General features: G+C 34.8%; 110 protein-coding genes and 2 pseudogenes (2 of these 112 cut by a window edge). 47 read left to right on the forward strand and 65 right to left on the reverse strand.

Going from position 1 to position 115,343, the window contains the following annotated elements:
• Nucleotides 1–216 carry the 5' portion of a 30S ribosomal protein S1 gene (gene rpsA, locus GQ45_RS03235; protein WP_047415059.1) on the reverse strand. Its footprint begins 1,605 nt before the window's first position, so 216 of the gene's 1,821 nt are visible here — the first part of the coding sequence; the start codon lies at nt 214–216; the stop codon falls past the left edge of the window.
• A 243-nt stretch (nt 217–459) separates the two neighbouring features.
• Here rpsA and GQ45_RS03240 point away from each other — a divergent pair, with 243 nt between their 5' ends.
• Nucleotides 460–840 (forward strand): LysM peptidoglycan-binding domain-containing protein, encoded by a 381-nt coding sequence (locus tag GQ45_RS03240; protein WP_047415061.1) that lies wholly within the window; start codon nt 460–462, stop codon nt 838–840.
• A 192-nt stretch (nt 841–1,032) separates the two neighbouring features.
• Here the strand turns inward: GQ45_RS03240 and GQ45_RS03245 are convergent, their stop codons facing one another.
• Complete coding sequence (locus GQ45_RS03245) at nt 1,033–1,215, reverse strand: hypothetical protein (protein WP_047415063.1); 183 nt, start codon at nt 1,213–1,215, stop codon at nt 1,033–1,035.
• Between the two features lie 141 nt (nt 1,216–1,356).
• Between GQ45_RS03245 and fumC the strand changes: the two genes are divergently transcribed.
• A complete protein-coding gene (gene fumC / locus GQ45_RS03250) occupies nt 1,357–2,754 on the forward strand; it encodes a class II fumarate hydratase (RefSeq protein ID WP_047415065.1) in 1,398 nt (465 codons plus the stop codon).
• 78 nt (nt 2,755–2,832) lie between these two features.
• On the opposite strand, the gene GQ45_RS03255 is transcribed toward fumC, so the two are convergent.
• Nucleotides 2,833–3,720, reverse strand: coding sequence for a hypothetical protein (locus GQ45_RS03255; RefSeq protein ID WP_047415067.1), 888 nt, complete (start codon nt 3,718–3,720; stop codon nt 2,833–2,835).
• Nucleotides 3,721–4,231: 511 nt separating this feature from the next.
• Between GQ45_RS03255 and GQ45_RS03260 the strand changes: the two genes are divergently transcribed.
• Nucleotides 4,232–5,023, forward strand: coding sequence for an MBL fold metallo-hydrolase (locus GQ45_RS03260; protein WP_047415068.1), 792 nt, complete (start codon nt 4,232–4,234; stop codon nt 5,021–5,023).
• A gap of 159 nt (nt 5,024–5,182) precedes the next feature.
• Here GQ45_RS03260 and ettA read toward each other — a convergent pair whose 3' ends face one another.
• The 4 genes and pseudogenes from ettA to GQ45_RS18340 form a co-directional block, all read right to left on the reverse strand.
• Nucleotides 5,183–6,874 (reverse strand): energy-dependent translational throttle protein EttA, encoded by a 1,692-nt coding sequence (gene ettA / locus GQ45_RS03265; protein WP_047415070.1) that lies wholly within the window; start codon nt 6,872–6,874, stop codon nt 5,183–5,185.
• A gap of 221 nt (nt 6,875–7,095) precedes the next feature.
• On the reverse strand, nt 7,096–7,272 hold the full coding sequence (locus GQ45_RS18110) for a CAL67264 family membrane protein (protein ID WP_197056908.1): 177 nt from the start codon (nt 7,270–7,272) through the stop codon (nt 7,096–7,098).
• An 85-nt stretch (nt 7,273–7,357) separates the two neighbouring features.
• Nucleotides 7,358–7,981 carry a Gfo/Idh/MocA family protein gene (locus tag GQ45_RS18335; RefSeq protein WP_369798319.1) on the reverse strand — a complete coding sequence of 208 codons (624 nt, stop codon included), beginning with the start codon at nt 7,979–7,981 and terminating at the stop codon, nt 7,358–7,360.
• A 6-nt stretch (nt 7,982–7,987) separates the two neighbouring features.
• Nucleotides 7,988–8,341, reverse strand: a pseudogene (locus tag GQ45_RS18340) (Gfo/Idh/MocA family protein); the annotation flags it as partial.
• Nucleotides 8,342–8,409: 68 nt separating this feature from the next.
• Between GQ45_RS18340 and GQ45_RS03280 the strand changes: the two are divergent.
• Nucleotides 8,410–10,038: an acyl-CoA carboxylase subunit beta gene (locus GQ45_RS03280; protein ID WP_047419975.1), complete on the forward strand. Its 1,629-nt coding sequence runs from the start codon at nt 8,410–8,412 to the stop codon at nt 10,036–10,038.
• Nucleotides 10,039–10,141: 103 nt separating this feature from the next.
• Here the strand turns inward: GQ45_RS03280 and GQ45_RS03285 are convergent, their stop codons facing one another.
• The 3 genes from GQ45_RS03285 to guaA form a co-directional block, all read right to left on the reverse strand.
• Nucleotides 10,142–10,666 (reverse strand): hypothetical protein, encoded by a 525-nt coding sequence (locus GQ45_RS03285; RefSeq protein ID WP_047415075.1) that lies wholly within the window; start codon nt 10,664–10,666, stop codon nt 10,142–10,144.
• Nucleotides 10,667–10,928: 262 nt separating this feature from the next.
• Nucleotides 10,929–13,076, reverse strand: a complete 2,148-nt coding sequence (locus tag GQ45_RS03290) for a LysM peptidoglycan-binding domain-containing protein (RefSeq protein WP_047415077.1) — start codon at nt 13,074–13,076, stop codon at nt 10,929–10,931.
• 65 nt (nt 13,077–13,141) lie between these two features.
• Entirely contained in the window at nt 13,142–14,674 is a 1,533-nt protein-coding gene (guaA, locus tag GQ45_RS03295) for a glutamine-hydrolyzing GMP synthase (RefSeq protein WP_047415079.1), read from the reverse strand.
• A gap of 146 nt (nt 14,675–14,820) precedes the next feature.
• Here guaA and GQ45_RS03300 point away from each other — a divergent pair, with 146 nt between their 5' ends.
• The gene (locus GQ45_RS03300; protein WP_047415081.1) at nt 14,821–15,366 is read left to right on the forward strand and encodes a pyridoxamine 5'-phosphate oxidase family protein; all 546 of its coding nucleotides are present in this window, start codon (nt 14,821–14,823) and stop codon (nt 15,364–15,366) included.
• Here the strand turns inward: GQ45_RS03300 and GQ45_RS03305 are convergent.
• Together GQ45_RS03305 and bshC are read right to left on the reverse strand one after the other, a co-directional pair.
• Nucleotides 15,363–16,733: an aminotransferase class V-fold PLP-dependent enzyme gene (locus tag GQ45_RS03305; protein ID WP_047415082.1), complete on the reverse strand. Its 1,371-nt coding sequence runs from the start codon at nt 16,731–16,733 to the stop codon at nt 15,363–15,365. The genes GQ45_RS03300 and GQ45_RS03305 overlap by 4 nt on opposite strands.
• A gap of 219 nt (nt 16,734–16,952) precedes the next feature.
• Nucleotides 16,953–18,554 (reverse strand): bacillithiol biosynthesis cysteine-adding enzyme BshC, encoded by a 1,602-nt coding sequence (gene bshC, locus GQ45_RS03310; protein ID WP_047415084.1) that lies wholly within the window; start codon nt 18,552–18,554, stop codon nt 16,953–16,955.
• 149 nt (nt 18,555–18,703) lie between these two features.
• Between bshC and GQ45_RS03315 the strand changes: the two genes are divergently transcribed.
• On the forward strand, nt 18,704–21,160 hold the full coding sequence (locus GQ45_RS03315; protein WP_047415087.1) for a M14 family metallopeptidase: 2,457 nt from the start codon (nt 18,704–18,706) through the stop codon (nt 21,158–21,160).
• Between the two features lie 266 nt (nt 21,161–21,426).
• Here the strand turns inward: GQ45_RS03315 and GQ45_RS03320 are convergent, their stop codons facing one another.
• The 5 genes from GQ45_RS03320 to GQ45_RS03340 all read right to left on the reverse strand — a co-directional run bounded on the left by GQ45_RS03320 (nt 21,427) and on the right by GQ45_RS03340 (nt 26,493).
• A complete protein-coding gene (locus tag GQ45_RS03320; RefSeq protein WP_047419976.1) occupies nt 21,427–22,773 on the reverse strand; it encodes a M24 family metallopeptidase in 1,347 nt (448 codons plus the stop codon).
• Between the two features lie 85 nt (nt 22,774–22,858).
• Nucleotides 22,859–23,362, reverse strand: a complete 504-nt coding sequence (locus GQ45_RS03325; RefSeq protein ID WP_047415090.1) for a TonB-dependent receptor — start codon at nt 23,360–23,362, stop codon at nt 22,859–22,861.
• 91 nt (nt 23,363–23,453) lie between these two features.
• Nucleotides 23,454–24,527 carry an AMP-binding protein gene (locus GQ45_RS03330; protein WP_047415092.1) on the reverse strand — a complete coding sequence of 358 codons (1,074 nt, stop codon included), beginning with the start codon at nt 24,525–24,527 and terminating at the stop codon, nt 23,454–23,456.
• 8 nt (nt 24,528–24,535) lie between these two features.
• On the reverse strand, nt 24,536–25,450 hold the full coding sequence (locus GQ45_RS03335) for a CPBP family intramembrane glutamic endopeptidase (RefSeq protein WP_047415094.1): 915 nt from the start codon (nt 25,448–25,450) through the stop codon (nt 24,536–24,538).
• Nucleotides 25,441–26,493, reverse strand: coding sequence for an o-succinylbenzoate synthase (locus tag GQ45_RS03340; RefSeq protein ID WP_047415096.1), 1,053 nt, complete (start codon nt 26,491–26,493; stop codon nt 25,441–25,443). Before GQ45_RS03340 ends, GQ45_RS03335 begins: the two co-directional genes overlap by 10 nt.
• A gap of 53 nt (nt 26,494–26,546) precedes the next feature.
• Here GQ45_RS03340 and GQ45_RS03345 point away from each other — a divergent pair, with 53 nt between their 5' ends.
• Nucleotides 26,547–27,335 (forward strand): SDR family oxidoreductase, encoded by a 789-nt coding sequence (locus GQ45_RS03345; RefSeq protein ID WP_047415097.1) that lies wholly within the window; start codon nt 26,547–26,549, stop codon nt 27,333–27,335.
• Nucleotides 27,336–27,339: 4 nt separating this feature from the next.
• On the opposite strand, the gene GQ45_RS03350 is transcribed toward GQ45_RS03345, so the two are convergent.
• From GQ45_RS03350 to GQ45_RS03380, 7 genes are all read right to left on the reverse strand, one after another.
• Nucleotides 27,340–28,020 (reverse strand): metal-dependent hydrolase, encoded by a 681-nt coding sequence (locus tag GQ45_RS03350; protein ID WP_047415099.1) that lies wholly within the window; start codon nt 28,018–28,020, stop codon nt 27,340–27,342.
• A 45-nt stretch (nt 28,021–28,065) separates the two neighbouring features.
• Nucleotides 28,066–30,036, reverse strand: coding sequence for a sensor histidine kinase (locus GQ45_RS03355; protein ID WP_047415100.1), 1,971 nt, complete (start codon nt 30,034–30,036; stop codon nt 28,066–28,068).
• A 314-nt stretch (nt 30,037–30,350) separates the two neighbouring features.
• Entirely contained in the window at nt 30,351–32,258 is a 1,908-nt protein-coding gene (dnaK, locus tag GQ45_RS03360; protein WP_047415102.1) for a molecular chaperone DnaK, read from the reverse strand.
• Nucleotides 32,259–32,588: 330 nt separating this feature from the next.
• On the reverse strand, nt 32,589–33,842 hold the full coding sequence (locus tag GQ45_RS03365) for a glycosyltransferase family 4 protein (RefSeq protein ID WP_047415104.1): 1,254 nt from the start codon (nt 33,840–33,842) through the stop codon (nt 32,589–32,591).
• Between the two features lie 2 nt (nt 33,843–33,844).
• The gene (locus GQ45_RS03370; RefSeq protein ID WP_047415105.1) at nt 33,845–35,356 is read right to left on the reverse strand and encodes a DEAD/DEAH box helicase; all 1,512 of its coding nucleotides are present in this window, start codon (nt 35,354–35,356) and stop codon (nt 33,845–33,847) included.
• A 122-nt stretch (nt 35,357–35,478) separates the two neighbouring features.
• A complete protein-coding gene (locus GQ45_RS03375; RefSeq protein WP_047415107.1) occupies nt 35,479–36,408 on the reverse strand; it encodes a glyoxylate/hydroxypyruvate reductase A in 930 nt (309 codons plus the stop codon).
• The gene (locus tag GQ45_RS03380) at nt 36,405–36,920 is read right to left on the reverse strand and encodes a DUF6155 family protein (protein WP_047415109.1); all 516 of its coding nucleotides are present in this window, start codon (nt 36,918–36,920) and stop codon (nt 36,405–36,407) included. Before GQ45_RS03380 ends, GQ45_RS03375 begins: the two co-directional genes overlap by 4 nt.
• A 219-nt stretch (nt 36,921–37,139) precedes the next feature.
• Between GQ45_RS03380 and GQ45_RS03385 the strand changes: the two genes are divergently transcribed.
• The gene (locus tag GQ45_RS03385; RefSeq protein WP_047419979.1) at nt 37,140–38,003 is read left to right on the forward strand and encodes an RNA polymerase sigma factor RpoD/SigA; all 864 of its coding nucleotides are present in this window, start codon (nt 37,140–37,142) and stop codon (nt 38,001–38,003) included.
• Between the two features lie 641 nt (nt 38,004–38,644).
• Here the strand turns inward: GQ45_RS03385 and GQ45_RS03390 are convergent.
• Nucleotides 38,645–39,913: a hypothetical protein gene (locus tag GQ45_RS03390; RefSeq protein ID WP_047415110.1), complete on the reverse strand. Its 1,269-nt coding sequence runs from the start codon at nt 39,911–39,913 to the stop codon at nt 38,645–38,647.
• Nucleotides 39,914–39,960: 47 nt separating this feature from the next.
• Complete coding sequence (locus tag GQ45_RS17480; protein WP_052188107.1) at nt 39,961–41,712, reverse strand: ATP-binding protein; 1,752 nt, start codon at nt 41,710–41,712, stop codon at nt 39,961–39,963.
• Nucleotides 41,713–42,242: 530 nt separating this feature from the next.
• Between GQ45_RS17480 and GQ45_RS03400 the strand changes: the two genes are divergently transcribed.
• The gene (locus GQ45_RS03400) at nt 42,243–42,650 is read left to right on the forward strand and encodes a hypothetical protein (RefSeq protein WP_047415112.1); all 408 of its coding nucleotides are present in this window, start codon (nt 42,243–42,245) and stop codon (nt 42,648–42,650) included.
• On the opposite strand, the gene GQ45_RS03405 is transcribed toward GQ45_RS03400, so the two are convergent.
• Complete coding sequence (locus tag GQ45_RS03405; RefSeq protein WP_047415114.1) at nt 42,642–43,322, reverse strand: DUF2461 domain-containing protein; 681 nt, start codon at nt 43,320–43,322, stop codon at nt 42,642–42,644. The genes GQ45_RS03400 and GQ45_RS03405 overlap by 9 nt on opposite strands.
• 250 nt (nt 43,323–43,572) lie before the next feature.
• Here GQ45_RS03405 and epsC point away from each other — a divergent pair, with 250 nt between their 5' ends.
• Together epsC and cysM are read left to right on the forward strand one after the other, a co-directional pair.
• Nucleotides 43,573–44,367 carry a serine O-acetyltransferase EpsC gene (gene epsC, locus GQ45_RS03410; RefSeq protein WP_047415116.1) on the forward strand — a complete coding sequence of 265 codons (795 nt, stop codon included), beginning with the start codon at nt 43,573–43,575 and terminating at the stop codon, nt 44,365–44,367.
• The gene (gene cysM / locus GQ45_RS03415; RefSeq protein WP_047415118.1) at nt 44,357–45,244 is read left to right on the forward strand and encodes a cysteine synthase CysM; all 888 of its coding nucleotides are present in this window, start codon (nt 44,357–44,359) and stop codon (nt 45,242–45,244) included. The genes epsC and cysM overlap by 11 nt, the downstream gene beginning before the upstream one ends.
• Before the next feature lies 1 nt (nt 45,245).
• Here the strand turns inward: cysM and corA are convergent, their stop codons facing one another.
• Nucleotides 45,246–46,274 (reverse strand): magnesium/cobalt transporter CorA, encoded by a 1,029-nt coding sequence (corA, locus tag GQ45_RS03420; protein WP_231555149.1) that lies wholly within the window; start codon nt 46,272–46,274, stop codon nt 45,246–45,248.
• 127 nt (nt 46,275–46,401) lie between these two features.
• Entirely contained in the window at nt 46,402–47,088 is a 687-nt protein-coding gene (locus GQ45_RS03425; RefSeq protein WP_369798266.1) for a tRNA pseudouridine(38-40) synthase TruA, read from the reverse strand.
• A 287-nt stretch (nt 47,089–47,375) separates the two neighbouring features.
• Between GQ45_RS03425 and GQ45_RS03430 the strand changes: the two genes are divergently transcribed.
• Nucleotides 47,376–48,020, forward strand: coding sequence for a DUF6563 family protein (locus GQ45_RS03430; RefSeq protein ID WP_047415124.1), 645 nt, complete (start codon nt 47,376–47,378; stop codon nt 48,018–48,020).
• A gap of 178 nt (nt 48,021–48,198) precedes the next feature.
• Here the strand turns inward: GQ45_RS03430 and GQ45_RS03435 are convergent, their stop codons facing one another.
• Both GQ45_RS03435 and GQ45_RS03440 read right to left on the reverse strand, forming a co-directional pair.
• Nucleotides 48,199–49,590 (reverse strand): pitrilysin family protein, encoded by a 1,392-nt coding sequence (locus GQ45_RS03435; RefSeq protein WP_156125341.1) that lies wholly within the window; start codon nt 49,588–49,590, stop codon nt 48,199–48,201.
• A gap of 19 nt (nt 49,591–49,609) precedes the next feature.
• Complete coding sequence (locus tag GQ45_RS03440) at nt 49,610–50,944, reverse strand: pitrilysin family protein (protein ID WP_047415126.1); 1,335 nt, start codon at nt 50,942–50,944, stop codon at nt 49,610–49,612.
• Between the two features lie 228 nt (nt 50,945–51,172).
• Between GQ45_RS03440 and GQ45_RS03445 the strand changes: the two genes are divergently transcribed.
• Nucleotides 51,173–51,655 carry a hypothetical protein gene (locus tag GQ45_RS03445; protein WP_047415128.1) on the forward strand — a complete coding sequence of 161 codons (483 nt, stop codon included), beginning with the start codon at nt 51,173–51,175 and terminating at the stop codon, nt 51,653–51,655.
• Between the two features lie 56 nt (nt 51,656–51,711).
• Here GQ45_RS03445 and GQ45_RS03450 read toward each other — a convergent pair whose 3' ends face one another.
• Nucleotides 51,712–53,181 carry a magnesium chelatase gene (locus tag GQ45_RS03450; RefSeq protein ID WP_047415131.1) on the reverse strand — a complete coding sequence of 490 codons (1,470 nt, stop codon included), beginning with the start codon at nt 53,179–53,181 and terminating at the stop codon, nt 51,712–51,714.
• Nucleotides 53,182–53,260: 79 nt separating this feature from the next.
• On the reverse strand, nt 53,261–54,415 hold the full coding sequence (locus GQ45_RS03455) for a VWA domain-containing protein (protein WP_047415133.1): 1,155 nt from the start codon (nt 54,413–54,415) through the stop codon (nt 53,261–53,263).
• Between the two features lie 78 nt (nt 54,416–54,493).
• On the opposite strand from GQ45_RS03455, the gene GQ45_RS03460 reads away from it, so the two are divergent.
• Together GQ45_RS03460 and GQ45_RS18200 are read left to right on the forward strand one after the other, a co-directional pair.
• Nucleotides 54,494–55,300, forward strand: a complete 807-nt coding sequence (locus tag GQ45_RS03460) for a DUF1853 family protein (RefSeq protein ID WP_047415135.1) — start codon at nt 54,494–54,496, stop codon at nt 55,298–55,300.
• A gap of 60 nt (nt 55,301–55,360) precedes the next feature.
• Nucleotides 55,361–55,771 carry a hypothetical protein gene (locus GQ45_RS18200; protein ID WP_052188108.1) on the forward strand — a complete coding sequence of 137 codons (411 nt, stop codon included), beginning with the start codon at nt 55,361–55,363 and terminating at the stop codon, nt 55,769–55,771.
• A 30-nt stretch (nt 55,772–55,801) separates the two neighbouring features.
• On the opposite strand, the gene hisIE is transcribed toward GQ45_RS18200, so the two are convergent.
• The 18 genes from hisIE to GQ45_RS03555 form a co-directional block, all read right to left on the reverse strand.
• Nucleotides 55,802–56,398, reverse strand: a complete 597-nt coding sequence (gene hisIE, locus GQ45_RS03470) for a bifunctional phosphoribosyl-AMP cyclohydrolase/phosphoribosyl-ATP diphosphatase HisIE (RefSeq protein ID WP_047415137.1) — start codon at nt 56,396–56,398, stop codon at nt 55,802–55,804.
• Nucleotides 56,399–56,553: 155 nt separating this feature from the next.
• Nucleotides 56,554–57,309: an imidazole glycerol phosphate synthase subunit HisF gene (gene hisF / locus GQ45_RS03475; protein WP_047415138.1), complete on the reverse strand. Its 756-nt coding sequence runs from the start codon at nt 57,307–57,309 to the stop codon at nt 56,554–56,556.
• Nucleotides 57,310–57,440: 131 nt separating this feature from the next.
• Nucleotides 57,441–58,184, reverse strand: a complete 744-nt coding sequence (gene hisA, locus GQ45_RS03480; protein ID WP_047415140.1) for a 1-(5-phosphoribosyl)-5-[(5-phosphoribosylamino)methylideneamino]imidazole-4-carboxamide isomerase — start codon at nt 58,182–58,184, stop codon at nt 57,441–57,443.
• A gap of 148 nt (nt 58,185–58,332) precedes the next feature.
• Nucleotides 58,333–58,977: an imidazole glycerol phosphate synthase subunit HisH gene (hisH, locus tag GQ45_RS03485; protein ID WP_052188109.1), complete on the reverse strand. Its 645-nt coding sequence runs from the start codon at nt 58,975–58,977 to the stop codon at nt 58,333–58,335.
• Between the two features lie 167 nt (nt 58,978–59,144).
• Complete coding sequence (gene hisB, locus GQ45_RS03490) at nt 59,145–60,278, reverse strand: bifunctional histidinol-phosphatase/imidazoleglycerol-phosphate dehydratase HisB (RefSeq protein WP_047415142.1); 1,134 nt, start codon at nt 60,276–60,278, stop codon at nt 59,145–59,147.
• Between the two features lie 48 nt (nt 60,279–60,326).
• Nucleotides 60,327–61,379: a histidinol-phosphate transaminase gene (gene hisC / locus GQ45_RS03495; protein ID WP_047415145.1), complete on the reverse strand. Its 1,053-nt coding sequence runs from the start codon at nt 61,377–61,379 to the stop codon at nt 60,327–60,329.
• The gene (hisD, locus tag GQ45_RS03500) at nt 61,372–62,661 is read right to left on the reverse strand and encodes a histidinol dehydrogenase (RefSeq protein WP_047419989.1); all 1,290 of its coding nucleotides are present in this window, start codon (nt 62,659–62,661) and stop codon (nt 61,372–61,374) included. The genes hisC and hisD overlap by 8 nt, the downstream gene beginning before the upstream one ends.
• Before the next feature lie 13 nt (nt 62,662–62,674).
• Entirely contained in the window at nt 62,675–63,532 is an 858-nt protein-coding gene (gene hisG, locus GQ45_RS03505) for an ATP phosphoribosyltransferase (RefSeq protein WP_047415147.1), read from the reverse strand.
• Nucleotides 63,533–63,787: 255 nt separating this feature from the next.
• Entirely contained in the window at nt 63,788–64,603 is an 816-nt protein-coding gene (locus tag GQ45_RS03510) for a prohibitin family protein (RefSeq protein WP_047415149.1), read from the reverse strand.
• Nucleotides 64,604–64,613: 10 nt separating this feature from the next.
• Nucleotides 64,614–66,626: a hypothetical protein gene (locus GQ45_RS03515; RefSeq protein ID WP_047415151.1), complete on the reverse strand. Its 2,013-nt coding sequence runs from the start codon at nt 66,624–66,626 to the stop codon at nt 64,614–64,616.
• A gap of 30 nt (nt 66,627–66,656) precedes the next feature.
• Nucleotides 66,657–67,406 (reverse strand): 3-oxoacyl-[acyl-carrier-protein] reductase, encoded by a 750-nt coding sequence (gene fabG / locus GQ45_RS03520; protein WP_047415152.1) that lies wholly within the window; start codon nt 67,404–67,406, stop codon nt 66,657–66,659.
• 210 nt (nt 67,407–67,616) lie between these two features.
• Nucleotides 67,617–68,489 (reverse strand): succinate--CoA ligase subunit alpha, encoded by an 873-nt coding sequence (sucD, locus tag GQ45_RS03525; protein ID WP_047415154.1) that lies wholly within the window; start codon nt 68,487–68,489, stop codon nt 67,617–67,619.
• A 75-nt stretch (nt 68,490–68,564) separates the two neighbouring features.
• Nucleotides 68,565–69,497 carry a UDP-3-O-(3-hydroxymyristoyl)glucosamine N-acyltransferase gene (locus tag GQ45_RS03530; RefSeq protein ID WP_047415156.1) on the reverse strand — a complete coding sequence of 311 codons (933 nt, stop codon included), beginning with the start codon at nt 69,495–69,497 and terminating at the stop codon, nt 68,565–68,567.
• A 111-nt stretch (nt 69,498–69,608) separates the two neighbouring features.
• Nucleotides 69,609–70,175 carry an elongation factor P gene (gene efp / locus GQ45_RS03535; protein ID WP_047415158.1) on the reverse strand — a complete coding sequence of 189 codons (567 nt, stop codon included), beginning with the start codon at nt 70,173–70,175 and terminating at the stop codon, nt 69,609–69,611.
• 205 nt (nt 70,176–70,380) lie between these two features.
• Nucleotides 70,381–71,166 carry an acyl-ACP--UDP-N-acetylglucosamine O-acyltransferase gene (gene lpxA, locus GQ45_RS03540; protein ID WP_047415160.1) on the reverse strand — a complete coding sequence of 262 codons (786 nt, stop codon included), beginning with the start codon at nt 71,164–71,166 and terminating at the stop codon, nt 70,381–70,383.
• 1 nt (nt 71,167) lies between these two features.
• Nucleotides 71,168–72,562 carry a bifunctional UDP-3-O-[3-hydroxymyristoyl] N-acetylglucosamine deacetylase/3-hydroxyacyl-ACP dehydratase gene (locus tag GQ45_RS03545; RefSeq protein WP_047415162.1) on the reverse strand — a complete coding sequence of 465 codons (1,395 nt, stop codon included), beginning with the start codon at nt 72,560–72,562 and terminating at the stop codon, nt 71,168–71,170.
• Nucleotides 72,555–73,580, reverse strand: coding sequence for a UDP-3-O-(3-hydroxymyristoyl)glucosamine N-acyltransferase (gene lpxD, locus GQ45_RS03550; RefSeq protein WP_047415164.1), 1,026 nt, complete (start codon nt 73,578–73,580; stop codon nt 72,555–72,557). Before lpxD ends, GQ45_RS03545 begins: the two co-directional genes overlap by 8 nt.
• A 23-nt stretch (nt 73,581–73,603) precedes the next feature.
• On the reverse strand, nt 73,604–74,833 hold the full coding sequence (locus tag GQ45_RS03555) for an HD domain-containing protein (RefSeq protein ID WP_047415166.1): 1,230 nt from the start codon (nt 74,831–74,833) through the stop codon (nt 73,604–73,606).
• 331 nt (nt 74,834–75,164) lie between these two features.
• Between GQ45_RS03555 and GQ45_RS03560 the strand changes: the two genes are divergently transcribed.
• The 6 genes from GQ45_RS03560 to GQ45_RS03585 all read left to right on the forward strand — a co-directional run bounded on the left by GQ45_RS03560 (nt 75,165) and on the right by GQ45_RS03585 (nt 80,008).
• On the forward strand, nt 75,165–76,709 hold the full coding sequence (locus GQ45_RS03560; protein ID WP_047415168.1) for a bifunctional response regulator/alkaline phosphatase family protein: 1,545 nt from the start codon (nt 75,165–75,167) through the stop codon (nt 76,707–76,709).
• Nucleotides 76,710–76,721: 12 nt separating this feature from the next.
• Nucleotides 76,722–77,132 (forward strand): tRNA (adenosine(37)-N6)-threonylcarbamoyltransferase complex ATPase subunit type 1 TsaE, encoded by a 411-nt coding sequence (tsaE, locus tag GQ45_RS03565; protein ID WP_047415170.1) that lies wholly within the window; start codon nt 76,722–76,724, stop codon nt 77,130–77,132.
• A 307-nt stretch (nt 77,133–77,439) separates the two neighbouring features.
• Nucleotides 77,440–77,622, forward strand: a complete 183-nt coding sequence (locus GQ45_RS03570) for a hypothetical protein (RefSeq protein ID WP_047415172.1) — start codon at nt 77,440–77,442, stop codon at nt 77,620–77,622.
• Between the two features lie 95 nt (nt 77,623–77,717).
• On the forward strand, nt 77,718–78,260 hold the full coding sequence (locus tag GQ45_RS03575) for a hypothetical protein (protein WP_047415174.1): 543 nt from the start codon (nt 77,718–77,720) through the stop codon (nt 78,258–78,260).
• A 158-nt stretch (nt 78,261–78,418) separates the two neighbouring features.
• Entirely contained in the window at nt 78,419–79,618 is a 1,200-nt protein-coding gene (locus GQ45_RS03580; protein WP_047415176.1) for an alanine dehydrogenase, read from the forward strand.
• A 9-nt stretch (nt 79,619–79,627) separates the two neighbouring features.
• Complete coding sequence (locus GQ45_RS03585) at nt 79,628–80,008, forward strand: hypothetical protein (RefSeq protein ID WP_047415178.1); 381 nt, start codon at nt 79,628–79,630, stop codon at nt 80,006–80,008.
• A gap of 322 nt (nt 80,009–80,330) precedes the next feature.
• Here the strand turns inward: GQ45_RS03585 and GQ45_RS03595 are convergent, their stop codons facing one another.
• Nucleotides 80,331–81,497: a proline dehydrogenase family protein gene (locus tag GQ45_RS03595; protein WP_047415181.1), complete on the reverse strand. Its 1,167-nt coding sequence runs from the start codon at nt 81,495–81,497 to the stop codon at nt 80,331–80,333.
• A 177-nt stretch (nt 81,498–81,674) separates the two neighbouring features.
• Here GQ45_RS03595 and aroB point away from each other — a divergent pair, with 177 nt between their 5' ends.
• Nucleotides 81,675–82,736 carry a 3-dehydroquinate synthase gene (gene aroB, locus GQ45_RS03600; RefSeq protein WP_047419991.1) on the forward strand — a complete coding sequence of 354 codons (1,062 nt, stop codon included), beginning with the start codon at nt 81,675–81,677 and terminating at the stop codon, nt 82,734–82,736.
• 92 nt (nt 82,737–82,828) lie between these two features.
• Nucleotides 82,829–83,158, forward strand: coding sequence for a hypothetical protein (locus tag GQ45_RS03605; RefSeq protein ID WP_047415183.1), 330 nt, complete (start codon nt 82,829–82,831; stop codon nt 83,156–83,158).
• On the opposite strand, the gene GQ45_RS03610 is transcribed toward GQ45_RS03605, so the two are convergent.
• The 3 genes from GQ45_RS03610 to GQ45_RS03620 all read right to left on the reverse strand — a co-directional run bounded on the left by GQ45_RS03610 (nt 83,159) and on the right by GQ45_RS03620 (nt 85,454).
• Nucleotides 83,159–83,674: a DinB family protein gene (locus GQ45_RS03610; protein WP_047415185.1), complete on the reverse strand. Its 516-nt coding sequence runs from the start codon at nt 83,672–83,674 to the stop codon at nt 83,159–83,161.
• Between the two features lie 76 nt (nt 83,675–83,750).
• Nucleotides 83,751–84,230, reverse strand: coding sequence for an Lrp/AsnC family transcriptional regulator (locus GQ45_RS03615; RefSeq protein WP_047415187.1), 480 nt, complete (start codon nt 84,228–84,230; stop codon nt 83,751–83,753).
• A gap of 105 nt (nt 84,231–84,335) precedes the next feature.
• Complete coding sequence (locus GQ45_RS03620; protein ID WP_047415189.1) at nt 84,336–85,454, reverse strand: M14 family zinc carboxypeptidase; 1,119 nt, start codon at nt 85,452–85,454, stop codon at nt 84,336–84,338.
• A 282-nt stretch (nt 85,455–85,736) separates the two neighbouring features.
• Here GQ45_RS03620 and GQ45_RS03625 point away from each other — a divergent pair, with 282 nt between their 5' ends.
• The 4 genes from GQ45_RS03625 to GQ45_RS03640 all read left to right on the forward strand — a co-directional run bounded on the left by GQ45_RS03625 (nt 85,737) and on the right by GQ45_RS03640 (nt 89,369).
• Nucleotides 85,737–86,111 carry a helix-turn-helix transcriptional regulator gene (locus tag GQ45_RS03625; RefSeq protein ID WP_047419993.1) on the forward strand — a complete coding sequence of 125 codons (375 nt, stop codon included), beginning with the start codon at nt 85,737–85,739 and terminating at the stop codon, nt 86,109–86,111.
• A gap of 73 nt (nt 86,112–86,184) precedes the next feature.
• Nucleotides 86,185–86,550, forward strand: coding sequence for a hypothetical protein (locus GQ45_RS03630; RefSeq protein WP_052188110.1), 366 nt, complete (start codon nt 86,185–86,187; stop codon nt 86,548–86,550).
• Between the two features lie 87 nt (nt 86,551–86,637).
• Complete coding sequence (locus GQ45_RS03635; protein ID WP_047415191.1) at nt 86,638–89,031, forward strand: glycogen debranching protein; 2,394 nt, start codon at nt 86,638–86,640, stop codon at nt 89,029–89,031.
• Between the two features lie 11 nt (nt 89,032–89,042).
• A complete protein-coding gene (locus GQ45_RS03640) occupies nt 89,043–89,369 on the forward strand; it encodes a multidrug efflux SMR transporter (protein WP_047415193.1) in 327 nt (108 codons plus the stop codon).
• Here GQ45_RS03640 and GQ45_RS03645 read toward each other — a convergent pair.
• The 4 genes from GQ45_RS03645 to GQ45_RS03660 all read right to left on the reverse strand — a co-directional run bounded on the left by GQ45_RS03645 (nt 89,362) and on the right by GQ45_RS03660 (nt 95,407).
• Nucleotides 89,362–90,321 (reverse strand): sterol desaturase family protein, encoded by a 960-nt coding sequence (locus GQ45_RS03645; RefSeq protein ID WP_047415195.1) that lies wholly within the window; start codon nt 90,319–90,321, stop codon nt 89,362–89,364. The genes GQ45_RS03640 and GQ45_RS03645 overlap by 8 nt on opposite strands.
• Before the next feature lie 69 nt (nt 90,322–90,390).
• Nucleotides 90,391–90,822 (reverse strand): large conductance mechanosensitive channel protein MscL, encoded by a 432-nt coding sequence (gene mscL / locus GQ45_RS03650; protein ID WP_047415197.1) that lies wholly within the window; start codon nt 90,820–90,822, stop codon nt 90,391–90,393.
• 12 nt (nt 90,823–90,834) lie between these two features.
• Entirely contained in the window at nt 90,835–93,519 is a 2,685-nt protein-coding gene (locus GQ45_RS03655; RefSeq protein WP_047415199.1) for a DNA gyrase/topoisomerase IV subunit A, read from the reverse strand.
• Nucleotides 93,520–93,550: 31 nt separating this feature from the next.
• Entirely contained in the window at nt 93,551–95,407 is a 1,857-nt protein-coding gene (locus GQ45_RS03660) for a DNA topoisomerase IV subunit B (RefSeq protein WP_047415201.1), read from the reverse strand.
• 219 nt (nt 95,408–95,626) lie between these two features.
• Between GQ45_RS03660 and GQ45_RS03665 the strand changes: the two genes are divergently transcribed.
• Together GQ45_RS03665 and GQ45_RS03670 are read left to right on the forward strand one after the other, a co-directional pair.
• Nucleotides 95,627–96,520: a DnaJ C-terminal domain-containing protein gene (locus GQ45_RS03665; protein ID WP_047415202.1), complete on the forward strand. Its 894-nt coding sequence runs from the start codon at nt 95,627–95,629 to the stop codon at nt 96,518–96,520.
• Nucleotides 96,520–96,816: a chaperone modulator CbpM gene (locus GQ45_RS03670; RefSeq protein WP_047415204.1), complete on the forward strand. Its 297-nt coding sequence runs from the start codon at nt 96,520–96,522 to the stop codon at nt 96,814–96,816. The genes GQ45_RS03665 and GQ45_RS03670 overlap by 1 nt, the downstream gene beginning before the upstream one ends.
• Nucleotides 96,817–96,916: 100 nt before the next feature.
• Here GQ45_RS03670 and GQ45_RS18345 read toward each other — a convergent pair.
• The 4 genes and pseudogenes from GQ45_RS18345 to GQ45_RS03685 all read right to left on the reverse strand — a co-directional run.
• Nucleotides 96,917–97,147: pseudogene (locus GQ45_RS18345) on the reverse strand (EamA family transporter); the annotation flags it as partial.
• Between the two features lie 21 nt (nt 97,148–97,168).
• Entirely contained in the window at nt 97,169–97,825 is a 657-nt protein-coding gene (locus GQ45_RS03675) for a DMT family transporter (RefSeq protein WP_369798267.1), read from the reverse strand.
• 197 nt (nt 97,826–98,022) lie between these two features.
• Nucleotides 98,023–99,117, reverse strand: coding sequence for a redox-regulated ATPase YchF (gene ychF, locus GQ45_RS03680; RefSeq protein ID WP_047415206.1), 1,095 nt, complete (start codon nt 99,115–99,117; stop codon nt 98,023–98,025).
• A gap of 153 nt (nt 99,118–99,270) precedes the next feature.
• Nucleotides 99,271–99,624, reverse strand: a complete 354-nt coding sequence (locus GQ45_RS03685; protein WP_047419997.1) for a 4Fe-4S dicluster domain-containing protein — start codon at nt 99,622–99,624, stop codon at nt 99,271–99,273.
• 87 nt (nt 99,625–99,711) lie between these two features.
• On the opposite strand from GQ45_RS03685, the gene GQ45_RS03690 reads away from it, so the two are divergent.
• The 6 genes from GQ45_RS03690 (at nt 99,712) to GQ45_RS03715 (ending at nt 104,852) form a co-directional block, all read left to right on the forward strand.
• A complete protein-coding gene (locus tag GQ45_RS03690; protein ID WP_047415207.1) occupies nt 99,712–100,779 on the forward strand; it encodes an acyl-CoA reductase in 1,068 nt (355 codons plus the stop codon).
• A gap of 70 nt (nt 100,780–100,849) precedes the next feature.
• Nucleotides 100,850–101,917 (forward strand): 3-phosphoserine/phosphohydroxythreonine transaminase, encoded by a 1,068-nt coding sequence (gene serC / locus GQ45_RS03695; RefSeq protein WP_047415209.1) that lies wholly within the window; start codon nt 100,850–100,852, stop codon nt 101,915–101,917.
• Nucleotides 101,918–102,134: 217 nt separating this feature from the next.
• Nucleotides 102,135–103,085, forward strand: coding sequence for a D-2-hydroxyacid dehydrogenase (locus tag GQ45_RS03700; protein ID WP_047415212.1), 951 nt, complete (start codon nt 102,135–102,137; stop codon nt 103,083–103,085).
• Nucleotides 103,086–103,157: 72 nt separating this feature from the next.
• Nucleotides 103,158–103,793: a DUF937 domain-containing protein gene (locus GQ45_RS03705; protein WP_047415214.1), complete on the forward strand. Its 636-nt coding sequence runs from the start codon at nt 103,158–103,160 to the stop codon at nt 103,791–103,793.
• 102 nt (nt 103,794–103,895) lie between these two features.
• The gene (locus GQ45_RS03710) at nt 103,896–104,354 is read left to right on the forward strand and encodes a DUF6146 family protein (protein ID WP_047419999.1); all 459 of its coding nucleotides are present in this window, start codon (nt 103,896–103,898) and stop codon (nt 104,352–104,354) included.
• Nucleotides 104,355–104,534: 180 nt separating this feature from the next.
• Nucleotides 104,535–104,852, forward strand: a complete 318-nt coding sequence (locus GQ45_RS03715; RefSeq protein WP_047415216.1) for a DUF6787 family protein — start codon at nt 104,535–104,537, stop codon at nt 104,850–104,852.
• Between the two features lie 85 nt (nt 104,853–104,937).
• Here the strand turns inward: GQ45_RS03715 and GQ45_RS03720 are convergent, their stop codons facing one another.
• Both GQ45_RS03720 and folE read right to left on the reverse strand, forming a co-directional pair.
• Nucleotides 104,938–105,246 (reverse strand): hypothetical protein, encoded by a 309-nt coding sequence (locus tag GQ45_RS03720; protein WP_047415218.1) that lies wholly within the window; start codon nt 105,244–105,246, stop codon nt 104,938–104,940.
• A 256-nt stretch (nt 105,247–105,502) separates the two neighbouring features.
• On the reverse strand, nt 105,503–106,102 hold the full coding sequence (gene folE, locus GQ45_RS03725; RefSeq protein WP_047415220.1) for a GTP cyclohydrolase I FolE: 600 nt from the start codon (nt 106,100–106,102) through the stop codon (nt 105,503–105,505).
• Nucleotides 106,103–106,373: 271 nt separating this feature from the next.
• Between folE and GQ45_RS03730 the strand changes: the two genes are divergently transcribed.
• From GQ45_RS03730 to GQ45_RS03785, 12 genes are all read left to right on the forward strand, one after another.
• A complete protein-coding gene (locus GQ45_RS03730) occupies nt 106,374–107,042 on the forward strand; it encodes an ABC transporter ATP-binding protein (protein WP_047415222.1) in 669 nt (222 codons plus the stop codon).
• A complete protein-coding gene (locus GQ45_RS03735) occupies nt 107,039–107,599 on the forward strand; it encodes a CPBP family intramembrane glutamic endopeptidase (RefSeq protein WP_052188111.1) in 561 nt (186 codons plus the stop codon). Before GQ45_RS03730 ends, GQ45_RS03735 begins: the two co-directional genes overlap by 4 nt.
• Nucleotides 107,596–108,360 carry a TIGR02757 family protein gene (locus GQ45_RS03740; protein WP_047415224.1) on the forward strand — a complete coding sequence of 255 codons (765 nt, stop codon included), beginning with the start codon at nt 107,596–107,598 and terminating at the stop codon, nt 108,358–108,360. The genes GQ45_RS03735 and GQ45_RS03740 overlap by 4 nt, the downstream gene beginning before the upstream one ends.
• Before the next feature lie 65 nt (nt 108,361–108,425).
• The gene (locus GQ45_RS03745) at nt 108,426–108,695 is read left to right on the forward strand and encodes a hypothetical protein (RefSeq protein ID WP_047415226.1); all 270 of its coding nucleotides are present in this window, start codon (nt 108,426–108,428) and stop codon (nt 108,693–108,695) included.
• 36 nt (nt 108,696–108,731) lie between these two features.
• Nucleotides 108,732–109,172 (forward strand): hypothetical protein, encoded by a 441-nt coding sequence (locus GQ45_RS03750; RefSeq protein WP_047415228.1) that lies wholly within the window; start codon nt 108,732–108,734, stop codon nt 109,170–109,172.
• A 4-nt stretch (nt 109,173–109,176) separates the two neighbouring features.
• Nucleotides 109,177–109,866 carry an SGNH/GDSL hydrolase family protein gene (locus tag GQ45_RS03755; protein WP_047415230.1) on the forward strand — a complete coding sequence of 230 codons (690 nt, stop codon included), beginning with the start codon at nt 109,177–109,179 and terminating at the stop codon, nt 109,864–109,866.
• 19 nt (nt 109,867–109,885) lie between these two features.
• Complete coding sequence (locus GQ45_RS03760) at nt 109,886–110,893, forward strand: glycosyltransferase family 2 protein (RefSeq protein WP_047415232.1); 1,008 nt, start codon at nt 109,886–109,888, stop codon at nt 110,891–110,893.
• A gap of 39 nt (nt 110,894–110,932) precedes the next feature.
• Nucleotides 110,933–111,283, forward strand: a complete 351-nt coding sequence (locus GQ45_RS03765) for a GIY-YIG nuclease family protein (protein WP_047415234.1) — start codon at nt 110,933–110,935, stop codon at nt 111,281–111,283.
• A gap of 170 nt (nt 111,284–111,453) precedes the next feature.
• Complete coding sequence (locus tag GQ45_RS03770) at nt 111,454–113,370, forward strand: BatA domain-containing protein (RefSeq protein WP_047420002.1); 1,917 nt, start codon at nt 111,454–111,456, stop codon at nt 113,368–113,370.
• Complete coding sequence (locus GQ45_RS03775; RefSeq protein ID WP_047415236.1) at nt 113,367–114,620, forward strand: dihydroorotase family protein; 1,254 nt, start codon at nt 113,367–113,369, stop codon at nt 114,618–114,620. Before GQ45_RS03770 ends, GQ45_RS03775 begins: the two co-directional genes overlap by 4 nt.
• A gap of 50 nt (nt 114,621–114,670) precedes the next feature.
• A complete protein-coding gene (locus GQ45_RS03780; RefSeq protein ID WP_047415238.1) occupies nt 114,671–114,994 on the forward strand; it encodes a hypothetical protein in 324 nt (107 codons plus the stop codon).
• A gap of 83 nt (nt 114,995–115,077) precedes the next feature.
• Nucleotides 115,078–115,343, forward strand: partial view of a hypothetical protein gene (locus GQ45_RS03785; protein WP_047415240.1) — the 5' portion only. Its footprint extends 52 nt past the window's final position; 266 of the gene's 318 nt are visible here — the first part of the coding sequence; it begins with the start codon at nt 115,078–115,080; its stop codon lies off the right edge, out of view.

Raw genomic sequence — 115,343 nt, forward strand, 5'->3', positions numbered from 1 at the left:
TCCTGTTACTACTTCTTCATCCATAGTATCTACAAAATTCTCTGCAACTAATGTTTCAAACTCTTGGAGTTTTTTATCATCAACTTGCTCAATACCTTGTTCGTACTTTGTCCAGTTAAAGTTTTCTAAAAATTCTTGAGGATCTTGTACAGGTGCCTGTACTTTTGCTTGAGTAGCCTCTACAGTTACTTCAGCTTCTTTTTTGTCTTCAGCCATTGCTGATTAATAATTTGTATTTTGCAGTCTTACAAGAGTTCAACTAATACTACAAAAGAATTATACATTATTTTTTTTGACCTTTTTCTCTTGTTTCGTTTAAAAAGGAGTGCAAAATTAAACATTTTTTATGAGATTACCTACATATTGATGGTCAATAATATATAAGGACTTTTCCCTACTATTATTTATCAATAATTAGTACCTTTAAGACTATTATTAATCATTAAACATAGAAAAAATATGAGTGTTAAAGCTAAATATCAGGGCGTTTTACAGTTAGGAGAGCAACTTGGAATTAAGAACGGAGATATATCAGAAGAGTCAGGAGTATTAAAAATTAAAGGTGAAGCTGCAACTCCTCATGAAAAAAACCTTATATGGGATAAAATCGAGGAACTTGGCGGTGAAAATGCCAAAGACATAAAAGCTAATATCACCGTGACTGACGATTCTGTGTACCACAGACATATTGTGAAAGGTGGAGATTCATTAAGTAAAATTGCCAAACATTACTATGGCGATGCCATGAAATATAAACAAATTTTTGAGGCGAATACAAATATCTTAAAAAATCCAGATGTAATTCATCCAGATCAGGTTTTAGTAATTCCTAACCTATAGGACTCTTAAAGTTATGAACACATAAAAAACGTCTGAAATCCTTTTCAGACGTTTTTTTATGCATCACAAGTTTCGTTTGTATTGTACTATTTTTAAAGACTACAATGCGCTAATGCTTCAAAAGGACCATCAAAAAAAAAGACTGTCTTTTACAGACAGTCTTCAATAGTATATGCAACTTATAAAAAAGTGTTAATCTTGCTTTGCTTCAAGTTTTGCTTTTTTTGCTTCTTTTCTTTCTTTCAAAATCTCTAAAATGTTACCACCTACCCAATAAGGGATAACAAAGGTCAATAAAAAAATCATAAGCCAAAAACCTATGGTTAAAATGGTTATAAAAGCTATAAATCCTAAATATTGGTCAAATTCAAACATAATATATTATTTATGCTACAAAGATAGTTTGAAAATGATGAATTCTACAAATGAAAATCAAAAAAAATCTATAAAAATATTCCATTCGATGTAAATAAATTGTGAATACAATATCTTTGTAACACATTTAAACAAAGCATTATGAGTTATAGAATAGAAAAAGATACAATGGGCAAGGTTGAAGTTCCTTCTGATAAATACTGGGGAGCTCAAACAGAGCGTTCCCGCAATAATTTCAAAATTGGTGCCCCTGCATCTATGCCTTTAGACATTGTCTACGGTTTTGCTTATTTAAAAAAAGCTGCCGCGTACACCAACGAAGAACTGGGCGTACTGACTAAAGAAAAAAGAGATTTAATCGCTAAAGTTTGTGATGAAATTTTAACAGGCAAACACGATGATCAGTTTCCTTTGGTTATATGGCAAACAGGTTCTGGTACTCAGAGCAACATGAATGTAAATGAAGTAATTGCTAATCGTGCCCATGAACTTGCAGGCAACGTTATTGGAGAAGGTGATAAAACCATTCAACCTAATGATGATGTGAACAAATCGCAATCGTCGAATGACACCTTTCCTACTGGCATGCATATTGCCGCATATAAAAAAATAGTGGAAGTCACCATTCCTGGTATCTTACAATTAAGAGATACCTTACAAAAGAAGGTGGTTGAATTTAAAAATGTTGTAAAAATTGGTCGCACCCATCTCATGGATGCTACGCCACTTACCTTAGGGCAAGAATTTTCTGGATATGTTTCTCAGTTAGATCATGGAATAAAAGCACTTCAAAACACTTTACCGCACCTTTCTGAATTGGCGCTAGGCGGCACTGCCGTTGGAACAGGGTTAAATACGCCTGACGGTTATGATGTTTTGGTAGCCAAATATATTGCTGAATTTACAGGATTGCCATTTATTACCGCAGCAAATAAATTTGAAGCTTTGGCTGCACACGATGCGATTGTTGAAAGCCACGGTGCCTTAAAACAATTAGCAGTTGCTTTAAACAAAATTGCAAATGATATTCGAATGATGGCTTCTGGTCCTCGTTCTGGTATTGGAGAAATTATTATTCCTGCAAACGAACCCGGCAGTTCTATAATGCCCGGAAAAGTAAATCCTACGCAGTGCGAAGCTTTGACTATGGTTTGCGCTCAAGTAATGGGTAACGATGTTGCCATTAGTGTTGGTGGCACTCAAGGTCATTATGAATTAAATGTTTTTAAACCTATGATGGCGGCCAATATTTTACAATCCGCAGAACTTTTAGGGGATGCTTGTGTTAGCTTTGATGTAAATTGTGCTGTAGGTATTGAACCTAATCACGAAGTCATTAAGCAGTTATTAAACAATTCTTTAATGCTTGTGACGGCCTTAAACACTAAAATTGGGTATTATAAAGCAGCAGAAATCGCCAATACAGCCCATAAAAATGGAACTACCTTAAAAGAAGAAGCCGTAAACTTAGGCTATGTAAGTGCTGAAGATTATGACGATTGGGTAAAACCAGAGGAAATGGTTGGCAGTTTAAAATAAAACTATTTGTATAGGTATAAAAAAAGGGGGCATCACACTAGTAATGCACCCCTTTTTTAGTGAATAGATAATATTTTATTATTTTAAAGCAAACTTACTTGTTCCTAATAATTTAAGTTTATTATCATAAACATTGACCATATAGTTTCCTTTTTGGAAATCTCCAGCTGGTTTATTTATAAAATCACAAACATCTAAAGTTTTGTTTTCGTAATAGAACGCTGTTGCTTTGCTATAGGTTACAGAAGCTCCAGAATCAGCAGATTTTGAAAAACTTTCTCCTAAAACATTCCCTTGAGGATCTAAAACTTCAATATAAAATTCCTTATCTCCTGCTTGTGCAATAGCATTGTTTGTTAAGGTAAAACAAACTTTAAATTTATCTGTTGAACCAGCTCTTTGCGTAGAAACTAATTTTCCACTATTACGTTCCTTTACCGCATCTACAGATAATTTTGAAATATTTAAAGCAGAACCTCTTTCAACAGCATTTGCTAATTGTGTATTTTGAACTACTAAAGAGTCATTAAAAACAGTTTGTTTTTCTAATTCAACAAAAGTACTATCTCTCTGCATCACTAAGGCACTGTTAGAGCGTGTTAAAGAATCTACTTTTCTAATTAATTGCTGTCTTTCTTTAGTTAAAATACTTACTTGACGTCTGTACTTTCCTAAAGCCGCAATATCTAAACGCATTGTTTTTACCGAATCAATATACTTTGCAATATTGTCTCTTGCCGACACTAATTCGTCATTGGTAAGATTACTTTCTAAAATAGCTTTATCGTATTCCGAACGTAAACTTGTCAAATCTTCTACTACCAACTCTTTCTCCTTGTTGAGTTGTATGGTATTGTCTTGTTTTTCTTTATACAGGCTTACTGTATATATTACCAAACCTACCAACAATACTAGTAATAGACCTGCTACTACTTTTAAACCGCTATTACTTTTAGTTTCTGTCATAATTTAAAAAAATTAATTGTTCCTTTTTTAGTTTTCTTCTCTCGAAGTGTTTGTTTGTATTTCATCTATATACGTACTAATTTAACATTTAGATTTTTTGTTAAAAATTAGTTGGTTCGAAATCCTATTTTTTTCTAGTTCTATCAAGTGCAGCAATGCCTTTTTGCTCATTCCCTATCTTTCAAAAAAATATCATAGGACTGCTAGTGCACATATAATTCTTCAAAAAATAAAGCAATGACTTGTTTTTAAAATTAGTGCTAAGTGTTTTTTTTCCAAATACACTACCTGGAGGTCCAAATGGCAGCCATAAATGCATAGGCCAAAATTTAGATTCAGTTTGATAAAAAAGGTAAATAGAGCAAAAATATCTTGATTTCAGACTCAAAACTTGCATATGGGTTATATCTTTACAAAAAAAGTAAGCTTAAAAATGAGATATCACCCTCAGCATTCATCTATGTAAGAAAGCTGCTATTCAAATGAAACTTTTATCAAAAAAACAAAACTTATGAAAAATGTACTTTATGTTAGCTTAGCAATGCTGTTTTTAATGGCTTGCAAAGAATCAAAAAAAGAAGAGGCTACTACTGAAATGGCCGATACAACACTAACAACTTCATCGGTTTCAGATGAAATAACGATTAATCCAGTCGAGCATGCCACGGCTGTTTTAGAATGGGGAGGAACTACCATTTATATCGACCCCGTAGGTGGCGCCAAAGCTTTTGAAAATCAAAAAAAACCAGATTTAATTTTGATTACCGATATTCACGGAGATCATTTTAGTTTAGAAACGCTAGATTTTTTAGATACCTCTATGGCTAAAATAATAGTTCCACAAGCAGTGGCCGATAAAATGACCGAAAATTATACGGCTCAATTAGAAATTTTAAATAACGGGGACTCCAAAACGTATAAAGAAATAACTGTAGAAGCTATTCCAATGTATAACCTACGTGAAGAGGCACTTAATTTTCATACCAAAGGAAGAGGAAACGGTTATGTGTTAACCATGGGAGATCAGCGTATTTATTTTTCAGGAGACACCGAAGATATTCCTGAAATGCGTGCTCTTAAAAATATTGACAAGGCATTCATCTGTATGAATTTACCTTATACTATGACGGAGCAAAGTGCTGCGAGTGCGGTTTTAGAATTTAAACCAAAAGAAGTATATCCTTATCATTACAGAGGTAATCCTGATGTGAGTGATGTCTCTAAATTTAAAAATTTAGTGAATGAAGGTGATGATACAATCAAAGTTATCCAATTAGATTGGTATCCTGATGCGGAGTATTAAACAATAGGAACGACTGAACATGAAGTCGTCAGCAAAAAAATTTTGGAGTTTGCATTCCATTTAATCAGACTTTCATATAACCCTTTTACAGTAACAAAAAACGGTCAACTTTAATGCTAAAGTGGACCGTTTTTTTATTGTTAAAGAAATTAATTTTACCTATCTAATCAACTTCTTATATTTAATACGTTTTGGCATTAAATCACCACCTAAGCGTTTTTTCTTGTTTTCTTCGTACTCCGAGAATCCACCTTCAAAGAAATAAACTTCACTATTCCCCTCAAAAGCAAGGATGTGGGTGCAAATTCTGTCTAAAAACCAACGGTCGTGAGATATCACCACTGCACAGCCGGCAAAATTTTCTAAACCTTCCTCTAAGGCCCGTAAGGTATTTACATCTAAATCGTTCGTAGGTTCATCTAATAGCAAAACGTTACCTTCTTCTTTTAATGTCATAGCCAAATGCAAGCGGTTACGTTCACCACCAGATAGGGCACTTACCTTTTTATTTTGTTCACTCCCTGAGAAATTAAATCGACTTAGGTATGCACGAGAATTTACTTGTTTCCCCCCCATCATTACCAGTTCCTGTTCATTACTGAAATTTTGCCAAATTGTTTTTTCTGGGTCTATGTTCGAGTGACTCTGGTCTACGTACGCTATTTTAGCAGTATCTCCAACAATAAATTCGCCCTTATCCGCTTTTTCTTCGCCCATAATCATTCTGAAAATGGTAGTTTTACCAGCTCCGTTTGGACCAATAACACCCACAATACCAGCCTGTGGTAATTTAAAGTTCAAGTTTTCATACAACAATTTATCACCATAGGCTTTGCTTACACCAATAGCTTCAATAACATTTGTTCCTAATCGTGGACCGTTAGGAATATAAATCTCTAGCTTTTCGTCAAGTTGCTTTTGATCTTGACTCATTAACTTGTCATAGTTATTCAAACGTGCTTTTTGCTTTGTTTGTCGGCCTTTCGCTCCTTGGCGTACCCATTCTAACTCACGCTCTAATGTTTTTTGACGTTTAGAAGCTGTTTTGCTTTCTTCAGCCATACGCTTAGACTTTTGATCTAACCAGCTAGAGTAGTTTCCTTTCCAAGGAATGCCTTCTCCCCTATCTAACTCTAAAATCCAACCGGCTACATTGTCTAAAAAGTATCTATCGTGGGTCACGGCAATGACAGTTCCTTTGTATTCCGCTAAATGATGCTCTAACCAATGTACCGATTCTGCATCCAAGTGGTTGGTAGGTTCATCTAACAATAAAATTTCAGGTTCTTGTAATAATAATCTGCATAAGGCTACACGACGACGCTCTCCACCCGATAAATTCTTTATAGGTGCATCGCCATCGGGAGTTCTCAACGCATCCATGGCTATTTCCAGTTTCGTATCTAATTCCCAAGCGTTTGAAGCATCTATTTGATCTTGGAGTTCTGCTTGGCGGGCCATCAACTTATCCATCTTATCGGCATCAGAATAAACTTCTTCTAAACCAAACATGTCGTTAATCTTGTTGTATTCCTCAAGAATGGCAACTGTATCAGCAACACCTTCTTTAACGATTTCTAGTACCGTTTTACTTTCATCTAATAAAGGTTCTTGCTCTAAATAACCTACTTTATATCCTGGAGAAAAAACTACATCACCTTGGAAATTTTTGTCAACACCAGCAATGATTTTTAATAAGGTAGATTTTCCAGATCCATTTAAACCTAGAATACCAATTTTAGCACCATAGAAAAAGCTTAAGTAAATATTTTTAAGAACGGGCGTATTTGCCGTTTTATATGTTTTTGTAACTCCAGACATGGAGAAAATTACTTTTTTATCGTCAGACATTTTTAGTTATTAATTTTAAATTTTAAGTACTATTTTTTAGGCTTAGGTGTTGAATAAAAAATTTAAAGTGAGCTTTCGAGTTTAAAATAAACTAAAATTTAAGTGCTTAGCAGACAAATTTTACTATGCGTCTTACTCCTTTGTATGAAACAATTTATCCTCAACTGGTTTTATCAACATGTAGTTGATCTTTCTTTTTTTTAACTTCAGATTTAAGTTAGTTAAACTCTACCCTTTAGCGCGTTAAAAACCCATGCGACTGCTAAAAAGCCTACACCAACAGCGGCAAATCCGTATCCTGCTACCTCATAATACCTAAATGCCCCAAGGGCTATTAAAGAGAATCCTACAAAAATCATTATCCAAGTAGCCCACGCCAACACCGTATTTTTATTCATTCCCATAATTTAATAGTTATTTAATCAATTGGTAACATCAAATATCGGTAATTTAATAGAATTTAGCGCTCTCAAAAAAACAAAATTATTTCTCAAACGGAAAAATAACTCCTGTTATTCCTCTAATTTCATCCAATAAACCTATTACATCTAAACTGTTTTGATGACTCCAAAGTTTACTTTCTAGTTGGTCGTTTCTCAAACAATGGTGTACTTCTTCTATTTCATAATAATAACCTCTTCCTTTGGTTGGTAAATTAAAGCGTTCCGAAGTATCGTTCAGTTCTAAAGTATAGCCTTGCGCTTCATGCCAACTAGGGTCAAAAAAAATACTCCCTTTAGTACCTGATATTTCAGCTTTTATTTTCGATTTAGAATTTAACCCGCTATACAGCAGCGCTTGTGCCTCAGGATAATCAAACAAGATACTCGTTTGCATTTCTATTCCAGTTTTAAAAAATTTAGAAGATGCTTGTATTTGACTAGGCTTTCCCAAAATCAAATAGGATAAGAAAACAGGATAAATTCCAATATCCAACAAAGATCCACCTGCCAAATCAGGGTTTAAAAGTCGATTCGTTTCTTCTCTGTGTAAAGCCGGAAAAGCAAAATCAGCATGAAGGTATTTTATAGTTCCAATGCGACCGCTATCTAGTAGTTGTTTTACTTTCTGAATAGCCGGGTTAAACCTACTCCATAAGGCTTCCATTAAAAAAACGTTATTTTCTTTAGCCGTTTTAATCATTTTTTGGACCTCCATACGATTGATACCCATTGGTTTTTCACAAAGTACATGTTTACCATGGGTCATGGCCTCAATGGCAATTTCAGCATGAAACGAATGAGGCGTGGCAATATAAATAACATCAACTTCGGGACAATGAATTAAATCTTTATAAGACCCAAAATAGTATTTAGATTGATATTGCTCTGAGAAGACTTTTGCCTTTTCAGTATTTCTTGATGCTACTGCTATTAAATTAGCATCCGCATTTAAAAGCAAATCTTTTACAAAATGATGCGCTATACTTCCTAATCCTAAAATTCCCCATTTTACTTTATGCATCCTATTAACATTTGAATTTACACAAAGTTAATCCTTATCTTTATGCTTCCAAAAAAGAAACTAAAGCATATATGGACATTAACTTTAACAAAAACGAAGATCACAATAAATTACTTTTATCTGACTTAAAAAAAAGACTGGCTACAGTAAGTTTAGGAGGAGGAAAAAGCAGAATTGAAAAGCAACATAAGCAAGGAAAATTAACAGCAAGAGAACGTATTGATTATCTTTTGGATGATGGCGCTGATGCCATTGAAATTGGTGCTTTTGTGGGCGACGGAATGTACAGCGAACATGGCGGCTGCCCTTCTGGAGGAGTTATTGTAAAAATAGGATTTGTTCAAGGAAAACAATGTATTATTGTAGCCAATGATGCAACAGTAAAAGCTGGAGCTTGGTTTCCTATTACCGCTAAAAAAAATCTAAGAGCACAAGAAATTGCCATAGAAAACAAACTACCTATCATTTATTTGGTCGATAGTGCTGGCGTTTACCTGCCCTTACAGGATGAAATCTTTCCCGATAAAGAGCATTTTGGACGTATTTTTAGAAACAATGCTATTATGAGCAGTATGGGAATTACTCAAATTTCTGCAGTTATGGGAAGTTGTGTGGCTGGTGGCGCGTATTTACCCATCATGAGTGATGAAGCTTTAATTGTGGATAAAACAGGTAGCATTTTTTTAGCAGGAAGTTATTTGGTAAAAGCAGCCATTGGAGAAAGTATTGATAATGAAACTTTAGGCGGTGCTACAACCCATTGTGAAATAAGCGGTGTTACCGATTATAAAGCTAAAGATGATGCCGATGCCTTGAATACTATTAAAAATATCATTGATAAAATAGGAGATTTTGACAAAGCGGGTTACAACCGTGTTGAAGCTAAAAAACCAAAGGAAAATCAAGAAGATATTTACGGAATTTTACCAAAATCGAGAAGCGACCAGTATGATATGCTTGAAATCATCAAACGTTTGGTAGATAATTCTGAATTTGACCAATATAAAGAAGGTTATGGAAAGACTATTTTAACTGGTTACGCTCGAATTGATGGTTGGGCGGTGGGTATTGTCGCCAATCATAGAAAAGTAGTAAAAACCACCGCTGGTGAAATGCAATTTGGTGGCGTAATTTATTCTGATTCAGCCGATAAAGCCACTCGATTTATTGCCAATTGCAATCAAAAGAAAATTCCACTCGTATTTTTACAAGATGTAACTGGTTTTATGGTGGGTAGTAAAAGCGAACATGGTGGCATTATTAAAGATGGTGCAAAAATGGTGAATGCCGTAAGTAACTCTGTCGTTCCAAAGTTCACTATTGTCATCGGAAACAGTTATGGAGCAGGCAATTACGCTATGTGTGGCAAAGCTTATGACCCCCGTTTAATTGTCGCTTGGCCTAGTGCAGAATTGGCAGTAATGAGTGGAAACTCAGCGGCTAAAGTATTATTACAAATAGAAAAAGCTTCCCTCGAGAAAAAAGGTGAAAAAATAACTCCTGAAAAAGAAGCCGAATTATTTAATAAGATTAAAAACCGTTACGACAATCAAGTTTCACCTTATTATGCAGCGTCACGATTATGGACCGATGCCGTTATAGATCCCTTAGATACTAGAAAATGGATTTCGATGGGCATCACAGCAGCGAATCACGCACCTATTGAAAAACCGTTTAATTTAGGAGTGATTCAGGTTTAAGGCAGCATAGCTTACATGAAAAGGGTCTTAGTTTGTTTTAAATATTTAGGAGATTAGCTTTTTAAGCTTATCATAACTATAAAAATTAGTAGCAATGGAGAAGCTAATCCTTCAAAATAGCTTCAATTTTTTTATTCCAACGCAGCTGCTGCTCTCTATTTCTTGAGAAATTGGTTTCGGTATCATACAAGTTTTGAAAGTCATTTAACTCCCTATTTACTTGATGGTAAATGGCTTTCATCTCTGCTTGTGCATTGTTGGTATAATTAGCTTTGGCCAAACGCTCTCTAAGTTTTTCAGCATATACTGCTGTAATATCAAAATGCAACTGTTCGTGATTTAAAATTACATGGTCACATATGGCTGATCGATACCATGACTTTTGGGGGTAAAAAAAAGAGTTTACTTCAAAATCAATAGCCACTACTTTATTATTTTCTTTAGTCGTTGAAACCCGATAGGTTAATCCACTGGCCGTTACCGCTGCTGCCCTATTGTTTTGAGGTTTTCCTTTAAAATCTGACCAAGTGAGTCGCTTGTGCTTTTCCCATAGGATTGTTTCTTCTTGAATTTCGTTAGAAATCAAAAAAACAAATAATGTGACTAAGATGGCTTTTAGAAATTCCAAGAAAATGAATTATTTTTTGTTAACTGATTTAAAGGTATAGAGCCTTGGTATTGGGTAAGCGGCATTATCTTAAAATTTATACGTAAACCTAGAGCTTTTGCATTCCCTAAGCCAAACCGCTATTCATCCGCTTTAGCCTAAACAAAAAACTGAACTCAAACGCCTATACCCTACCAGTGTATCATCACTAAACTTGCTTTTCAAGTCGTAGAAATACTTTTGCCCCTTGAGGTCAAGTTTTCACAACCTAGCATGGTCTATGCTATTTTGCTTCTTTTATCCACATATTATCATACATCATGATATAGGCTCCTGTGTTGTAATAGCCTTGAGATTCCTTTTGTACGTAATTGTATTTTGTATTGCTATAGCGCGTTTCTCCTATATTTTTAGAAGCTTCGAACAAATTGTTTTTATAGGCTAATTTTAAAAGAACGTCCATGGTAATGTCAAAGCCTTTATGAGCATATTTATCTGGTGATTTACCATTATTCATTTTCATATAAGCGCGTTCAAAGGCGTCATTTTTATCTTCTCCCTCAATCGTTGGATAGGTGAAAGCTAAGTTTGATAAATGAGAATGATTTATTTTTTCATCGTCATAAGCTTTGTTCTTATTGGTCGTAAAAAGTCGTATTTTAATCTTATCGGTTCGTGAAGCATTTAAAACAGAAATTACACTATTTACCGTACTAAATTGATCAGTCTCTAAGAAAACCCAGTTCTCTTCTGTCGAAGATAGTAAGGCTAAAATTTTATCTTTCATGGCAAATTTCTCTACTAAATTTAATGCTTTTGCCTTTGGAAATTCTTTTAGTAAAAGCTTTTTCGTTACTTCATGTGCATCATCAGCAATAACCACAATATTTTCTGCAACTCTTTTTTCTTTAACAAAAGACAGTAACTGTTCCCTTAAATTGTCCTCTGAAGGAACCGCATAAAAAACATTTGAAAGGCTAATATCACTTTTGGTATGGATAGGAGCAATAAGTGGAACTTGAAAAGGTAATACCCGCACAGCTACTTCTTTTAAAGATTCTGGATCTAAAGGGCCAATAATAGCATGCGCATTTTTTAATTCGGACTTTAATAATAATTCTTTAGTTCTGTTCATGTTTCTTTCCGTATCAAAAACGGAGACATTCACTGAAAGTCCTAATTTTTTTATAGAATCTAAGGCTACTAAGGCCCCACTGTACAGCGCCAAGCTCCAGTTGGCATCTCTTCTGCCTTTAAGAGAGTCTTTTGCAGCTTCTGAATTATTTACATTGATCAGGTCTAAGCGAAAAGGAAGCATAATTACTAAATTTGGCTTAAACGCCGTGTTCATTTTACTTATTAGATCTATATTTTCAATAATCAAAGAATTTTTAACCACAAAATTCCCTTCATTGGCTTTTGGAATTTTTAAAATCATGCCTGCTTTTAATCCCGATTGTAGTTCCGGATTTAAAGAAAGTAACTCTCGGTAACTTAATCCCAATTTTCTTGTGAGCGAATATTCGGCTTCGCCAGGCTTTACTTCATAAAAGTTGAAGTTCTCTGTATTGACAGCCTCTTTATTTGCTGTTTTTTGAGGAATTCTAATCACCATTCCTTCCTGAAGTCCGCGTTCATTAAGTTCAGGGTTTACCATTTTTATTTCGTTCTCTGTAACGCCAAATTCACGCTCCAAAGCCAAAAAACCTTTTTTTGGGGGAACAGTGTACGACATAAATAATTGTGAGGTTTGATTTTCCGTGGTACTTCCGGCGAGGATCGGTAATCGTAGCTTTTGACCTGCCGCCAAATAGGTATTGTCTTTGGATAAATCTGGATTTAACACTAAAAGACTATCTATAGAAATTCCATACCTGCTCGCAATAGAGAATCTATTTTCTTTTGGTTGTACGGTATATTCTTCAAAAAGAGTTTCATCAACAGTAGTTTCTTTCACCTCTATTTTTCTAAACTTAGGAATTTTTAAGGTCATTCCTTTTTTGAGCTGTGTGGCATATAATTCTTTGTTATACCGTTTAATAGCATCTTGACTTACTTTAAAACGCTCCGATATTCTAAATAAATTATCTCTCCGCTTAACTTCATAAGAAACAAAACCAATAGGCTCTTCCTGCGTTATTACAGTTACCGTGTTGTTTGCAGTCTCCCTTGGTTTAGCATCATTGTCAGAAGTGACTTTTGCCTCTAAATTAATCACCAAAATAGTATTCAGTTTTAATTCGTTTGCATTTTTAACCTCTTTATTTAAGTTTAAAATACTCTCGGGACTTACCTTATATTGTTTCGCAATACTTTGAATTGTTTCCCCTTTTTTCACAGGGTGCGTCGTAAATTTTTGAGCAAAAGCTGAAAAACTAAAGAGTAGCAGTACTAGGCTTACGATATAAAACTTCACAAATACTTTTTTCATTTTAATCTATCTATATTTAATACTTTACAGTCCAAGTTTATCTAACGCAGCTAGAACCAAAAAAATTATTCCCATTCAATCGTTGCAGGAGGTTTTGAACTTATATCATACACCACTCTATTTACGCCTCGAACTTTATTGATGATATCGTTAGACGTTTTTTGTAAAAACTCATAGGGTAAATTTACCCAATCCGCGGTCATACCATCGGTACTTTCCACAGCTCGCAAAGCTACACATTTTTCATAAGTTCTTTCATCACCCATAACACCTACACTATTTACGGGTAAAAGCATTGCTCCGGCCTGCCAAACTTTATCATAAAGCCCAGCTTCTTTTAATCCATTAATAAATATAGCATCTACTTCTTGTAGGATCGCTACTTTTTCTCTGGTAATATCTCCTAGAATTCTTATCGCTAAACCTGGTCCTGGAAATGGGTGCCTACCCAATAATAAGGGGTCAATTCCCATACTTGCACCAACCCTGCGTACCTCGTCTTTAAAAAGCATGCGTAAGGGCTCAACAATACTCAATTTCATAAAATCGGGCAAACCACCAACATTATGGTGACTTTTAATCGTCGCTGAAGGTCCACCAGTTGCGGAAACCGATTCGATAACGTCAGGATAAATAGTACCTTGTGCTAGCCATTTTGCGTCTTCCACCAAATGCGATTCATCATCAAAAACTTCGATAAAAACCCGGCCAATAGTTTTACGTTTTTTTTCTGGATCGCTTTCTCCTAACAAGGCATCCAAAAAACGTGCCGAAGCGTCTACTCCTTTAACATTTAGTCCCATTCCTTCGTATTGTTTTAGAACACTAGGGTATTCATCTTTTCGCAATAAGCCATTATTGACAAAAATACAATGTAAGTTTTTCCCAATGGCTCTATGCAATAACATGGCTGCAACCGAAGAATCAACACCACCAGATAAGCCCAAAATAACTTTATCTGTTCCTATTTTTTCTTTTAATTGGGCGACCGTAGTTTCTACAAAGGAATCTGGCGTCCAAGTTTGAGCTACTCCTGCAATATTTACAAGAAAATTTTCTAGTAATTGTTTCCCATCGGTAGAATGGTATACTTCAGGATGAAATTGAATGGCATAGGTTTCTTCTCCTTGAATTTTAAAGGCTGCATTCTCTACGTCATGTGTACTTGCTAACTTTACCGCACGGGTTGGTAACACTTTAATAGTATCAGAATGACTCATCCAAACCTGACTCCCCTCACTAATTTTTTCAAAAAAGGCTTCATTAGGTTTTACAAACGATAGTTTTGCTCGACCGTATTCTCTTGTTTCGGAGGGGGCCACATTACCACCTTGAAAATGCGCTAAATATTGCGCTCCATAACAAACAGCTAACAATGGTTTTTTACCTTGAATTTCTGATAAATCAGGATGTGGAGCGTCTGCCGCCCTTACTGAAAATGGAGATCCAGAAAGAATTACAGCCTTGTATTCAGAAAGGTCCTCAGGAAGGTGATTGTACGGTTTTATTTCACAAAAAATATTAAGCTCTCGAACTCTTCTAGCGATAAGTTGTGTGTATTGAGAACCAAAATCTAAAATCAGGACGTTATTTTGCATCCGCAAAAATAGTAAATTGAAATTTTTTGAAAAGCTTCTTTTGATTATATTTATACAAATATTTCAACTACCGCTGGTTTCGCCTCATTTATTTAACCCCAAGGATGATTTATGAATATTTTTTTGAATCTTAAATACAAAATTCTATGACTGAAAAAATATTTGATACGATCAAAAACGAATTTAAAATAAGTCTCAATAGAAAAAATCATCCTTATAAGCTAGCTACTTTAGGCACGGTGGGCTTAGACCACATGGCCCGATTAAGAACTATTGTTGTACGCGATATTTCGAAAGATTTGACGGTAACTTTTTATACGGATAAGCGATCTAAAAAAGTAACGCACATTCAAGAGAACAATAAGGTGAGCTTGCTTTTTTATGACCCAGAAAAAAGCATTCAATTAAAAATAGAGGGTATAGCAAGTCTGATAAAAAATCCTGACATATTGCAAGAGCACTGGGCTAAGGTTAGCGAAAGGTCAAAAAAAGATTATATAACTTCAAAAGCTCCTGGCACAGAAATCACGGGAACTGAAACCATTGAATATATCAATGAATCTCACCATTTTTGTATGATTGCCATTGAGCCAAAAAAAATTGAATACCTAAAATTAAATACAGATAAACACCTTCGCATTCGGTATTCTTTAAGCCATCAAAACTGGAAGGGTATATTTTTAGTCCCTTAAACCATGGTGGCTAAAATATCTGAAATATCCTTTTCTGTGGTATCTGGATTGATAAAACAAAAACGAGCTACAGTCTCATAAGCATCTCCTTGTTTCCATTTTGTAGGGGTTACTAACGCAAAACCTTTTTCGTGATTATCGTAGGTCCAATTTCTATAATCATCAGGAGACCACCCTATTCGCCTAAAAAGTACACAAGACAAACTAGGCTCACGGACCAATTCAACTTGAGGTGCTTTTTCTATTAATTTACCTGCTAAATTTGCTAAAGAAATACCCTGTTCAACCGCCCACTTGTATTTATCTATTCCGTGCATGGCTAAAGAAAACCAAAGTGGCATGCCTCGAAGTCTTCTAGTTAATTGTATTTGATAATCTGCAGGGTTAAAACCTTGAGCACCTTCATCTTTAAAAATATCTAAATAAGAACCTTCTTGAGAATGCGCCGCTTTTGCTAGCTCAGGATCTCTATATAAAACAGCACCGCAATCATAAGGAGAAAATAACCATTTATGCGGATCTATGGTAATACTGTCTGCTTTTTCTATACCATTGAATAAATGACGCACAGAATCGGCCACTAAAGCAGCACCGCCATAAGCCGCGTCTACATGAAACCAAAAATTATGAGTTTTGCAAAGAGTTCCTATGCCCTCTAAATCATCAATGATACCCGCATTGGTAGTGCCCGCCGTAGCTACAATTCCAAAGATTCTATTTTTTTCATCTTGTGATAAAGCATTTAATGTTTTTTCGATATCTATGGCATGTAAGCTATCTTCAGTGGGTACTAAAAGTACTTCCGCATCCATCACTTTTGCCATAGCTTTAACCGATGAGTGTGCCCCGATAGAAGTTAAAATAATTCCTTTCTTATGTTGGTTTTCAGGTTTTAAACGCCAAAATTCACGTGCAGCAACCATCGCAGATAAGTTTGCCGCTGTTCCACCACTCGTAAAAACGCCAAAAGATTTACTGGGCATTCCTGTTAAGGATACCAGCCATCGCATGGCTTCATTTTCACAGAAAATTCCACCTGCTCCTTCCATCCAATACGCGCCGTGAATACTTGATGCTGAAGTAACCAAATCGAACATAATGGCTGCCCGAGTTGGTGAGGCCGGTACAAATGCCAAATGCCTTGGATGATCGATAGGCACTGTGGCTTTTACCAATACATCTCGGAACAACTGAAAAGCTTTTTCTCCACCAATACCTTGGGCAGTTATTGTTTCACCCACCAACGCTTTTAGCTCTTCTTCTTTTTTGGGTTTTCCTAATTCAGGAGCTGTATTCGTAATACGATTGATCGCGTATTTCATGACATCTAAGGTCATTTCTACTAGTTCTATATCAATATTGTGCATATTTTATTCAATTTAGTATGGCATAAAAGCCATTAATTCACTGCTACACCAAAACTTATTCTTTAGAAATACACTTATAGAACATCCAAAAAAACTAGCGTGATTTTAGGATCTGAACTCTGCAGTTCAAAAAATAATGTGCCTTTAAGGAAAATAACACCAAATACTTATGTACAGCTAGTCTCAAGTATCGCAATGAAAAAACAGATATAATATATTCTAAAAAACTATGATTATATAGTCCTGTGACAAAGGTTTTAAATGTGTACTTAATTCAGGAAGTAAGGCATCACCGTACTCCAAATAAAATTCAGAAAAATTAGTTTGGCGTTCCTGTAAAGATCGATTTGGAAAAAGTTCATTTTGAATTGAGGTAATTCGGATAACATGATCTTTTAACTTACGCTTTTGCGCTTTTAGCAATCGCTTTTCCAAATGATCTAGCCCTTTCATTTGCTTTACTTCTTGAGCTTTTACCGCTCCCAAGAACGACTTATCGGTTTGTTCTGCCAGGTCAAATAAGGCACTAAACTGATTTTTTAACTGTTCTTTTTGAGAGCTAAAGTCTATATCAATATTCGAAATTTCACGTATTTTTTTATTGATTAATGCATTTTGTTTCAGAAATATATGAGCGGTTGAAAGCCCTAATTTCGTTAATTTATCTTGTTGTTTTTCGGTGATTAAAAGTGCTGAGTTACGTAATAGCAACATTGGAAAAGTAACATTTACGGCCTTAAAATACCCTTTAAGCTCTAACCAATAGGCTAGCTCTCCACCGCCTCCAATATAGCACAGATTAGGTAAAATAACTTCCTGATACAATGGCCTAGTAACCACATTTGGAGAAAAACGCTCAGGATGACTATTTATTTCCGATAAAATAGCCTCTTTGGTAAAACTTATTTTTGTATCGTTTATATAGAAAACTCCACTTTTTTCAATAATTCGCTCCCGAACTCCATCAATTAAATAAAAGTAATTGATTTCTCTTGGGTTTACCTGAATTTTATAATCCTCAGAAATGTCGTTTAGATTTTTTATCGTTTTTGAGACTTCAGAAAAAGAAGTATTCTCAAAAAGGTCCGATGTAATAAAAGGAATTAATAGTTGTTTTAATGCGGCATCATCGCCATCAACAATCACTAATCCGTATTCAGAAAATAAGGTATTTGCTAAATAACGGGTAGCATCTGTTAAATTATCATTTTTTAAATAAGCCTCTGAAAATAAATTTTTTAAATAAGTTGCATTGTTACTCGTGCCCAATTCAGCAGATAAATTTTCAAAAACTTCTTCAAGACCGGTTGTAGCTAATCGACCAACACCCCCCGAGGCCGCTTTATTCCATTGTATTTTTTTGCCATGAAGATTAAAATAATTGATTTCCTCGAAATCATGATCCTCCGTTGCCATCCAATAAATGGGGACAAAATTGTAATTTGGATATGTTTTTTTTAATTCTTTAGAAAGGTTAATCGTAGAGATAATCTTGAATAAAAAATACAATGGCCCCGTAAATAAATTCAACTGATGCCCTGTCACTATAGTGAAGGTTTTTTCATCTCGAAGGGCGCGTATATTTATTTGAGTAGCATCACTTAATGCTAATTTGGCGTTTTGATTTTCTAGTGCATCTGCCAGAACAACTCTATGCTTTTGGGAGAAATTGGCACCCTTTTCTTTTATTTGTGCTTCAAAATTTTCCTTTTTGGGAAATCTATTAAAAAAAGGAGTTAGCGCTGTTTTTTCTTCTAAATAATCACAGATTATTTTAGAAAAATAACCAGTTTGTTTAAATGGGATTCCATCAAGTTTCATAGATAAATTTTATTCTTATAAAGATAAAATGCTTGAATTTTATCCGTGTGTAAAATTACATTAGGTTCTTAATTTAAATAAAAACAAAGATAGCCATATTCAATTTGATTATTTATGATTAGTTTTATGTTTTAGAAATACAAAAACGAATGAAAAAAATTTTACTTCTTGTAGGTTTCCTTTCCTACACCTTTAGCATTGCACAAAGTATTAAATCTCCTTCTGAATTTTTAGGATATGAATTAGGTTCAGCATTCTCTAGACATCACGAAGTGGTTGATTATTACAAATATTTAGCCGCCACACTTCCTGATCAAGTGCAATTGGTTGAATATGGTAAAACCAACGAAAGAAGACCTTTACTACTTGCTTACGTTTCTACAGCGGAAAACATCAAAAATCTAGAAAATATCCGAACAGAACATCTAAAAAATACCGTAGGCCAGGGTAGTCCAGATAAGGCTATAGTTTGGTTGAGCTATAATGTGCATGGTAATGAAAGTGTGAGCACTGAAGCCTCTATGCAAACTATTTATGAACTTTTAACCAATCGTAAAAGCTTATTAGAGAATACTGTGGTTATTATTGACCCATGTATAAATCCTGATGGCCGTGATAGGTATGTAAATTGGTATAATGAAAATAAAAATACACCCTACAATGTTGACCCTAATAGTAAAGAACATAACGAAGGTTGGTTAAGTGGGCGCGCTAACCATTATATGTTCGATTTAAATCGAGACTGGGCATGGCTAACGCAAGTAGAGAGTCAACAACGCTTAAAAGTCTATAACACGTGGCTTCCTCATGTACATGTAGATTTTCATGAACAAGGTGTAGATGCTCCGTATTATTTTGCCCCAGCGGCAGAACCTTATCATGAAGTTATTACAAACTTTCAGCGCGATTTTCAAGTAACCATTGGTAAAAACCACGCCAAATATTTTGATAAAAATGGGTGGTTTTATTTTACTAAAGAAGTTTTTGACCTTTTTTACCCCAGTTATGGCGACACCTATCCTTTGTACAATGGTGCCATTGGAATGACCTACGAGCAAGGTGGTAGTGGACGAGCAGGCCTAGGGGTTTTAACCCGTATAGGTGATACCTTGACCTTAAAAGATAGAATTGCACACCACTTTACTACTGGGGTTTCTACGGTTGAAGTAGCCGCCGGAAATGCCCAAAAGCTAAATGACGAGTTCAAGAAATTCTATACCGATAAAAATCACAAATACAAAAGCTTTATTTTAAATGGGCATCCTAATAAATTAAATGCTTTAACTAAACTTCTAGATTTACATCAAATCGAGTATGGTTATGCCACCAACGCAAGCATAAAAGGATTTGAATACAGCTCGGGTAAAATAAAAAATTTGAAAACAAATGAACAATCATTAGTTATTTCAACAGACCAAACCAAAGGTACTTTAGCGCATGTTTTATTTGAACCCAATGCCAAATTAAGCGATTCATTAACCTATGACATTACGGCCTGGTCTTTACCTTATGCCTACGGATTAGAAGCTATAGCCTCTGAAACAAAAGTAAATTCTACTATTAATAATAGAACTAATGTAAATCCAAAAAGCAGTATTTCAGAAGACACTTATGCGTATTTGTCGGATTGGAATAGCATGCAGGATGCTCGTTTTTTAGCAGATTTATTAAAGGAAGGTATCAAAGTTCGTTTTACCCAAAAGCCCTTTTCTTTAGATGGAAAAAAATACGGAAGAGGAAGTTTAATAATTACTAAATCTGACAATAGAAATAAAAAAGATTTTACTAGCACTCTAGAACGTATTGCACTAAAAAACCAAACAGCCTTAACCCCCACCTCAACTGGATTTGTGGATAAAGGCAATGATTTTGGATCTAGTAGTGTAAGCATGATAAAGAAGCCTAAAGTAGCTGTACTGTCTGGAGCACCAACAAGTACATTACAATTTGGCGAAATTTGGCACTTTTTTGAGCAACAATTGCAGTATCCTGTAACGGTTCTGCACGACTCAAAATTATATGCCACAGACTTAGAAGGGTATGATGTTTTAGTACTACCTGACGGTTGGTATGGTAGTTTCTTAAATAGCGATAAGCAAAAGGAACTAAAAAAATGGGTAAAAGATGGCGGTAAATTAATTGCCATGGGCGGCGCTATCAATGGCTTAGAAGGGAAAGATGGTTTTGCGGTGAAAACCAAAGAAGTTAAAAAAGATACCACCAAGACAGTAGCCCTACAAACCTATGATGAGTCTGAACGTGAGGGCATTAAAAACTTGATTACAGGGGCTATTTTTAAAACAAAAGTTGACCCTACTAACCCATTAGCATATGGCTATAGCGACAGCTATTTTACCTTAAAACTAGGAAGTGACAGCTTTGATTATTTAAAAGATGGAACTGTTGCTTATCTTGAGAAAAATACAACTCCAGTAGCTGGTTTTGCGGGTAGTGAAGCCAAAAAACAAATAGCAGAAACCATGGTTTTTGGTGTTGAAAATTATGGTCGTGGCCAAGTAGTGTACATGGTGGATAATCCTTTATTTAGAGGTTTCTGGGAAAATGGTAAATTGTTCTTTGTCAACGCCTTGTTTATGGTGAATTAAGAGCGCTATAAAATTGACCTGATTTGAGCAACGCCTTGTGATTTTATACCCAGATGTCATTAAAAACTGAACAATCTAGAATTGTTTTGCTTTGACCAAAATTTTCACGGTGAAAAACCTTTGTAGCATTGTGCTATACTTCTTTTAACCATCACATATCGTATGCTATTGACAAAGCTGATAAGGACCTATAATGGTAACTATCAGCTTTGTCAATAATAAAAATAGATCCTCTGAAATAAAAATTTACTAATTTAAAATATCGCTTAATTTCCAAGTTGACTTTTTACTCTTGGAATCAACAGTAATTCTGTTTGGCGGCCGTTGACAAACCTAAAACCGTTTTCACCGTAAAAACCTGCTTCTTCAAGCATGATTCGTATATCTCTATTCCATTCAGGAACGGTGATAGTGGTATTTAGTTCAATGGCATATACGGTATTTTGACGTAAGGGATAGTTTTCGCCATCGTCTTTCATAACCCCATCCTGAGAATCCCACATGCCAATCGTAGTGCCTGCAGAATGACCATAAGAACCAAGGGGATGCGTATAAATAGAAGGTCTCAATCCCGCCGTTCTTGCCTCCTTAAGTGCTTTGGCAAGAATTTCATTTCCCGTTTTACCAGTAATCATATTTTGGGTTAGAAAATCTTGAACTTTATTACCTGCTTTTAAGCCTTCTACTAAAAACTTTGGCGCTTCTTTTTCATTGGGCTTTAAAACATAAGCCAACTCTTGGCAATCGGTGTTTAAGCGTAAATAGCTTATTCCGAAATCGCAATGCACTAAATCTCCAGGTAAAATTACCATATCATCAGGTCGGCCGGAAAAAGAATATAAATGACTTACCAGTGCTTCACTACTTCGTTGTACATCCACGGTGGGGTGAAACCAGGTTTCTAGACCTAAATCTGTTACTTTTTGGCGCATCCACCACTCTACTTCAGTGGTTGTGGTTATTCCAGGGGTAATCACTTTTTCCGAAAAAGCCTCGGCAATGATCTCATGGGTAATAGTTACCAGTTGATTGTAAATAACCATTTCTCTTGGTGTTCGCGTTTCAATCCATCGTACTGCCAACTGTTCTGCAGAGACTACTTTAGCATGATGTTTTTTTGGAAGATAATCTAAAAATTCATCGTAATCGGTCTTGTCTAACCCGTCGGCAATATTGTGGTCTTTGGAATAGTTGAGTCCAATTTTAATAGGATTTCGCTCTTCTATCAATGCTATTAAGCGCTTCCATTGGTCAGGTTGTTTTTCTTTATCCCACGCAGAAACAATATTCTCACCTACATTATACCTTGCCACCGCTAATTTTTCAATAGTATTTTTGCCTTTATCGCGATAAAATAGCAGTATAGTTCTACGCCGTGCATTCAACCATGTGGCTGGAAGCATGGTTCTCAATACGGGATCTTCGTTGTATTCTCTTGAGATGACGATCCACATGTCAATACCGGTTTCATCCATTAAATTCGGTAATAGCTGGTTAAATCGTTCAGAAAGTAGTTCATCAACAAGGGTGGCACGTTGTTCTTCTGGTAAAATATGCTGGCCTAAGGCCCCTAAAGTGCACAAAAAGCTAATGGTAAAAAGTATTTTTTTCATTGAAGTTGTATTTCGAACTTGAAAATACAAAATAACTTCTAACAAAAAAGTACTGACTGCATATTTTAATCTAAGGCAAAAAAACTCAATTGTTACTAAAAAGTAAATAATTACTTGCTGCGACATCGGTGCCTACTTTGATGCTTTCAATATCATTAAGGTTTATGGCATTTAAAATGCTGGCATCGTAGTACCTAATTCCGTCTATGACATAAATGGTATGCCTATCGCCACGCATCGTAATTGTTGGTGTTTTATTTAAACCTGAATCAGTATTCCTTATTTGTACGCCTGGAACGTGACTAATGATACGATTATAAAAATCTTGAGGAAGATTTAAATTAGCGGTTGGTACATCGTAAATTTTAAATGGAAGGTTTCTAGACGTAATTATTTTCCCCTGAAAGCAACACGAAATTATTTCAATAGGCGCATTACAAGAACCAGTTAACGACCCTAAATCTTTAGGTTTAAGGTCTTCGTTGATGTCTATTAAAGCAGGGACTATTTCTACTTTTTTTTTAATTACTTTTTGAGCTGTACAGGAGAAAGCGGTTACAATCAATAATGCCAAAAATAAATGTTTCATGTTTTTAGTTTTATGTTCGATGTAAAACTAAAAGACAAACAGGTATTTCAAAATAAGGAATTAGGGAACCAACCGTTCTGCTGAGTAAAGTTTACTTTAGCGCCAAGCTTAAGGTTTTAGTACGCTGTAATTTACCGTTTTCAGTTCGTATAAATTTTTCTAAGCAGAAGATTTCTTTTGGTATTTCGAACTTAGTGAGACTTTTTAATTGCGCTACTGTTGTTTGTATGGCTAGCACATCAACGCTACCTTCAAGAATTAAAACTAATTTTTCACCTAGTACCGGATCAGGAATCCCCGCAACAAAAAACGATTGTTTTAAAACTTCATTGAGTTTCGCTTCTATGGTTTCAGGATTTAGTTTTACGCCGCCAGAATTAATTATACTATCAAACCTTCCCAACCATTCGAATTGGGAAGCAGAAATTAAATTCACTACGTCATTGGTGATGACTTCTTTCTCTGCAATTTCTGGAGCATGAATTACCAAGCAGTTTCGGTCATCAATTTTTAATTTTATATTCGGTAAAGCTTCAAAATAAGTAGTTTTTTTTATCGCATGGTTTACCTTTTTTACTGCAATATGGCTGATCGTTTCCGTCATACCATAGGTTTCATAGACCATTGTTTTTTTGGTTTGAATTTGTGATATCAACCTATTTGAAAGCGGTGAACCACCTATGATCAGGGTTCTAAAATGCTTCATTTTTGACAAAGAATTCTCTAATTGTAAGGGAATCATTGCTCCAAAATCATATACTGCCTTTATTTTTTGAACCGGATTTGAATTAGGCTGTACACACTCTAAATGCAAGCCTAAAACCATCGCCCTAACCAGCATCATTTTACCTGCTATATAGGTTGCTGGCAAGCATAATAAAGCCGTGTTTGTTGGTTTTAAACCAAAATATTCTCCTGTAGCCATGGCAGAATTGACCATATGCTGTTTTTTTAATTTTATTTTTTGTGGAACACCTGTTGATCCAGATGTCGATACTTCAATAACATCAGAGTCATCTATCCAATCTATTAAAAAATTACCGATGGCTACTTCAAAATCTTCACCTTCCTTTATTAAACTGTAGGCAACTTCTTTTAAATCATCAAAAGAAAATGAAATTCCGTTGAGTTTAAAGGCCAGATGGATATTTTTTGATGTGATCATAGTTTGGTTTAAAGGTTTAAAAATTCTTCTTTATTCAATATTTTACCTGTAAGTTTTTCCTTCCAATTAGTCCATTTGTAAATTTTAGCAAAAATTAATAACAAAATAGGATACACGACTAAAACAGGAATTAGAACATCCCAACCCAATGTAGGTTGTGAAATATCTTTATAAAGGGAATCGGTTTGAAAAGCCGTCCAATCTGCTGTTAACAGTAAAGCACCAATTAAATTATTCCCGGCATGAAAACCTAAGGCTAATTCTAAGCCTTCATCCATTAAGGTAATAATTCCAAGGAAAAAACCGGTACCGATATAATATACCATAATACCATATCCTAATTTGGTGACTTCTGGATTTGCAATGTGCATCACACCGAATAATACCGAAGTTATGACAAGCGGCACCCATTTATTTTTAGCCATTAAACCTATGCCCTGCATCATATGCCCTCGAAATAAATACTCTTCAAAACTTGTTTGTAGGGGTATCAATAATGCACCTACTACGAGCAAGATAAAAAAAGGCATTGGTTTAAAGTTAAAAACAAAATCCTCAGGTTGTAGGTAAATATCTATGCCTGTTAATACAATGGTAACTAGCCCCCATAATCCAAAAGCGAAAAAAATTCGTTTCCAATCAATTTTTTTTCTAGAAGTCGTAAGAGACCTAATGGACTGTTCGTGTACTAATTTGGTCCACCCTAAAACCACAAACAGCCCCAAAATTAAGGGAAATAAAACCATCACAAATACCGTAGTGGTCCCTAATTGCGCTATAAGTTGTTGCATACTATCTTCAACGCTTATAGGAGATGCTATGGTTGCTAAATAGTTCATGACAATAAAAAGTATAAACCCCACTGGTAAAATCCAATACTTCCACAATCCAGCACTACTCTTATATCCTTGTTCTATATACATACCTCAGTTATTAAATTCATTGGCCAATTTTTATCTTTTTTATATAAAATGGTTCCTTTCTCTACGGTCAAGGGACTATCAAAATTATTGCTAAACAAGCTACCTGTTCCTAAGCCTTGAGGTAATTTTGAGTCTAAAGTATAGGTCCATTGCGCGATGGCATTTAAACCAACATTACTTTCTAAGGCGCTGGTAATCCACCAACCAATATTATTTTTTTCCGCAAGCGCTATCCATTCTTGACTTCCTTTAAAACCTCCCACAAAACTTGGTTTTAAAATAATGTATTGGGGTTGTATCGTTTGTAATAAGGCTAACTTTTTAGTATAGTCAAAAACCCCAATTAATTCTTCGTCCAGTGCAATAGGTAATGGTGTGCTTTCGCATAATAATTTCATCGCTGCAAAATTACCTGGTTTTATGGGTTGTTCAATAGAATGCAAATCGTACTCCGACAACTGCTTTAGTTTTGTTAATGCATTTTCAGGGCTAAAGGCCCCATTGGCATCAACTCTCAGTTCAATTTGGTCTTTAGAGTATTGTTTTCTTATGGAAGCTAACAGTTTCAGTTCTGATTTAAAATCAATCGCTCCAATTTTCATTTTAATACACGAAAAACCATCTGCTAGTTTGTGTTCAATTTGCTCCAGCATAAAACCTTCATCACCCATCCAAATCAGTCCGTTTATAAGAATCGGTGCTTGGTTTCTTGTAAATTTTGATGGAAATAAATCAAAAGGATGTTCGGCTTCTAGGGATAAAAATGCTTGTTCTACACCAAATTGAATACTCGGGAATTCGATTAACTTTTGCCAAAGCACCTCTTTTCCTAAATGTATATTAGCACAAGTCCATTGCAATTTTGCTTCATAATTTGGAACATCATCTACGCTCAATCCACGTAAAATGCCACATTCACCTATTCCAAATTTAGAATTATTTTCTAGTATAATAAACCAGGTTTCTTTTTGTTTTAAAATGCCACGGGAAGTACCACTAGCTCTTTTAAAGTCAAGAATATATTTTTTATAAGATGCTTTCATAATTTGTAGCCCAAATTTAGCTATATTTTAGCTCTTAAAAAGCATCAAAACGCATGAAGTCAAAAAAAGTAATTTGGATTACTGGAGCATCCTCTGGAATTGGAGAAGCCTTAGCTTATTTATTTAATAAAAATGAAGATACTATTATTATATCTGCAAGGAATATAGCCGCTTTAGAAAAGGTGAAAAATACTTGCAAATTTCCTGAAAACTGTCATATTTTGCCTTTAGATGTAAGTGATTTTAAAGCATTACCTGAAAAAGCCTCTCAAGCTTTTAAAGCTTTCGGAACTATTGATATCTTAATTAATAATGCCGGTGTCAGCCAACGTTCTTTAATTGTCGCTACTGAATTTGAAGTGTATCAAAAACTAATGGAAGTTAATTATTTAGGTACTGTAGCCTTGACAAAATTAGTGCTACCCTATTTTATACAACAGCAAAAAGGACAATTTGTTACGGTGACAAGTTTAATGGGGAAATTTGCTTCTCCTTACCGTTCTGGGTATTGTGGTGCTAAACATGCATTGCACGGTTTTTTTGATGCCCTGCGCATGGAGCACGAGAAAGACGGATTAAAAGTAACTTTAATTTGTCCTGGATTTGTACAGACCAATGTTGCAAAAAATGCCTTAACAGCGGATGGTAGTGCGCAAAAAAGTGAAGATAAGGCTACCGAAAATGGTTTACCTGTAGCTGTTTTTGCTCAAAAAATGAAAAAGGCGATTGAAAATCAAAAGTTTGAAGTGTATATTGGTCAAAAAGAAGTTTTTGGAGTTTACCTCAAACGTTTTTTTCCAAAGCTTCTACATCGAATGGTTTTAAGAAGTACGGTAAGATAGTAAGCTACAAAATAATCGACTTTCCAACATCCAATAGATAAAGCTTTTTATCCGCTTCTTCAAATTTTTGTTTGGCCTGTGTATGATCTATTTTTATATATCCGAAAGTATCAAAATGATAGCCTAAAACAACATCACAGCCTACAAAATCAGACGCGATTATGGCATCGTCTACACCCATGGTAAAATTATCGCCAATCGGCAAAATAGCTAAGTCTAAGGTAAAGGTCATTGGGATCAGTTGCATATCGTAAGTCAAGGCAGTATCCCCAGCGATATATACATTTTTATCATCAGCAGATAAAATAAATCCTCCTGGTTGCCCGCCATAAGTGCCATCAGCGAAAGACGAGGTATGAATCGCATTGACATATTTAAGACTTCCAAAGTTAAAGTTCCAATTTCCTCCATGGTTCATGGGGTGCACTTTAAATCCCTTCTTTTCGTAGTAGGTAGTAATTTCATAATTACTTACAATGGTAGCATTTGATTGTTGAGCAATAGCTTCAACATCTAAAACATGGTCTTGATGGGCATGTGTAAGCAAAATAAAATCGGGTTTAATATCAGCAATATTTATCTTATTTTTTGCTAGGTCGTTGCCTGAAATAAATGGATCAACCAGTATTAAAGCTTTGGTGGTTTTTATGAATAAGGTAGCATGCCCTAAAAAGGTAATTTTCATGATAATATATTTTACTATTCAGTTTTTAATTCAAAAACATAATTTTTACTTGAAATTGAACCAAAAACGCACACCCTCCGATACTTTATCAATATTCATGGTAGATTGCAATTGGTTGACCAAGCGATTCATTAATCGAATACCCATAGATGCATCGGTTCGGTCTTCCATATTTTCAGGGAGGCCAATACCATTATCAGTGTACTCAAAAAAGCCTTGTTGATCACTATTTTTGCGCAGGTGAATATAAATTTTTCCATCTTCATCGTCATCTGGAAAACCGTATTTAAAAGAATTTGAAACAAGTTCGTTCAAAATTAATCCAAAAGGGATTGCTCTATCAATATCTAATTCTACATTTTCAGCATCAATAGTTATGTTAATTTTATGACCGCCTTTTTTGTAGACAGATTGAATGCTGTTCACCAGACTTTCTATATAACCCTGCATTTCGATCACTGATAAATCATCATTTTGATATAATTTTTGATGAATCAATGCCATGGCTTTTACCCTGCTTTTTCCTTCTTCTAAGGCTTCAATGGCTGCCTTACTTCGGGTATTTTTAGTCTGTAAACTTAATAAACTAGACACCATTTGTAAATTATTCTTAACCCGGTGGTGAATTTCTTTCAATAAAGAATCTTTTTCTACCAAGGCAGCTTCAATAATATACTTTTGTTTTACAATGATTCGTTGTGCTTTAATACTACGCAAATACGCATATACTAAACCTGCAAAACCTAGAAGCGTAAATATTAATGAAATAAAGATGGCTGTGATTTTTATATCTAAAGCCTCCATTTCACTACTCTTTTTAGCTAAATCTTCTCTAGATTCCTCTAGTTCAGCTTTAGAGCTTTCTAATTCTGATTGAACTAAAGTTTCTAATTGCTGACCTGTTATTACTTTTTCCTTTGTAGCTATAGAGTCTCTGACACGGATATTTTTTTTATAGTAGAATGACGCCGCCTCAAAGTCTTGTTTTTTATCATAATAGGCTGCAAATAATCTATTTCGTTTTAAAATATGACTGGCTTCAAAATACCTAAAGTCTTTTTCAAGTAATAGCAGCGCTTCTTCTAAATTATTCGTTTGTAATTCAGAATCGGCCAAGTAGAGTGCGTTTTCAATTAATTCTGGCGAATAGGCGCCCATACGGTATTCGTTGAGCATCTCAATACTCGATTTTAAATTTGGAATAGCCTTGTCAAAATCTTTTAAATCTGCATAGCATCTTCCTAAATTACCTAAAATTTGGCCTTTTAATAAATAAGCTTTCACAAGATCATTTTCAGTTTTTACATTTAACACGTCATTAATGTATAAATTGATAAAGGATTGTGCATCTTTAAATTTCAAGATTGCTGGTGGTTGTTTATTATCTAACCATAAATAAGTACCTATATTATTGTTATATTCCGCATTCTGGAAGTAGTCTTTAGGGTCGATAGTTTTACTCACATCTTGAATATACTCATCCATTGCCTTTTTAGGAATGCCTAAGTTAGAATATATATCATAAAATGTAATATTTTCAACAAGCCCTAATTCTTTTTTTTCTTTTCGAATTTCTGTTTGTTTGATGTATAATTTTAATTTAGAATAATTTTTGTCTAAAAGTTCTAAAATTATTTTTTTGCGTTCTAAAGGTATTTTACTGCTTGATTTGTACAAATCATTTAACCAATCAACACTTTTAGAAAATTCACCAAGATCATAAAAAACTTGACTTTGCATTATTTTGTAATCAAAAATAGAAGCAGAATCTTTACTCTTAGCAGCAATTGCTGCATATTCCTCTAAAGTTTTTTTCCAATCAAAGGCTGAATTTTGATTATACCTGTTGGGCGTATTGAAAAAAAGCTCAAACCTGTCTTTAGAAGTTGTCTCACTCTTAAAACTGGTGTATGGATTATTTTCTTCCTCTATTGAATCTTGACCATAGGCCAAAGAAACTATTAGAAAGCTTATAAAGAAGACGTAATACCCTTTTATTTTGAACAATTTATTCAATTTATTTTTGGTTTATTTTTTTCCTTTTCAATTCGTTAAGCAAAAATAGCTTTTTAAAAGAAAAACTTGTAACTAAGGTATCAAACATAAGCCATAACAGGCGTTAAATTAAAATATTGTTGTAAATATAATTATTTGTGTGGTGTACTTATTAAAACCTAAATAAACCTGGTTACTTTTCTTTTGTGAAATCAAAAAAAAGCACCCTAACCAAAATTGGTAGGGTGCTTTCTTAAACACTATCGTAAAAGTTCCGACCTGCGTCGGGATATGCGATTCACACACTTTCGTTTACAACGAAAAAGGTTATCTGCTTACTTTACTTCTTCGAAATCTACATCTTCTACATTATCTCCCTCTGCTGCATTTGCGCCTGCATCAGCAGTATCAGATCCCGGAGCTGCACCACCTTGTGTATCGGCTTGTGCTTTGTACATTTCTTCAGAAGCTACTTTCCAAGCTTCATTTATTTTATCTAATGCTGGTGTAATTAGCGCCAAATCTTTAGCCTCGTACGCTTTTTTCAATTCTTCCAAAGCGTCTTCAATTGGTTTTTTCTTATCATCCGATAATTTCTCACCAAATTCAGTTAATTGCTTTTCTGTTTGGAAAATCATGCCATCAGCTTCATTTAACTTATCAGCAGTTTCTTTTGCTTTTTTATCAGATTCCGCATTTGCTTCAGCATCCGCTTTCATTTTCTTGATTTCTTCTTCGGTCAAGCCTGAAGAAGCTTCAATTCTAATATCCTGGGTTTTATTGGTCGCTTTATCTGTTGCCGATACTTTGATGATACCGTTGGCATCAATATCAAAAGTAACTTCAATTTGTGGTACTCCACGTTGTGCTGGTGGAATTCCATCTAAATGAAAACGTCCAATGTTTTTGTTATCTGCTGCCATTGGTCTTTCTCCTTGCAACACATGAATTTCAACCGATGGTTGATTATCTGCTGCTGTAGAAAATACTTGTGACTTTTTAGTAGGTATCGTTGTATTGGCTTCAATTAGTTTTGTCATGACACCACCCATTGTTTCAATCCCTAAAGATAAAGGCGTAACGTCAAGTAATAATACATCTTTTACATCTCCTGTTAATACCCCTCCTTGAATGGCAGCACCTACCGCTACAACTTCATCTGGGTTTACTCCTTTTGAAGGTTTTTTACCAAAAAATTTCTCAACAGCTTCTTGTACTGCTGGAATTCTTGTTGAACCACCTACCAAAATAATCTCGTCAATATCACTCTTAGATAATCCTGCTGCTTTTAAGGCTGTAGCACAAGGCTCAATAGTTCTTTTTACTAAATCATCAATTAACTGGTTGAATTTTGCTAAAGTTAAGGTACGCACTAAGTGCTTTGGTCCACTTGAAGTAGCCGTTACATAGGGTAAGTTAATTTCAGTTTGGGCAGAAGAAGATAATTCTATTTTAGCTTTCTCTGCAGCCTCACGTAAACGTTGTAATGCCATGGCATCATCTCGTAAATCGATGCTTTCATCTTTCTTAAATTCGTCAGCTAACCAATCTATAATTTTCTGATCCACATCGTCACCACCTAAATGCGTGTCACCGTCTGTTGAAAGTACTTCAAAAACACCATCCCCTAATTCTAGAATGGAAACATCATGTGTACCACCTCCAAAATCAAAAACAACTATTTTTTGATCTGTGCTTTTCTTATCCATACCATAAGCCAAAGATGCAGCTGTTGGTTCATTGATAATACGCTCAACGGTTAAACCTGCAATTTCACCAGCCTCTTTAGTGGCCTGTCTTTGTGCATCGTTAAAATAGGCTGGAACAGTAATTACTGCTCTTGTCACTGTCTGACCCAAATAATCTTCTGCAGTCTTCTTCATTTTTTGAAGAATCATTGCTGATAATTCTTGTGGTGTATATAAACGACCATCAATATCCACTCTTGGTGTATCGTTGTCTCCTTTAACTACTTTATAAGGTACTCTCTTTGCCTCTGCACTAGACTCAGAAAATTTATTACCCATAAAACGTTTAATAGAATAAATCGTTTTTGTTGGGTTGGTAACAGCTTGTCTTTTGGCAGGATCTCCTACTTTGATCTCTCCACCTTCAACAAATGCAATTACCGATGGCGTTGTTCTTTTTCCTTCTGCATTTGGGATAACTACTGCTTCATTACCTTCCATTACAGAAACGCAAGAGTTTGTAGTTCCTAAATCTATTCCTATAATTTTACTCATGTTCTATTTTTATTTAATTATTAGTTTTTTATTTTACAATTCTCTAATAGTCAAACAATATGCCAAGCAAAAAAAACTGACAGGTTGTCATTTTTAATTTTAAAATAAAATAAATATCAGCACTATCTTGCCATGATTGGCATTATTAAAAAGTAAAATTCAGCGAGACAGTATGTAAAAAACTATTCAAATCCTAGACGATAGGTATTCAAGTCAAGGTAATTTTTAAACCTTAGAACTCATTCTTTTAATGGAGTAGCTATTTCTGATGAAGAGAGCTATAAACTTACAGCTTGAATTCTTAAAACCTGATGAGGTTCAAAAAAAAAATTAAGCTTTTTTTATTTTAGCTTTCTCCTCGATCCATTTTGACATGTACTTGGTACTTTGCAAGCTTTGATGTCGTAATAAGGAACCTATAAAATTAAATTCCCTATGTTTTTTTAAGTTCTTTAGAATTTTGCTAATTGTTGTTTCTAGTTCTTTTGACAAACGTACTGTATCAAAATTATTGGCTACTATTTGATAGCCGTTTTGTTGGGCCTTTAAGAATTGGTCTTTATCCGAATATAAGGAGACCGCTGCATTTGCAAATGCCGCCGTATCATTAGCGATTATTCCATTAAATGCTAAGCCATTGGTCATGCCTTCAACTCCTATGAACGTGGTAATACTAGGAGTGCCAAAGCACATGGCATCTAAAAGTTTTGCTTTTTGTCCCGCTCCAAAGCGCAAAGGTGCAAGGTTTATTCTGGCCTTCGTAAATGTACCTTCTAAATCTGTCGCAAAACCAGCTATATAAAAACCTTCTTTTGGTTGGTGCATTTCTTTAATTTGTTGCGATAAATAGGCTCCGTAAATAACTAATTTACTTTTTGGAAGCTGTTGATGAATCAAGGGCCAAATCTGAGTTTTTAACCATTTAACCGCATCTATATTAGGCGCATGTTTTCCATTCCCGATACACATAAAATCTCGACGTTCTTCAAAACTTGGATATGCATCTAGTACTTTTTTTGATGTTCTTTGCACCATAAAAGGCAAATGAAACACTATACTATCGTCAATTTTCAAAACATCCTTGAGTAAGCTTAATTCATAACTTGAAATGATTAAGGACATATCACATCTGTAAATACTTGCTACTTCTCTTTTGGTTGTATCGTTTTCAAGCCACGCTTGAATAGTAAATGGTATTTTATTTTTAAAAGCCTCTGAACGTGCAATTCTTAAACTATGCAAATCTTCGGTATCTAAAATTCGCAATGCCTTTGGTAGTTGTTCTGATACCCGCCAACCAAATTGCTCTTCAGTCAAAAAACGATCAAAAACAACAATAATAGGTGCCAAGTCACTAATAAAAACATCAAAACTTGAGCTATTTAACTCAATATGTTCCCTTTTAACGTTTAATTCTTCTAAAGCATAGGAGAGTTCGGTTTCTGCTGCTGAACTTGCAAAAACAACCTGATAACCAGTTGTTGAAAAGAAATTAATTAATTGCAGCATTCGAGTTCCAGCTCCTGTAGATGGCTCTGGCCAATGAACTCCGATAAACAGTACGGTACCCCTGTTTTGTTGCATTCTTATAATTTACTAGAAAACTTTTGAGAAATTTTTAAGCGTAATTTGCGCTCATAATCTTCGGCGAGCCATTCTTTATAATTTTTAGTATTATTCATGATACAATACGAATACAGTCGCACTCGGTACTCAATATCATCTTTTAATTTTTTCGCTAAAATTCGAGCGTCAAATACATCTTCACTATTTTCAATGCAGATTTTAGCATGTTGTTCAATACTTCGTTCTAAAACTAATTTAGACTTTAATCCTGCTGCGAAAACTTCTTTGTATTCTTTTTTAATATCGAAATTTAACTCTGTAGATTTTGAAAACTTAGCCTTTAACTCTTCCGGCATTTCATAAACAAATTCACGCTCAATATCCTCATCATTCTTAATATTTTCTAAATAAAAATCAGGAAACAGAAAAATTTCTTTCCAATTTATTGGCGCATTCCACATGCCGAAACGAGCCACATTATTTCCCATATCTATAACTTTAAAAGTATTTTTATTGGGTAATATACGTGACCCTCTACCAATCATCTGAAAATATAAGGTAAGCGATTTTGTAGCTCTGTTCAAAAGAATAGTTTCTACTGTTGGTTCATCAAAACCTGTGGTCAAAATGCTCACCGATGTTAAAATAGCATCTGGTGTTTTTGAAAACCAACTTAATATTTCCTTGCGCTCCGTTGCATTGTTTTTGTTGTCTAAATGACGAATATTATAACCTGCCTTTTTAAAGGTTTCATATACATAAAGCGAGGTATTTATACCATTATTAAAAATTAAAGTTTTAGTGCCTTTAGCGATATCTTCATAGGCAGAGACAAGCTTACTCAGCATATTGAAGTTCCCGTACAATTCGTCCGATGATTTTACCGTATAATCACCCCCAACACCCAATTTTAGGGTTTTAAGACTTACATCACGATGGTAGACCTCTGCTTCAGCCAAAAACTTTTTATCAATCAAAGACTGAATAGATTCCCCGACAATTAATTTTTTATAATGATCTTTCATCGGAAGCTTAATATTGGAACTCAAGGGTGTTGCAGTTACTCCTAAAATAATTGCGTTTTTAAAATATTTAAATAATTTTCGAAATGAATTGTAGTGTGCTTCATCTATAATAACAAGACCAATATTATTAATCTCAACTTTATCTTCTTGCAACCTATTGTTAAGGGTTTCGACCATAGCCACAAAGCACATATAATCGTCTTGGTCTACGAGCTCTTTAACACTACTGTTGATAATTTTATTCTTTACGCCAAAACCTTTCAACATTTTTGAAGTTTGTACCCCCAATTCTATTCTATGGGTTAGTACGACTACTTTTTTATTTCTTTCCGTAATAAAACGTCTTGCTATTTCAGAAAAAACAACAGTTTTACCACCTCCCGTAGGAAGTTGATACAATACATTAACATCTTCAGGAGATTCATTAAAATACTCAAAAATGGCATTCAAATCTTCTTTTTGATAGTGGTAAAGTTCTTTTTCTGAAGTATCTTTTTCTAGTTTCAAAGGCAATAACAAGCGTTAAAAAGTTAGTTGATGTTTTAAGGGTTTAAAACCAAAAACCTCAATCTTGCAAAACTAGCAGAAATTTAGGGTATAACCGAATTTGCAGCTCATAAAATAAAAAATTAATAGCCTTTATTTTTTGAAACAAGATTTAAAAGAGGCAACCCAGCTTGCATGCGTTGGTAGTTTTCTACAATTTGTGGCACTACAGAATTGGTGTCAGAAACACTTGCGTGGTGCGGTGTCATCAGTATTTCATCGAAGTTCCAAAAAAAATGATCTTTTGGCAGAGGTTCTTCATGATACACATCTAAAGAGGCTCCAGAAATATGCTGGTTATTTATAAAATCTCGTAAATCTTGATCCACTAAATGACCTCCTCTGGCTACATTAATGAGATAGGCATTTTTTGGAAGTTGTGAGAACAATTGTTTATTTAAGATTCCGGTGGTAGCCTCAGTTAAGGGAAGTAAACATACTAAAATATCAGACTTATTTAAAAAAGGGTTTAATTCATTTTTTCCTGCATAACTTTTAATGTTTTGCAATTCTTTGTGAGTATTCGCCCAGCCTTGAACTGTAAAACCAACTTTAGCTAAGTCCTGCGCTACTTGAGTTCCCAAAACTCCCAAACCCAATATACCCACACGCACATCTGCAATTCGCTTATAGGGTGTAGGTTTCCAAATTTTTTTTGTTTGATTTACTTTATACGTGTCTAAGCCCTTCAGATAATTTAAAATTAGCGCTAATACATGCTCAGACATATCAATGGCTAATTGACGGTCAACCACACGTGTAATTGGGATTGCAAGCGGAGCCGTGTTGTCTTCAAAAATAAAATCAACTCCTGCACCCATCGATGCTAAATAGGCTAAGTTTGGGTATTCTTTTAAGCTACCTCTTGGATGTTTCCAAACCAATGCGACTTCTACTTTTTCCTTGTCATGAGGTTCCAAATAACTGTACACCTCTAGCGTAGCATCATAGCTTTGAATTGCTTTTTTCCAAGATTCTATTTTATCGTCTTGCCTAATTATTACAATACTCATGCTTCTTTAATTTCGGCTAAAGCTACAGAAAAATCTTCTAAATAAGACCAGTTTTGGGCTGTTGCTGTGGTGTAAATTTTTTCTATACGTACGCTATAATCCGCCATAAATTGATGGTAGACAACATATTGAATGACTTGTTGATAGGATCTCAACATACTTCTATAAAATACATCATTTACATTTTTTTCTTCTGAAAATGATTGGCAAATTTCAATGGCATATAACATCAAATCTGCAATTAAAAAAGGATTTACACCCAAAACTATAAAATGCTTAATGTACTTCTGAGCCAGGGAACGTCTGGCTCTAGGTTTTTTTCGCCGAATAGGAAAAAACTCATTACTAATTTTAACTTTTGCTTCCTGAATCCGCTTTTCTTCTTTTGGATTGAATATAAAATCGTAATATTCTTTTACAGCAGGAAAACGGTTGTAAAGATCTAACAACTGAATTTCAAGTTCTTTTTTTGGCAAACTGGAAAGGTAGTTTTTTAAGGCTTTTTTACTCATATAGTCAAAGATACACTTAGTTCCACACTAAGAAAAAAAATTACAATTAGAGTTAAAATTCATCTGAATAGTTTTTTTGGAGCCCAACCACGTGTCCAAATTAAATCAACAAGAACACAAAAACCATAAACTTTTCACAAAATACCATCTATTTTCTGTTTTCGCTTTGAAAAGTCATTTATAAAACGTATTATGGAGAGGATAAATACACAGCAATATATGAGGCAACTAAAGATTATTAAGCAAGTTACGAATAGAGAATCAAAGTCATTAGACAAATACTTGCAAGATATCAGTAAAATAGATTTAATTACTGCAAATGAAGAGGTTGATTTAGCACAAAAAATACGTGAAGGGGATCAATTGGCACTAGAAAAATTAACTACTGCTAATTTACGTTTCGTGGTGTCTGTAGCCAAACAATATCAAAATCAAGGATTAACCTTACCAGATTTAATTAATGAAGGGAACGTCGGGTTGGTAAAAGCTGCAAAGCGTTTTGATGAAACTAGAGGTTTTAAATTTATTTCTTACGCTGTTTGGTGGATTCGTCAGTCTATATTGCAAGCACTTGCTGAACAATCTAGAATTGTGAGATTACCTTTAAACAAGATTGGGTCCATCAATAAAATTAAGAAAGCCTTTTCTTATTTAGAACAAGCTCATGAAAGACCACCATCTGCTGATGAAATAGCTAAAGAGTTAGAAATGACGGTTAGTGAAGTTCAGCAGTCTCTGAAGAATTCAGGAAGGCACGTATCTATGGATGCCCCTTTAAAAGAAGGAGAAGATTCTAACTTATATAATGTTATTGGTTCTGAAGAATCACCCAATCCAGATCGAAAATTACTTCAACAATCGCTTAATATCGAAATTAATAGGGCTTTAGAAACCTTATCGCAGCGCGAGGCTGATGTTGTTAAATTATATTATGGCATTGGAGACCAGCACTCGATGACACTTGAAGAAATAGGTCAGACTTTTGACTTAACGCGAGAAAGAGTACGTCAAATACGAGAGAAAGCTATTCGTAAATTAAAACATAATTCACGTAGTAAAATTTTAAAAACCTACTTAGGTTAAATTAAAAAAACTTAAAAAAATAAAAAAGGCTCGCAAATGCGAGCCTTTTTTATTTTCTTTTTCTATGAATGACTAAGTTCATTAATATTATAATTTCCTAAAATTTCATTTAAATTATTAATGAAATTCACATAAGACGTGTTATCTGGATTCTTGTTTGCCATAGTATTATATTTTATTATTTGGGACTTTATTAAGGATTAAAAAAAATCTAATTCTACTAATTCGTTTAAACTTAAAATTTCATTTAGGTCATTTAAGAAGGAAAGGTATTCCTCGCCGTAGGTATCGTATAACATATATAAAATTTGATTTGGTTAATTTAGTTTTACAGGATAAACTTATTCTAATAGTGCGAACGAAACAATATAATGTGGTGAATGATTAACTTTTTGTTGTGAAATCAATTATTTATCGAGCTTACTATTAAAACTGGTCGCTTGAAGTGGAATTTCTATTCCTCACAATAAGCTTTAAACCAGAACTATACCTTTTCAAGGTATACTATTCTCAAAAAAATAGGTGATTTCAATCTGTTTCTTTAGCCCTACTCTTTCCTTTTGAAAACAACTACTACTTATATCGTTATCGACTACCTATAAATACTGTTTACACTGAGGGTCTATTGGCAAAAGAAAGTTTTATAGTGCTGTGCTTTCCTCAAAAGCAAGATCAAACTCAATTTCAAAAACATCACAGGCTAAAGCTTTAGCTGGCTGAATTTCTAGTTCTTTCAAAAGAAAACAGAATTCTAATGGCAATACATCCGCATGATTAGAGATCAATTCTTTTTTTCTTGGTCTAAGGGCCAGAGTACCTTCTTTCTTTGTTCTAGGTGCTGATTCTTCAAAGATTAGACTACTTTCATTTTTGCTTATAATCGGTTTAGGCCTAGTAGCTTGTTTTTTAGAATTTTCATCATCATTTAATCTTTGTTGAAGTTTTGCCTTGGCTAAAATTGCAGTCTCCCGAATTTGAAAATTAAAATGATCAGATAAACGCTCTAAAAATCTGAGCTCTTTCCGGTCGCCAATCGCTTGAATTTCTTCCAAAAGTAAAAGCTTACAAGCCTCATCGCTACTCTCAAAAAGCGATTGAAAAATACTTTGATGATTCGTTTTTAAGGGTTGATTTAAAGAAATTGCTGTGTTTTCTTTAGGCACTACATTAGCTGGTATTTTTTTATTTTTTGATGTTAAAGCTTGCCGTTCTTTCGTTGGGTGTTGTTCCGTAGGACGCTCTAGAGTTGGCAAAGCGGTATTTTTTTTACCAACAAGTATTGATCTAGTTTCTTTCGGTACAAATTCAACCTCAGAAAATAAAAAAGCATCTATGATTTCTACTTTTAAATCCTTGTTTTTATGGGCAAATTCAACCTTTGTTGCACCATCCGAAGGCATCGACGATTTTTTACAGTCCTCAACCTTTGCTTTACCTTTCCTCATTTTAAAAGCTCGAGAAAGGCTGTCCTTGTTTTTCTCAACGCTCCTAAAATTAGTTTGAAGCTCTTTTTTAAAAAATAGTTCTGGTCGCATCCAGAAATTAGTATACCCCTTGCGATAACCTATTCTTTGTATGCGATCAATGACATGATAGGATAACAAGGCTCGATGGATTAGGTTTTTTAAAACAGCTAGAAGACCTACTTTTTGAATCATAATCCTATTCTCTTTTCCTTGTATCCCCTGAAGTTCTTGATCCACCAAAGGCTCCTTCCCCAGAAGTACAGATTGTTTGGTAAGGATCTTATGTTTAGTTCTTTTTTTTAGGTATAGATATCTAAAAGAAAATATGAATAGCGAATACACGGCTATTAGAATCGTAAATAACATACTTAAATCCCAAAGAATATTCGTGTGAATATTTAGAACATTGATTAAAAAATAGGTGCTTAAGCCTTTAAGTATCATTATAACGCTACAGTGTTTGGTGCATTTGTTCTAGTCGAAGTAGGTTTTTATTGATTATTCTTGAATTCAACCAAACTTTCTTCAATAGCATTTTCTACGCTAGGATATTCTTTTGTAAAACAATCGTACAAGAAATTTAAATATTTAAAGTCAGGTTCTTCCTTGCATATTATATGCATCTGTTCCACAATCCGATAAAGACTATGAGCCCGCATCATTTTTAAACTTGCCTTAAGTTTGTGCGTACTAAAGCAAATACCTTCTATATTTGAATTTTTCAGGTCTATTTTAGTTTTTCCGACAAATTCTACTACGTTATTTTTAAATAGCTGTATTAGCTCTTCCAATAAGCTAGGGTCTTGCAAACACTCATGAAATAAAGGTTGCAAATTAACGTCAGGGGCAACAGTATCATTTATTTTAGAAATCAATGCGTTTGTATTATTTGACATGCTCGTTGTTACTTTAGTACTGTTATTTTTAATTTTATGTAATAATTCTATGGCATCAAACGGTTTTAATACATAATCATTAATCCCGTTTTCTTGACATAATTTTTTGTCTATTATTGAAAAATCGGCCGTTAAGGCTATGATGGGTATGGAACTTATTTTAAGCTTTTTATTTTCTCTAATCATTTTTGAGATCACAAAACCACTGGTCTCTGGCATTTGTAAATCCATAAGAATCAAGTCAATTTTCTTAGTTTCTAAAAGAAACAAGCCGTCTTTAACGTCATCAGTAACAAAAGATTTGCACCCCCAACGCTGTAATCTATTCTGAATTAATTTCTGGTTCATGGTATTATCTTCAAAAACCAAAATAGTGAACCCTTTTAATGGCTCTTCAATAAGCAAATCTTGCTCTGTACTAACAATAGTTGTAGCTTCTGCCTTTGTATTTATGGCATACGGAATTGAAAAATTAAAAGTAGTACCCACATTTACTTTACTTGAAACCTTAATATCACCACCTAAAGAATCTAAAAGGTGTTTTACAATACCCAAACCCAAACCAGTACCGCCATATTTTTTTGAAATATTGGCATCGGCCTGCTGGTAATAGTCGAAAATTGTACCTAAACAATTTTCAGCGATACCAATTCCTGTGTCCTTTAGGGTAAAATTTAACATCAGGCTATCATTTTTTATTTTACTAGCTTCTACATGTAATGCTATGGTGCCTTTATCGACAAATTTGATGGCGTTCCCTAATAAATTGAGTAGTATTTGTGATAGTTTTGAAGGATCACCAAGTAATCCTGTTGGAATATTGTCTGCTATAGTATAACTAAAACGTACCTCTTCATTTACAATCAAGGTTTTACATAAATAGCATACATCTTTAACTAAATGATGCAAGTTAAAATCTACAGCCTCTAAATTTACAATACCAGATTTTGTTTTTGAATAGTCTAGTAATTCGTTAATAATGGTTAAGAGTGTTTTTGAAGCAGATTTAATGGCCATTACATTTGAATGTTGGGCCTCTGACAAAGAATCTTCTAATAGTAATTCTGTAAAACCAATAATTCCGTTTAATGGAGTTCTAATTTCATGGCTTACCCTTGCAATAACCAGTGCCTCAGACTCTTTTGTTGGTTCTTTTTTGATCTCAGAATCATTTAAAGCTTTCTTTTTGTCAACATCAGAAGAAGTTTTTAGCTCTAAATTATTCTTAAACTTTTGAAAATGCTTTTTAATGCGAGTAGCCTCATCAGCCGTTAGTTCTTCAAAAGAAAAACTATTAAGTTTTATTTCTAAATCAGAAATTTGAGAAAGTAGTTCGTTCGATTTCAAGGTTGGTATTTAAGTTTTGAGTAGTATAGGTGGTTCTTACTAGTAAAACATCCCTATACCTATTAATATATTAGGATAAAGATGGGATACACCTTAGACGCTAACAACAAAATGTTATCTGAACGGCTATTTATGTTGTGAAAGACAACAAAAATGAAGTAAAAGAAATTGAATTGACTTTTTTCCTTAAAATGTATTTTAAATCGTTAAAACAACTTTTTACTCGCTAAAGTATCCTATACACCACTATTAAATAGGCATAAATTAAAAAATAAGACGACAATAGATTTTAATAGTAAACTCTGAAAGATTAGAACTACTGTGTTCTTTAAAAATAATTTTGGCTTTTGTGCTTATCTACATGCGATTTATAATTTTCAACGACATAAAAAGAATAAGACAACAAAAAAAACGTGCTGAATAAAAAATAGCCATTCTAGAGGTACATTATGTTCATAAAACCGTTAAAAACTAAACCATAAACATCCCTAATGATGGTGAATAATAAGTACTTTTAAAAAAAAGATGTCATGAATGATAGAGAAATAAAAATTATAAGTCTACGACCCTTAATTTCGTCCGCTCAAGTAAATGCCGATACTACTTCAGAGGAAAGCTTCCAAAACACCACATTGCGACCTATTCTAAAATTGCAAAATCCAATTTTTATAGCCCTTTTTAGTCATTATATAAAAAAGCATAAAAATAAATTTTATTCCCTTAGTTTAGAAAAGCGATTTGAATACATAGAAAATGCCATCCAAAAAGATATAAAATTTAGAAACTCACTCAAAGGCGTAATTATAGGATTATTTACCTTAGAAGAATATGAATTATACCTTCTTAATTCTTCTTCCTTCAACAAGCGTATGATGAAAATGCTTGTGGAACGTTTAAAAGACCAAATCCAAATCTTTGAAGACAAAGCTTTAGTGTAATAAGGACTCCCCGTTTAAATCAGTAGTTAATATATCACTCATCAAGTCAAAATACGGTCGAATGGCCACAAAAGAGTTTAAAATTTTATCCGCAAAATCAGCAGAAATAACCTCTTGATCCGAAAATTTACGGGTAAAAATAAACTGCTTTTTTCGAATTAAATCAATGTCTTTGTGTTCTTTATCAAACCCTTTTGGAGCCGTTTTTAATTCTTCACCCTCTAAATTTCCCCATATTTTTTGGAAATTGGGCTCCGAAATAAGGTTTCGAAACTCTTCGGCATCTAGTTCTAATTCTTTTCTAATTCTGAATAAATCTTCTTTGTTAGGGTCCCAAAATCCTACGGCAATAAAACTATTACCTGGTTTAAGGTGCATATAATACCCTCCACGCAATTTAGCGCCATTTCTAATAAAAGAACCAGCTATATGCGATTTGTAAGGTGTTTTGTCATTAGAAAAACGCACATCACGATAAATTCGAAACATTTTTAATCTTTCTAAATCGTCATAAACTTTTAATTTTTCAAAAATAGTACTAAAAACTTTTTTGACTAAAGCTTCCTGTTTTTTAAATTCAACTTTATGTGTGTCAAACCATTCTCTGTTATTATTCTTCTCTAAAGTTGATAAAAAGTGTAGTACTTCTGGTTTTATTGTAGCCTCTGCCATAAAATATTTTTTGTAATCTAATTCATCCGAAAGTTAATTATTTTCATTGAATTTATGTACTGTTTTCCCTTAGAACCCTAACCCAATTAAATCTAAAGAAAACTTCTAAGCACTAGGATTTCTGGGGCATTTTAAAAAAACATTAAACGAGTTTAAAAAGAAAAATACATCAGTAGATTAAAAAGTTTAAAGGAGTTCCGTAAGTAAGCTTTAAATTATTGACTAATTTTATAACCTATTATCACAATTTATGGATTCAAAATCGATTATTAAAAAAATAAACGCCCACAAAAATCAGCCAAATCTCAGGTTTAGGCTCAAAAAAAAGGTAGAAGAATTTACAGATAAGCTTTTTTACACACTATTTGATATTGAAACGCCTGTTGAAGAAAATCTTGTGCTCCTAGAAAAGCAATTCGATGAATTGGTAGAATTAGGCTGTTGGGAAATTGACAAGCCTTGTAAACAAATTTGGGAAAATTATGTGGTACAACTTCCAGAAATTTTAGAAAACCTAAATTTAGATGCTGAAGCTTTTGTGAACTGTGACCCTGCCTCCTCTTCAATTGAGGAAGTATATTTAGCCTATCCCGGATTTTATGCTATTGCCATCTATAGGCTAGCCCATGAATTATATGTGAAAGGTTTTCCTTTAGTACCTCGATTAATGACAGAATATGCACATCGCCAAACTGGGGTAGACATTAATCCTGGCGCACAAATTGGGAAATCGTTCTTCATAGATCATGGCACAGGTGTTGTAATTGGTGAAGCGGCGATTATTATGGATCATGTACGAATTTACCAAGGGGTTACTTTAGGAGGCCTATATGTGGCTAAAAACCTGCGACAAACCAAAAGACACCCCACCATTGAAAGAAATGTAACTATTTATGCCAATGCCACCATTCTCGGGGGCAAAACAGTTATAGGAGAAAATAGTATTATCGGCGGTAATGCCTTTATAACATCATCCGTACCTGCAAATTCTACCGTGTATCACACTCCCGAAATTAAAATAAAAACAAGTCCGAATGTCTCATAATATTTTAGACTTAATAGGAAATACCCCCTTGGTCTTATCGCGTGTTTTAAATACAAATCCAAACGTAAAATTGCTGTTTAAACTCGAAGGCCATAATCCGGGGGGAAGCGTAAAGGATCGAGCCGCCTTACATATGATTAAAAGTGCGCTTGAAAGGGGTGACATTACAAAAAACACCCCACTGATAGAAGCAACGAGTGGTAATACAGGAATTGCATTAGCCATGATTGCTGGCATTTATGGCTTAGTCATCGAATTGGTAATGCCAGAGAATTCAACCATAGAACGCGTACAAACCATGCGAGCTTATGGTGCCAAAGTAACCTTAACGTCAGCCGATGTGGGGATTGAAGGTGCGAGAGATTATGCCGAAGCAAAAGTGAAAAATGAGGGTTTTTATATGCTAAACCAGTTTGGTAATCCGGATAATTGGAAAGCCCATTACAAGAGCACAGGTCCTGAAATTTGGAACGATACTCAGGGAGAAATAACCCATTTTGTTTCCTCCATGGGTACCACAGGTACCATCATGGGAACCTCCACCTATTTAAAAGAAAAAAATAAAAATATTCAAATTGTCGGCGTACAACCTACAGATGGTTCTAGTATTCCAGGGATTAGAAAATGGCCAAAAGAGTATTTACCTAAAATATTTGATGCTTCAAAAGTAGATCAAGTGTTAGAGGTTAGCCAAGAAGAGTCTGCCCAAATGGCTTTAAGATTAGCCAAAGAAGAAGGTATTTTTTCAGGTATGAGCAGTGGTGGTGCGGCAACAGCCGCCTTAAAATTAGCCAGCACCTTAGAAAGTGGAGTTATTGTTAGTATTGTATGTGATCGGGGTGATCGGTATTTATCATCCGGCTTATTTGATTCTTAAATTACAACCATTTTTTAGATTTAAAATAGAACAGCATCCCGATAAACATTAAGACCATAACAGCCCAAACTATAGGGTAGCCATAGGTCGATTGTAATTCGGGCATATTTTCAAAATTCATACCATAAACACCTACAATAAAAGTCAACGGAATAAAAATAGAAGCCATGATGGTCAATACTTTCATAACCTCGTTCATTTTATTACTCATATTGCTCATGTACATTTCCATTAGACTCATAGACATTTCTCTATAAATTTGAAGGCTTTCATTAATTTCTACACAGTGATCTAGCACGTCTCGTAAAAATAGCTTGGTATCCGTTGAAATTAATGTACTTTGGGTTTCTACTAAGCGACTTACGATTTCCTTAACAGGTGCAATTTTTCGACGGATTTTCAGGACTTCTTTTTTTAAATCCTGAATTTTATGGGCTACGTCAGGCGTTGGATTATCATACACCGCATCCTCCAAGGTTTCAATGGTATTATTGATATGTTCTAGAATTGAAAAATAATTATCCACCACCGCATCTAAGAGCGCAAAGAACAGGTAATCTGCACCCCTTGTTCTTATGCGTCCAGATTTATTCTTAATACGATCTCGAACACTATTAAAAACATCATCTTTTAATTCTTGAAAAACAACTACCGATTTTTCAGTGAGCACCATGGCCAAGTGTTCACTTACAATCTCTTGATTTTCATCTAAATAAAGCATGTTAAAAACACCAAAAATATAGGTATCATACTCATCAATTTTTGGACGTTGTTGAATGTTTACGGCATCTTCTAAAACCAAAGGATTTAAACCTAGTAATTTTCCAAGATCATCAATATACGCTTCATCACTAATTCCAGCAACGTCTATCCAAGAGGTAAGGTTTGAGTTTTGTGCCTCTTTAATAGCCTCGAAAGTCTCAGGAAACATAAAATTTATGGAATTTTCATCATAATTAATAATAGTAACCGTGGTTACAGAACCTTCCCTATTTCCTGTGTAGGTAACGGTGCCTGGAGCCTTATTCATCGTCTGATGCAATTTTGAAGGCCGTTTTAGTCTTTGTTTAAATTTTGGTTTGTACGCTGCCATAAATACTAATAAAATAAAAATTTTGGTTTTTTAAAAGTACTTAAAATATTATACATCAAGTTTTCTATTTAAAAGTTACGCCATTTAATAGTAAGCCCGAACCCGGAGCCACAAATGGCAATTTTACCTCGCTTTCAAGACTCAGCGAATGGGCTACCTCCTCTAGCGTAAGTTCACCTTTACCCACCTGCACTAAAACACCCATAATCATCCGAATCTGATAGCGCATAAAACCTGCTCCATTAACATGTAAGGCGTAGCTCTTTTTAGGGAAAAAGTTAGCACTTATTAATTCGTTTGGTTTAAGAACACATGAAGTTATGGTTCTTATAAAATTTGTATTTTCTTGAGGTCTAGCGGTGTATGATTTAAAATTATGTGTTCCTTGAAATAAACTAGCAGCTTGTACCATCAAGTCGATAGTTAAATCATCTAAAAAAGTTACTAGGTATGGAGCACAAAAAGGATGGCTTTTTTCTCCATAAGAAAACAAATAAATATACTCTTTTTCTTTGGTGTTTTGAATGATATTAAAATGTTCATCCACTTTTGAAATAGTTAATGCTCTGATGTCTGGAGGTAAGTTTATGTTGAATTCATGTAAAAAATTTGAAAGGTTTTTTAAGGGTTCTCCATCTAAAAACAATTCAAAAACTGCTTCTAATGCAGATACTTTCGCATCTGTTCTTCCTGCACCTAAAACCTTAAATTTTCGTTTAGACAGTACGTATTTAAGCGTCTTGATCAGCATGGACTCAATTGTTTTTTGACCGGGTTGCTTTTGCCACCCACTATATCGAAAACCTAAAAACTGAATGGTAATAATGTAGTAATTACGCTGTCGCTGCATTGAAAAACTTCTTAATAGACAAAAGTACTATTTCTTTAAAAATTAGGACAGTAATTTGTTATTCAAAAAAATTGATATTTTGTTAAACCAAATAAATTATTTAATCCAATTAGTTTTTTGTTTTTAGCTATGTAGACTTTTAGTATATTAGATTCTAGTTATTATCTAAAATCAATAAACGCTGAGCTATGAAAAATACAGTATTCTTAGGCATTTCAATGTTACTTTTAGGTCATTTTTTAAATGCTCAAGATTTTTCTTATCCAAAAGGCGTATATATGTCTTTTGAAGAAATTTTACAAAAAAAACCCTCTAATTTAGCGAGCCTAGAAATTATTAAAAGAAGTAATACTGATATAAAAATGAGTGGCGGAAATGATTACAAACTAAGGTCAAACGATAAATTGATTACCAATAAAGATATCAGAAAAGATTTTTGGGGATATTCCAAAGGCGACACCTTATTCATTAATTGTTTTCAATATGAAATACAACAAGGGTATACACCCCTGCTAAGTGATGGTAAATATTTGGTAGTAACGGCGGGCTTATCCTCCAATCCTGATATGCAAGAATACCAACTCCAGAATAAAAAACTATTAGGTGCTTCTTTTGGCCCTGTAGTAGGTGGAATTCAGGGCGCAAAACTTGCTATGCTTCGCTTTATATACCTGATTGACAAAGAAACAAAATCAGTTAAAACTGTTTCTCCCGATTATTTAAAAGCTCTCTTGGTTAGAGAACAAGACCTCTTAGCCGCTTACCAAAAAGAAGAAGAGCCTGAAAACCCAGGTATCATCATGAAATACTTGTTACTTAATAATAAAAATTAATTACTTCCTATTCAATAAAAATAGAGTTAAAATTACTAGAAACAACCTTACTTATTTTCCAGTAGACCTTAATTCACTTCTAATTTAATCTTCGAACCTTGGATTTTCCATTGTCAATTTACCATGGACAATTTTTAGGTATCTACTTTCAATTTCTAATTTTCCATTTAATGCTTATTTAAAACCCATCATCCGTAATCTCCACTTGCTTTACGTCTCCGTATTTTTTAGCCAACTCCCCTATCTCAGAAGCTTTACCTACGAGTACAAACTGAAAATTATCTTTTGGAAAATAGGTTGCAATCAGTTCTTTAGATTTTGCTAAACTTAATTCGTCTACCTGCTTGGTAAAGGTGTTGATGTAATTTTCATCAAAATTATACACAAACATATCGGTCAATAAGCTGGCTAAAGCACTATTCGTTTCATAATCTGGTGGAAACTGACCCTTTACATAGTTCTTTGCAGAACTCAATATGGCTTCATCTAAACCTTTGGTATGAAGTCGACTATAAGTTTCTAAAGCTAAATCTATAGCTTGTTCTGTAGTTTCATTAGCGGTAAACGTACTTATCACAAAACTGCCACCCACTTTATAAGGATTAAAGCTACTTCGTGCGCCATAAGTTAATCCAGAATTTACACGTAATTCGTCATTTAACCACGAGGTAAAGCGACCACCAAGTATGGTATTGATTACTCGAATACCCACAAAATCTGGATTATTTCTAGCAATCCCTGTACCTCCAATGTAAAATGTAGTTTCCGATGCGTCATTTTTATTCACCAATAAAACTCTGGGTTTTTCTACCGAGGGAAATGCATCTAAATTTACTTTAGGAACTTCATTTCCTTTCCAAGCACCAAAAAGGCCTTCTAGTTGTGCCTTCATAGTTTTAGTGTTAAAATCGCCTACCACTGCAATGGCTGAAGCCGAGGGAACAAAGTGATTTTTATGAAAATCTACAATGGCCTTCTCCGATATTTTTTGAATAGCATTTTTAGTTCCCACTTCTGCATTTCCATAAGGGTGGTCGCCAAAAACAAATTGATTGTAATAGCTGCCAATGACAGAACGTGGACTTTCTTTCATTTGATCCATTTCTACTAATCTACGACTTAGCATTTTATCAATTTCATCTTTTGGAAAAGTAGGATTTAATACCACATCTTTTATAATAGCTAAAATTTGTTGTTGGTCTTTCTTTAAAAAGGAAGATGCTATAAAAGCGTTCTCTTTCCCTGCACCAGCACGTATAGAAGCACCTACAAATTCAGTGTTTTCTTCGATGGCACTTTTTGTGTAATTTTTACTTCCCAATAACATGGCATCAGCCGTAATGCTAGCCAAACCACCTTGATCTTTACTATCGTAAATAGCACCTGCAGGAAACACAGCTCGAAACTGTATTAAAGGAACTTCGTGCTGCTCCATTAAGTAAATGGTAAGTCCGTTTTTTAACTGAAACTTCGTGTAGTCTGGTAATTTAAAAGCATCTTGTGCGAAAATAGGAGCCACCAAGAGTACTGTAATCCCTATAAATATTAGCTTTTTTATAAATTGATTCATGGTATATCTGATTATATGATTATTTTGAGTCGGTTGAAATTTCGAGTTCGTTATTTTGTAACACACCAACGGTTCTATTGTTTTTGGTAAAATAGATTTTAGCAACACGTTTAATATCTTCAACCGTTACTTTTTCATAGGCATCTGGAGCTGTATACATTTTTTTATAATCTCCGAAATACAACTCATAGGTACCTAGGGTATTGCTTTTGCCATCAATAGTTTCCAGCGTTTGATAAAATTCCATCAATTTTTGATTTTTTACTTTTTGAAGTTCTTTCGCTGTAATGCCGTTTTCCATAACATCGTCTAAAACACTTAGCATACCAGCCTCTAGTTGACTCGCATTTACATCTTGACTGGCAACGCCATAGATATAAAATAAATTAGGATCAAAACTTTCAGGCATATAACTGAATACAGAGGTTGCTAATTGATTTTCATCCACAAGGTAACTATACAGCTTACTACTTTTTCCATTGCTTAAAATAGAATTTAATACATCTAAAGCATAATAATCTGGGTGTTTGGTCTCTGGAACATGGTAGGCTAGTAATACATTAGGTGTACTCACTGGCTTATGTACCATGACTCTTTTTTCACCCCGTTGCTCAGGTTCTACGGTATGTACTTTTCTAGGGGTTGCTTTTGAGCTTATCGGCTCAAAGTACTGCTTCGCCAGTTTTTTAACACCTTCGAGTGTCACATCACCTGAAATGACGACCACCGCATTATTTGGCGCATAATAGGTATCAAAATAGGTTTGTAAATCTTCAATAGTCCAATTTTTAATGTCAGATTCATACCCAATAACCGACCAGCGATAAGGGTGTGCAAAAAAGGCAGTAGCTTTTACTTCCTCACTTAAATTTCTAAAATTTGAGTTCTCTAATCCAGTACTGCGCTCGCTGAGTACTACGCCTCTTTCACTTTCAACCATTTTTGGATCTAGGGCTAAATTTCCAATACGGTCAGCTTCTAAATCAAAAATAGTTTCTAGTGATGAAGATGGAAACCAATCCGTGTACACCGTGACATTTTCCGTAGTATAGGCATTATTACTACCTCCAGAAGCTTCCATTGTTCTATCGAACAATTTAGGTCCATATTTTTTAGATCCATTAAACATCATGTGTTCAAAAAAGTGAGAAAGTCCCGTAATTCCAGGGTATTCGTTTCTAGAACCTACTTTCCAAAATAGGTACATATTGGCGTTAGGAATGCTGTGGTCTTCTAAAACCATGACCTTCATTCCGTTTGCCAGTGTAAAACTTTTCACATCTTCTGCTTTACTTTGTGCATTTAATAACACTATACATTGAATGGCAAGTATTGTAAATACTAATTTTTTCATTTTTAAATCTATTTAGTTTAAAATAAAGGTAAGAATATGATGTAAAACAAGAACTAAAATCTACAAAAAATGATGAAAAAATAATGATAGTGTAGTTCATAGGTTTTTTCACCACAACTTTAGGACACTTCTCAACATTGCGTGTATTTTAACGATTTGTTTCAAATAAATAAAATCATGTGTCGTTTTTAATTTCGAATGGTCCCCCATGGCCTTGAAACCTACTTTATGCATTTATTATTACGCCTTTTTCCCCTAAAGATGCTACTTTTAATATCAGCAGTATTACTGCTGGTATTAAATGTATTTAGTTTTTACAGCTTATTTGTAAACACCTTTTCTTTTTCCAAATTTCAGAATTATATTTTTCCGTTCTTAACTAGTGTACATTTTATGTATTTGTATCTGCTTTGGAAAAAAAATAGAAATTCAGAAACTTCTGATGTCTCCTTAAGAAACATAGAGTATGTACTCTATTTTATGTATATGATTTACATTTTTAAATTTGCAGAGTATGTGTATCGCTTTTTAAAATTTACTGATTATACCGACGAAATTATGCCTGAAAATTTTATTTGGATGGGTACTTTTTTAATTATCATGCATTGTCTTTTATTGATTGTAACACCTTTAACCTTTATTTCTAGAAAAAAAATTATCGGAAAATATAATTTTGATGAATTACATGATCATTTGGATTCATGGAAATAAAAAAATCCCAATGAATACAAATCATTAGGATTTTTTAAACTTATTTTAGAAGCCTATCATAAATCACTTAAGAAACTACTATACAAGTCTTTAAATTGAAAACCTTCTTCAAAACGATGTTTATTAAGTTTTTTGTGGGCAACTAAACCCCATAATAACAACTCCTTTAAAAAGTAAATATCCTCTTTAGGGTAATCAGGTTGATGGTCTTTTATCAATTGATTTAAAGCGGGAATTTCTTCTAAAGCACGTTTGTATTCTTCATCCGTATAATCGTCTAATAGTTCAAAACCTTCTCCTTGAAAAAACCAATGCAGTAATTCGTCATAAATAGTATCTTCTCCTTTTTTCTCTAACTTATTAATTTTAGGAAAGAAGTTTTCGAATACTGTTTTTACGGCGTCATCAATCAATATTTCTGCTACACCATCAGCACCTTCTTGCTCACCCTCATAGACCAATTCTATTTTGCCGGTAATGGAAGGAATAATTCCTAGAAAATCACTCAAACGCAGGGTTGTTTTTTCGGCTCCATTTAATAAGGCCCTACGCTCTGCGGTGCTCAATAAATTTTCGAAAGCGGTAATACTAGTTCTAGCACTTACCCCACTTTTAGCATCCACATATTCACTTTCGCGAGCTTCAAAACTAATTTGTTCCAGTAAATCTTTAGCTACATCTGGCACGTATACCGCATCGGTCTGTCTTAAGTCTAACTTTGACTCTTGCTCCGTTATTTTACGAGCAGTAGCAATATCGTCAGGATAATGTGTTAAAATCTGAGAACCAATCCTATCTTTTAGGGGTGTTACAATACTTCCTCTGTTGGTATAATCTTCTGGGTTGGCCGTAAATACAAACTGAATATCTAAAGGCAAACGCAGTTTAAAACCACGAATTTGAATATCGCCTTCTTGTAAAATATTGAATAAGGAAACCTGAATTCTAGCCTGTAAATCGGGTAACTCATTTATAACAAAAATACAACGGTTTGCTCTTGGTATCATTCCAAAATGTATAACACGATCATCGGCATAGGATAGTTTTAGGTTTGCTGCTTTAATTGGGTCTACGTCACCTATTAAATCTGCAACGGTAACATCTGGCGTTGCTAGTTTTTCTGAAAAACGCTCATCACGATGTAACCAGGTAATTGGCGTGGCATCACCCTTTTCTTTGATGAGTTCTATGGCATAGCGAGACATTGGTGCTAAAGGATCATCATTAATCTCTGATGCCGCAACAACTGGAATGTATTCATCTAACAAATTAACCATGAGTCGAGCTAATCTTGTTTTCGCTTGCCCTCTTAAACCTAATAAATTAATATTATGACGCGACAAAATAGCCCTTTCTAACTCTGGAATTACGGAATTTTCATACCCCCAAACGCCTTTAAAAGTTTCTTCGCCATTGATAATTTTTTCTCTCAGATTATCTCTAAGCTCATCTTTTATATTTTTACTTTGATACCCTGCTTTTTTTAATTCTCCTAGTGTACTAATTTCTTTAAAATTCAATTTCATTTTTTTTGTTTGTTGTTTGTTATCTGTTGTCGGCTTTTTGATTCCTATCCATTAAAAACAAAGCCCTGACAACAACTTTTTATTTTAGTTTCTTCTTCCTATTTGCTTCGTAATCCTCAAAAATCATTTCTCCCAATCCTTTTAAACCCGTAAAAAAAGCTTTGCCCTTATTGGCTTCGGTAAAATGTCGTATAAACTGTATTAAATAAGGGTCTTGGGCAATCATAAAGGTAGTAATGGGAATATGAAGCTTTCTTGCTTGACGCGCCATGTTGTAGCACTTTTCAACAATATAATCATCCAATCCAACACTATTTTTATAATAGGTACCGTCTGGCATTCGAAGGCAACTAGGTTTACCATCCGTAATCATGAAAATTTGCTTGTTGGTATTTCTTTTACGCCTAAGCATATCCATCGCTAATTGCAAACCGGCAACGGTGTTGGTATGATAAGGCCCAACTTTCAGATAAGGTAAATCCTTTATAGGAATGGGCCAGGCGTCATTTCCAAAGACCAGAATATCTAAAGTATCTTTGGGATATCTTGTTGTGATTAACTCAGCAAGAGCCATGGCTACTTTTTTTGCAGGTGTTATCCTATCTTCACCATATAAAATCATACTATGACTAATATCAATCATTAGAATAGTACTCATTTGGGCTTTATAGTGCGTGTCTTCTACAACCAAGTCGTTCTCAGAAAGTGAAAAATCGCCAATGCCATTATTAATTTGAGCATTTTTGAGACTTTCAGTCATAGAAATATGGTCTAAACCATCCCCGTATCGATATTCACGCAGTTCTCCTGTATGCTCATCGCCTTGTCCAGATTTCCCTGTTTTATGATTCCCAGCTCCGTTGCGTTTTAATTTACCGAAAATCTGTTCTAGAGCACGTTGGCGTATCAAGCGTTCCATTTTTGCTGTTATGGATAGGTTGCCTGAACCATCACCGTTCTCCGCTCCTTCTTTTCCAGTATTAGGATCATCTTTAAATTCTTCACGCAGGTAACCCCTTGCTTTTAAATCTTCGATAAAATCATCAATTGTATAATTTTCATCCGTCAGTTCATACTCCTTATCTAACTCCCGTAACCAGTCAAGCGCTTCATCTACGTCACCAGAGGTGTGCGTAATAAGTTCTTGAAAAATATCAAAAAGTTTTTCAAAGGGGGTTAGATCCGGAGCTTCATAGGTTTGAAACCGGAATCCTTTTCTTATATTCATAGCCATAGTATAAAAATACGATAATTAGAAAAAGAAAGCATCCTGATTTACGAAATCTTAACGCTTTATTATAACTTTAGTGGTATGGAAGTACAACAGATAAAAGGCTTTTTGGATACCCCACCACTTTGGGAGGGAGAATTATTAGGTATTCAACAGTTTAATCTTCCCAACATCGACCTCACTGGTTTTGTCCCCCAGCCTATTCCTCAAAATATTCGATTGGGACATCAAGTTGAACATTTATATTATCAAGTATTAAACCATCATAAAGGCTATAAGGTATTGCTTTTCAATCAACCTATAAAAGATGCATCAAGAACTATAGGTGAAATAGATTTTATAGTTCAAGATACGGAAACCAAAAAAAATATACATATCGAATTGACGTATAAATTTTATATTATTGATCTGGCGATACCCGAAAAAATTAATCAGCTCATAGGTCCCAATAAAAGAGACTCTTTCGCTCAAAAAATTGAAAAAATCAAGTACCAGCAGTTTACATTATTACAATCACAAGAAGCTATAAAAACTTTAGAAAACCTTCACATAGACACTAACAGCTTGAGCTCAAGAACTTGTTTTAAAGCACAGCTATTTTATCCTTATACCTCTAAAAAAGTACAGATAACACCTTTCAATAAAAATTGTATTTATGGCTACTGGATTGGTTTTCATGATTTTGACGCCACTGACTTTCATCATTACTTGTACTATTTACCTTCAAAAAAAGAATGGATTATTAGGCCTCATGAAAATGTAAGCTGGCGAACTCATCAAGAAATTAGCCCAGAAATTAAAAAAAGACATGCACAACTAAACTCGCCTATGGTTTGGATGAAAAGATCCAATCAACAATTCGAAAAATTCTTTATAATCTTTTGGTAGAAAACAATATAAACTTATTCTAATCGTTGTTTTAAAGTTCATCTTTAACAAAAACAACCCATGTCTAAATTTGCTATTTTTTTTACTTTGTTTGCTTGTATTATTTTATCAGATACTAAAACCGAATGGGATACTATTTATACGCAAGCAACCTACGCTTTGAATCACTCAAAAAAAGCACTTTCATCAAATAATTTTGATCATCAAAAAATGTATTCAGAAAAAGCCTTAGAGGCCTACGAAAAGATTGCGGTACTTCTTCAGGGGTATGAAGACGAGGAGTTTCAATTAAAAATAGCGGAAACCATTAGCGATTTAGAACATGCAGCAGATGCGCCAGATTGGGATAGGGGTCGTTTTTATACCAAACGTGTGTACCAAAAAACACAAGATTTAATTACCCTTCTAGATCAAAAATCGGCTGAAGTTGCCAAAATTGACCAAAAAGAGATGCCTATCCCTAACAACTAGGGCATTTTATCCTCATACCCTAGTACTCTTTTAATGCCTTTTCTTTAAAACTTCTTCAATATCCGCCAAGGTAAACCCTTTGGCTTGTAGTAGAATTAAATAATGAAAAAGCAAATCGGCACTTTCGTCTAAAAATAGATCGTCATTGTCATCTTTTGCCTCAATCACAACTTCTACGGCTTCTTCGCCAACTTTTTGAGCTACTTTATTGATGCCTTTTCTAAAAAGTGATGCTACATAACTGTCTTTATTTTCAGGATTATTTTTTCTGTCTTTTATAATCGACTCTAATTTGGTTAAAAAACCAAATGAACTTAGGTTCTCTTCTTGCCAGCATGTAGCACTGCCTGTATGGCATGTAGGTCCCATAGGATTAACTGTTACCAACAAAGTATCGTTATCACAGTCGTTTTTAATACCCACCAGATTCAAAAAATTACCACTCTCTTCACCCTTTGTCCATAAGCGGTTTTTAGTGCGACTATAAAATGTAACCTTATTGGTTTCTATGGTTTTATCAAAAGCTTCTTGATTCATATAGCCGAGCATCAAGACATTTTTTGTTTGGGCATCTTGAATGATGGCTGGCACTAAGCCGTCTGAATTTTTCGTAAAATCTATCTTCATAATATCATTGTTAATTGCTATTTTCGCTGTTTGTATGAGGTTTAAACAGTTTTTTTTCTTCTTTAATTTTATTTTTAACTTCTTTCTAGATTCTTAGTGATACCCTAAAAACTACATTATTTTGCTATCTGATTTTCTGTTATACATTTGAAAAATTACATTCTAACGGCAATCCCATGTTGTTTCAGTTCTTGTTTCAAGTTCATAATATCTATTTCTTTAAAATGAAAAACACTTGCCGCCAAGGCCGCATCAGCTTTACCATGTATAAAAGTATCGCTAAAATGTTGCATCGTTCCTGCGCCTCCTGAAGCAATAATGGGGATGTTTAGTTCCGTAGATAACCTTGCTAGTGCTTCATTGGCAAAGCCATCTTTGGTTCCATCATGATCCATAGATGTGAAAAGAATTTCTCCAGCACCGCGCCGCTCCACTTCCCTAGCCCAATCAAATAAACGAATTTCAGTGGGTTGCTTACCTCCCACTAAATGCACAATCCATTCTCCATTAATTTGTTTTGCATCAATAGCCACAACAATACATTGTGAGCCAAATTTCGCAGATAAGTCGTTGATCAACTGCGGGTTTTTAACCGCCGATGAATTTATAGATACTTTGTCCGCACCATTTTGAAGCAAAATATCAACATCTTCAACAGACGAAATACCACCGCCCACTGTAAACGGAATATTTACTTTCTCAGCTACACGGTATACTAAATCTGCTAAAGTTTTACGACGCTCTTCGGTAGCAGAAATATCTAAAAAAACCAATTCGTCTGCCCCAGCTTTTGCATAGATTTCTGCTAATTCTACGGGATCACCAGCATCTCGTAAATCAACAAAATTTACGCCTTTTACCGTTCTACCGTTTTTAATATCTAAGCAAGGAATTATTCTTTTTGTTATCATGATTGATTGTTGTTCGTTGTTGCTAAAAAATGTTTCAGGAATCTAGTAATATCATTGACTTTAAAACTTAATAGTAGCCTTAACAATTTTTAGCTGCTTCATGTCTGGTTCGCAACTAAATAGCTCGATTTTTAGCCGTTCAAAATAAACTCCTCGAGCTGCTTTAAACTGATTCTGTTTTCATAGATGGCTTTTCCAATGATCGTTCCTTCACAGCCTAACTCGGCCAATTTGGGTAATTCGTCAAAGGCAGATATTCCTCCTGATGCGATCAAATGAATCTTATTTCCTTCTACCGGAATTGAAGTTTGCTTCAATATTTTTTTATACAAGCTGAACGAAGGTCCCGCTAACATTCCGTCTTTGCTAATGTCTGTACAAATAACAAATACAATACCTTTTTCTTGATAGTCTTTTATAAACGGAATCAATTCTTGTTTTGAATGCTCTTGCCAACCCGAAACGGCAATTTTTTCATTTAGTGCATCTGCCCCTAAAATAATTTTCTCCGCACCATAGGTTTCAATCCAGCTTAAAAACAGCTCTCTGTTTTTTACGGCAATACTCCCACCAGTGACTTGATCCGCTCCGCTATTAAAAGCAATTTGTAAATCCTTATCTGTTTTTAAACCTCCCCCAAAATCGATTTTCAGTGTGGTCTGAGAAGCTATTTGCTCCAATACTTTGTGGTTTACAATATGTTGATTTTTAGCACCATCTAAGTCCACCAAATGCAAGTATTCAATGCCATGAGCCTCGAACTCTTTAGCAACTTCTAAAGGACTCTCATTATATATTTTTTTAGTGGTATAGTCACCTTTTGAAAGTCGTACACATTTACCGTCAATAATATCTATAGCTGGGATTATTCTCATTGTATTAAAAGTATTACTTATTAACTAAAAGATTTTAAATCTTTAAACTTCTTGCTGGTCATCAGTTCATTTTTATAAACCTTACTAATTATTCATTTTTACTTGAATTCATTTCCCAAAGGGTACCAATATCTTACTTTTTTTGGTTTTACGCTGTATTTGTTAAGGTTAAGAAATTCAAAAGGATTTGCTCCCCCATAGCACTACTCTTCTCTGGGTGAAACTGGGTGCCATAAAAATTATCTTTATGCAAGGCAGCACTGTACTCAATTCCGTAATCAGATGTGGCAATAGTATGTGCGCATAATGGTGCATAAAAACTATGCACCATATACATATATTCGTTTTCTGAGATACCCTCAAATAAATCAGATTTTAAATTTTTAATTTGATTCCAACCAATTTGTGGAACTTTTTCTTGATTCGAAAACTTTAAGATATCGAGATCAAAAATGCCTAATCCTTTGGTATTCCCTTCTTCGGAAGAAGTACACATTAACTGCATTCCTAAACAAATGCCTAAAACAGGTTGTTTAAGTTGGGGAATCAAGCCATCTAACCCACTTGACCTAAGTTTCTGCATTGCGCTACTCGCTTCACCAACCCCAGGGAAAATAACTTTATCAGCCGCTAAAATTTGAGCTGCATCACTACTTAAAACGGCTTTAAAACCTAGACGTTGTATCGCGAACATGATACTTTGGATGTTACCTGCTCCGTAATCAATGATGACCAAGCCCCCCCCGCTCCCCAAGGGGGAGCTTTTACTTTCTTTATGTTTATCTTTATTCATTATATTTTCGTCATTAATAGGCTTCGATTTCCGTGGGTTAGGCTTAGTAAATGTAACTCAACTACGATGCCAACATAGAGAGGACTTTGTCTCAGCTATTTTTTACTATTCACTATAAAAAAGAGTTTTTGTTTTTAATTCCCCTTTCGGGGGTTAGGGTCTTTGTTTTACAACATTCCCTTGGTTGACGGCAATATCATCTTGTCAACATCGCGTTTTACAGCAACTTTTATGGCTTTGGCAAAGGCTTTAAAAATAGCTTCAATTTTATGATGCTCATTGGTACCTTCGGCTTTTATATTCAGATTGGCTTTTGCGCCATCGGTAAAGGATTTAAAGAAGTGATAAAACATTTCAGTAGGCATCTCTCCTATTTTTTCGCGCTTAAATTCAGCCTCCCAAACCAACCAATTTCTTCCTCCAAAGTCTATCGCTACTTGCGCCAAGCAGTCATCCATTGGTAAACAAAACCCATAGCGTTCTATCCCTAATTTGTTTGATAATGCCTTATGAAATACTTCTCCTAATGCAATGGCTGTGTCTTCGATAGTGTGATGCTCATCAACCTCTAAATCGCCCTGAACTTGGATGTCTAAATCCATCTGCCCATGACGCGCTAATTGATCTAACATATGATCAAAAAAAGCCAATCCTGTTGCAATGGTACTTTTCCCTGAACCGTCTAAGTTAATTTTTATCTGAATGTCTGTTTCATTGGTTTTCCGACTTATTTCTGCAACTCTATCGCGTAGTTTTAAAAACTCATGTATTTTCTTCCAATCATTGGTTTCTAGTGCAATTAGCCTTTCTAACTCATTTCTTTTGACGCTAATTTCATCCATCCCTAATTCCGTAAAATCATTGATAAAAATACCTTTTGAACCTAAATTTTTTGCCAATTCAATATCTGTTAAACGATCACCAATAACATAAGAGTTTGCCAAATCATAGTTTTCAGAAAAATACTCTGTTAATAAACCTGTTTTTGGCTTACGTGTTTCGGCATTTTCATGCGGAAAAGTTTTATCAATCACAATGTTATCAAATACAACCCCTTCATTTTCGAAAGATTGAACAATAAAATTCTGAACAGGCCAGAAGGTATCTTCAGGAAAAGCCGCTGTTCCCAAGCCATCTTGATTGGTAATCATAACGAGTTCATAGTCTAATTCTCTGGCTATTTTACCTAAATAGGTGAAGACATTTGGATAAAAGATTAGTTTTTCAAAAGCATCAACCTGCTCGTCTCCCGGTTCTTTAATAATCGTTCCGTCTCGATCTATAAAAAGTACTTTTTTCATATGTATTAGGCTTGTTTCTAGTGCTATATTTAAAATTCTTCTTTTGTATTAGAATTGGGAAATTAATTTCAATGCTGAAATCAATCTCACATTCTCTTGTTTAGTTCCTACTGTTAATCTCAGGGTATTTTCACATAAAGGCTGACTTGTTCTGTTACGAACTACTATACCCAATTTCAACAATTGTTGATACCGGATTGTGGCATCGTCCACTTTTACTAAAATAAAATTCGCATCTGATGCAAATACGCTATGCACGTAATTTAATTCATGTAAGGCTTTAGATAAAAGTGTTCTTTCAGACAAAATTACAGCTACTTCCGATTGTATAGCCTCTAGGTCTAAAACTCTTTCTAAAGCCCTTTGCTGTGACAATTCATTCACATTATAGGGCGGTTTAATTTTATTTAGAATGGCGATTATTTCTTCGGAGGCAAAACAAATTCCCAAACGTATTCCTGCCATACCATAGGCTTTCGATAAGGTTTGAGTAATAATTAAGTTATTATAATTCTTTAATTCCTGCAACCAGCTTTCTTCTTTCGAAAAATCAATATAGGCCTCATCGATGACTACTACACCTTTAAATTCTTGTAGTAAGGTAAGCACTTTATCTTTTGCAAAGCTGTTGGCTGTGGGGTTATTAGGAGAACATAGAAATACTATTTTAGAATGAGCGTCTGCTTTCTTAAGAATTGCAGCTACATCAGGCTCAAAGTCTAATGTTAATTGAATTTCTTTATTCTCAACATTATTAATCCCTGCCAATACATTATACATACCGTATGTTGGGGGTAACGTAATAATATTATCTTCCTTGGGCTCACAAAAAGCTCTAAAAATTAAATCTAATACTTCGTCACTTCCATTTCCAAAAAGTATATTTTCAGGCTTTACCCCTTTCTGCTTCGCTAAAACAGCCTTTAAGTTACGTTGTTGTGGGTCAGGATACCGATTAACCCCGTTTTCAAAAGGATTTTCGTTAGCATCTAAAAAAATCATCTCAGAACCGTCAGAGACATATTCATCCCGTGCTGAAGAGTAAGGCTTTAAACCCCTAACATTTTCTCGTACAAGGTTTTGTATGTTGAACTTATTCATTCTTTAGGCTATTTAAACGTAGTGTAACCGCATTTTTGTGTGCTTGCAAGCCCTCTGCATCTGCCATTATTTCAATAGCTTCGCCAATGGTCTTAATCCCTACTTTAGATATTTTTTGAAAAGTCATAATTTTCATAAAACTATCTAAGTTAACACCGCTATACTGTTTCGTATAGCCATTTGTGGGTAAGGTATGATTGGTACCTGAAGCATAATCTCCTGCACTTTCGGGGGTGTAATTACCAATAAAAATAGAACCTGCATTTGCTATATTTTCTAAATAAGAAGCCTCATTTTTTACGCAAATAATATAATGTTCAGGACCATACTCATTAATTAATTCCTGCGCAATCGCATCACTTTCCACATAAATCAACTTACTATTATCAATGGCTTTTTGAGCAATTTCTTTACGTGGCAAGTCGTTTATTTGTTGTTCAATTTCTTTTTCTACATCTTCAAGTAAAACTTTAGATGTACTTACCAATATAACCTGACTATCAACGCCGTGCTCCGCCTGACTTAATAAGTCTGACGCCACAAATTCGGCCTTAGCACTATCGTCGGCCATCACGAGCAGTTCACTGGGCCCTGCAGGCATATCGATGGCAACGCCATATTTTGTGGCCAGTTGTTTTGCGACAGTGACGTATTGATTTCCTGGTCCAAAAATTTTATATACCTGTGGAATTGTTTCGGTTCCAAAAGTCATAGCTGAAATTGCTTGGATACCCCCAATTTTAAAAATTTTAGTCACGCCACATAAATGTGCCGTGTACAAAATAGCCGGATGAATCCTGCCTTCCTTATTTGGCGGCGAACAGAGTACAATTTCGGTACAACCCGCAATGCTTGCAGGCACTGCCAACATCAAAATAGTGGAAAACAAAGGTGCTGTTCCTCCAGGAATGTATAAGCCTACTTTTTGAATAGGCCTTTTCTCTTGCCAACATTGAACTCCAATAGCGGTCTCCACTTCAACCTTACCTGTTTGCTGGGCTTTATGAAATATTTCGATATTCTGCTTAGCTAAGCCAATTGCGTCTTTTAGAGGCTTTGAAACAAGACTTAAGGCTTCATTAATTTCAGATTCGGAAACCAGAAATTTATCTACTAAAATTCCATCAAATTTTTGAGTGTATTTTATAAGGGCCGTATCACCTTCTTTCTGCACTTCTTCAAAAACTTGATTCACTGTCGTTTCAATATCAGCTAAGGACTTTGTAGGTCGCTTTAAAAGCTGAGGCCAATCTTCTTTCTTCGGATTATATATTTTATTCATACTGAAATTTGAATTAGAGAACCATTTTTTCAATCGGGCAAACCAAAATACCCTCTGCACCTACTTGCTTCAATTCATCAATAACTTCCCAAAACTTATCTTTGTTAATGACCGTGTGCACTGAACTCCATCCTTCCTCTGCCAATGGCAAAACTGTAGGGCTACGCATTCCTGGCAACAACTTTAAAACTTCGGGCAACCTGTTGTTCGGAGCATTCAATAGTACATATTTAGATTGTCTGGCTCTTAAAACAGATTGAATTCGGAATTGTAATTTTTGTAATATTTCTTTTCTTTCTTCTGTAATTTTTGGAGAAACTGCCAACACAGCTTCGCTGGTCAACATAATTTCTACTTCCTTTAAATTATTTTTAAAAAGTGTACTGCCACTAGAAACAATATCACAAATGGCATCTGCTAAACCTATATTGGGTGCAATTTCTACAGAGCCACTAATAATATGTAAATCTGCTTTTACGCCTTTTGTTGCTAAATAATTTTTAACGGTATTGGGATAGGAAGTGGCAATACGTTTTCCCTCAAAATCTTCCACAGAAGTATATTTCATTGCTTTAGGTACTGCTAAAGAAACTTTGCACTTCGAAAAACCAAGTTTCTCTGCAACAATTATATCTTCCCCTTTTTCTATCAAAACATTTTCTCCAATAATGGCTACGTCTACTACCCCATCTCTTAAGTATTGAGGAATATCTCCATTTCTGAGGTAAAAAACTTCCATAGGAAAATTTCGAGAAGATGCCTTTAATTGATCTCTACCGTTATCTATGGAGATCCCGCAGTCTTTAAGAATATCAATTGATTCTTCGTTTAAACGCCCTGCTTTTTGAATTGCAATTCTAAGTTTTGTCATTTGTATTAATTTTGTGTTTGGCAAGCAAAAGACTTTAAAAACAAAACCCGTTTGATTGCTCAAACGGGTTTAAAATTATGTTGTAACACAGTACAATACACTTTTACCTCGCTTGATAGCCAGTATAAAAATGATGATGGTGTGCTGTTCTATTTTTCATCCTGATGCAAAAGTAAAAATATTTTTAATGATAAGAAACTAAAATTCTATTTTTTAACAACATTTATTGATTTTGTAAAAATTACAGAATAATAATTAGTTGTTTCCTAATATGATCGGCATTCCTCCATCGCCACCTCCTATAATTACAACTTTAGAATTTGGAGATTCTGATAGCTTTAAAGTAGCATCAATACCCTTATCTTTTAAAATTTGATCATTTAAAGAGGCACTTAGAATTCGGTTAGCATCAGCTTTACCTTGGGCCTCAATAGTTACTTTTTCAGCTTCTTTTTTAGCGGTTACCAAACGGAATTCATATTCTAATGATTCCTGTTCTTGTTTTAGTTTACGTTCAATAGCGTCTTTAATAGTTGGCGGTAGCGTTACGTCACGCACTAATATTTCATTCAATTGAATATATTCATCTTTTACAATTTTCTGAGTCTCATCAAAAATTTCTTGCTGAATAGCATCTCTTTTACTTGAGTACAATTGTTCTGGTGTATAACGACCTACAACGGAACGTGCCGCAGATCTAATGGTTGGCAACAATACGCGTTGAATATATTCTTCTCCTTTTTCTTGATGAAGAAGTCCTAATTTACTTCGAACAGGCTCAAACCAAGCAGAGGCTTCTAATTTGATATCCAATCCGTTACTAGATAAAACATTCATTTTTTCTAATACTTCTTGTTGTCTTACTTCATAGATATATACCTTATTCCATGGTGCTACCACATGAAAGCCTTCTCCTAAAGGTGGCTGATCTGTAACTACACCGCCTCCGAAAGTTTTATACAACACTCCAGCCTTACCTGAATCAATTGTGACTGCTGATTTTGAAATTAAAATTACTAAGGCGATAAAAACAACTACTGCGGGTAGTGCAATTTTGGGCAATTTGTCCATTCTATTTTTTTTAAGTTAATCCGTTAAATTTTCTGATAAACCATTCTGCAGAAAGCGCAAGAATAATAAGCATCAATACGATTCGAAAATCAATCAAAGATACAACATTTTCGTTGCTTTTCTGTACTGGCAGAAAGCTTAAATTGCTATTTAATTCTGCTAGTAGGGCACTTCGTTGTGTAGGGTAAAACAATTTGCCATCAGTAACTTTTGCTAAGCGCTCAAGTTTGTTATAATTTGTGGCATTAAACTGTTGTTCTATATCAAAATCTATTATTTTAAAACTTCCTGATTTTGACAAATTGGTATTTGAGACCTTCACTACAAAAGAATAATCACCAGGAGTAAGACCACTTAAATCAGCCTCGTAATTACTTCCCTTGACAAGCATGGGTATTTCTTTGCTATTATTTAAGGTTAAAACTAAAGCTGCATTGGCATCAAAAACAAAGGTTTCGTCAAAATAGGATGCCGTTACTTTAGCAGCTGAAGAACCTTCATATATCGGTTCAAAGCTTACCGTTAATCGGGTTTTATTTTTATTGTCAGATAAGTAAAGTACCAATTGCCCAATGAATTGATCAAAATTTTCAAAACTACCCTCATTCCTATACGATTGTAAACGCCATTTCCAAATTCCTTCACCTAAAAACAGTGCTGTTTTTGAACCTTCACCATCGGAAACAGCAAGTAATGGGTTCTCCAAGTCTACGCCCCTGATTTGCATTTGTAAAAGCGTTTGGTTCACTCCCAAAAAGCTTATGGATCCAGATTTAGTTAACAAGGGAGGAAAATTATCTACTTTGAAATCACTGGTATCATAAAAGCTAAACGACTCATTTTTGGTTGGAAATACTTCTTGGATAGGATACCCTGTTTCGATTTGAAATGACTTTTGAACAGTATTTAGAAAGTTAAGATCGGTTTTAGGGCCTTCGATGACCAGAGCGCTTGCGTTTTTGTTTTGAATAAATGTAAACACTTCTTTAAAAGAAATATCAGGTTGATAAAGTATAAAAATATCAATCTTATCTAGATCTAATATACCATCCTTAGGTTTTAGGATACTTACCGCGCGTTGTTCATTGCATTCTATTGCTTTTTTTAAAGCTCCAATATCTGGATGTGAGATATTTGAAATTATGGCAATATTAGTTTTTTCATCGATCACCTCCACAGCCACTGTTTTTGAATTGTTAGCGGTATTTTTTTCATTCGCTAAAATTCCTGCGCTAAGTCGTATTGTTTTGACACCTACGGAATTTGCCTCTAAAAAGGTAGAAATCTTTTGTGATTTTTGAGCGGCACTCACTTGTACTTGTTTGGTAAATACTTCTTTTCCATCCATGCTTATCCCTACAGGGATCGTTTTGTTTTCAAGACCTTGATAGCTGACAAAAAACTCAATAGGAAATTTATTTTTTAAAAAAGCATATTTATTGCTATTTACTTGATGTATAAACACATCTTCATACTTCGTTGTATCGCCAATAGCCATGGGATATACGGGATATTTTAACCTACTGCCATAAAATTCATAATCATCTCCAATGGTTTGGTTTCCATCGGAAAGTAGCAAAACAACGGTATTCGTCGTGTTATAAATATCAGAAATAGCACTTAAAGCTTTAGAAATATCAGTGTTTTTTTCTTGAAAATTTAGACTATCTAAAGCCTGTAAATCTTCGCCAAAGCTATATTCTTGAATCGCAAATTTTTCTTGAATCCCTGAATTTGATGTAATTTCTTCTATACTAGTTTCTAGTAGATTTTTTGACTCACGAACAGATGATGAGTTATCTACCAATACAACTAAGTTGGTCTTTTCAACCGTAATACTTTTTTTGGTGAGTTTAGGATTTATAAGTAGAACAAACAATCCGAACAAGGCAATAAAACGAAAAAAAGAGAGGTAAACGATAGTTTTCCCTCCCTTTTCCTTTTTGTAAAAATATTGAAAACCAACTATTGCCAAGGCTACTAAGGCAGCCAAAATTAGGAATAGTATGGATTGTAATTGCATAATTTAGTGTGGTACAAAAATAAATTCTACTTAGGTCAGCATGCCCCCATCAACATTTAAAACTTGACCTGTCACATAGGCTGATAGATCAGAAGCAAAGAATAAACAAGCATTTGCTATATCCTCTGGAGATCCACCTCTTTTTAAAGGAATACCGTCTCTCCATCCTTGCACTACTTTCGCATCTAACTTATCGGTCATTTCTGTTTCAATAAAACCAGGAGCAATGGCATTGCACCGGATATTACGAGAGCCTAATTCTAAAGCGACAGACTTGGTAAACCCAATCATACCCGCCTTTGAAGCTGCATAGTTGGTCTGCCCTGCATTTCCTTTGACACCCACCACACTACTCATGTTAATGATGGAGCCTTTACGCTGCTTTAACATGGTACGTTGCACAGCCTTGGTCATATTAAAAACTGATTTTAGATTGATATCTATAACTGAATCAAAATCTTCCTCAGACATACGCATTAGTAAATTGTCTTTAGTAATTCCTGCGTTGTTAATTAAAACATCAATAACACCACCAAAATCTTCTAAAACGCTAGCGACTAAAGCTTCTGAATCGCTAAAGCTTGCCGCATTGCTTTTATACGCTTTGGCTTTAACTCCTTTAGCTGTTAATTCTTTTTCTAAAGCTATAGCAGGTGCTTCACTAGAACTATAAGTAAATGCAACATTTGCACCATGATCTGCAAATACTTGTGCTATTCCTGTACCTATACCTCTACTTGCTCCTGTTATAATGACGTTTTTACCTTCTAATAGTTTCATCTGTTTACTTTTATTATTTTTTATACGACGATCTAAATACGCTTTCTCTGGTACACTAAAATGTTACCAATGACGATTTCAATTTTCAAAGCTGTTCGAGCTTCAAATTCAAATATACCTTTTGTTTTATATACTAACGAAAAAAATTCCGTCTAAACTGAAACATTTTCAGTATAAACGGAATTATATGTAGTAGAGTTCAACCTAAGTTTACCCCATCACTTCTTTTACTTTCAATCCTATTTCAGCAGGAGAATCTACGACGTGAATACCACATTCTCTCATGATTTTCTTTTTAGCTTGTGCCGTGTCATCACTACCACCAACAATAGCACCAGCATGCCCCATTGTTCTACCAGCAGGAGCTGTTTCACCAGCTATAAACCCTATAATAGGTTTTTTACTTCCACTTTCTTTGTACCATTTTGCAGCATCAGCTTCTAATTGACCGCCAATTTCACCAATCATCACCACACATTCAGTTTCAGGGTCATTGATTAATAATTCAACCGCTTCTTTTGTTGTTGTTCCAATAATTGGATCACCACCAATACCAATAGCTGTTGTTATCCCTAAACCTTGACGCACTACTTGGTCTGCAGCTTCATAGGTTAAGGTTCCTGATTTTGAAACAATACCTACAGTTCCTTTTTTGAAAACAAAACCTGGCATGATACCTACTTTGGCTTCTCCCGGAGTTATAACACCTGGACAATTAGGCCCAATTAAGCGACAATCCATACCTTTAATATAGTTGGCCGCTTTTACCATATCTGCAACAGGAATACCTTCTGTGATTGTGATAATAACTTTAATACCTGCATTTGCAGCCTCCATAATCGCATCTGCAGCAAATGCTGGCGGTACAAATATAATCGTGGTGTCAGCGCCTGCCTTTTCAACAGCTTCTAAAACTGTATTGAAAACTGGTCTTCCTAAATGTTCTTGTCCGCCTTTACCTGGGGTTACACCTCCTACGATGTTGGTGCCGTACTCGATCATTTGTTCTGCATGAAAAGTACCTTCACTTCCTGTAAAACCTTGTACAATTATTTTGGAATTTTTATTAACTAAAACACTCATGTTATATCTGTATTAATTATTGCTTTGCAAAAATATAGCATTGAAAACAATTACTAAAGTATTTCTTAAGCTTATTTACTTTTCAATTTTTTTTAAAATTTCTGGTATTCTTTTTACGTGGGCTAATTGTTTTAGTTTTTCCCTTGCTTCCTCAGCCGGACTGCCGAAATACGTTTTTCCCCCTTCTAAAGATTTTGATATGCCAGATTGGGCTAATACCACTGCTTTTTTTCCGATGGTTATGGCACTCGTAACGCCTACTTGCCCCCATAGGGTAACCTCATCTTCTACAATAACACAACCAGCTATCCCCGCTTGTGAGGCAATTAAACATTTTTTGCCGATAACGGTATCGTGTCCAATTTGTACTTGATTGTCTATTTTTGCTCCTTGTTGTATGGTGGTATCCCCTGTAACCCCTTTGTCTATGGTACACAGGGCACCAATATCAACATGGTCTTCAATCACTACCCTACCTCCTGAAATTAATTTATCAAAACCTTCCAAACGATTTTTATAGTAAAAGGCATCAGCGCCTATAACCGTTCCCGCATGTATGGTTACGTGATTTCCGATGATACAATTGTCATAAATAGACACGTTCGCATGTATCAGGCAATTATCCCCAATCACTACATTATTTCCAATAAAACAACCAGGTTGGATAATGGTATTTTTACCAATTTTAGCTGAAGCTGCTATGGGTAAAAGAGACTTCTCAAAGGGTTTAAAGAAATTCGTCAGCTTATTAAAATCGCGAAAGGGATCATCAGAAATCAACAAAGCCTTTCCTACTGGACAGGCTACTTTTTTATTGATTAAAATAGTTGTGGCCTTCGAGCTTAGCGCTTTATCATAGTATTTTGGATGATCTACAAATACAATATCACCCGCTTCCACCACATGAATTTCATTCATGCCCAAAACTTTAAAATCTTCATGGCCGATAAATTCCGATTGAATGATGCTCGCAATTTGGCCTAGGGAATATGGAATTGGAAATTTCATTGTTTTAGGTTCTAGTTGTTAGGTGAAGATTAAAACTCTATATTTTTCAATAAGCAATTTGTTCCCATTAGACATTAAAATATTACATACCCCCTTTGGGGGTTAGGGGGCTTACTCTTTCACTCTTTCCATGTAAGAACAAGTTGCTGTATCTATTTTAATTTTATCACCCTCATTAATAAACAAAGGTACGTTTACCTCTGCACCGGTTTCTACTTTTGCAGGTTTTGTAGCATTTGTGGCCGTATTCCCTTTTACACCTGGTTCTGTATAGGTTACTTCTAACACAATACTTGCCGGCATATCCACAGATAAGGGCATAGCATCTTCCGTATTAAAGAGTACCGTTACGATAGTACCTTCTTTTAATAAATTTGGTGCGTCTAAGGCACTTTCCTGTAATGTAATTTGATTATAATCGTCCGTATTCATAAAATGATACGTGTCACCCTCAGGATAAAGGTATTGGTATGAACGTGTTTCTACCCTAACATCTTCAATTTTACTACCTCCAGAAAAGGTGTTGTCTAAGACTTTACCTGTAGTTACACTCTTTAATTTTGTTCTTACAAAAGCAGGGCCTTTTCCTGGCTTAACGTGCAGAAATTCAATAATTTTAAAAATATCGTTATTGTAACGTATACATAATCCTTTTCTAATATCTGATGTTGATGCCATATTTTGTTGGTTTCTTGTTCCTTGTTTAAGGTTTGAAGTTTAAAATTGTTAATGATTGTTGCTTGTTTTTAAAAAACTAAGGAATAAATAAATTCCTACCTTTTTTATAAATATCGTTCTTAGTACTTCTAGGTTCGTATTTTTTTTAACTTGATACTAAAACTTGTGCTTGAACTCTTGCACTGAGCGGAGTCGAAGCGTTATTTCAATTGGTACTAAAATAGCCTTTCATAATACCGCGTTGTGAATCTCTGATAAACTGAAGAATTTCATCACGTTCCGGTGTAGCCTCCATTTCAGCCTCAATAATTTGCACTGCTTGCGAATTGTTGTAGTTTTTCTGGTATAGAATTCTGTAAATATTTTGAACTTCTCTTATTTTTTCTGAAGTAAAACCGCGTCTTCTTAAGCCAACGGAGTTTATCCCTACATAGGACAGTGGTTCTCTCGCTGCTTTTACATAAGGTGGCACGTCTTTACGCACTAAAGAACCTCCCGTAACAAAAGCATGCTGCCCAATAGATACAAATTGATGCACAGCGACCAAGCCTGCTAAAATAACATTGTCTCCAATAGTCACATGACCTGCCAAGGTAGAATTGTTAGAAAAAATACAATTATCTCCTACTAAACAATCATGAGCCACATGGCAATACGCCATAATTAAGCAGTTTTTGCCAATCACGGTTTTCATGCGGTCTGAAGTTCCTTTATGTATGGTAGCACACTCTCTGATCGTTGTGCCATCGCCAATAATTACAGTCGTTTCTTCACCCTCGTACTTTAAATCTTGAGGAGGTGCAGAAATTACGGCACCTGGAAAAATGTTGCAATTTTTACCAATTCTAGCGCCTTCCATGATGGTCACGTTAGAACCAATCCAAGTTCCGTCGCCTATGATTACGTTATTATGGATCGTCGTAAAAGGTTCCACAACAACGTTTTTAGCAATTTTGGCTCCTGGGTGAATATATGCAAGTGGTTGATTCATGCTATTTTGATTTTACTATTTGCGCCATTAATTCTGCTTCACAAACTAATTTATTGTTTGCATATGCATAGGCTTGCATATGACAGATTCCTCTACGGATAGGTGTAATTAAACTACAATGAAATATCAAGGTATCACCCGGAAGTACTTTTTGTTTGAATTTTACATTATCCATTTTCATGAAAAAAGTAAGGTAATTCTCTGGGTCTGGCACGGTACTTAACACTAAGATACCTCCTGTTTGCGCCATAGCCTCAACCTGCAAGACACCTGGCATTACCGGTGCGCCTGGAAAATGACCAATGAAAAAATCTTCATTCATGGTCACATTTTTCATCCCCACAACATGGGTGTCAGAAAGTTCTATAATACGATCTATCAATAAAAATGGAGGCCTATGAGGTAGTACTTCCATAATTTTATGAATATCCATCAACGGAGGTTGATTTAAATCGTATTGCGGAACATTATTCCTTTTTTCAAATTTTATAATTTTAGATAATTTTTTAGCAAATTGCGTGTTGACAAAATGTCCTGGCTTATTCGCAATTACCTTTCCTTGTATTCTTGAACCAATTAAGGCCAAATCTCCAATAACGTCAAGTAATTTATGACGTGCCGCTTCATTGGGGTGATGCAAGGTTAAATTATCAAGAATGCCGTTTGGCTTAATGGATAATTTTTTCTTATTAAAAGCTTTTTCTAGCTTTTTCATGGTGGCATCAGAAATTTCTTTATCGACATAAACGATGGCATTGTTTAAATCACCCCCTTTTATCAATCCATTTTCAAGAAGCATTTCGAGCTCGTGTAAAAAACTAAAAGTTCTCGCTGAAGAAATCTCTGTTTTAAAATCAGACAAACGTTCTAAAGTGGCATTCTGAGTACCTAAAATTTTTGTGCCAAAATCGACCATAGTGGTCACCTGGTAGTCATCCGAAGGAATAATGGTAATTTCACTGCCCGTTGCCTCATCTTTAAACGAAATAACTTCTTTTACCACATATACATCACGGTCCGCTACCTGCTCTACCACTCCGGCTTTTTCTAAAGCTTCAACAAAAAACTTAGAAGAACCATCCATAATGGGGGGCTCAGGGCTATCTAGCTCAATTAAAACATTATCAATTTCAAGACCTACTAAAGCTGCAAGTACATGCTCTGAGGTTTGAATTTTAACGCCTCTTTTTTCTAAGTTTGTACCCCTTTGGGTATTGACCACATAGTTAGCATCTGCCTCAATTATGGGCTCGCCTTCAAGATCTACACGCTTAAACGCATAGCCATGGTTTTCAGGAGCTGGTATAAATTTCATGGTTACGTTTTCTCCAGTATGCAATCCTACACCTGAAAGGGTAACCTCTTTCGCAATTGTTCGTTGTTTTTTGTTACTCACGGCCAATCTTTTTTTCTAATTCATTAATTCTATTAACTATCTTCGGTAAATTCTTAAAATGTACGTACGACTTGTTAAAGTCTCCGTAGTTTATAGCGGGGGAACCTTGAATGATCTCACCGTCTTTTATATTTCTACCAATACCCGACTGTGCCTGTATTCTAACACCATTACCAATGGTAATGTGCCCTACAATACCTACTTGTCCACCAATCATACAATGACTTCCAATTTTCGCTGAACCCGCAATTCCTGTCTGAGCTGCAATTACAGTATGGGCTCCAATTTCAACATTGTGTGCAATTTGGATTTGATTATCTAACTTCACCCCTTTGCGCAAAATCGTTGAACCTAAGGTAGCCCTATCGATAGTGGTTCCTGCACCTACATCTACATTATCTTCTAAGATCACGTTGCCTGTCTGTGGTATCTTTGTAAATTCACCATTTGCCTTGGGCGCAAAACCAAAGCCATCTGAACCTACAATAGCACCACTATGTATCACACAATTATTACCAATTACAGATTCTGAATAAATTTTAGCCCCTGCAAAAACTATCACATTATTTCCCAAAATAACATTATCACCTACATAGGCATTAGGGTAAATCTTTACTTGATTGCCAATTTTTGTGTTTTCACCAATATAAGCAAAAGCACCCACATAGCAATCACTACCGTATGTTGATGACGCAGCGATATACGATGGACTCTCAATGCCTACCTTATTGTTTTTTACTTGATTGTAATACGCTAAGATTTTTGAAAATGATTCATAAGCGTCATCTACCTTAATTAACGTTGTTGTTAATTGATGCTCCGCTACAAAATCTTTATTGACGATAGTCACGGAAGACTTCGTCGTATATATATGTGGTGTGTACTTAGGATTAGCTAAAAAAGTTAGCGAACCTTGTTCACCTTCTTCAATTTTTGCTAATTTATCAACAGCAATATTTGGATTACCTTCAAGTTCTCCTTCTAAAATTCCTGCAATTTGACCAGCTGTAAATTTCATAAAGGCAAAAGTAACAAAAATAGTTAAACAGAAAGTTTAGGATAACACATATAATACTTTCTTATTTTTTTTGAAAGCATCTTTAGGTTGAGTTGATCCGATGCTTGTACCACATCGGTGATTTTACCATTACTTTTAAGAATATGAATAGGCTGATTTTCTTGGCTATAGGCCTGATTTTCTAGGGCTCCAGAGAACACGAAGTAGTTGGCTTCATGCGCCGTAAGATTCAAAGTATCCATTAGTGTAGTACGCTGTTTGTGCAGCCTCTGCTCATCAATGGGTTTATTTTTTATTTTTATATGCAACAATTTTCTATTAATAATCATCGTACACAACATCGATAAAACGACATCTTTAGAGTTTTGCCACGCTTTAATCGCTGCTAAAACATCAACATCGTCTAATTGTGCAAAGAGGATTAAATCGTCATCACTAAAATTAGCCTTAGTTACTTTATGGCTCATAAAAAATAATAGCGCACTACTGCACTGTAATATTTCACCTTTTGCGAGTAGTTCTTTAGCTCTTTTTAAAACACTTATTAACAATTGTTCCGCAACGATACCCGTTTTATGAAGATATACTTGCCAATACATAAAGCGACGGGCCATTAAAAACTTTTCTACAGAGTAAATCCCCTTTTCTTCAAGCACTAAATGGTTATCGACGACATTCAACATCGTTAATAATCGTTCTGAATTTATATTGCCCTCCGCTACGCCTGTGTAAAAACTATCGCGCTTTAAATAATCTAATCGGTCTACATCTAGCTGACTAGATACTAATTGATTTAAGAATTTTTTAGGATGTTCTCTTTTGAAAATAGCGATAGCGGTTGTTAAACTTCCGTTAAACTTTTTATTGAGCATTTCCATGTACAAGAGTGAAATATGCTCATGACTCACCCCAGCTACTATACTATGCTCCATAGCGTGGGAGAAAGGTCCGTGACCAATATCGTGCAATAAAATAGCACATAAGAGTCCTGTTTCTTCTTCTGGACTAATGTCAACCTCCTTAATTTTAAGGACTTGTATCGCTTGCTGCATTAAATGCATACAGCCTATAGCATGATGAAAACGGGTGTGATGTGCGCCTGGATATACTAAATACGAGAGTCCCATTTGAGAAATTCTTCGCAATCGTTGAAAACTAGGCTCAGCAATGAGGTTAAAAATTAAATCGTTGGGGATATTTATAAATCCGTAGATTGGATCATTGAAAATCTCAAGCTTTTTTGACTTTTGCACTATTTGTATTTTTGTATTTGGTGACTAAGTTTGTCAAAGTTATAGAATTGATTTTAAGAACGGTGTTTTAAATGTATTTTTGAAAATAATTTTATTTGACACCAAGATTAATTTAAAAGGACTAATTTTTTAAATTAAATTATTTTGCCTCACCCAGAACTGCCAAAAAACATTTCTGACCTCTCCAAAGGAGAAGAAATAAAATTTAATGAGATGGTTTATTCTGATAATAGCAAGTTTAAAAGACATAGAAAAGTGCCTCAATTTAATAAACTAAATACGAACCACTAACTACTAATTACTAACTACTAATCACTAGAAAAAAATATACATGAATACTATAACCATATTGTGGGTTGATGATGAGATCGATTTATTGAAGTCGCATATTATATTCCTTGAGAGTAAAAACTATACCGTAACCACTTGTAAAAGTGGACAAGAAGCATTAGAAGAAGTTGCTAAAACTAGGTTCGATATTGTATTCCTTGATGAAAACATGCCTGGAATTTCCGGATTGGAGACCTTGACAGAATTAAAAGCAATGGATGCCACCCTACCCGTTGTGATGATTACCAAAAGTGAAGAGGAATACATCATGGATGAAGCTATTGGTTCTAAAATAGCAGATTACTTAATAAAGCCTGTTAACCCAAATCAAATATTACTTTCCTTAAAAAAGAGTTTAGACAATTCGCGCTTAGTTTCTGAAAAAACAACATCGAATTACCAACAAGAATTCAGAAAAATTGCGATGGACTTGTCCATGGTAAACTCGCACAACGAATGGGCTGAGTTGTATAAAAAATTAGTTTCTTGGGAATTGCGCTTAGAAGAAATTGAAGATTCTAGCATGTTCGAAATATTAGAATCTCAAAAAGTAGAAGCCAACAATCAATTCGGGAAATTTATAGATAAAAATTATGAAGATTGGTTTACCGATCCTGATGGACCCATACTTTCGCACACGGTATTTAAAGAACTTGTAAAACCAGAGTTAAAAGAACAGCCCACCTTATTGGTGGTTATTGATAATCTGCGTTATGATCAGTGGCTTGCTTTTGAAGATACGGTAACGCCATTTTTTAAAAAGAAAAAAGAAACTAATTATTACAGTATTTTACCCACGGCCACTCAATATGCCAGAAATGCAATTTTTTCTGGCTTGACCCCTTTGGATATGGAAAAAAAATATCCCGATTGGTGGAAGAATGATACTGAAGATGGAGGTAAAAATTTATTTGAAGCCGAATTTTTAGGGGCTCAATTAAAACGACTAGGCTTAGACCTTACTTGGGAATACCATAAAATCAGTAGTCTAAAACAAGGTAAAACATTATCACAGAACTATAAAACGCAGAAAAAGAACGATTTAACCGTTATCGTTTACAATTTTGTAGATATGTTAAGCCATTCTAAAACCGAAATGGAAGTAATTAAAGAATTGGCTTCTAATGATAAAGCCTATCGCTCTTTAACTCAGAGTTGGTTCAAAAATTCGCCCTTATTAGAAATTATCCAGCAAGCGCAAACAATGGGTCAAAAACTAATCATTACCACAGATCACGGTACCATCAACGTTAAGCAGCCTTCGAAAGTAGTAGGCGACAAAGAGACCAGTTTAAATTTACGCTACAAAACAGGTCGAAGCTTATCCTACGAGAAAAAAGACGTGTATGAAGCTAAAAAACCATCAGAGGTGTATTTACCTAGTATTAATATGAGCAGTTCTTTTATTTTTGCGAAGAACGATTTGTTTTTTGCCTACCCAAACAATTACAATCATTATGTGAGTTACTACCGAAACACCTATCAACACGGTGGAGTATCTTTAGAAGAAATGATTATTCCGTTTGTGGTGATGGAGCCGCGGTAAAATTAGCAGTACATGAAAAAACAATATACCCAAAGCCAACTACCGGAAATAGCACAATACATTGTGAACACGGCTATCCATAAAAAGCTTTGTTTTCACGGCACTATGGGCGCAGGAAAAACAACCCTTATTAAAGCTATTGTCAAAGAACTTGGCAGCCAGGAAGAAGTGAGTAGCCCTACCTTTGGCCTTGTTAACGAATACCACAAGGCAAATGGTACTGTTTTGGCCTATCATTTTGATTTTTATCGCTTAAACGACGAAAGTGAAGCTTTAGATTTTGGTATTGAAGACTATTTATATGGCGATACCTGGGTATTTATGGAGTGGCCAGAAAAAATAACCTCCTTATTACCTGATGAGGTGACCCATATCTATATGGAAATTATAGATGAAAAAATGAGGATGCTTGAAATGGTATAGCTAGTCGCCCTAAGCTTGAAGTTGTTCTTTGACACAATTTTAAAAATTTCAGTTGTATTTTAAAGGTAAAAGGCAGCGCTAAAACAAACCTAATGCTAAACTAGGGTACTGAATTCACAGTTAGTTTTTAATCCAACCAATCACCGATATTTTTATTGTATATTTTTCGATGAACTGCATTTTTTTCGACAAAATGTTTGTTTTTTAGGTTAAAAGGCATATTTTTATCGTTCAAATGCAAGGAATTAGTAATTTTTTTCCTACATTTGACCTGAGAATGAAATTAATTTAAAAAAACCAAATTAAAATGAACACTAAAAAGACCTTTTTTGCATTAGCAGCAGTAGCTTGCTTTGCCTTAACATCTTGCACTTCTACGAGCGCATCTGATGATGCTGCATACGAGAATGATGCTATTGAAAAAACAAGAATTAAAGTGCCAGCAAACGGAATAGAGAAAACAAGAATCAAAGTTCCAGCAAACGGATAATTAAAAAATTACCATTTAAAAAAAGAGTTTCTATATACTAGAAACTCTTTTTTTTTGTTATGTATACGTGATAATTTGTTGATCAAAAATTAAGAATGAATCAAAAGAGTAATAAATTAAGTACGAAAAAAAAATCAAAAAGCATTCTTATTGGGAGCGTTGTTGCGCTTTTAATAGCCATCACCCCTTATTTATTTTATATTTATGAGTATTTTCCTGACGAACCCATTTATAATACATGGCTTTTCGATTACGAGAGTAAATTTAATTTAAGCATATATGTTACCATGTGGTTGATTATGGGTAAACTCATACCACTTATGCTTTTAATACTTTGGTTTTTTACCTGTAAACATTGGTGGTATCACATCATTCTAATCCCTATAGCCATGTACTCATTTCAAATTTTTAGTGCATTTGCTCAAGATACGAACATAATAGATGAAGTTGAAATATTCTGGTTGATACCTATCATGATGGTAGTAACTCCTTTTGTTTACTTTATTCGGGTAAAATTATTTGATAAACATGTTTTAGGTATTGACCTTGACGCCATGGATGCGGAATTAAAGGTTTACAAAGAAAAAGAGCGATTACAAAAAGAAAAAGAGGCTCAAACGACTTCAAATCAACCTTAGACTCAACAATACCTGTTGTACCCATAGTAATTCATAAGCGCTATTTTTAAAATAGGGTTTCACTAATAAAAAGTTGTAAATTTGTTGCTACTACTTTGTTATATGAAAAGTAGTAAGCTATAAATAGAGTTATAATTTACAACTTGTGTATCCTAACTATGAATCAGCCTAGTTCACCATTCAGCAAACAACAGCTACTTCCACAAGAAGAAACTTTAGAAATTTTACGCCAAAAAGGAGAACTTTTTATAGGAATCCCTAAAGAAAACCAATACCAAGAAAAACGTATTTGTTTAACACCAGACGCCGTAAATGCCATAACTGCCAACGGACATCGAATTTTGATGGAAGCTGGTGCTGGAGAAGGGGCAAATTTCTCAGACATAGACTACACAAATGCCGGGGCCGAAATTACCCGTGATACCAAAAAAGTATTTGGCTGTTCAATTCTGTTAAAAGTAGAACCGCCAACTTTAGCTGAAATAGAGTTAATGAATCCGCAAACGACATTAATCTCGGCGCTTCAAATTAAAACCCAATCTAAAAAGTATTTTGAAACCTTAGCTCAAAAACGAATTTCTGCTATTGCTTTTGAATATATCATGGATGACGATGGAAAATACCCCGCCGTACGTTCACTCAGTGAAATTGCCGGAATATCATCGGTACTTATTGCCTCTGAAATTATGGCGAATACCAACAAAGGAAACGGACTTATGTTTGGAAACATCAGTGGTGTTCCTCCTGTTGAGGTGGTGATTATTGGTGCTGGTACGGTTGGAGAGTTTGCAGCAAGATCTGCCATTGGCTTAGGTGCCAACGTTAAAATTTTCGATAATTCGATTACCAAACTTAGAAATATTCAGGCACACTTACGCCAAACGGTCTATACCTCTACCATTCAACCTAAAAATTTGCTAAAAGCTTTAAAACGTTGCGATGTCGCCATAGGCGCTGTACGAGGCAAAGATAGATCTCCAGTTATAGTCACCAAGACTATGGTTGAATCGATGAAAAAAGGGGCTGTAATTATAGATGTGAGCATCGATATGGGGGGCTGTTTTGAAACGAGTGAAATCACTAGTCACGATGCACCAACAAAAGAAAAATATGGAGTGCTCCACTATGCAGTTCCAAACATTCCGTCGCGCTACCCTAAAACGGCTTCAATATCTATCAGTAATATTTTTACCCCTTACCTTTTAAAAATAGGTGAAGATGGCGGTATAGAAAATGCCTTGCGTTTTGATAAAGGCTTGCGAAACGGACTCTATTTTTACCGTGGTATTTTAACGAATAAATCTGTGGGCGAATGGTTCGATCTTTCCTACAACGATATTAATTTTCTTATTTTTTAAATTTTATACATGTCATTCTTAAAACGATTAAGCTTCTTCATTTTTGGTCTCTCTATTGGAATTGTATTTGTAGTGTTCTTTTTTCAGAATAAAGCAAAAGAAACCGGTACCGAGTTTTGTTATTTTCCTAACTGTAGGGTATTAAAAGACATGCGATCTAAAGCATACGGGTATTCTGATGAAGTAACTCAGATGATGGCATCAGGGGTGACAGACTCCTTGAGCATAAAAGCTTTTTTTACCGATGGTGATGTCGATTTTAAAAATAGTGATACAAAATCTGAGCCCTGTAGAACGTATAAAATAGTGCACGAAACCAAAGAAAAAGGGGTTCAAACGCTAACCGTTATCAATTGTCCTAAAAAAATTCTAATCGAAAAGATTGAATAATGTTAGTTGTTAGTTGTTAGTTGTTAGTTGTTAGTTGTTAGTTGAAGATGTAAAATTAAACTATCCAATACAAGAAATTTTCAAGTATGTAAAGCTAAAAAAAACAAACCTGAAACTTTTCACCCAAAACTATTCTAAGAAATATTTAAATAGTTATGCGTATAAAAAGTTACACCTAGCACTTCGTATTTTTATTTTTGTGTTTTTTCTTAATACACAGTCTTTTATACGTTCTACTTTTTTTGAACTTGAACTCTTGCACTGAGCGAAGTCGAAGTGTGAACTTGAACTTTTTTTTAAAAACCAACCACTACCCTCTTTACTAAATTTTCCTTCTTTTACGCTCTTGTTTGATTAAGGTAAGTTCTCGGCTTGTTTGCCCGGCTACCGATGTGTTTTCTTCTGCTCTTCTAATTAAATACGGCATTACATCGCGAACAGGTCCAAAGGGCAGGTATTTAGACACATTATAGCCTCGTTCTGCCAAATTAAAAGAAATGTGATCACTCATACCATATAATTGTCCAAACCAAATATTTTCATGATTAGGCGCTATGGTATTTTGCGTCATAAGTTCCATCAACTTAAGGCAACTTAACTCATTATGAGTTCCCATATAAATAGCCATAGACGCTAAATGATTCATCATATAGGCCACCACGGTGTCAAAATTTTCATCAGTGGCTTGTTTAGAGCCACAAATTGGAGTGGGATATCCCTTTTCAATAGCCCTTTCATTTTCTTTTTCCATATAAGCACCACGAACCAGTTTCATTCCGATCTTAAAACCTTCTTTACTTGCTTTTTGTTCTAGTTTTTTTAAATAATCTAATCGATCCCATCGGTAAAGCTGTAGGGTATTGAAAACAACGATCTTCTTTTTGTTGTATTTCATCATCATTTCTTCTGCCAAAGCATCAGCTGCATCTTGAATCCAGCTTTCTTCCCCATCAATTAATAGGGCTACATCTAAATCAAAAGCTTTTTTGCAGGTTTTATCATAACGCGCAACTACTCTACCCCATTCTGCAGTTTCATCTTCGGTTAACTTTTTGCCTGCATTTACCTTTTTAAAAAGTGAAGTTCTTCCATAACCCGTAGGTTTAAATACGGCAAAGGGAATGGCTTCTTTTTCTTTGACAAAATCTAACACTTTCAGCACCATTTCAAGCGCATCGTCTAAAGGATCTTCAGAATCTTTACCTTCGACAGAATAATCTAAAACAGAAGAAACGCCTTTAGAATACAATTTATCAACTACTGGCATACAATCCTTTTCATTTACTCCTCCACAAAAATGGTCAAAAACGGTAGCTCTAATTAAACCTTCTACAGGCAAATGCGCTTTTATCGCGAAATTCGTCATTGCTGTTCCTATTTTAACCAATGGTTCAATAGAGATCATTTTAAACAAAAAATAGGCCCGTTCTAGTTCTGCATCAGTTTTTAAAGCAAATGCAGTTGCAGTATTCTCAAAAATAGAATTCATTTTTAGTAATAATTTAAAGAACCAAAGATAAGTACTGAAAGTGTATTCTTATAACTAAAAATAGTCTTTATTTTGTACCCAATTTATGGGTTTAGTAACCACCATTTTAATAGCATCCATGACAATATTTTTGTTACTTTGCTTGTGAAAAGCTATCAAAAAGCACAATTTTGGCATATGAAATCAATTATTTCTTCTTCTTGCACCGTACATTTTAACGCCTTGGCGTATCAAGCACTAAATAGGCACCTAGCAGAGAAAAACTATTCTAAGATATTTATTTTAGTAGATGAAAATACACACGACGCCTGTTTAGCGCCTTTTATGGCTGAAATTGTAGGTGATTATCTGTATGAGATTATTGAAATTGAATCTGGTGAAATCAATAAAAATATAGCAACCTGTACGCAAATCTGGGAAATATTATCAGAATTAGACGCGGACCGCAAAAGCCTGATGATTAATATTGGTGGTGGGGTTATTACTGATTTAGGTGGTTTTGTAGCTTCCACATTTAAAAGGGGTATTGATTTTATTAACGTGCCCACCTCTCTTTTAGCCATGGTCGATGCCTCTGTAGGTGGAAAAACAGGAGTTGATTTAGGAAGCCTTAAAAATCAAGTAGGGGTTATCAACCAACCTGCAATGGTGGTAGTGGTTTCGAGCTTTTTAAAAACTTTAGATGACCGCCAAATGCTAAGTGGTTTCGCTGAAATGCTGAAACATGGACTCATTAAGGATGCTAGGTATTGGGAAAAATTGAAAACTTTAGAGAATTTCGAGGCGATTGATGCACTTATCTATCATTCTGTTGCTATAAAAAATGAAGTGGTACTTCAAGACCCTACGGAGCAAAATATCCGTAAAATGCTGAATTATGGTCATACCTTAGGCCATGCCATCGAATCTTACTTTTTAGAAAGTGAAGACCATAAGCTTTTACTACATGGCGAAGCTATTGCCATTGGAATGATTCTAGAAGGTTTTCTGTCCTTTAAACTCACTGGCCTACCGAAGTCTGATTTAGAAGACATCAAAACTACTTTTTTAAGTCACTACCCTAAAGTTGCGTTTAGTCCAAGAGATATTCAAGAAATACTAAAGCTATTAAAGTTCGATAAAAAAAACGCTCACGGAAACATTAATTTTGTACTCTTAAAAAGTATTGGTGAAACGGTCATTGATATTAAAGTAGCTCAAGATTTGCTAGAAGAATCATTTGCTTACTACAAAGTTTAAGAGGTTCGTACACTAAAAAGTGCGGTTTTACAACTCTGAGTTATCGGTCTTAAAAAAATAATCTAGTTTAGGTATAACTAAAAAACCAAACTATGTTACGTAAAATTGTAGATTACAAAAAGTTAAGCCACGAAGTTGCCTTACAATTAATTGAGTCCTATCCGGACGGCTATGGAGATTCTGATATCATTCAATTTAAAAACATGCACGGTGAGCTTATTGAAGCCGTAGAAGTAAAAACCGATGACATTCTTTATCTTGTAAAAATAAGCAAGAGTCTCTCTAATTTTATCGCTAATTTTGATGACATTATAGAGAAAGAATTAGAAAACAAGATGATTCCTGAAGTAGATAGTGATAGTCCCAAGGCCATAGATTTAGTATTGGAGAATGAATATGAGGCTAACGAAGATTACGATTAATTACATGTAACGCTCCTTTAAAATTTTTAAATGATGACGTACATGCCCTGTAATAATGAATCCTGCGGCGGCAACGCTCAACGGAGAATTACTAGCTTCCCCCCTTTTTAACAGTACTTCTTCATTAAAAGAATCGAATAATGTAATGGTCGCATTTCGAACCGCAGTAAATTCCTCTAAAATATCTGCTATACTTCTAGCATTAGAGTCGGCATGGGCCACATATTCATCTTGATCAAAACCCGGAAACGATGTTTTATCATTCCTTGCGATACAAAGTGCTCTATATTGAAAAATGCGTTCCGTATCTATAACATGAAGTAATACCTCGGCAACCGACCATTTACCCTTTTCGTAGGCATAGGTAAGTTTATCCGCATCCATGCCAGACATAAAGTTTCTAAAAAAAACCAAATCATCTTTTAAGGCTTTTTTTAGGTCTTCCTCTTTTAAATAGGCAATATAGGTTCCGTAATAGGGATTATAATCTTCCTTTTTTAAATCTGAAATTTTCATAATAATTCATTTTTTAAATAAAAAATCCCAAACATGTTGCGTTCAGGATTTTAAAGAATGTTATACACTACGACTATTACATTTCATTAAAAATAGTATGCATCAAACGTTTTTTGTCGTTGATACTTTCTTCTAATGAAATCATAGTTTCTGTTCTGCTAATACCATCAATATCGTCAATTTTAAAAATGATATTTTTTGCATGATTGGTATCTTTGGCTCTTATTTTACAGAAAATATTAAATTTTCCTGTGGTAATATGCGCCACAGTTACATTTGGAATTTGATTTAAGCGCTCTAAAACAAATTTAGTTTGATGTGTTTTTTCCAAGAAAATACCAACATAAGCAATAAAAGAATAACCCAATTTTACATAATCTAAGGTTAAAGAAGAGCCCTTTATGATACCTGCTTCTTCCATTTTCTTAACACGTACATGAACTGTACCTGCCGAAATTAAAAGTTTTTTGGCGATATCCGTAAACGGTGTTCTGGTATTGTCTATTAACATATCCAGAATTTGGTGATCTATTTCATCTAATTTTACTTTTCCCATTTTGAGCGTATTATTTTGTGCAAAAGTAACGAATTAAGAAATTAAACTCAATAAAAGTTTAATTATTTTAACAAATACGTAAAGATTTAATAGTATTCAAAAAAATTATTCAATAGACAAGAGTAAATTAAAGACCTCGATGTTCGTTTTTAGGCTATTTAATTCATCATCTATCATGCAATTAAAGGTTTGGTGCCCATAATACCCATCTAGATTACCACGATACGCTATTTCGGGGATAAACTTTAGCGTTCCATCGACTAGGGTTTCCTGAAACAAGACACCTATATCGGTGCCCGCAGAAAATTTGGAATTAATGAGGTTCGCATTCTTTATCAAGAGATCATAAAATTGTTTTCCGTTTTCCGGAATTTGAAAATATTCGTTTTGAGCATACGCATCGATGTTGTCAGCTCCAATAACTTCTACAGCTTTTAACAAGGCACAAAAAATATAAATTCTGGTTTCTTCCCGTACATAATCATTTGCAAAATGGCCTGACTCAAATAAAATTGTAGGTGTATTTAACATTTGAAACGTATCACCAACGCAATTAGCGTTAAAGCCATCATCATACCTACCAATTTGATTTGGAATATACTGTTGTAGTTCTTGATTCATGGCAACTATAAGTTGCATACTAACTGCTCTTGATGCTGATATACTCCGCAGGTCGTCGTGTGATGGCGCAAGAAAAGATACTGTAGCGGGTTTTTGGCTATCCCCTACATTAAAAATAGTACGTTGGTCATGAAGATTAAAACAATAATTTGGTTTAAATATGTCATAGGTATTTCGAAGTATAATGCTTTCTGGTTGCGTTCTCGTTTGTGCATCTCTATTTAAATCTACCTGGTTGGCGTTTACTCTTGTATATACTTGTGCTCCATCAGGATTTAAAATAGGAATGACCTTAAAAGTACATTGTTGCAATAAGCTAAGCGCTACATCTGATGATGCTTGCATAAAATTAATAAAGTCAAGAACGGCTTTGGTGCTTGTCGACTCATTGCCATGCATTTGAGACCACATCAATATTTTAGTAGCTCCAGATCCAAAAGTGACCGATTTTATCGTTTTGCCTAAAACAGACAGCCCAATAGTTTCTATCAAAAACAAGTCTGATAGCTCGTCTAAAAAAGGAAAAACATGGTCATTCGTAATGTAACGTCCTTGAATGGTTTTTACCTTAATAGTCTCTTGAGTAGTTTTATAATTCGTCATGAATTCCTTAAAATTTAAGAACAAAAGTAAGCTCAATTTTATTTACAATTGTAAACTATATAATATACAATTGTAAACATAAAAAGGGGTAAATTGCGGCATTTATTATACATTTGTAAACAGTAATTTAACAGGCTATGCTTAAAATTTATACTAGTTTTTTATGTTATTTACTTTCAACTATTTAAATACGTTTATCTATTTTTTAAGTTTAAACTATTATTGCTGATGAAATGAATTAAAGGGCCTAACTAGGTGCTAATACCCCAGAAAAAAATGACAATGGTAAATTCCGAAGAGTTTATAAAAAGAATCGAAAAAATAGTAGACTTTTATAGTTTAACCGCATCTTCTTTTGCGGATAAGATTGATGTGCAGCGATCTAGTATTTCGCATTTATTATCGGGCAGAAACAAGCCAAGCTTAGAATTTGTTTTGAAAATAGTAGACAGCTTTGCTGAGGTAAATTTATACTGGCTATTATATGGGAAAGGGTCATTTCCGCATAAAGAGGAAAAACCAAGTACACCTACTCCCATGAAAGCGAGTGCAAAAATTTCAGAAGAAAAATCTCTTACAAAAACAAATTCCAAAAAGAATGTTGAAAAGGTGATTCTTTTTTATGATAACGGAAGCTTTGAAAGTTACCATCCATAAATACATTCAAAACAAACTATAGATTCGATGCTTGTTGTAGGTGCAAGCCAGAAAAATTCTTTATTTTTGCCGTATGGCAAATCGATTATTTATCAGTGTTTTTTCAGTGTTTTTTTTAACGGCATGCTTTCAACCAGAACGCAATTGCGAAAGCTTTAAAACAGGTGAGTTTACTTTTGAATACGAAGTGGATGGTGTTTTAAAAAAGAGCCATTTTAAAAGAACTGAGCAATACAGCATTGAAAGCTATGAAAATGTGATCGACACAGCCACTGTGCGCTGGTTAAACAATTGTGAGTTCGTTTTACAACCCAGCGATAAGGGATCTCCTATTCATTACAAAATACTCGCTACAAGCTCAGATTCTTATACTTTTGAATATGGCTTGGTAGGCAAAACCAACAAAGGAAAAGGAGTAGCTATTAAGGTTGCTGAATAGCTTTTAAGTTCTTTATTGCCGTATAGTTTTGTTTTACCCTTATAAATTGTCCTTTTTTTAAGTTAGTTTTATAGAAAACATTTTTAAATGAAATCAATTTATCTCTTTATAAGTATAACCCTACTTTTTGCATGTAAAGAGGTTCCAAAAAAGGATACTTTCGCAACGCTCAGTAAAAACAGTCCCAGTATTATTGGAAAATCTCAATATTTAAATTCACCGTTTGTAACTGCTGGCAATAGAGTTTATATGGTTGGGCATCAAAACGGAACGTTTCCTGAGCTTGGATGGCATATTGCGGGGGAAATGGGCGGTATCTGGAACCACCCCATTAAATTAATGGATGGTTTTGAAGTTGATTTAAATATAGAGAACCAGTTAATCCCACTAAAAGAAGCAGACTCATTTACGAATTATCCTTTTGGGAACCGTCATTTTTACAATTTAGAAAATAATAAGTTAGCTATCGAGCGTTGGCAGTTTGTTCCCGACGATCAAGAAGGGCTTGTGATTCAATTTATCATTAAAAACCTAGATCATAAAGTACAAAATTTTACATTTCATTTTACAGGATCTAGCGATTTGCGGCCTACATGGCTGGGCGAACGGACTGATATGATAGATACTGCTGATGAAAGCGAGTTTCATTCTGAAAATCATAGTTGGGTGATGAAAGATTCTTTACAGCCGTGGTATGTAACTTTTGGTTCATCTAGTAAACTTTCAAGTCAGCATATTTCGCCTTATCCCTATTCCGGTAAAGGAACATCGGCTACACTTAGTTATGACCTAAATGTATCAGGTAATGAAGAACAGACCATAGAATTTATCATAGCTGGTTCATACACGTCTAAGGATAAAGCATTAGCTACCTATAAAAATCTTAAAGAAAATAGTCTCGTCTATTTTAAAGAAAAACAAGCTCGATACCAGAAAATTGCTTCTCGAAGCAAATTAACTATTCCCGATAAACAATTACAAGAAACCTTTGAATGGCTAAAATATAATTCAGACTGGTTGGTAAGAACCGTCCCTGAAATAGGAAGTGGTATTAGTGCAGGAATCCCAGATTATCCTTGGTGGTTCGGGGTTGATAGTGAATATGCCTTGAAAGGATATATGGCCGTTGGTCAAACGGAAGCAGTATACAATACTATAAAACTTTTAGATAGCCTATCAGAAGTTACGAATGGCAATGGACGAATTATACACGAAGTATCTACTAATGGAGCTGTATTCAATAAAGGTAATATAAATGAAACTCCGCAATTTGCTTCTTTGATTTGGGAAATTTACCAATGGAATGGAGATATTGAATTTCTAAAAAAGTATTTTCCGACGATTGAAAAGGGGCTAACTTGGTTGTTAAAAGAAAATGATGCCACTGGTAATTTATTTCCAGATGGTTTTGGCATGATGGAAATTCACGGGTTGGATAGTGAAATGATTGACGTTGCTACCTATTCTCAAAAAGCATTTGATGATGCTTCAAAAATGGCCGAAATTCTCGGAAAAAAAGAATTAAATCAGAGATACAAAAAAATAGCAACTATTTTAAAAGAGAAAATTAATTCCGAATTTTGGTCCGAAGAGTTTAACTCTTTTGCCGATTTTATAGGAACAGACCAGCAAGCTTTGCATTTAATTGAAGACGCTATCGTAAGAGCAGATACCTTGAAAAAACCTTGGTCAGTGGCAGAACTATTACAAACTAGAGCATCACTTTTAGCCAGTCCTTCCAAGAAACCCAGACCTTTTGTTTTACATCATAATTGGGTGGTAAATACGCCTATGGAAATGCAAATTGCGGATCAAGAAAAGGCCATTAGAGCTTTAAATACCGCTAATCAATTTGTGAACCCTTTTGGAGTCTTCGTAACCGGAATAGACAGAGACGAATCTGCAGGATCTGACAAGGATTCTTTTAAAGGAAGCAAAATCTTTTCGTATACCGGAGCTGTTATGACTTTACCCACAGGCGTGCAAGCTGTTGCTGAGAATAATTACGGCCGACCTAACCAAGCGTTAAATTATTTAAAACGCATGTCAAGAACCTTTAGTTATGCACTACCCGGTAGTATGTATGAAGTTTCTCCTGATTACGGAATGATCACCCAGGCTTGGAACATCTATAGCTTTGCCACCCCGATTGTCAAACAATTTTTTGGCATTCAACCGCAGGCTGCTCAGAAAAAAATAATAATTAAACCACAAATGCCGGATGATTGGCAAGAAGCTTCTTTGGAAAACGTCATTGTGTCCGACAATTCAATTGCTGTTTTTTACACTAAAAAAAACAATCAATTGCACTTAAAGGTCACCCAAGAAAATCCTGATTGGGATTTAATTGTAATTTTGCCAGAAAAAACGGGACAAAAAAAGTATCAAATCCTTAAAAGCACCATAAAACCTACCGTTTCAAATGGCCAATTTGTTTTTGAAACCAATGAAAAAAGCGTAGACATTGTTTTAAGCTATTAATTTAAATACCTATGAATTGGTTTTTACTCATTATTGCAGGACTGTTTGAAGTTGGTTTTGCCTCATGCCTAGGCAAAGCAAAAGAATCAACAGGGGCTACTGCAAGCTATTGGTATTTTGGCTTTCTTGTATGTTTAGTTATAAGTATGTTGCTCCTTGTGAAAGTCTCCCGAGACCTACCCATAGGAACCGCTTATGCTGTTTGGACAGGTATTGGTGCGGTTGGCACTGTTTTAATGGGCATATTTGTTTTTAAAGAACCCGCAGATTTCTGGCGATTATTTTTTTTAACCACTTTAATAGCATCTATTGTAGGACTTAAATTGAGCGCTAATTAGGCCTGCTATACGCCATTTCAGGATTCATTGATTTTTGCTCTTTAAACATTCTTTGCTGTTGCTTTACAGTCATAGTACTGCCGTCATGACTCCAGCCAGGAGGACCAAATATGTACATTAATTTATGTGACAGTTTGGGTGATTTTTTTAAGTCATTCCAAATATCCTTAAACTCGTGGGTTAAAATAACAATAGGGTTATTAGAGTTAGGCGCATGGATCACCCCGTACTTTACATCAATACCATCATCGAGTGGCAACCAGGTTCCAAACATTCTATCGAAAATATTTAAAAATCCACCGTGATTTTTATCTAAATATTCTACATTCTGCGCATGATGCACCTGATGCATGGTATGGGTATTCATAAATTTCTCAAAAATACCCAATTTTGGAAGTAAAACCGTATGTAATTGAAATTGCCATAGAGCCTCAATACCTAAACAAAATACCACCATTTCTGGCGGAAAACCAATCGCGGGCAGCCACATGTAGAATAAAGGCTTATACAAAAGTGTAAACCAACCATTGCGAACAGCTGTTCCTAAATTAAAATTATCAGAAGAATGGTGTACAATATGCGCCGCCCATAAAATTCTAATTTCATGGTTAGCCCTATGGAACCAATAATAGGTGAAGTCGTCTGCTAATTGACAGAGAACCCAAATATACCAAGCATACCCAAAAGAGGCATAGCCTAAAATATTCATTCGAACTCCAGCAACTTCAGGGTTAAAAAGCTCATATACAAGGGTAAAAATAAAAATGGCCGAAACCACTTTTAACAAAGCAGCAAGTATGGCTGAGCCAACACCCATAAAACCACTTGCAAATAAATCTTTCCAGTCGTATAAATCATGATGCTCCTCGTGTGTTTTACTGTACGTTAATTCTAATAAAATAAAAATAATAAAACAAGGCGCACCGTAAACAAGGGGGTTTGTTAAATCCATAGAAATTCAATTTTTTTTCTAAAAATACTACTATTCACTTTAAAATAACAGTTTGTTTAATCTTTTAAATTATTTTCTAGTTTCTCTTAGTAATTTATTTTGCTCTTCCAGAAGTTTTTCCATGTTCGATAACAGCTGAATATCTTTAGGTGTTTCAACCGTAGTGTTTTTAGGATCTTCAGATTTTGATTTAAACCTATTGAAAAATTTAACAACTACAAAAATGGTTAGAGCAACTATAAAAAAATCAATAACAACCTCTATCATTTCTCCATAACCAATAGCTACTTCTTCACTAGCCTCTGTAGCCGCTCGTAATACATACTTTTTGGCCTGAAGATTTACATCGTCTGTAAATAAAGACAAGGGTGGCATAATAATTTTTTTTACCAAAACATTGACCACACTGTTAAATGCGGTTCCAATGATGATACCAATAGCCATATCCATTAAATTTCCCTTTATGGCAAAACTTTTAAACTCTCTAAAAAAACTTTTCACATTAAGCTATTTTTAAAATAAGGTAGGTTGACTGTCATCATCATTTGGTTTTTTCTTTTTCGGAGCCTCCACATCATCAGCCGGTGCATTTTTGTCTGTACTTTTTTCTTCAGAAATAGCCTCCTCATCCACAACCTCAATATCGTTAGTTTCTACCACTTCTTCTTCAACATAGGCCAAAGGCGCTAAAGCATTCAAGTTCTTGATCTTATCTGTAGTCAATTGATTTCCTAAAGCTTTAATTCCTTTAATCGCTATAAAGTCTTCAATATCAATAGTCTGATTTGGTTTTACATCTTTTCCTTTTTGCTTCACAAACTCTAATTCTATAACAGGTCTCCAATCCGTAGAAACCAACTCTAAAACCGATTTGGGGTGTTCAGAAATAAACAAATCCTCCCTATTTTCCGATTCAATTAAAAAGCGTTTTACATAATACCGCTCTTTTTCTCCATCGTAATAAATGGCCGATATAGGCTTATTGGGATTCCATTTTTCTAAGACAATCATATCTTCATCAAAATGGGCCGTTAGTTCTGGTAAAATTGTTTTTGCAATTCCTTTTTGCGTTACAATCAGCAATAAATCTTCGCCTTTAAATTCACCCAACAATTCTCCTCTGCCGTCCACATTTAATCTGCGTACTACTTCATCGAACCAAATTTTTCTAGGTTTTAAGGTAGAAACACCCTTTTCTTTTAGCTCTATGCGCTTCACCGCATATTTTGTAACAATATTACCCTTTGATGCCCTCCCTTTGATTAAGACATCTGAAAAATCAAGATCCCATTTCAACTTCTTGATACTTCCAGCTTGGCGCAAAAGTACCGTAACAACTTCTGCTTCTCCATTTGGATTTTCAGAAAAATAAAGCACATCCGAATTCGGATTTCCGTTGGTCAAATCGTAGATTTTATCCCTAGTAATGCTTGTTACGTTAAACCGTTTAATATAACTGGGGCCGTTTTTGCCATCTTTATACACCATGTTGTAGATGGTTCTTTTGTCTTTTTTCTTAAAGACAGCCACATGAATAATGTTTTTCCCGACAAACGTTTTAGCATCTACTTTAGTGACCATCATTTCACCACTTTTAGTCATGATAATAATATCATCGATATCACTACAATCATCTACATATTCATCACGCTTTAATGAAGTTCCCACAAAACCTTCCTCCCTATTCACATAAAGTTTCGTGTTACGAATCACTACTTTCGTAGCTTCAATATCATCAAATACGCGAATCTCAGATTTACGCTCGCGACCTTTACCGTATTTTGTTTTTAAATCTTTAAAATAGGCAATTGCAAAGTCTACTAAATTCGCTAAGTCGTGCTTTACTTGGGCTATTCTTTCTTCAAGACTATCAATAAGTTGCTGCGCTTTGTCAATATCAAATTTCGAAATGCGTTTAATCCTAATTTCGGTTAATCGAACAATATCATCTTCGGTAACCACACGCTTTAGATGCTTGGTGAAGGGAGTCAAGCCTTTGTCAATGGCCTGAATAACACCTTCCCATGTTTCTTCTTCTTCAATATCACGATAGATACGTTTTTCAATAAAAATGCGCTCTAAGGAAGAAAAGTGCCATTGTTCTTCCAATTCACTTAATTGCACTTCTAGCTCTCGCTTTAGCAACTCTACAGTGTAATCTGTAGAACGCTGTAACATTTCGGTTACACCAATAAAAAGTGGTTTGTTATCTTCTATAATACATCCTAGAGGTGAAATTGAAGATTCACAAGCTGTAAAAGCATACAAGGCATCTATGGTTTTATCAGGCGACAATCCGGAAGGTAAATGAATTAAAATTTCTACATCTGCGGCGGTATTATCTTCTATTTTTTTAACCTTTATTTTTCCCTTATCATTCGCTTTTAGGATAGAATCTATTAAAGTAGAGGTATTAGTGCCATAAGGTATTTCATTAATAACCAGTGTATTCTTGTCTAATTGAGATATTTTGGCACGAACTCTTATTTTCCCTCCTCTAAGTCCATCATTATATCCAGAAATATCTATAATTCCCGCCGTTGGAAAATCGGGGTAAATGGTGAATTTCTGTCCTTTTAAATATTTAACAGACGAATCTATAAGCTCTATAAAGTTATGTGGAAGTACTTTGGTAGAAAGCCCCACGGCAATTCCTTCTGCACCTTGGGCTAATAATAATGGAAATTTAACGGGTAAATTTACTGGTTCTTTTTTACGACCATCATAAGAAGATTGCCATTCGGTTATTTTAGGGCTAAAAACAACCTCTAAACCAAATTTAGACAATCGAGCCTCAATATAACGGGATGCTGCTGCGCCATCACCTGTTAAAATGTTACCCCAGTTCCCCTGAGTGTCGATTAATAAATCTTTTTGACCTATCTGTACCATGGCATCGGCAATACTAGCATCACCGTGGGGGTGATACTGCATGGTATGGCCTACGACATTGGCTACTTTGTTGTACCGACCATCATCAAGTTCCTTGAGCGAGTGCATAATTCTGCGCTGCACCGGCTTAAAGCCATCTTCAATAGCAGGTACAGCACGCTCTAAGATGACGTAAGAGGCGTAATCTAAAAACCAATCTTTGTACATACCCGTTACTTTCGTAAGGGAATCTTGTGTTGTATCTTGAGATTCTAAAGGTTCTTGTTCGTTTGTATTTTCTTCGTTCAGCGCTTCGTTCTCTTCCATCTAGAAAGATTCGTATTACAATGGTTTATAATTAGTTAGATTCTATAATATCTAGCTCTACTTTAAGGTTTTCGATAATAAATTTCTGACGATCAGGGGTATTTTTACCCATATAAAACTCTAATAAATTTTCGATAGACATATTTTTATCCAACATTACGGGTTCCAAACGAATGTCTTCGCCAATAAAATGCTGGAACTCATCTGGAGAAATCTCCCCTAACCCTTTAAAACGAGTTATTTCTGGCTTTCCAGACAAGGCTTCCATCGCTGCTTGTTTCTCTTCTGGGCTATAACAATAAAAAGTCTGTTTTTTATTCCGGACCCTGAATAATGGGGTTTGTAAAATATACAAATGATTCTCTTTAATTAATTCGGGAAAAAATTGTAAGAAAAACGTAATCAATAACAAGCGAATATGCATACCATCGACATCGGCATCGGTAGCAATTACAATTTTGTTATAGCGTAAATCTTCCATAGAATCTTCTATGTTTAGAGCGGCTTGCAACAAGTTAAACTCTTCGTTCTCGTAGACAATTTTTTTACTCATGCCATAAGAGTTTAAAGGCTTACCTCTAAGGCTAAAAACAGCCTGTGTATTTACATCACGTGATTTGGTAATAGATCCCGAGGCTGAATCTCCCTCGGTTATAAATAGGGTACTTTCCAAATACCTAGGATTTTTTATATCCGCCAAATGTACACGACAATCTCTAAGTTTTTTATTGTGTAAGTTCGATTTTTTAGCTCTGTCTCTTGCCAATTTCCGAATCCCAGAGAGTTCTTTACGCTCTTTTTCCGCCTGCATAATTTTTTGTTGCAATTTTTCTGCAGTATCGGGGTTCTTGTGTAAGTAATTGTCAAGTTTGGTGCCAATAAAATCATTGATATACGTACGAACCGTTGGGAAATTTCCGCCCATATCGGTTGATCCTAATTTTGTTTTCGTCTGGCTTTCAAAAACAGGTTCGGTTACTTTAATGGCTATCGCCGATATAATAGACTTCCGAATGTCGGAAGAGTCATAATTTTTACCGTAGAAATCACGAATAGTTTTAGCAATAGCTTCTCGAAAAGCCGCTTGGTGCGTTCCTCCTTGGGTTGTATTTTGTCCATTAACAAAAGAGTGGTATTCTTCGCTGTATTGTGTTTTACTATGAGTAATAGCTACTTCGATATCTTCCCCTTTTAAGTGAATGACTGGGTATAACATATCGTCTATGTTATTATTATCCTCAAGAAGATCTTTAAGTCCGTTTTCTGAAGTAAATTTTTCACCGTTAAAAACTATGGTTAATCCAATGTTTAGATATACATAATTTTTAAGCATCCGCTCTATATATTCATTGCGGTACTTATATTTTTTAAAAATTATTTCATCCGGAATAAAAGACACCTTGGTACCTTTTCGTTTGGTCGATTCTTCGGGTCCTATTTCCTCCACTAAATTTCCCTGATGAAATTCAGCGGTCTTTAATTTATTCTCTCTTGCCGATTCTACCTTAAAAAAAGTAGACAAGGCGTTTACAGCTTTGGTTCCTACGCCATTTAATCCGACCGACTTTTTAAAGGCTTTTGAATCGTACTTACCACCTGTATTCATTTTAGAAACCACATCAACCACTTTCCCTAACGGAATTCCACGACCATAATCGCGAACGGTGACCAAATTATCTTTAATACTGATGTCTATCGTTTTCCCCGAACCCATCACAAATTCGTCGATACAGTTATCAATTACCTCTTTTAAGAGAATATAAATACCGTCATCTGCCGACGAACCGTCGCCAAGCTTACCAATGTACATTCCGGGACGCAGACGAATGTGCTCTTTCCAATCTAATGAGCGGATATTATCTTCGTTGTATTGCGTATTTTCTGACATATGTGGAGTTTCTTCGAAAGAGTCGCTAATATAGCAAGTGTAGCCGAAAGATAAAACTACAGCCACCGAAAGTAATCAACAATAAATAAAAGCCTTTTGTTGATAGTTCATCATCGTAAAAAAAAAGAATAAATTTTTTTTCTAAAAAATATATGATTTTAAGCATTTTTTAGCCGTATTAAAAATCTTAACTTAGGGGTTCATTTAAATAAACTTTATATGGAGTTTGTAGATTACTATCAAATTTTAGGGCTAGACAAAAAGGCAAAAGCTGCTGAAATCAAAAATGCCTATCGAAAAATGGCTCGTAAATACCACCCAGATTTAAACCCCAATGACGAAAAAGCCAAAGAAAGGTTTCAGCAAATTAATGAAGCTAATGAAGTATTGAGCGATCCTGAAAAACGTAAAAAATACGATAAGTTCGGAAAAGACTGGCAACATGCCGATGTCTTTGAAAATGCTGAGAGGCAGCAACGATCACGTCAAAACCAACCCAACTATGGGTCTCAGGGATCAAATGAACGTGATTTTTCTGATTTTTTTGAATCTATGTTTGGCGGGCAACAATCTAGAACTGGTGGTCAACGAACTACTCAGTTTAAAGGGCAAGACTTTAATGCCACTTTGAGTTTAAATTTTAAGGATATTTTAAAAACCCAAAAGCAAGTCATTGATCTTGGCTCAAAAAAAATTAGGATTACGATCCCTGCTGGGGTTGAAAACGGTCAAACCATAAAAATTAAAGGGCAAGGAGGCGAAGGACTTCAAGGAGGTCCCAAGGGTGATTTATACCTTACTTTTAAGGTAAGTGAAGACCCCATTTATAAACGCTTAGGGAGCGATTTGTATAAAACGGAGGAAATTAGCTTATACGATGCTATTTTAGGGAAAGAAGTGGTGTTTGAAACCATCAATGGAAAAATAAAAGTGACTATTAGCCCAGAAACTCAAAGCGATAAGAAGATAAAAATTAAAGGAAAGGGACTTCCCGTTTATAAAAAAGAGGGCGTTTTTGGTGATTTATACATCACTCTAAAAATTAAAAATCCAGAAAATTTATCGGAAGAAGAGAAAAAACTATTTGTTGAACTTTCTAAATTGAGAAACTAATGACTACTGAAAATTATATTTTAGTGCAGTTATATTGCACTCAAACAAAAATAGAACATAGTTTTATTGCCAATCTAAACGAGTATGGCTTTATCAGCTTAACAACGATTGATAATGAAAGCTATATTTTAGAGGAAGAAATCACCGAAGTAGAACGAATTCGCCGCTTACATTACGATTTAGGTATTAATTTAGAAGGCATTGATGCCCTGAACAATTTAATGCAGAAAATTGCTGATTTAGAAAAGGAGAATAGGGTTTTGAAACAAAAGTTATTGTTGTTTGAAGGTGATTAGTGTGACAATTTGAAAATATGTTCCTTTAAAAATAAGGTTTGCTGAGCCAATAGGAAGTCATAATGCACTAATTTGAAGGAGAAAATCTAAATATCTCAACTTAATTCAAAGTCTTTTTCCCTTTTAAAGAAACTAAGGTAACCCCTAATATCACGATACACATGCCCAGAACTTGAAGTGAGGTAATCCGTTCATCTAAAAAGATAAATGCCAAGATAATAGTGGCCACAGGTCCTAAACTTCCAAAAATAGAAAAAGTAGATGCTCCTAGTCGTTCTATGGCGGCTGATACTAAAAATGAAGGAATCAAGGTGCAAAATATAGCCATCGATAGCCCTAAGAGATAAACTTCTTAAGGGTACTGAAACAAATCATAATTTCCTTGCCATAGAAAGTGAATAGATACTGCGATTGTAGAAACGATCATGGCATAGGAAGTGAATTGTATCATTCCAAATTTGGGGATTAACCAGCCGCTTCCGACAAGATACGATGCATAGGTAACTGCGCTAAAAAAAATTAAAACACCCCCTAATAATACCTCTTCACCCTGCAGGCCAATTTCATCCCAAAAAGCAATAAAAACACCGATGTAAGTGACAAATATAGCTATGGATTGATTCTTAGTCAATTTCTTTTTAAAGAACACCCAAGAAAGTAAGACTACAATCGTCGGGTAAATAAATAAAATAATGCGCTCCAAGCCTGCTTTTAGGTATTGCAAACCCATAAAATCGAACAAACTAGCCATATAATAGCCAATACACCCGAAGAAAATCAACCACAGCCAATCCTTTTTGGTAATGGCCTTGGGTACAGATGGTTTTGTCCAGAAGACAATGGCTACATAAAACGGAAAAGAGAAAACCATTCTAAATAACAACAAGGTTAAATAGTCTACCTGATATTGGTACGCTAGTTTTACAATGACAGCTTTTGCGGAGAAAAGAATCACACCAAAAATAGCACAAATAACCCCAAAACTTGCTGCGGATGATTTTCTGAACAAATTATTTATTTAATTGTTATGCGTTAGTCGTTAGTAAATAGTTTTTGAAGTAGTATTTAATTTGAAAATATGTTGATTTGAAATGATATATCAATAAAAAAATCCAATCATCTAAATTTCTGACTATCCATAAAGCATTAAAGTTCCCCGCTTGTACTGAGCGTAGTCGAAGTATTGGGAGTTAGGGGGCTTCGATTCTATACATTAAATCTAAAGTGCATTACATCGCCGTCTTTTACAATGTACTCCTTACCTTCCACGCGCATTTTACCTGCTTCTTTGACTTTGGTTTCACTTCCAAATGAAACATAATCGTTATAAGCGATTACTTCAGCACGAATAAAACCTTTTTCAAAATCGGTATGGATGACACCCGCAGCTTGCGGCGCTGTTGCTCCTACTGGGATGGTCCATGCACGTACTTCTTTTACACCTGCCGTAAAATACGTTTCTAGGTTTAGTAATTTATACGCACCGCGAATTAGTTTTCCAGAACCTGGCTCTGTCAACCCCAGATCTTCAAGAAACATTTTGCGTTCTTCATAGGTCTCCAATTCTGTAATATCAGCCTCAGTTCCTACCGCTAAAAAGATAACCTCAGCATTTTCGTTGGCCACATTTGCTTTTACCTTATCCACATAAGCGTTACCATTTACAGCTGATTCTTCATCAACATTACATACGTACATGACAGGCTTATCAGTAATAAATTGTAAAGGATGCACAAACTCCTTGCGGTCTTCTTTTGTTATTTCGATGGCTCTAATGGATATCCCAGCCTCTAAGCCTTTTTTTATAGCCAATAGTACCGCTTCTTCTTTTTGCGCTTCTTTGTTGCCTGTTTTAGCTGCTCTTTTTACTTTTTCAAGCTTTTTATCTACAGTTTCTAAATCTTTCAACTGCAATTCCATATCAATAGTTTCCTTATCGCGAATAGGATCTACAGAACCATCTACATGAATAATATTGTCATTATCAAAACAGCGCAACACATGCAAAATAGCATCGGTTTCACGAATATTACCTAAAAACTGATTTCCTAAACCCTCGCCTTTACTAGCACCTTTTACCAAACCAGCAATATCAACAATCTCAACAGTAGCGGGTAATACGCGCTCAGGGTTTACCAATTCTTCTAGTTTTTGCAATCTAGCATCTGGAACGTTTACCACACCTATATTAGGTTCTATAGTACAAAAAGGAAAATTTGCGCTTTGTGCTTTTGCATTTGATAAACAATTAAATAAAGTGGATTTTCCCACGTTTGGTAAGCCTACGATTCCTGCTTTCATTACTAGCTGTTTTTTTCAGTTCCCTTATCTAAGGAAATCTTTTTTATTTGCGAGTGCAAATATAGTTTTACTCTTACTAATATAAGTGGCTTTTAAACAAATATAATCCTGAGCCTAAGCTCAGGATTATATTTTTACAGCGAATAAAAATTATTATCCGTTTGGATGCATAAATTTTTGCTTTCCTGAAAGTGTTTCTTCCGATTCTACATGACTATCATCAGGCACACAACAATCTACCGGACAAACAGCTGCACATTGAGGTTCTTCGTGAAAACCTATACATTCTGTACATTTATCTGGCGAAATATAATAAATCTCGTCACTAATGGGTTCTTGCACGACATCAGCATCAACTTCTTTACCATTAGGTAATACAATTTTTCCTTTCAAAGAGGTGCCATCGCTATAGCGCCATTCGTCTGCGCCTTCGTATATTGCTGTATTCGGGCACTCTGGTTCACAGGCACCGCAATTAATACATTCGTCTGTTATTATAATTGCCATAATTTTCTTTTTCTTTTGTGCTGAATTTAATTCAGTATCAATACTTTTGTGCAAAGGTAAAACCTAATACAATCCTATACAAATATAATGACAGACCTTACAACAAGAATAGAAGCTTTTGTTAAATTGGGTAGTTTTTTTAAAGATTTTTGCAATTCGGCAGATAAAATTGAGAATACCCTAGTCCATAAAAGAGCTATTTTTAATGAGTTTGAAGAAAAAATAAGTTTAGCAAAACATAAAAATGGATGGTTTAACCGGGAAAACATTTTATTTAGCTTGGCCTCTTGGGCCAAAGTTTTGAATCAAGAACAGCTTCAAAATTGGATCGCTCCTTATTATTTTATGCCAAAAGGTGAGGCTAAAAGCATTGCTTTAATCATGGCGGGTAATATCCCCTTGGTTGGATTTCATGATTTTCTTTCGGTATTAATAACAGGACATAAGGCCGTAGTGAAACTATCTTCAAACGATACCGTATTATTACCTTTTGTGGCTGACATGTTAATAAAATTTGAACCAAGTTTTAATGATGCCATTTTTTTTAAGGAAGGTAAATTACCCGGTTTTGATATGGTAATTGCCACTGGCAGCAACAATACGGCGCGTTATTTTGAACATTATTTTAAAGGCAAACCACACATTATTCGAAAAAATAGAAATTCGGTTGCTGTTTTAACAGGAACGGAATCTCCAGAACAATTAAAGGCTTTAGGTGAAGACATTTTCCGGTATTACGGCTTAGGATGTCGAAGTGTGTCTAAACTCATGGTCCCCAAGAATTATGACTTCGACGCTTTTTTTAAGGCTATCTATGAGTATCATCCGATCGTAGAGCAAGTAAAATATGCTAATAATTACGATTATAATAAAGCTGTGTACTTAATGAGTGAATTTAAATTATTAGATAATGGCTTCCTTATATTGAAAGAAGACAAAAGCTATGCCTCACCCATCGCATCCCTTTGTTATGAGAAATATGAAGACCTAGATGCTGCGCTAATTCACTTACAGTCTGATGAAGAAAAAATACAATGTATTGTGGCTAGCGGTGTGGTAAAAAATGAAATACCCTTTGGAAAAACACAAGTACCTAATTTAAATGATTATGCAGATGGTGTTGATACGATTGACTTCTTATTGAAAAACTCTTAGAATTTTAGTCAGATTGCCCTTAAAATCCCCTAAAAATTAAGACCTTTGCAACTTTAAAAAAGTAAATCAAATGAAAAAACATAATTTTAGTGCTGGCCCATGTATTTTGCCCCAAGAAGTTTTATTAAAAGCTTCAGAAGCGGTTCAAGATTTTAATGGTATGGGATTATCACTAATCGAAATATCGCACAGAAGTAAAGAATTTGTAAGCGTCTTAGAAAAAGCAAGAGCTCTGGCCTTAGAGCTTTTAGATCTTGAAAACAAAGGCTACCAGGCTTTATACCTCTCTGGAGGGGCTAGTATGGAGTTTGTTCGTGTGGCTTACAATCTTCTTGAAAATAAAGGAGGCTATTTAAATACAGGTACTTGGAGTAATAACGCCATAAAGGAAGCCAAAATTTTCGGTGAAGTGGTTGAAGTGGCCTCTTCTAAAGCAGAGAATTTTAATCATATTCCAAAAATGTATGGCATCCCGAACGATTTAGATTACCTACACGTGACCTCGAATAACACTATTTTTGGAACACAAATGAAAAGTTTTCCAAATACAAAAGTGCCACTGGTTTGTGATATGAGTTCTGATATTTTCTCGAGAGTCATTGACTTTTCTCAGTTTGATTTAATTTATGCAGGGGCACAAAAAAATATGGGTCCTGCAGGAACTACCCTTGTCATTGTCAAAGAAGCGCTTTTAGGGAAGGTAAGCCGTCAAATACCGAAAATATTAGATTACAGCGCTTATATTAATGCAAAAGACACCATGTACAATACGCCTTGCGTTTTTGCTATCTACGTTTCTATGTTAAACTTAGAGTGGTTAAAGAAATTGGGGGGGATTAAAGCCATAGAGGAAATCAATGAGAAAAAGGCACAATTGATCTATTCTGAAATAGATTTAAATCCTGTTTTTCAAGGTTTTGCTAAAAAAGAAGATAGATCAATCATGAACGCTACCTTTACCCTTACCGATGAAAAATTAAAAGATTCTTTTGACGCCTTATGGAAGGAGGCTGGAATTAGTGGAATTAACGGACACCGTTCTGTCGGTGGTTATAGAGCCTCTATGTATAATGCACTGCCAATAGATAGTGTTGGCGTTTTAGTGGATGTTATGAGTGAGATGGAACGAAAAGGGTAACTAAATGTTAAGTTTTAAGTGCTAATGGATAGATGTGATTTATGAAGAAATCATCCTATCCCGAGTAACAAATCAAGAACACCTAAAATATCTTACGTACGCGACGTAAATAACTAAAAAAATGTTGATTGTTATTCGTTGTTAGGGTTTGGAAATAGGCTTACTTTTTTAACCTAACCACCAACACTCATCAACCAAAAACCAACAAAGAAAAAATATGAGAATATTAGCAAACGATGGCATTTCACAAGTCGGCATTGAAAAATTAAAACAAAACGGATTTGAAGTTTTATCGGTACATGTGGCCCAAGAACAATTAGCAAATTACATCAATCAACACAACATTGAAGTTCTTTTGGTTCGCAGTGCAACCGAAGTAAGAAAAGAGATTATAGACGCTTGTCCTGGCTTAAAACTAATTGGTCGCGGTGGTGTTGGTTTGGATAATATTGATGTTCAATATGCAGAACAAAAAGGAATTCCTGTCATTAACACGCCTGAAGCATCCTCAGACTCAGTCGCTGAGTTGGTTTTTGCGCATTTATATGGAGGTGTACGTTTTTTATACGATGCCAACCGAAACATGCCATTAGATGGGGATAGTAAGTTTAAAGAATTAAAAAAAGGATACGCCAAAGGAACAGAATTAAGGGGAAAAACCTTGGGTATCGTCGGGTTTGGAAAAATAGGACAAGCCACGGCAAAAATTGCTCTTGGTATAGGCATGAAGGTGTTATACCACGATGTTGAAGTAGCTAGTAAAACCTTGACTTTATCTTTTTTTGACGAACAATCCTTATCCTTTACATTGCAAAACAGCCCAAAGCAAGAGGTTTTAAAAAATTCAGATTTTATATCCTTGCATGTACCCCAACAAAAGCAGTATATCTTAGGTAAAAGTGATATGGACTTAATGAAAGATGGGGTTGGAATTATCAATGCAGCCCGTGGTGGAGTTTTAGATGAGGTGGCCTTAGTCAACGCCCTTGAATCAGGTAAAGTAGCTTTTGCAGGCCTCGATGTATATGAATCAGAGCCAAACCCTGAAATCAGGATTTTAATGCATCCAAACATATCGTTAACACCGCATATTGGCGCTGCCACACTAGAGGCTCAGGAAAGAATAGGTTTAGAGTTAGCGACAACAATTATTCAACTGTTAAAATAAGGTTTCTAAATTCAAAGTAATTTTACTTCTTTTTTGTACCTTGAAATACTATTATAAACCAAAACTATATAAATGTCAGGATTATTAGATTTATTGAACAGCCCAACGGGTAAACAATTAATTAGCGGCGTTGCTGGTCAAACAGGTCAGTCCGAAGGTAAAACAAGTGAAGTATTAAGCATGGCAATGCCTTTAATTTTAGGGGCGATGAAAAAAAATGTAGCTTCCCCACAAGGAGCGCAAGGTTTGATGAGTGCTTTACAGGGAAATAAGCACGATGGAAGTATTTTAGATAATTTAGGCGGCTTATTTGGAGGTGGTGTTGATGATAGCGTCATGAAAGACGGTGCCGGAATTCTTGGACATGTTTTTGGCAATAAACAAGCGAATGTAGAGAATGCATTAAGTCAAAAATCTGGGATTGATACAGGAGCTATTGCCGATATTTTAAAAATTGCAGCTCCTATTGTCATGGGCTTTTTAAGCAAGCAAACTGCTCAAAGTAATGTCAACGACGCGGGTGGTATGAATACACTCTTAGGAAGCATGTTAGGTGGGCAACCACAACAAAACCAAAGTCTTATTACCACTTTATTAGATGCTGATGGCGACGGTAGTATTTTAGATGATGTAGCTGGCATGGTCATGGGCACCACTAAGAAGAAAGGTGGTTTAGGTGGTTTACTTGGAGGCCTATTTGGCAAATAAGCTTTTTTGAAATTAAAACAGAAGTCGAACATATGTTCGGCTTTTTTTGTACCTTATAATTTCATAACAGTTCTTCAAAATATGGAGCTTAAATTTTTTATAATGAAAAAAAACTTGGTTTATTCAGCAGTTGTTTGGCTATGCTTAGTAATGGTAAATTACAGTTGCTCTAGTTCAAAAAATAAAATACAGCCCACCGATGACGAAAAAATTGCTTTTAATGAAACCAAAGGCGACACGATAAGGATTGCTAATGAAGAAACAACCTATGAAATAATCATTATTGAACCCGGTTTTAACTTTTGGCTCCAAAGTGTTGCACGACCCGAAGGCTTTTATTCCCAAAGTTATTTAGAAAGTAGAAATAATATTTGGGTTATAGAATGGAATCAACGTGTGTTACAACCACAACGCTATGACCCAAATTTATATGAGCTTAGCATCAATTATGAGTATAATACAGATTATGGCTACGAAGTAAATTATAAATTATATAATTACTTTATTTACTTTCAAAGAAAGTACAATCAGCGACTTGGTACTTTTTATCCTCGTATATAAACCCTGTTTATTTTTACTTTTCTATATATTCTAAGCTTTGGGGATTCGTTTCATACAAAGCCCTGCCAGCTACAAGAAGAAAAAAGGCAAAAATCAAGTAGAAAATAATAGGAATTTAGCCCCTCGAATAGGTTTTATTGACTTCAAGAATTATATCTTTGCAAACCATTAAAAGCTGGTATGGAGAAATTAAAAGAGCGTTGGGGTATTGAATCTAATTTTAGCATTCTAGTGATTTTACTAGTTTTTGCCATTACTGGTAGCTCATCGTTAAAGATTGCCAGACCATTATTAGAATATATAGGCTTTACGAGAGACCTATTTGGTCAAGAATGGTATTTTTCGGTATTTTATTGGACCATTCGTATTCTTGTGATTTTCCCCATTTACCAAGTGTTACTGGTATTTTTTGGTTGGCTTTTCGGTCAGTTTAGATTTTTCTGGAATATGGAAAAACAAATGTTATCTAGAATAGGCCTGGGTTTTTTGTTTAAATAAGTTAACCCAAGCTATTTGGCCTTCCTCAAAAAGAACCATGTAGTGAACCTAAGTTCTGGACCCTATTCACCTTTTTTAGTTTTATTTACTTAACCCGAATGATTTTATCTTTTCCTGATGTCTTTAAAACATAGGTATATACCCACATTAAGGTAAATGAAGGTATAACATCTAGGCCCGGAACTAACTCTTCTATAAAAGTAACAATCCCAGCAACCTGACCTATTTTTCCTTTATAAAGGCGTGTCATCAACCAGCCAGAAATTGGTGCCCAAATGAGGTCTGAAAATTCTCCAATGCCTGGTATAGCAAAGGATAACATGCCTAGTGCATCGAATAATAATCCTAAAAACAGGTTTCTTAATTTATGATCTTTGTTTTTTGTGCTTGTCATGCTGTACAATGAAGTAATTTAGAATTTTTATGGGCAGGTGAAAATTAGACATTTTTTTGCTTATTTAAAAACTTCTAGTAGCTGTATAGCTTTGCTGCGACAATAAAAATTATACGAATAAGGTCAATTTAAAGCGTGTATCGTACATCTTAAATGAGCTCAAAACCAAATTCTGGAGCGTAATTACAGAGTTAAGTCCAAAAAAAAATCTCAAGCAAAAGTGTTGAGATTTTTTTATCATTAGGAAACTCCAAGACTAAGAAAGCCTAGAACTTACTAATTTTAAAAATTCATTTCGAGTTTCTTGCTTTTCAAACTGCCCTCTGAATCCTGAGGTTGTCGTTACAGAGTTTTGTTTTTGAACTCCACGCATCATCATACACATATGCGAAGCTTCTATCACCACTGCTACCCCTTTAGGCTTCAAGGTTGTATTGATGCACTCCAAAATATCATGTGTTAAACGCTCTTGAACTTGTAATCTTCTTGCAAAAACATCAACCACACGCGGAATTTTACTTAGCCCTACAATATGTCCGTTTGGGATATAGGCAATATGTGCTTTGCCGAAAAAAGGCAACATGTGATGTTCGCACAACGAATACAGTTCAATATCCTTTATGATCACCATATCATCGTAATCTTCTTTAAACATGGCTCCTTTGAGTATTTCTACTGGATCTTGTTGGTACCCTTGTGTTAAAAACATCATGGCTTTTGAAGCTCTTTCCGGGGTTTTTAACAAGCCTTCTCTTGTAACATCCTCTCCTATCTCGCTAATTATACTAGAATAATTACCTTTTACTTCATCCCTAATTTCAATATTGTATTCTTCAAATTTTCTATATGGCGCCATGTATTTTTCTTTTTATTTAAATTCTGTACCTATCTAAGTATCTTAAAATTGTTTTGTTTATTCTTTATTAATTATTGTTGAACAAAAATACAGAAGATTTTCGCAAATTAAATTAAAAATTCTATAAAAGTTTAAAAAATAAAATTTAAACCTAGCCTACAATGCTGCTTGGCTTAGTAGTAAGTAAAAATTAAAACTTACAAGAACGCCGCTAAATTTACATTTTGCTATGTCTTTGGTAATATGTAATTTCAGCATTTTAATTGAAAAAATGATTGAGGCTAAAAATATTGAAAAATTTTACGGGGATTTAAAGGTCTTGAAAGGGGTTGATCTTCATATCAAACAAGGGGAAGTAGTTTCGATTGTAGGGCCATCTGGGGCCGGAAAAACTACGCTTTTACAAATATTAGGTACTCTTGATCAACAATCGAATAAAAAAGAAAGTCAATTATTCATTAAGGATACTGATGTTACTTTATTATCAGATAAAGACATAGCGAAATTTAGAAATGAACATATTGGTTTTATTTTTCAATTTCACCAATTACTCCCTGAGTTCTCCGCATTAGAAAATGTTTGCATTCCAGCCTTTATTAAGAAAACATCCAAAACTGAAGCTGAAAAAAGAGCTAAAGAATTACTCGACTTTTTAGGCTTATCGCATCGCTATCATCATAAACCTAGTGAACTTTCTGGTGGGGAACAACAACGCGTTGCAGTTGCAAGGGCTTTGGTGAATAACCCAGCTGTTATTTTTGCGGATGAACCGAGTGGAAATCTAGATACCGAAAGTGCTGATAATTTACATCAACTTTTTTTTAAACTTCGGGATGAATTTGGGCAGACCTTTGTTATCGTTACACATAATGAAGAATTAGCAGATATGGCTGATCGCAAACTGACTATGGTTGATGGTCGTATGATCGATGCCCTATGATCAACGAAATTTGGAGTTACTTTAAAAACCCTACCTATACTCGCTATACAGGCCTAAAGCTGCAGGAAAAAGCAATTATTTTCTATAAAATTTTAATTTTAGCCGTAAGTTCCAGTTTTATTCTAGGACTAGCTATGGGTGGCGTTACTTCTTTATTAAAGATTGATTTAGGTGCGCATAGTGTTGACGAAATGCTGGCTAAGTATTCTATTTTTTTAGTCTTTTTACTGGGGGTTATTATAGCTCCTGTAGTCGAAGAATTGCTGTTTAGAGCGCCTTTAGCCTTATTTAAGAAAAGCACTTATTTTAAATTTGCTTTTTATGCTTCTGTCCTTATATTTGGTGCTGTACATTTGTCTAATTTTGAACTTTTCACAGAATACCTTTGGCTCGCTCCCCTACTCGTTGCTCCGCAAATTTCTGCTGGTATATTTTTAGGCTTTATTAGAGTTAAATTAGGACTTCGATGGTCGTTTTTATTGCATGCCGGTCATAATGCCATTTTATTTTTACCACTACTCCTAGTTACCTTATTTGGAGAAACCGCTACTTCATGAAAAAAGCAGAATTAAAATTATTTTTAGATGAAAAAGTGGTGCAATACAACCACCCTAGTTTTTTAGAAAGTGACCCCATACAAATACCGCATAGGTTTACTAAAAAAGAAGATATAGAAATCAGTGCTTTTTTAACTGCAACCATTGCCTGGGGTAATAGAAAAAGTATAATAGCGAACGCTCAAAAAATGATGTCGCTCTTAGAAGAGTCGCCCTATGATTTTATCATGAATCATCAGGTGGGTGATTTAGCACGTTTCGATACCTTTGTCCATAGAACCTTTAACGGTGAAGATGCTTCATTTTTTATTAAAAGTTTAAAAAATATCTACACAAACCACAAAGGCTTAGAAACTGCTTTCAAGGCTCATATTCAGAACAACAGCACCCAACCTGCTATCTCTGGATTTAAAGAAACTTTTTTTAAAATTCCCCATCCTAAAAGAACAACAAAACACGTTTCGGACCCTTTAAAAGGCTCGGCGGCCAAACGTATAAACATGTTTTTACGATGGATGGTACGTGACGACAGTACCGGTGTTGACTTTGGCATATGGAGAAGCATTTCTCCTGCTGCTTTATCTTGCCCACTAGATGTACATTCTGGAAATGTCGCTAGAAAATTAAAATTATTGAAACGGAAACAAAATGATGCTAAAGCACTAGCGGAACTTGATACTACCCTGCGTGCCTTAGATCCGTTAGATCCTGTAAAGTACGACTTCGCTTTGTTTGGTTTAGGAGTTTTTGAGAAGTTCTAGACTTTTAATTAGCAACTGATGTAACGCGTATAACGACTTTGAGACTAATAATGTAAACTTTTACCATGAGTGGCGCTGGACACATGCTTTATGCTATTAAAACTTTGAAAGCAAATCGGGAGCTTTTAAAGAAAAGAACGCTGCGTAATAAAAAAGATTATAAAAGGAAAGTTGAACGTAAAAAACTAATTTTTAAAACGGCAACTCCCGAACAAATGATCGCTACAAAAAGAAAAATAAAAACCTACAAACAAGAAGAATTCAGAATCACTATGATCGCTTTAATTGTGACTATTTTAATATTATTTCTGCTATTTTGGACTATGAAACCTTAATATTGTAGTATTTTGGTCTAAAATAATAATTTTTCTATGGGCTTAAAAACTTTAACTCTAATACACGCTGCCCTTGTTTTTGGTTTGGTGGCTTTTGGTGCCGTCAGCTACTTTTATGGCGTAGGTTTTGTAGGCCAGTTTGAGGTCACTGGTGATCTGTTTATCTACCTTATTCCGATTCTAGCGATGCTCGGGTATTTCGGCAGTAAAATAATTTTCAAAAACCGATTAGCAGCTATCGAAGCATCTGATACCCTTAGCTCCAAACTTAGTCACTACCAATCAGCTTCAATCGTTAAATATGCCTTCATCGAAGGACCGGCTATCTTGGCTTTTTTTATTTTTATGGGTAATGGGTATACGCTCTATTTTAGTATCGCCGTTTGTTTAGTTTTTTATCTAGCGGTACAAAGACCAACGAAAGATAAGCTGATACAAGATTTGAACTTGAGCACCAAAGAACAACGCGAACTTTAGCCCAATGAAAAAACTATTTTTAAAAATTTCAAGTCTCTTTTTAATGATGACAGCAACAGTCCAAAGTCAAGATTGGCCCAATTTTGAGCGTTTTAGCGCTGACAATAAAAAAATAGGCTTGCCGACCGAGAATGAAAAAAGAGTAGTTTTTATGGGAAATTCTATTACCCAGGGTTGGATAGCATATGGAAACCCAAAGCTTTTTAAAGAAAATCCATACATCAATAGAGGTATCAGTGGGCAAACAACCCCACAAATGTTAGTTCGTTTTAGAGCTGATGTTATTGCCTTAAAACCAAAAGCAGTAGTTATTTTAGCAGGAATTAATGATATCGCAGGCAATACCGGCCCATCAAGCCTAGAAATGATTCAAGATAATTTAATTTCGATGGTTCAATTAGCACAAGCAAACAATATTAAGGTAATTTTATCCTCTATTCTACCAGCGAATAAATTTAATTGGCGACCCGAAGTATATCCTGCCGAACAGGTCATTAAAATGAATGCCTTTATAAAAAAATATGCTGAAGAAAATAACTGCATTTATATAGACTATTACACCCCTATGGTTGATGATAAAAAGGGTTTAAAAGTTGCATATTCAGAAGACGGTGTGCATCCAAACAAAAAAGGGTATGCCATTATGACGCCCCTAGTACAAGAAGCTATTGATAAAGCACTTAAAGGCAATTAAATAAAGTTATAGTTTAGGTATGCAAAACCCTTTAGTCAGTATAATAATACCATTTAAAAATACCGAAGACTATATTCTATCCTGCTTTACATCGATCTTAGAACAAAGCTATTTTAATTTTGAAGTTGTAGCAGTTAACGATCATTCGACAGATACTAGTGCAGAGATTGTTCATAGCATCACCACTCAAGATACGCGATGTAAACTGTTTGATGCTAAAAAATCAGGAATCATTAGTGCATTGCAACTAGGCTATTCAAAGGCTTCGGGAACTTTGATTACCAGAATGGATTCTGATGATATCATGACACCTCACAAATTACAAGTGATGGTTGATGCGCTTATACAGCACGGAACTGGACATATCGCTATTGGTCAGGTACAGTATTTTGCCAAAAACGGAATTAATGAGGGCTATGCGAACTACGAAAAATGGCTTAACAGCTTAACAGAAAAAGGAACAAATTATAGCGATATTTATGTGGAATGCGTGATCCCTTCGCCATGCTGGATGGTCTATAAAACAGATTTTGACCGCTGTGATGGCTTTAATCTTACTACCTATCCAGAAGACTATGATTTGGCCTTTAGATTTTACGAACACGGTTTAAAATGTATACCTTGTTCTGAAGTTTTGCACTTATGGCGCGATTATAGCAACAGAACTTCAAGAACAAGTGAACACTATGCTGAAAATTACTTTTTAAATTTAAAATTGTTCTATTTTCTTAAATTAGACCATCAAAGTGATAAAAAATTAGTGATTTGGGGCGCTGGAAAAAAAGGAAAAAAAATAGCCCAATTACTTATTGAAAAAAAAGTAAAATTCGATTGGGTCTGCGACAATAATAAGAAAATAGGAAAGCATATTTACAACGTAGAAATGCAATCATACGAAACAATACATAGTACCAAGCTATCGCAAATCATAGTGACCGTAGCCAATAAAAAAGAGCAAAAAAACATTAAAACCTACTTACAAAAAGAGCAAAAAATTGCCAACACAGACTATTTTTTTTTCTGTTGAACTGTTGCTCACACAAAACAAAACAATTATACGTATATCATGTCTAAAAAGCAATACCGGGTTTATGTTATAGAATTATCGAAACGTGTTTTTACACAAAACACCAAATTTCGCTTGGCAAATCCTCAATTTAATGGTGTTTTAGAGTGTTTGTATGTCGGTATGACCTCGAAAACACCTAAAGAACGCTTTGAACAGCACAAAACTGGTTACATCAATAAAAAGGGACATAAACTTTCTTCAGCCATTGTTAATACCTATGGCAGCTATTTACGACCAAGTTTATATAACCATATACCGGCCATGAACACCAGAGAAGAAGCCTTAGCTATGGAGCAGCAGCTAGCTTTAGAATTGCGCAGGAAAAGATATGCCGTTTGGTTCAATTAAATTTTAGATCTATTCGTTTTCTATCTTATATTTTATGATCCAAAAAGCCAACGGAGCAAAACACCAGAGGGGTCTGCTTAAGGTATCTCTTTAAAAAACCTTTTTTGGTCCCTGATACCATGTCGTACAGCATACAATTTTTAAGTATATTTGCGAAACAAAACAGCGGAATGCAATTTAAACATCCAGAAATTCTTTGGGCTTTACTACTACTATTAATTCCTGTTATTGTTCATCTTTTTCAATTAAGACGCTTTAAAAAAACACCGTTTACCAATGTAAAAATGTTGCAAAAAGTGGTCGCAGAATCACAAAAAAGCAAATCTTTAAAAAAGTGGCTTTTACTAGTCACAAGACTTTTTTTATTTAGCGCTTTAATCCTAGCGTTTGCACAACCTTTTTTTGCAAATAAATCCGCGCTACAAGAAAAAGAAACTGTTATTTACCTGGACAATTCTTTTAGCATGCAGGCCAAGAAAGGAAATACCTCTTTGCTGGAGAATGCAATTCAAGAAGTGCTGAAAAATGTACCATCAGACCAAAAAATAAGTCTTTTTACAAACAATCATACGTTTAAAAAAACGACGTTTAAGGCTATTCAAAATGATTTTTTATCCTTAAGCTATTCAGCTGATCAGCTTTCATCTAGTGAAATTGAATTGAAAGCAAAAACCCTATTTAGTAAAAACCAAAACACCCAAAAAGACTTAATTGTTATTTCTGATTTTCAAAAACAGGAGGATACTGGTGTTTTTCCGGAGAGTTCAAATCTTCAAGTACACCTTGTAAAGCAAATGGCTGACGAACTTTTAAACGTAGCTATTGATAGTGTTTACATCCAAAAAGAAAAGGGTGATAGCGTAGAAATTAACGTCCTCCTATCTACCAATGAAGGTTTAGAAAATACGCCAATAGCAATTTATGATGCTGATAAGCTTATGGCAAAAACTGCTGCGGTATTTGATAAGAATAAAAAGGCCTTGGTTAGTTTCTCATTACCTGCCAATGAAACTATTTTAGGACGTATAACGCTTTCTGATGTTGGGCTTGATTATGACAATCAATTTTATTTTACATTGAATAAAAAAGATAAGATTAAAGTTTTTGTTATCGGTGAAGAAGCTACATTTTTAGAAAAAATTTACACTGATGATGAATTTGAGTTTGAAAGTACTGCATTAAAAAATTTAAATTACAGTAGCATTGAAAACCAAAATTTAATTGTCCTAAACGGTTTAGAGGCTATTCCAGAGCCCTTAATACAGGCTTTAGTTTCTTTCTCGAGAAATAAAGGAACTATTACTGTTATTCCGAATGTAACAAGTAACATCGATTCGTATAATTCTTTTTTGAAAAACTTTAATACCACACTAGGTCAATTTATTAATTTTAATCAGGAAATCACTAGTATAAATTTTAACCATCCTTTATATGCCAACGTCTTTGATAACAAGGTGACTAATTTTCAATACCCGAGCACCACACATTATTGGCTCATAAAGACTAAGACCTCTTCGATACTATCGTTTGCCAACGGAAGCCCTTTCTTAGCGGGCGAAAAAGGATTTTATATGTTCTCCGCTTCATTAGATCGTGAAAAGAGTACCTTTAAAAATTCGCCCTTAATTGTCCCCACTTTTTATAAAATGGGTTTTGAGAGCTTAGAACAGCAGCAGCTATATACTCGAATTGGAACAAATATGTCTTTAGATATTCCAGTGCAATTAGCGAAAGATGCTATTTTAAAAGTTGCTAAAAATGACTTTGAGTTTATCCCACAGCAACAGCCTTACGCCAATAAAGTAGTGTTGAATTTCAGCGAAAATCCTAAAGAAGATGGTAATTATCAAATAAAAAATAAAGAAAATATCGTTAAACATATCAGTTTTAATTATCCAAGAACGGAAAGTGATCTAATTTTTATAGCTGATAACACCCTGAATGGCCAAACAAATCAAACATCAATATCAACTTTATTTGAAAACTTAGAAAAAGACAATACGATACGTGAGCTATGGAAATGGTTTATTATTTTAGCAGTGCTATTCGCTTTCATTGAAATTGGTATTCAAAAATATTTTAAATGAACATACTTTTAAAAGCGGCCAAAATAATCGATGCCTCTAACCCTGAACTTCATCTTAAAAAAAGAGATGTTTTTATTAAAAATGGTGTCATTGAAGCTATTGCTGTTCACCTAGAGCCAGAAAATCAGACAAAAATAATTCAGTTAGATCATCTACATATCTCTATTGGATGGTTTGATAGTAGCGTATCGTTTGGTGAACCTGGTCACGAAGAAAGAGAAACTATTGAAAACGGACTTTTAACGGCAGGAAAAAGTGGTTTTACAGATTTAATTCTGAATCCCAATACGAATCCACTACCCGACTCTAGCGCTGATATTGTTTTTCTAAAAAGGACTTCGGAAGGGAAAGCGACCAAACTACACCCCTTAGGGGCTTTAACCGTAAAATCTAACGGAGAAGCATTAGCAGAACTTTTTGACATGCAAAATGCTGGAGCGGTTGGCTTTAGTGATTTTAAACGGCCCATAAATAATAGTAATCTACTAAAAATTGCCCTGCAATATGCACAAGGGTTCGCTGCTTTAGTGTATTCATTTCCTATGGACACTCAAATTGCGGGAAAAGGCATTGTGAACGAGGAAAAAACCACTACTTCATTAGGCTTAAAAGGGATTCCTGCCTTAGCTGAAGAGTTACAAATTGCAAGAGATTTGTTTATTTTAGCCTATACCGGCGGAAAATTACACATCCCTACAATTTCTACAGCTAATGCCGTGAAACAAATTGCTAGCGCTAAGAAAAAAGGATTAGATGTTAGCTGTAGTGTGGCCATTCATAACCTATATTTTACAGATAATCGCTTAGAAGATTTTGATACAAATTTTAAGCTTATGCCTCCACTTCGCACTACAAGCGACACGAAAGCCTTACTTAAAGGTTTAAAAGAGGGCATCATAGATTTTGTAACGAGCGACCATTTGCCGCTAGATACGGAAGAAAAAATTATAGAATTTGACAATGCAGGTTACGGAACCATTGGTTTAGAAACTGCCTTCGGAATCTTAAATCAGCTTTTTGATTTAGAAACTACGATTATGCTGTTAACCAAAGGAAGAGAGCGCTATGGATTAACAAGGCCAAAATTAGCTAAAGGAGAAAAGGCCTGCCTAACCTTATTTAATCCTGAACCGGACCATGTATTTAGGAAAGAAAATATATTATCAACGAGTAAGAATAGTGCCTTTATAGGAGAAAAGTTAAAAGGAAAAGTTTATGGTATCATTTCTAATAATGAACTGTTATTTTAACTACTTTTAGCTTATATTTTTATAAAATAATAACCTTAAACCTTTATACCATGGAGCAATCGACTAGAGAAGCAGGAAAAACAATGGCTATCATTAGCTATATTTGGTTCATTGGCTTACTCATAGCTTATTTCTCCAATCAGGGAGCCAGTAAAAATGAATTTGTAAGTTTTCATGTGGGCCAATCCTTAAGAGTTTGGATACTTTATATCATCCTTGTCGTTGGCGGATCGTTGTTAGTCATGATCACAGGTATTGGGGTTTTTGATTATTTACCTTATCTAGGCTGGGTTTTGGCCATATTGGGTATCGTTAATGCGATGAATCTTAAAGAAGAAAAACTTCCTATTATTGGCACCGTAGGAGAAAAATAATTGGGATGACCATGCAAAAAAGGCTTCAAAATATTTGAAGCCTTTTTTTTGTGCATTTGCTGTAGTAATCCTAAATTTGAAGTATGGATAAACAAGACAAAAAAATAGCTATTATTTCCTATTTTACGATTATTGGTGCCGTTATTGCCATCAGTATGAATAACGAACCCAAGCATGATTTTGCCAGGTTTCATACACGTCAAGCCTTTGGTCTTCATATACTTTTTCACGCTTTTGCCTTGTTTTTAAGTCAATGGTTTAACCAATATGCCTGGTATGGACTTTATGTATTTTATTTGATTCTTTGGGGTTACGGTTTCACTGGTGCCCTCAATTATAAAAAACAAGA

The organism is Cellulophaga sp. Hel_I_12 (assembly GCF_000799565.1).
GTDB lineage: Bacteria > Bacteroidota > Bacteroidia > Flavobacteriales > Flavobacteriaceae > Cellulophaga.

What these genes read in the sequence shown, in the direction of transcription:
- GQ45_RS03240 (WP_047415061.1), top strand. Translation starts at nt 460, where the DNA reads ATGAGTGTTAAAGCTAAATATCAGGGCGTTTTACAGTTAGGAGAGCAA.
- GQ45_RS03245 (WP_047415063.1), bottom strand. Translation starts at nt 1,215, where the DNA reads ATGTTTGAATTTGACCAATATTTAGGATTTATAGCTTTTATAACCATT.
- fumC (WP_047415065.1), top strand. Translation starts at nt 1,357, where the DNA reads ATGAGTTATAGAATAGAAAAAGATACAATGGGCAAGGTTGAAGTTCCT.
- GQ45_RS03255 (WP_047415067.1), bottom strand. Translation starts at nt 3,720, where the DNA reads ATGACAGAAACTAAAAGTAATAGCGGTTTAAAAGTAGTAGCAGGTCTA.
- GQ45_RS03260 (WP_047415068.1), top strand. Translation starts at nt 4,232, where the DNA reads ATGAAAAATGTACTTTATGTTAGCTTAGCAATGCTGTTTTTAATGGCT.
- ettA (WP_047415070.1), bottom strand. Translation starts at nt 6,874, where the DNA reads ATGTCTGACGATAAAAAAGTAATTTTCTCCATGTCTGGAGTTACAAAA.
- GQ45_RS18110 (WP_197056908.1), bottom strand. Translation starts at nt 7,272, where the DNA reads ATGAATAAAAATACGGTGTTGGCGTGGGCTACTTGGATAATGATTTTT.
- GQ45_RS18335 (WP_369798319.1), bottom strand. Translation starts at nt 7,981, where the DNA reads ATGGAAGCCTTATGGAGTAGGTTTAACCCGGCTATTCAGAAAGTAAAA.
- GQ45_RS03280 (WP_047419975.1), top strand. Translation starts at nt 8,410, where the DNA reads ATGGACATTAACTTTAACAAAAACGAAGATCACAATAAATTACTTTTA.
- GQ45_RS03290 (WP_047415077.1), bottom strand. Translation starts at nt 13,076, where the DNA reads ATGAAAAAAGTATTTGTGAAGTTTTATATCGTAAGCCTAGTACTGCTA.
- guaA (WP_047415079.1), bottom strand. Translation starts at nt 14,674, where the DNA reads ATGCAAAATAACGTCCTGATTTTAGATTTTGGTTCTCAATACACACAA.
- GQ45_RS03300 (WP_047415081.1), top strand. Translation starts at nt 14,821, where the DNA reads ATGACTGAAAAAATATTTGATACGATCAAAAACGAATTTAAAATAAGT.
- GQ45_RS03305 (WP_047415082.1), bottom strand. Translation starts at nt 16,733, where the DNA reads ATGCACAATATTGATATAGAACTAGTAGAAATGACCTTAGATGTCATG.
- bshC (WP_047415084.1), bottom strand. Translation starts at nt 18,554, where the DNA reads ATGAAACTTGATGGAATCCCATTTAAACAAACTGGTTATTTTTCTAAA.
- GQ45_RS03315 (WP_047415087.1), top strand. Translation starts at nt 18,704, where the DNA reads ATGAAAAAAATTTTACTTCTTGTAGGTTTCCTTTCCTACACCTTTAGC.
- GQ45_RS03320 (WP_047419976.1), bottom strand. Translation starts at nt 22,773, where the DNA reads ATGAAAAAAATACTTTTTACCATTAGCTTTTTGTGCACTTTAGGGGCC.
- GQ45_RS03325 (WP_047415090.1), bottom strand. Translation starts at nt 23,362, where the DNA reads ATGAAACATTTATTTTTGGCATTATTGATTGTAACCGCTTTCTCCTGT.
- GQ45_RS03330 (WP_047415092.1), bottom strand. Translation starts at nt 24,527, where the DNA reads ATGATCACATCAAAAAATATCCATCTGGCCTTTAAACTCAACGGAATT.
- GQ45_RS03335 (WP_047415094.1), bottom strand. Translation starts at nt 25,450, where the DNA reads ATGTATATAGAACAAGGATATAAGAGTAGTGCTGGATTGTGGAAGTAT.
- GQ45_RS03340 (WP_047415096.1), bottom strand. Translation starts at nt 26,493, where the DNA reads ATGAAAGCATCTTATAAAAAATATATTCTTGACTTTAAAAGAGCTAGT.
- GQ45_RS03345 (WP_047415097.1), top strand. Translation starts at nt 26,547, where the DNA reads ATGAAGTCAAAAAAAGTAATTTGGATTACTGGAGCATCCTCTGGAATT.
- GQ45_RS03350 (WP_047415099.1), bottom strand. Translation starts at nt 28,020, where the DNA reads ATGAAAATTACCTTTTTAGGGCATGCTACCTTATTCATAAAAACCACC.
- dnaK (WP_047415102.1), bottom strand. Translation starts at nt 32,258, where the DNA reads ATGAGTAAAATTATAGGAATAGATTTAGGAACTACAAACTCTTGCGTT.
- GQ45_RS03365 (WP_047415104.1), bottom strand. Translation starts at nt 33,842, where the DNA reads ATGCAACAAAACAGGGGTACCGTACTGTTTATCGGAGTTCATTGGCCA.
- GQ45_RS03375 (WP_047415107.1), bottom strand. Translation starts at nt 36,408, where the DNA reads ATGAGTATTGTAATAATTAGGCAAGACGATAAAATAGAATCTTGGAAA.
- GQ45_RS03380 (WP_047415109.1), bottom strand. Translation starts at nt 36,920, where the DNA reads ATGAGTAAAAAAGCCTTAAAAAACTACCTTTCCAGTTTGCCAAAAAAA.
- GQ45_RS03385 (WP_047419979.1), top strand. Translation starts at nt 37,140, where the DNA reads ATGAGGCAACTAAAGATTATTAAGCAAGTTACGAATAGAGAATCAAAG.
- GQ45_RS03390 (WP_047415110.1), bottom strand. Translation starts at nt 39,913, where the DNA reads ATGATACTTAAAGGCTTAAGCACCTATTTTTTAATCAATGTTCTAAAT.
- GQ45_RS03400 (WP_047415112.1), top strand. Translation starts at nt 42,243, where the DNA reads ATGAATGATAGAGAAATAAAAATTATAAGTCTACGACCCTTAATTTCG.
- GQ45_RS03405 (WP_047415114.1), bottom strand. Translation starts at nt 43,322, where the DNA reads ATGGCAGAGGCTACAATAAAACCAGAAGTACTACACTTTTTATCAACT.
- epsC (WP_047415116.1), top strand. Translation starts at nt 43,573, where the DNA reads ATGGATTCAAAATCGATTATTAAAAAAATAAACGCCCACAAAAATCAG.
- cysM (WP_047415118.1), top strand. Translation starts at nt 44,357, where the DNA reads ATGTCTCATAATATTTTAGACTTAATAGGAAATACCCCCTTGGTCTTA.
- corA (WP_231555149.1), bottom strand. Translation starts at nt 46,274, where the DNA reads ATGAATAAGGCTCCAGGCACCGTTACCTACACAGGAAATAGGGAAGGT.
- GQ45_RS03425 (WP_369798266.1), bottom strand. Translation starts at nt 47,088, where the DNA reads ATGCTGATCAAGACGCTTAAATACGTACTGTCTAAACGAAAATTTAAG.
- GQ45_RS03430 (WP_047415124.1), top strand. Translation starts at nt 47,376, where the DNA reads ATGAAAAATACAGTATTCTTAGGCATTTCAATGTTACTTTTAGGTCAT.
- GQ45_RS03435 (WP_156125341.1), bottom strand. Translation starts at nt 49,590, where the DNA reads ATGAATCAATTTATAAAAAAGCTAATATTTATAGGGATTACAGTACTC.
- GQ45_RS03440 (WP_047415126.1), bottom strand. Translation starts at nt 50,944, where the DNA reads ATGAAAAAATTAGTATTTACAATACTTGCCATTCAATGTATAGTGTTA.
- GQ45_RS03445 (WP_047415128.1), top strand. Translation starts at nt 51,173, where the DNA reads ATGCATTTATTATTACGCCTTTTTCCCCTAAAGATGCTACTTTTAATA.
- GQ45_RS03450 (WP_047415131.1), bottom strand. Translation starts at nt 53,181, where the DNA reads ATGAAATTGAATTTTAAAGAAATTAGTACACTAGGAGAATTAAAAAAA.
- GQ45_RS03455 (WP_047415133.1), bottom strand. Translation starts at nt 54,415, where the DNA reads ATGGCTATGAATATAAGAAAAGGATTCCGGTTTCAAACCTATGAAGCT.
- GQ45_RS03460 (WP_047415135.1), top strand. Translation starts at nt 54,494, where the DNA reads ATGGAAGTACAACAGATAAAAGGCTTTTTGGATACCCCACCACTTTGG.
- GQ45_RS18200 (WP_052188108.1), top strand. Translation starts at nt 55,361, where the DNA reads ATGTCTAAATTTGCTATTTTTTTTACTTTGTTTGCTTGTATTATTTTA.
- hisIE (WP_047415137.1), bottom strand. Translation starts at nt 56,398, where the DNA reads ATGAAGATAGATTTTACGAAAAATTCAGACGGCTTAGTGCCAGCCATC.
- hisF (WP_047415138.1), bottom strand. Translation starts at nt 57,309, where the DNA reads ATGATAACAAAAAGAATAATTCCTTGCTTAGATATTAAAAACGGTAGA.
- hisA (WP_047415140.1), bottom strand. Translation starts at nt 58,184, where the DNA reads ATGAGAATAATCCCAGCTATAGATATTATTGACGGTAAATGTGTACGA.
- hisH (WP_052188109.1), bottom strand. Translation starts at nt 58,977, where the DNA reads ATGAATAAAGATAAACATAAAGAAAGTAAAAGCTCCCCCTTGGGGAGC.
- hisB (WP_047415142.1), bottom strand. Translation starts at nt 60,278, where the DNA reads ATGAAAAAAGTACTTTTTATAGATCGAGACGGAACGATTATTAAAGAA.
- hisC (WP_047415145.1), bottom strand. Translation starts at nt 61,379, where the DNA reads ATGAATAAGTTCAACATACAAAACCTTGTACGAGAAAATGTTAGGGGT.
- hisD (WP_047419989.1), bottom strand. Translation starts at nt 62,661, where the DNA reads ATGAATAAAATATATAATCCGAAGAAAGAAGATTGGCCTCAGCTTTTA.
- hisG (WP_047415147.1), bottom strand. Translation starts at nt 63,532, where the DNA reads ATGACAAAACTTAGAATTGCAATTCAAAAAGCAGGGCGTTTAAACGAA.
- GQ45_RS03510 (WP_047415149.1), bottom strand. Translation starts at nt 64,603, where the DNA reads ATGGACAAATTGCCCAAAATTGCACTACCCGCAGTAGTTGTTTTTATC.
- GQ45_RS03515 (WP_047415151.1), bottom strand. Translation starts at nt 66,626, where the DNA reads ATGCAATTACAATCCATACTATTCCTAATTTTGGCTGCCTTAGTAGCC.
- fabG (WP_047415152.1), bottom strand. Translation starts at nt 67,406, where the DNA reads ATGAAACTATTAGAAGGTAAAAACGTCATTATAACAGGAGCAAGTAGA.
- sucD (WP_047415154.1), bottom strand. Translation starts at nt 68,489, where the DNA reads ATGAGTGTTTTAGTTAATAAAAATTCCAAAATAATTGTACAAGGTTTT.
- GQ45_RS03530 (WP_047415156.1), bottom strand. Translation starts at nt 69,497, where the DNA reads ATGAAATTTCCAATTCCATATTCCCTAGGCCAAATTGCGAGCATCATT.
- efp (WP_047415158.1), bottom strand. Translation starts at nt 70,175, where the DNA reads ATGGCATCAACATCAGATATTAGAAAAGGATTATGTATACGTTACAAT.
- lpxA (WP_047415160.1), bottom strand. Translation starts at nt 71,166, where the DNA reads ATGAATCAACCACTTGCATATATTCACCCAGGAGCCAAAATTGCTAAA.
- lpxD (WP_047415164.1), bottom strand. Translation starts at nt 73,580, where the DNA reads ATGAAATTTACAGCTGGTCAAATTGCAGGAATTTTAGAAGGAGAACTT.
- GQ45_RS03560 (WP_047415168.1), top strand. Translation starts at nt 75,165, where the DNA reads ATGAATACTATAACCATATTGTGGGTTGATGATGAGATCGATTTATTG.
- tsaE (WP_047415170.1), top strand. Translation starts at nt 76,722, where the DNA reads ATGAAAAAACAATATACCCAAAGCCAACTACCGGAAATAGCACAATAC.
- GQ45_RS03570 (WP_047415172.1), top strand. Translation starts at nt 77,440, where the DNA reads ATGAACACTAAAAAGACCTTTTTTGCATTAGCAGCAGTAGCTTGCTTT.
- GQ45_RS03575 (WP_047415174.1), top strand. Translation starts at nt 77,718, where the DNA reads ATGAATCAAAAGAGTAATAAATTAAGTACGAAAAAAAAATCAAAAAGC.
- GQ45_RS03580 (WP_047415176.1), top strand. Translation starts at nt 78,419, where the DNA reads ATGAATCAGCCTAGTTCACCATTCAGCAAACAACAGCTACTTCCACAA.
- GQ45_RS03585 (WP_047415178.1), top strand. Translation starts at nt 79,628, where the DNA reads ATGTCATTCTTAAAACGATTAAGCTTCTTCATTTTTGGTCTCTCTATT.
- GQ45_RS03595 (WP_047415181.1), bottom strand. Translation starts at nt 81,497, where the DNA reads ATGAATTCTATTTTTGAGAATACTGCAACTGCATTTGCTTTAAAAACT.
- aroB (WP_047419991.1), top strand. Translation starts at nt 81,675, where the DNA reads ATGAAATCAATTATTTCTTCTTCTTGCACCGTACATTTTAACGCCTTG.
- GQ45_RS03605 (WP_047415183.1), top strand. Translation starts at nt 82,829, where the DNA reads ATGTTACGTAAAATTGTAGATTACAAAAAGTTAAGCCACGAAGTTGCC.
- GQ45_RS03610 (WP_047415185.1), bottom strand. Translation starts at nt 83,674, where the DNA reads ATGAAAATTTCAGATTTAAAAAAGGAAGATTATAATCCCTATTACGGA.
- GQ45_RS03615 (WP_047415187.1), bottom strand. Translation starts at nt 84,230, where the DNA reads ATGGGAAAAGTAAAATTAGATGAAATAGATCACCAAATTCTGGATATG.
- GQ45_RS03620 (WP_047415189.1), bottom strand. Translation starts at nt 85,454, where the DNA reads ATGACGAATTATAAAACTACTCAAGAGACTATTAAGGTAAAAACCATT.
- GQ45_RS03625 (WP_047419993.1), top strand. Translation starts at nt 85,737, where the DNA reads ATGGTAAATTCCGAAGAGTTTATAAAAAGAATCGAAAAAATAGTAGAC.
- GQ45_RS03630 (WP_052188110.1), top strand. Translation starts at nt 86,185, where the DNA reads ATGGCAAATCGATTATTTATCAGTGTTTTTTCAGTGTTTTTTTTAACG.
- GQ45_RS03635 (WP_047415191.1), top strand. Translation starts at nt 86,638, where the DNA reads ATGAAATCAATTTATCTCTTTATAAGTATAACCCTACTTTTTGCATGT.
- GQ45_RS03640 (WP_047415193.1), top strand. Translation starts at nt 89,043, where the DNA reads ATGAATTGGTTTTTACTCATTATTGCAGGACTGTTTGAAGTTGGTTTT.
- GQ45_RS03645 (WP_047415195.1), bottom strand. Translation starts at nt 90,321, where the DNA reads ATGGATTTAACAAACCCCCTTGTTTACGGTGCGCCTTGTTTTATTATT.
- GQ45_RS03655 (WP_047415199.1), bottom strand. Translation starts at nt 93,519, where the DNA reads ATGGAAGAGAACGAAGCGCTGAACGAAGAAAATACAAACGAACAAGAA.
- GQ45_RS03660 (WP_047415201.1), bottom strand. Translation starts at nt 95,407, where the DNA reads ATGTCAGAAAATACGCAATACAACGAAGATAATATCCGCTCATTAGAT.
- GQ45_RS03665 (WP_047415202.1), top strand. Translation starts at nt 95,627, where the DNA reads ATGGAGTTTGTAGATTACTATCAAATTTTAGGGCTAGACAAAAAGGCA.
- GQ45_RS03670 (WP_047415204.1), top strand. Translation starts at nt 96,520, where the DNA reads ATGACTACTGAAAATTATATTTTAGTGCAGTTATATTGCACTCAAACA.
- ychF (WP_047415206.1), bottom strand. Translation starts at nt 99,117, where the DNA reads ATGAAAGCAGGAATCGTAGGCTTACCAAACGTGGGAAAATCCACTTTA.
- GQ45_RS03685 (WP_047419997.1), bottom strand. Translation starts at nt 99,624, where the DNA reads ATGGCAATTATAATAACAGACGAATGTATTAATTGCGGTGCCTGTGAA.
- GQ45_RS03690 (WP_047415207.1), top strand. Translation starts at nt 99,712, where the DNA reads ATGACAGACCTTACAACAAGAATAGAAGCTTTTGTTAAATTGGGTAGT.
- serC (WP_047415209.1), top strand. Translation starts at nt 100,850, where the DNA reads ATGAAAAAACATAATTTTAGTGCTGGCCCATGTATTTTGCCCCAAGAA.
- GQ45_RS03700 (WP_047415212.1), top strand. Translation starts at nt 102,135, where the DNA reads ATGAGAATATTAGCAAACGATGGCATTTCACAAGTCGGCATTGAAAAA.
- GQ45_RS03705 (WP_047415214.1), top strand. Translation starts at nt 103,158, where the DNA reads ATGTCAGGATTATTAGATTTATTGAACAGCCCAACGGGTAAACAATTA.
- GQ45_RS03710 (WP_047419999.1), top strand. Translation starts at nt 103,896, where the DNA reads ATGAAAAAAAACTTGGTTTATTCAGCAGTTGTTTGGCTATGCTTAGTA.
- GQ45_RS03715 (WP_047415216.1), top strand. Translation starts at nt 104,535, where the DNA reads ATGGAGAAATTAAAAGAGCGTTGGGGTATTGAATCTAATTTTAGCATT.
- GQ45_RS03720 (WP_047415218.1), bottom strand. Translation starts at nt 105,246, where the DNA reads ATGACAAGCACAAAAAACAAAGATCATAAATTAAGAAACCTGTTTTTA.
- folE (WP_047415220.1), bottom strand. Translation starts at nt 106,102, where the DNA reads ATGGCGCCATATAGAAAATTTGAAGAATACAATATTGAAATTAGGGAT.
- GQ45_RS03730 (WP_047415222.1), top strand. Translation starts at nt 106,374, where the DNA reads ATGATTGAGGCTAAAAATATTGAAAAATTTTACGGGGATTTAAAGGTC.
- GQ45_RS03735 (WP_052188111.1), top strand. Translation starts at nt 107,039, where the DNA reads ATGATCAACGAAATTTGGAGTTACTTTAAAAACCCTACCTATACTCGC.
- GQ45_RS03740 (WP_047415224.1), top strand. Translation starts at nt 107,596, where the DNA reads ATGAAAAAAGCAGAATTAAAATTATTTTTAGATGAAAAAGTGGTGCAA.
- GQ45_RS03745 (WP_047415226.1), top strand. Translation starts at nt 108,426, where the DNA reads ATGAGTGGCGCTGGACACATGCTTTATGCTATTAAAACTTTGAAAGCA.
- GQ45_RS03750 (WP_047415228.1), top strand. Translation starts at nt 108,732, where the DNA reads ATGGGCTTAAAAACTTTAACTCTAATACACGCTGCCCTTGTTTTTGGT.
- GQ45_RS03755 (WP_047415230.1), top strand. Translation starts at nt 109,177, where the DNA reads ATGAAAAAACTATTTTTAAAAATTTCAAGTCTCTTTTTAATGATGACA.
- GQ45_RS03760 (WP_047415232.1), top strand. Translation starts at nt 109,886, where the DNA reads ATGCAAAACCCTTTAGTCAGTATAATAATACCATTTAAAAATACCGAA.
- GQ45_RS03765 (WP_047415234.1), top strand. Translation starts at nt 110,933, where the DNA reads ATGTCTAAAAAGCAATACCGGGTTTATGTTATAGAATTATCGAAACGT.
- GQ45_RS03770 (WP_047420002.1), top strand. Translation starts at nt 111,454, where the DNA reads ATGCAATTTAAACATCCAGAAATTCTTTGGGCTTTACTACTACTATTA.
- GQ45_RS03775 (WP_047415236.1), top strand. Translation starts at nt 113,367, where the DNA reads ATGAACATACTTTTAAAAGCGGCCAAAATAATCGATGCCTCTAACCCT.
- GQ45_RS03780 (WP_047415238.1), top strand. Translation starts at nt 114,671, where the DNA reads ATGGAGCAATCGACTAGAGAAGCAGGAAAAACAATGGCTATCATTAGC.